The 81017-nt window shown below is 34.2% G+C and carries 74 protein-coding genes, 1 pseudogene and 1 other annotated feature; of the genes and pseudogenes, 23 read left to right on the plus strand and 52 right to left on the minus strand.

Features of this window, described 5'->3' with window-relative positions; genetic code table 11:
• The first annotated feature begins 110 nt into the window (after nucleotides 1-110).
• On the plus strand, nucleotides 111-1373 hold the full coding sequence (locus tag JM172_RS05575; protein WP_214481109.1) for an MFS transporter: 1263 nt from the start codon (nucleotides 111-113) through the stop codon (nucleotides 1371-1373).
• 176 nt (nucleotides 1374-1549) lie between these two features.
• On the opposite strand, the gene JM172_RS05580 is transcribed toward JM172_RS05575, so the two are convergent.
• Complete coding sequence (locus tag JM172_RS05580; protein ID WP_214481110.1) at nucleotides 1550-2734, minus strand: amino acid deaminase/aldolase; 1185 nt, start codon at nucleotides 2732-2734, stop codon at nucleotides 1550-1552.
• 165 nt (nucleotides 2735-2899) lie between these two features.
• Between JM172_RS05580 and JM172_RS05585 the strand changes: the two genes are divergently transcribed.
• From JM172_RS05585 to JM172_RS05595, 3 genes are all read left to right on the plus strand, one after another.
• Nucleotides 2900-3796, plus strand: a complete 897-nt coding sequence (locus JM172_RS05585) for a 5'-nucleotidase, lipoprotein e(P4) family (protein WP_214481111.1) — start codon at nucleotides 2900-2902, stop codon at nucleotides 3794-3796.
• A gap of 36 nt (nucleotides 3797-3832) precedes the next feature.
• A complete protein-coding gene (locus JM172_RS05590; protein ID WP_214481112.1) occupies nucleotides 3833-4459 on the plus strand; it encodes a nitroreductase family protein in 627 nt (208 codons plus the stop codon).
• Nucleotides 4460-4542: 83 nt separating this feature from the next.
• A complete protein-coding gene (locus tag JM172_RS05595) occupies nucleotides 4543-5514 on the plus strand; it encodes an HD domain-containing protein (protein ID WP_214481113.1) in 972 nt (323 codons plus the stop codon).
• A 269-nt stretch (nucleotides 5515-5783) separates the two neighbouring features.
• Here JM172_RS05595 and JM172_RS05600 read toward each other — a convergent pair whose 3' ends face one another.
• From JM172_RS05600 to JM172_RS05615, 4 genes are all read right to left on the minus strand, one after another.
• The gene (locus JM172_RS05600) at nucleotides 5784-6590 is read right to left on the minus strand and encodes an ABC transporter permease (RefSeq protein ID WP_214481114.1); all 807 of its coding nucleotides are present in this window, start codon (nucleotides 6588-6590) and stop codon (nucleotides 5784-5786) included.
• The gene (locus JM172_RS05605; protein WP_214481185.1) at nucleotides 6587-7552 is read right to left on the minus strand and encodes an ABC transporter ATP-binding protein; all 966 of its coding nucleotides are present in this window, start codon (nucleotides 7550-7552) and stop codon (nucleotides 6587-6589) included. Before JM172_RS05605 ends, JM172_RS05600 begins: the two co-directional genes overlap by 4 nt.
• A gap of 550 nt (nucleotides 7553-8102) precedes the next feature.
• Nucleotides 8103-9347 carry a MerR family transcriptional regulator gene (locus tag JM172_RS05610; RefSeq protein ID WP_214481115.1) on the minus strand — a complete coding sequence of 415 codons (1245 nt, stop codon included), beginning with the start codon at nucleotides 9345-9347 and terminating at the stop codon, nucleotides 8103-8105.
• 609 nt (nucleotides 9348-9956) lie between these two features.
• Nucleotides 9957-11447: a TIGR00341 family protein gene (locus JM172_RS05615; RefSeq protein ID WP_214481116.1), complete on the minus strand. Its 1491-nt coding sequence runs from the start codon at nucleotides 11445-11447 to the stop codon at nucleotides 9957-9959.
• Nucleotides 11448-11637: 190 nt separating this feature from the next.
• On the opposite strand from JM172_RS05615, the gene JM172_RS05620 reads away from it, so the two are divergent.
• Together JM172_RS05620 and JM172_RS05625 are read left to right on the plus strand one after the other, a co-directional pair.
• Nucleotides 11638-12561, plus strand: coding sequence for an ABC transporter ATP-binding protein (locus JM172_RS05620; protein ID WP_214481117.1), 924 nt, complete (start codon nucleotides 11638-11640; stop codon nucleotides 12559-12561).
• Nucleotides 12558-13670 (plus strand): ABC transporter permease, encoded by a 1113-nt coding sequence (locus JM172_RS05625; protein ID WP_214481118.1) that lies wholly within the window; start codon nucleotides 12558-12560, stop codon nucleotides 13668-13670. Before JM172_RS05620 ends, JM172_RS05625 begins: the two co-directional genes overlap by 4 nt.
• 200 nt (nucleotides 13671-13870) lie before the next feature.
• Here the strand turns inward: JM172_RS05625 and JM172_RS05630 are convergent, their stop codons facing one another.
• The 6 genes from JM172_RS05630 to JM172_RS05655 form a co-directional block, all read right to left on the minus strand.
• Nucleotides 13871-14470 (minus strand): TasA family protein, encoded by a 600-nt coding sequence (locus JM172_RS05630; protein ID WP_214481119.1) that lies wholly within the window; start codon nucleotides 14468-14470, stop codon nucleotides 13871-13873.
• Between the two features lie 64 nt (nucleotides 14471-14534).
• Nucleotides 14535-15086, minus strand: a complete 552-nt coding sequence (sipW, locus tag JM172_RS05635) for a signal peptidase I SipW (RefSeq protein WP_214481120.1) — start codon at nucleotides 15084-15086, stop codon at nucleotides 14535-14537.
• A 114-nt stretch (nucleotides 15087-15200) separates the two neighbouring features.
• Nucleotides 15201-17066, minus strand: a complete 1866-nt coding sequence (locus tag JM172_RS05640) for a fibronectin type III domain-containing protein (RefSeq protein WP_214481121.1) — start codon at nucleotides 17064-17066, stop codon at nucleotides 15201-15203.
• 480 nt (nucleotides 17067-17546) lie between these two features.
• Nucleotides 17547-18377 carry an MBL fold metallo-hydrolase gene (locus JM172_RS05645; RefSeq protein ID WP_214481122.1) on the minus strand — a complete coding sequence of 277 codons (831 nt, stop codon included), beginning with the start codon at nucleotides 18375-18377 and terminating at the stop codon, nucleotides 17547-17549.
• A 256-nt stretch (nucleotides 18378-18633) separates the two neighbouring features.
• Entirely contained in the window at nucleotides 18634-18843 is a 210-nt protein-coding gene (locus JM172_RS05650; RefSeq protein ID WP_214481123.1) for a hypothetical protein, read from the minus strand.
• Nucleotides 18844-19018: 175 nt separating this feature from the next.
• Nucleotides 19019-20014 carry a hypothetical protein gene (locus tag JM172_RS05655; protein WP_214481124.1) on the minus strand — a complete coding sequence of 332 codons (996 nt, stop codon included), beginning with the start codon at nucleotides 20012-20014 and terminating at the stop codon, nucleotides 19019-19021.
• Nucleotides 20015-20604: 590 nt separating this feature from the next.
• Here JM172_RS05655 and JM172_RS05660 point away from each other — a divergent pair.
• A complete protein-coding gene (locus JM172_RS05660) occupies nucleotides 20605-21120 on the plus strand; it encodes a sigma-70 family RNA polymerase sigma factor (protein WP_214481125.1) in 516 nt (171 codons plus the stop codon).
• Nucleotides 21107-22303 (plus strand): anti-sigma factor family protein, encoded by a 1197-nt coding sequence (locus JM172_RS05665; protein WP_214481126.1) that lies wholly within the window; start codon nucleotides 21107-21109, stop codon nucleotides 22301-22303. The genes JM172_RS05660 and JM172_RS05665 overlap by 14 nt, the downstream gene beginning before the upstream one ends.
• A gap of 106 nt (nucleotides 22304-22409) precedes the next feature.
• Here the strand turns inward: JM172_RS05665 and JM172_RS05670 are convergent, their stop codons facing one another.
• From JM172_RS05670 to JM172_RS05685, 4 genes are all read right to left on the minus strand, one after another.
• Nucleotides 22410-23174, minus strand: a complete 765-nt coding sequence (locus JM172_RS05670) for a TerC family protein (protein WP_214481127.1) — start codon at nucleotides 23172-23174, stop codon at nucleotides 22410-22412.
• 600 nt (nucleotides 23175-23774) lie between these two features.
• The gene (gene ileS, locus JM172_RS05675) at nucleotides 23775-26849 is read right to left on the minus strand and encodes an isoleucine--tRNA ligase (protein WP_483297244.1); all 3075 of its coding nucleotides are present in this window, start codon (nucleotides 26847-26849) and stop codon (nucleotides 23775-23777) included.
• Nucleotides 26850-27129: 280 nt separating this feature from the next.
• Nucleotides 27130-27366: a binding site (T-box leader), on the minus strand.
• Nucleotides 27367-27437: 71 nt separating this feature from the next.
• Entirely contained in the window at nucleotides 27438-28013 is a 576-nt protein-coding gene (gene clpP / locus JM172_RS05680; RefSeq protein ID WP_214481129.1) for an ATP-dependent Clp endopeptidase proteolytic subunit ClpP, read from the minus strand.
• A 25-nt stretch (nucleotides 28014-28038) separates the two neighbouring features.
• Nucleotides 28039-28728 carry a sigma-70 family RNA polymerase sigma factor gene (locus tag JM172_RS05685; protein ID WP_214481130.1) on the minus strand — a complete coding sequence of 230 codons (690 nt, stop codon included), beginning with the start codon at nucleotides 28726-28728 and terminating at the stop codon, nucleotides 28039-28041.
• Nucleotides 28729-29102: 374 nt separating this feature from the next.
• Here JM172_RS05685 and JM172_RS05690 point away from each other — a divergent pair, with 374 nt between their 5' ends.
• Entirely contained in the window at nucleotides 29103-30485 is a 1383-nt protein-coding gene (locus JM172_RS05690) for an alkaline phosphatase (RefSeq protein ID WP_214481131.1), read from the plus strand.
• Nucleotides 30486-30805: 320 nt separating this feature from the next.
• Here the strand turns inward: JM172_RS05690 and JM172_RS05695 are convergent, their stop codons facing one another.
• The gene (locus JM172_RS05695; RefSeq protein WP_214481132.1) at nucleotides 30806-33385 is read right to left on the minus strand and encodes a PEP/pyruvate-binding domain-containing protein; all 2580 of its coding nucleotides are present in this window, start codon (nucleotides 33383-33385) and stop codon (nucleotides 30806-30808) included.
• On the minus strand, nucleotides 33378-34061 hold the full coding sequence (locus JM172_RS05700) for a TetR/AcrR family transcriptional regulator (protein WP_214481133.1): 684 nt from the start codon (nucleotides 34059-34061) through the stop codon (nucleotides 33378-33380). The genes JM172_RS05695 and JM172_RS05700 overlap by 8 nt, the downstream gene beginning before the upstream one ends.
• Before the next feature lie 232 nt (nucleotides 34062-34293).
• Here JM172_RS05700 and JM172_RS05705 point away from each other — a divergent pair, with 232 nt between their 5' ends.
• Nucleotides 34294-34989: an SDR family NAD(P)-dependent oxidoreductase gene (locus JM172_RS05705; RefSeq protein WP_214481134.1), complete on the plus strand. Its 696-nt coding sequence runs from the start codon at nucleotides 34294-34296 to the stop codon at nucleotides 34987-34989.
• Between the two features lie 350 nt (nucleotides 34990-35339).
• On the opposite strand, the gene JM172_RS05710 is transcribed toward JM172_RS05705, so the two are convergent.
• Both JM172_RS05710 and JM172_RS05715 read right to left on the minus strand, forming a co-directional pair.
• Entirely contained in the window at nucleotides 35340-35729 is a 390-nt protein-coding gene (locus JM172_RS05710) for a MerR family transcriptional regulator (protein WP_214481135.1), read from the minus strand.
• Between the two features lie 115 nt (nucleotides 35730-35844).
• Nucleotides 35845-36006 (minus strand): hypothetical protein, encoded by a 162-nt coding sequence (locus JM172_RS05715; protein WP_214481136.1) that lies wholly within the window; start codon nucleotides 36004-36006, stop codon nucleotides 35845-35847.
• A 676-nt stretch (nucleotides 36007-36682) separates the two neighbouring features.
• Here JM172_RS05715 and JM172_RS05720 point away from each other — a divergent pair.
• The 3 genes from JM172_RS05720 (at nucleotide 36683) to JM172_RS05730 (ending at nucleotide 38348) form a co-directional block, all read left to right on the plus strand.
• Nucleotides 36683-37207 (plus strand): RNA polymerase sigma factor, encoded by a 525-nt coding sequence (locus JM172_RS05720; RefSeq protein WP_214481137.1) that lies wholly within the window; start codon nucleotides 36683-36685, stop codon nucleotides 37205-37207.
• Nucleotides 37200-37772, plus strand: coding sequence for a hypothetical protein (locus tag JM172_RS05725; RefSeq protein WP_214481138.1), 573 nt, complete (start codon nucleotides 37200-37202; stop codon nucleotides 37770-37772). The genes JM172_RS05720 and JM172_RS05725 overlap by 8 nt, the downstream gene beginning before the upstream one ends.
• A gap of 108 nt (nucleotides 37773-37880) precedes the next feature.
• On the plus strand, nucleotides 37881-38348 hold the full coding sequence (locus JM172_RS05730; RefSeq protein WP_214481139.1) for a VOC family protein: 468 nt from the start codon (nucleotides 37881-37883) through the stop codon (nucleotides 38346-38348).
• 54 nt (nucleotides 38349-38402) lie between these two features.
• On the opposite strand, the gene JM172_RS05735 is transcribed toward JM172_RS05730, so the two are convergent.
• Both JM172_RS05735 and JM172_RS05740 read right to left on the minus strand, forming a co-directional pair.
• Nucleotides 38403-39578, minus strand: a complete 1176-nt coding sequence (locus tag JM172_RS05735; protein WP_214481140.1) for a DUF2812 domain-containing protein — start codon at nucleotides 39576-39578, stop codon at nucleotides 38403-38405.
• A complete protein-coding gene (locus JM172_RS05740; RefSeq protein ID WP_250886525.1) occupies nucleotides 39568-39897 on the minus strand; it encodes a PadR family transcriptional regulator in 330 nt (109 codons plus the stop codon). The genes JM172_RS05735 and JM172_RS05740 overlap by 11 nt, the downstream gene beginning before the upstream one ends.
• A gap of 402 nt (nucleotides 39898-40299) precedes the next feature.
• On the opposite strand from JM172_RS05740, the gene JM172_RS05745 reads away from it, so the two are divergent.
• Together JM172_RS05745 and JM172_RS05750 are read left to right on the plus strand one after the other, a co-directional pair.
• Complete coding sequence (locus tag JM172_RS05745) at nucleotides 40300-41058, plus strand: SDR family NAD(P)-dependent oxidoreductase (RefSeq protein ID WP_214481141.1); 759 nt, start codon at nucleotides 40300-40302, stop codon at nucleotides 41056-41058.
• A gap of 465 nt (nucleotides 41059-41523) precedes the next feature.
• On the plus strand, nucleotides 41524-42117 hold the full coding sequence (locus JM172_RS05750; RefSeq protein ID WP_214481142.1) for a kinase: 594 nt from the start codon (nucleotides 41524-41526) through the stop codon (nucleotides 42115-42117).
• Nucleotides 42118-42160: 43 nt separating this feature from the next.
• Here the strand turns inward: JM172_RS05750 and JM172_RS05755 are convergent, their stop codons facing one another.
• The 10 genes from JM172_RS05755 to JM172_RS05800 form a co-directional block, all read right to left on the minus strand.
• The gene (locus tag JM172_RS05755) at nucleotides 42161-43120 is read right to left on the minus strand and encodes a nuclease-related domain-containing protein (protein ID WP_214481143.1); all 960 of its coding nucleotides are present in this window, start codon (nucleotides 43118-43120) and stop codon (nucleotides 42161-42163) included.
• Nucleotides 43121-43366: 246 nt separating this feature from the next.
• On the minus strand, nucleotides 43367-44230 hold the full coding sequence (locus tag JM172_RS05760) for an AraC family transcriptional regulator (RefSeq protein WP_214481144.1): 864 nt from the start codon (nucleotides 44228-44230) through the stop codon (nucleotides 43367-43369).
• 56 nt (nucleotides 44231-44286) lie between these two features.
• Complete coding sequence (locus tag JM172_RS05765; protein ID WP_214481145.1) at nucleotides 44287-45510, minus strand: outer membrane protein assembly factor BamB family protein; 1224 nt, start codon at nucleotides 45508-45510, stop codon at nucleotides 44287-44289.
• A gap of 596 nt (nucleotides 45511-46106) precedes the next feature.
• Nucleotides 46107-47171, minus strand: a complete 1065-nt coding sequence (locus JM172_RS25615; protein ID WP_250886532.1) for a DNA alkylation repair protein — start codon at nucleotides 47169-47171, stop codon at nucleotides 46107-46109.
• Nucleotides 47172-47615: 444 nt separating this feature from the next.
• Nucleotides 47616-48077, minus strand: coding sequence for a GNAT family N-acetyltransferase (locus JM172_RS05775; RefSeq protein ID WP_214481146.1), 462 nt, complete (start codon nucleotides 48075-48077; stop codon nucleotides 47616-47618).
• Nucleotides 48078-48334: 257 nt separating this feature from the next.
• Nucleotides 48335-48784: a carboxymuconolactone decarboxylase family protein gene (locus tag JM172_RS05780; protein ID WP_214481147.1), complete on the minus strand. Its 450-nt coding sequence runs from the start codon at nucleotides 48782-48784 to the stop codon at nucleotides 48335-48337.
• 324 nt (nucleotides 48785-49108) lie between these two features.
• Nucleotides 49109-49612: an RrF2 family transcriptional regulator gene (locus tag JM172_RS05785; protein ID WP_214481148.1), complete on the minus strand. Its 504-nt coding sequence runs from the start codon at nucleotides 49610-49612 to the stop codon at nucleotides 49109-49111.
• Between the two features lie 731 nt (nucleotides 49613-50343).
• Nucleotides 50344-50580, minus strand: coding sequence for an NUDIX hydrolase (locus JM172_RS25380; protein WP_352222974.1), 237 nt, complete (start codon nucleotides 50578-50580; stop codon nucleotides 50344-50346).
• Between the two features lie 309 nt (nucleotides 50581-50889).
• Nucleotides 50890-51498, minus strand: a complete 609-nt coding sequence (locus tag JM172_RS05795) for an alpha/beta hydrolase (RefSeq protein ID WP_214481149.1) — start codon at nucleotides 51496-51498, stop codon at nucleotides 50890-50892.
• A gap of 18 nt (nucleotides 51499-51516) precedes the next feature.
• Nucleotides 51517-52500 carry a ring-cleaving dioxygenase gene (locus JM172_RS05800; protein ID WP_214481150.1) on the minus strand — a complete coding sequence of 328 codons (984 nt, stop codon included), beginning with the start codon at nucleotides 52498-52500 and terminating at the stop codon, nucleotides 51517-51519.
• 649 nt (nucleotides 52501-53149) lie between these two features.
• Between JM172_RS05800 and JM172_RS05805 the strand changes: the two genes are divergently transcribed.
• Nucleotides 53150-53995 carry an enoyl-CoA hydratase/isomerase family protein gene (locus tag JM172_RS05805; protein WP_214481151.1) on the plus strand — a complete coding sequence of 282 codons (846 nt, stop codon included), beginning with the start codon at nucleotides 53150-53152 and terminating at the stop codon, nucleotides 53993-53995.
• A 63-nt stretch (nucleotides 53996-54058) separates the two neighbouring features.
• Here the strand turns inward: JM172_RS05805 and JM172_RS05810 are convergent, their stop codons facing one another.
• Both JM172_RS05810 and JM172_RS05815 read right to left on the minus strand, forming a co-directional pair.
• Nucleotides 54059-54247, minus strand: a complete 189-nt coding sequence (locus tag JM172_RS05810) for a hypothetical protein (RefSeq protein WP_214481152.1) — start codon at nucleotides 54245-54247, stop codon at nucleotides 54059-54061.
• A 25-nt stretch (nucleotides 54248-54272) separates the two neighbouring features.
• Nucleotides 54273-54671, minus strand: a complete 399-nt coding sequence (locus JM172_RS05815) for an ArsI/CadI family heavy metal resistance metalloenzyme (protein ID WP_214481153.1) — start codon at nucleotides 54669-54671, stop codon at nucleotides 54273-54275.
• A 756-nt stretch (nucleotides 54672-55427) separates the two neighbouring features.
• Here JM172_RS05815 and JM172_RS05820 point away from each other — a divergent pair.
• On the plus strand, nucleotides 55428-56318 hold the full coding sequence (locus JM172_RS05820) for an alpha/beta hydrolase (protein ID WP_214481154.1): 891 nt from the start codon (nucleotides 55428-55430) through the stop codon (nucleotides 56316-56318).
• Nucleotides 56319-56601: 283 nt separating this feature from the next.
• Here JM172_RS05820 and JM172_RS05825 read toward each other — a convergent pair whose 3' ends face one another.
• Nucleotides 56602-57009 carry a hypothetical protein gene (locus JM172_RS05825; protein WP_214481155.1) on the minus strand — a complete coding sequence of 136 codons (408 nt, stop codon included), beginning with the start codon at nucleotides 57007-57009 and terminating at the stop codon, nucleotides 56602-56604.
• 142 nt (nucleotides 57010-57151) lie between these two features.
• Complete coding sequence (locus JM172_RS05830; protein ID WP_214481156.1) at nucleotides 57152-58087, minus strand: aldo/keto reductase; 936 nt, start codon at nucleotides 58085-58087, stop codon at nucleotides 57152-57154.
• A gap of 270 nt (nucleotides 58088-58357) precedes the next feature.
• Between JM172_RS05830 and pdxR the strand changes: the two genes are divergently transcribed.
• On the plus strand, nucleotides 58358-59764 hold the full coding sequence (pdxR, locus tag JM172_RS05835; RefSeq protein WP_214481157.1) for a MocR-like pyridoxine biosynthesis transcription factor PdxR: 1407 nt from the start codon (nucleotides 58358-58360) through the stop codon (nucleotides 59762-59764).
• A 192-nt stretch (nucleotides 59765-59956) separates the two neighbouring features.
• Here the strand turns inward: pdxR and JM172_RS05840 are convergent, their stop codons facing one another.
• From JM172_RS05840 to JM172_RS05865, 6 genes are all read right to left on the minus strand, one after another.
• Nucleotides 59957-61156 carry a hypothetical protein gene (locus JM172_RS05840; protein ID WP_214481158.1) on the minus strand — a complete coding sequence of 400 codons (1200 nt, stop codon included), beginning with the start codon at nucleotides 61154-61156 and terminating at the stop codon, nucleotides 59957-59959.
• Nucleotides 61157-61172: 16 nt separating this feature from the next.
• Nucleotides 61173-62006, minus strand: a complete 834-nt coding sequence (locus tag JM172_RS05845) for a hypothetical protein (RefSeq protein ID WP_214481159.1) — start codon at nucleotides 62004-62006, stop codon at nucleotides 61173-61175.
• On the minus strand, nucleotides 62003-62692 hold the full coding sequence (locus JM172_RS05850) for an ABC transporter ATP-binding protein (protein ID WP_214481160.1): 690 nt from the start codon (nucleotides 62690-62692) through the stop codon (nucleotides 62003-62005). Before JM172_RS05850 ends, JM172_RS05845 begins: the two co-directional genes overlap by 4 nt.
• A gap of 641 nt (nucleotides 62693-63333) precedes the next feature.
• Entirely contained in the window at nucleotides 63334-64287 is a 954-nt protein-coding gene (locus JM172_RS05855; RefSeq protein ID WP_214481188.1) for an NAD(P)-dependent alcohol dehydrogenase, read from the minus strand.
• A 267-nt stretch (nucleotides 64288-64554) separates the two neighbouring features.
• Nucleotides 64555-65250 carry a DUF4386 domain-containing protein gene (locus JM172_RS05860; protein WP_214481161.1) on the minus strand — a complete coding sequence of 232 codons (696 nt, stop codon included), beginning with the start codon at nucleotides 65248-65250 and terminating at the stop codon, nucleotides 64555-64557.
• 355 nt (nucleotides 65251-65605) lie between these two features.
• Nucleotides 65606-68242: a winged helix-turn-helix domain-containing protein gene (locus tag JM172_RS05865; RefSeq protein ID WP_214481162.1), complete on the minus strand. Its 2637-nt coding sequence runs from the start codon at nucleotides 68240-68242 to the stop codon at nucleotides 65606-65608.
• Nucleotides 68243-68828: 586 nt separating this feature from the next.
• Here JM172_RS05865 and JM172_RS05870 point away from each other — a divergent pair.
• Together JM172_RS05870 and JM172_RS05875 are read left to right on the plus strand one after the other, a co-directional pair.
• A complete protein-coding gene (locus JM172_RS05870; protein WP_214481163.1) occupies nucleotides 68829-69083 on the plus strand; it encodes a hypothetical protein in 255 nt (84 codons plus the stop codon).
• Between the two features lie 408 nt (nucleotides 69084-69491).
• Complete coding sequence (locus JM172_RS05875) at nucleotides 69492-69986, plus strand: DUF4064 domain-containing protein (protein ID WP_214481164.1); 495 nt, start codon at nucleotides 69492-69494, stop codon at nucleotides 69984-69986.
• 314 nt (nucleotides 69987-70300) lie between these two features.
• Here JM172_RS05875 and JM172_RS05880 read toward each other — a convergent pair whose 3' ends face one another.
• The 5 genes and pseudogenes from JM172_RS05880 to JM172_RS24690 form a co-directional block, all read right to left on the minus strand.
• Nucleotides 70301-70777 (minus strand): hypothetical protein, encoded by a 477-nt coding sequence (locus JM172_RS05880; protein ID WP_214481165.1) that lies wholly within the window; start codon nucleotides 70775-70777, stop codon nucleotides 70301-70303.
• A gap of 177 nt (nucleotides 70778-70954) precedes the next feature.
• Nucleotides 70955-71080, minus strand: coding sequence for a hypothetical protein (locus JM172_RS25090; RefSeq protein WP_284730430.1), 126 nt, complete (start codon nucleotides 71078-71080; stop codon nucleotides 70955-70957).
• A 447-nt stretch (nucleotides 71081-71527) separates the two neighbouring features.
• The gene (locus JM172_RS05885; protein WP_214481166.1) at nucleotides 71528-72343 is read right to left on the minus strand and encodes a DUF1129 family protein; all 816 of its coding nucleotides are present in this window, start codon (nucleotides 72341-72343) and stop codon (nucleotides 71528-71530) included.
• Nucleotides 72306-72641, minus strand: coding sequence for a PadR family transcriptional regulator (locus JM172_RS05890; RefSeq protein ID WP_214481167.1), 336 nt, complete (start codon nucleotides 72639-72641; stop codon nucleotides 72306-72308). The genes JM172_RS05885 and JM172_RS05890 overlap by 38 nt, the downstream gene beginning before the upstream one ends.
• A gap of 214 nt (nucleotides 72642-72855) precedes the next feature.
• Nucleotides 72856-72960, minus strand: a pseudogene (locus JM172_RS24690) (HAD hydrolase family protein); the annotation flags it as partial.
• Here JM172_RS24690 and JM172_RS24695 point away from each other — a divergent pair.
• Nucleotides 72914-73090, plus strand: coding sequence for an SDR family oxidoreductase (locus tag JM172_RS24695; protein WP_214481168.1), 177 nt, complete (start codon nucleotides 72914-72916; stop codon nucleotides 73088-73090). The pseudogene JM172_RS24690 and the gene JM172_RS24695 sit on opposite strands and share 47 nt — an antisense overlap.
• Nucleotides 73091-73149: 59 nt before the next feature.
• Nucleotides 73150-73284: a hypothetical protein gene (locus tag JM172_RS25095; RefSeq protein WP_284730431.1), complete on the plus strand. Its 135-nt coding sequence runs from the start codon at nucleotides 73150-73152 to the stop codon at nucleotides 73282-73284.
• 166 nt (nucleotides 73285-73450) lie between these two features.
• Here JM172_RS25095 and JM172_RS05900 read toward each other — a convergent pair whose 3' ends face one another.
• The 6 genes from JM172_RS05900 to JM172_RS05925 form a co-directional block, all read right to left on the minus strand.
• On the minus strand, nucleotides 73451-74020 hold the full coding sequence (locus tag JM172_RS05900; protein WP_214481169.1) for a histidine phosphatase family protein: 570 nt from the start codon (nucleotides 74018-74020) through the stop codon (nucleotides 73451-73453).
• Nucleotides 74021-74134: 114 nt separating this feature from the next.
• Nucleotides 74135-75334 carry an MFS transporter gene (locus JM172_RS05905; RefSeq protein ID WP_214481170.1) on the minus strand — a complete coding sequence of 400 codons (1200 nt, stop codon included), beginning with the start codon at nucleotides 75332-75334 and terminating at the stop codon, nucleotides 74135-74137.
• Nucleotides 75335-75505: 171 nt separating this feature from the next.
• Nucleotides 75506-75958, minus strand: a complete 453-nt coding sequence (locus tag JM172_RS05910; RefSeq protein ID WP_214481171.1) for a GNAT family N-acetyltransferase — start codon at nucleotides 75956-75958, stop codon at nucleotides 75506-75508.
• A 133-nt stretch (nucleotides 75959-76091) separates the two neighbouring features.
• Nucleotides 76092-76520 carry a GNAT family N-acetyltransferase gene (locus JM172_RS05915; protein WP_214481172.1) on the minus strand — a complete coding sequence of 143 codons (429 nt, stop codon included), beginning with the start codon at nucleotides 76518-76520 and terminating at the stop codon, nucleotides 76092-76094.
• Nucleotides 76521-76652: 132 nt separating this feature from the next.
• Entirely contained in the window at nucleotides 76653-77132 is a 480-nt protein-coding gene (locus JM172_RS05920) for a GNAT family N-acetyltransferase (RefSeq protein ID WP_214481173.1), read from the minus strand.
• A gap of 202 nt (nucleotides 77133-77334) precedes the next feature.
• Complete coding sequence (locus tag JM172_RS05925; RefSeq protein WP_214481174.1) at nucleotides 77335-78114, minus strand: class I SAM-dependent methyltransferase; 780 nt, start codon at nucleotides 78112-78114, stop codon at nucleotides 77335-77337.
• Between the two features lie 738 nt (nucleotides 78115-78852).
• Here JM172_RS05925 and JM172_RS05930 point away from each other — a divergent pair.
• Complete coding sequence (locus JM172_RS05930; RefSeq protein ID WP_214481175.1) at nucleotides 78853-80706, plus strand: glycoside hydrolase family 3 protein; 1854 nt, start codon at nucleotides 78853-78855, stop codon at nucleotides 80704-80706.
• Nucleotides 80707-81017: the final 311 nt, after the last annotated feature.

The following is an 81017-nucleotide window of genomic DNA, read 5'->3' on the forward strand; positions in this document are numbered from 1 at the left end:
CCCACATGTAACGAACATTTCTATTCTTACTAACTTAACGAACAATCAATTTTTAAATAATTCATGGAAATGTATCTATCTTTTAGAAATAAAATTTGGAGGACAATATTATGGGTAAAAAATCTAAAGAAAGCTATAGACAACTCATTCAACAAAACCGTAACTTTAAAAATCTTTTACTAGGACAAACTACGAGTGTGTTAGGCGATTGGTTTAATATGATTGCACAGCTGGGACTTGTATATGGAATTACTCAATCTCCACTTTATGTTTCACTAACATTTCTAAGTAAAGGCCTACCACAATTACTAATTAGTCCATTTGCTGGCGTACTCGTTGATAAGCTTGATAGAAAAAAAATCATGGTGACAGCAGATATATTAAGAGCGCTGCTCACATTAGGTTTATTATTTGCTGAGCAGTTTATTTGGATTGTGTTTATCGTAAATTTCTTCACTGCGGTTACTAGTGTGTTTTTTAATTCTTCACGACAAGGAGTCATCAAGGATGTAGTAGATGAGAAGGATCTTTACTTGGCTAATTCTTTATCTAGCACGGTTAGTGGGATTATTTCTATCATTGGTGCTTCTTTAGGTGGTTTAGTGTCTGGAATGTTCAGTAGTCATATAGCTTTTATCCTCAATAGTGTTTCTTTTCTCATTTCTGCTTATTTTATTCAAGCAACAACGATTCCAAAATATTGTGGTTTGCAGAATAAACTAAGTTTTATAGAAGATTTAAAAGATGGCTATCGATTTATCTATCAAACGCCAATTATATTAGGTGTTATACTTGTCGGTATTTCGTGGGGACTTATTGGCGGTGTGTATCAAATATTATTAACAGTTTATGGGGAGACTGTCTATCATGCGGGCGATATGGGAATAGGTATCTTATATGCTACACAAGGAATAGGGACGATTATTGGCGGATGGATTGTGAGTAGATTTGTTGGCAATCACAAAGAAAAAATGGTTTTATACTTTGGAGTAGCATATTTATTTCAAGGGATATTTTTCACCTTGTTTGCAAGTTCTTCAGTTTTTATCATAGGTATTACCTTTTTACTATTTATGAGAATTGCTGGAGGCATAATCATTCCATTAGATACAACACTCATACAAATGAATACTCCCACTGATAAAATCGGCAAAGTATTTTCTCTTCATTACTCATTATTTGGAGCATTAATACAACTATCCATGTTTTTTGCGGGCATTTTACTAGAATTTATTCCTCCAAATATTATTGGCACGAGTTTTGGAATCATTTGTATCGTTGTAAGCCTCATTTGGCTCCTTATGTTCAAACGCCTCATAAAAAGTGTTAGCAATGCGGAATCGTCCATAGCTATTAAGAACCTAGAGAAGTGATAGAGAAGTTCATATATGAATGGTTACCGTAAGGACTTAGGATCCACTTTAACTTAAACGTCAAAAAATCAGGTGGAGAAAATCCTCCACCTAGATTAGAAAAATGATGCTACAACTGCTTATTAAGATATGTATTAAACCTTAGTGTCTGGATGATTATCTGTAACGGCCGTATCCTATAAAAAACATTGCCCCTCACCTCGATAGGTTGCATATTCTCCAACGATTTCACCTTGTGAAATGCCATACAAACACGAAAATCGCTCACATAGTTCACCACTTTTGGCATGGCGGAAAAATATCGGATCACCTAAGGATAAAGGTTCTGACCCTTCATAGAAAACCGGTGTTTGAACTTCTCCCGCCCCTTCCAAGGCATGCAAGCGAGCACCTGATGGCAAATACGGCTTAGGTGTTTTATCATCTCCAACTGCACCTGAAGCTATATATCCACCACCAAGACATGTATAATACCGATCTTTCGGAGTTCTAACAATCTCTAACGCATAGCCTGCAGCAGGTTTATATTGGAAATCTTGATAAGAATCAAACAAGCTTGGTGAAAAAAATCCGGAACCTACTGTTACTTCTGTAACAACGTGCTCTTTACAAGTTGATGATAGGCTCCCTGTACCGCCTCCGTTAACGAACCTCAATGAAAAACCAAGATCTTCTACCCTTTTAACAACCTCTGCTCTTCTTTCACTAATCGCTTGAATCGAATGACTTTTAAGCTTTCTTACAATAAAGTTTTTTGCTGATTTTCCTGCTACAGCATCACCTACACCAGCAACCTGCGCTTCGTAACCCATTATGCCGTCTAGTTTAACGTATTGGCATTTTTTTATTACTTGTCCAATGTCATCCACATGTTTGGCAGATTGCAAAGGTGAGCGGTATACACCGAATCGAAAGCGTGGAAAATCGACAGACATATCTACGTCTATACAAATGGGGATTACCACGTTATACGTTGCACCAACTTGGTCAATTAGCTTAACATGTTCTACAGAATCAACCATTAACGTGATTAAAGAGCCTTTCTTAACCTGCTTTGCAATTGCTGTTAAATACGATTGATCTACAACAGGGTAAGCAATTAACACATCATTAAAACCATAATTAGCTAAGAAAATTGCCTCATTAGCAGTAAAGCACATAATGCCTTCAAACTGTTCATTACTTTCAATAATTCGTTTCATTATTGGTACACTTCTTATTGATTTACTGCCCAAGCGTATTTTTTTTCCGTTACTGGCCTTTAAAATTTCTGTGATATTATCATCAAGTAAATCCAGATCAATATAAGCAAATGGTTTTTGTATATGCTGTAAAGTGTCTTTATAATATTGATAATTCATGTAAATCGCCTACTTCCTTATCAAATTAAAAAAATCCTACGATATCTCCCACTATTTTAACAGAAATTTCTGAAAACATTCTACCTATTATCATATTCATAATTTTACTCTTTCAGTAAAAAATATAGAGGATCAATGTACTAACAATATAAAGGAGCTGAAAAAATGTGTTCAAAATTGTATTTGATTCGTATTGGGTTCGTTAGCGCATTATGCTTCGCAATTATTACAGGCTGCGGTACACCTAATGCTAATGAAGAGACCGGCGAAAATGCAGCTGGAGAAGAAACAACTGAAGAGCAAAATGAAACAACTGAAGAAGCACCCCAAGCTTCAACGGTTAATATCCCTGCTGAAAATATTATGTCTACCTTATGGCATCAAACGTCTGGCGAACGAAATGCTTTATATTATCAAGGATATAATATTGGCAAAATGATGCTTGACCAAAATTTGACAGAGAATATTGAAAAGAAGAGAGCAATCGTTTTAGACCTTGATGAAACTGTTTTAGATAATGACCCGTACCAAGCGTATGCGGCTGTAAATGAGGTTGAATATCCTGAAGGATGGGATGATTGGATTAACTCGGCTAGCGCAGAGCTTTTACCTGGTGCACTTGAATTTCTACAATATGCTGACGAACAAGGTGTAGATATTTACTACATTTCAAACCGTAAAGAAGAACAAAAGGAAGCTACAATTAAAAATATGGAGTATCACGGAATTCCTCAAAGTACTGAAGACCGTATTTTGTTGAAAACAGATGAATCCAGTAAAAAAGCAAGAAGGGATCAAGTTCTAGCGGACCATGAAATCATTCTTCTCTTCGGAGATAATTTAGCAGATTTTGCTGATGTTTTTGATAAACAGACTGTTCCAGAGCGTAACTCTTCGGTAGATGATTTAAAGGCTGATTTCGGTTCAAAATTCATAGTATTTCCTAATCCAATGTATGGCGATTGGGAAGGAGCTGTATATGATTTCAACTGGGATTTAACGCCTGAAGAGAAAGATGATAAAAGGAAAAAGGCAATGAAACCATTCGAACGAGCAAGCTAATAGTAAATGTAATAAACATACTCAAGGAGGAGCAATATGACTACAACCAATGTTGATTTAACAACTGTAATTAATGACAGACACTCTATCCGGGTTTATGACCCTTCAGTAAAAATTGATAAAAATGAGCTTAACGACATGATTCAGGAAGCAGCAAAAGCTCCTTCCGCATGGAATCTTCAGCATTGGAAATTTTTAGTTATCGATGACCCAGACTTACAAAATACCTTATTGCCGATTGCCTTCAATCAGCAACAAGTCGTTGATGCGTCAGCAGTCATTGCCATTTTAGGTGACCTTGAAGCAAATAAAAATGCTGAACGAGTTTACAGTGAAGCAGTTGCAGCTGGATTTATGACAGAAGAAGCAAAGTCCACATTAATTGGACAAATAAATGGAGCATACCAATCTCCAGAAGCGGCTCTTCATTCTGCCATACTTAATCCTTCCCTCGCGGCTATGCAGCTCATGCTCATAGCAAAAGCGCGAGGTTATGACACTTGCTCTATGGCTGGCTACGATAGCGCACAGTTCATCAAAACATTTAACATTCCTTCACGGTACGTACCAGTCATGTTATTAACGATTGGAAAAAAAGCGAAAGATGCCCATGCAACAAATCGTTTTCCTGTAGAAGATATAACACTTTATAACAATTTTTAACTAAGTGAGGAGCACCTGCAAAAGATGCTCCTTCTAATTATCATGATATAATACTCCTTATTACATAAAGGAGATCTCAATTAATGATTATTCATGATAAGATTTATGGCAATTTTGAAATTGATGGTGTATTAAAAGAGCTCATCCTATCTCCTCCTGTTCAAAGACTTAAGAAGGTTCATCAAGGAGGAGCTTGTTATTTAATGAATGAAAAATGGAACATAACCCGCTACGATCATTCTATTGGTGTAATGTTGCTAATAAGAAAACTTGGTGGCTGTCTAGAAGAACAAATTGCTGGATTATTACACGATGTATCACACACAGCTTTCTCTCATGTTGTCGATTACGTATACGAAAATGAGAATGAAGATTTTCATGAACGAATATTTGACAAGATCATTGAGCAGTCTGATATCCCTACTATCCTCTCAAACCATGGGCATGACTATAAAGAAATACTCTTCCCCATGGAACAATGGTCAATTTTAGAACAGCCTTTACCGGAGCTATGCGCTGATAGAATCGATTATACACTTCGAGATATGCATAGTTATTTTAATATTTCAAAGGATGAAATAAACAAATTTTTGAATTCATTAATTGTAAAAGAAGAGAAAATCTGTATAAAATCACTTCAAAGTGCCGAATGGTTTACTGAAACATACTATAAAGAGGTCATTGATTTTTTCATGAGTCCAGAAAATGTTTATAGCTACCATCTTTTAAGCAAAGCTATAAAAATCTCCTTACAGCATAAATTAATAACATCAGATGATTTGTTAGACGATGATTACACCCTATTGAGTAAACTAACCACCAGTAATAATGCTGAAGTACTCGCAATCCTACAACAAATCAATAGCAATGTGAAGTTAGAGCTCAATAATACCCATTACGATATTCACGGAAAACATAAAGCAAGACTCATTGATCCAGCTGTTGTTATAAACAATTTTATTAAGAAAGCATCGGAACTCTCCACATCGGTAGCACAACTTAATGACCACGCAGCACACAAGTTTCGTGAAGGCGTGTTTATAAAAATCGTATAGCATATTGTAAACAAAAGAAGAATGGGTGTTGACTAGTATCTTTTAATGGTGAATTACATAGTTGTTAAACAAATGGACTTACCATTATGAGTTGATCTTGCCCTTCATGTTAACGAAGAAAACAAATTGCCAAAACTTAAATCATAACCAGAACTTACATAGGTCTAAATGATAGTTATATTTTACATGGTTAAGCACTAGTTCTCCATGGACAACTAGTGCTTTTTGGATTATACACATCATTGGAGGAGCAAAATTAAGTTTACTATTTAATTTACTCGCCAATCCATTTTCTTCATAATTAATAAGAAAGAAAATATTGAATAACCAAACAAAATTACAAGGTTTATAGATACTGACAATTCCCATCCGGAAATAAGTATAGTTCTAAAAGCCTCAGCAATATATGTAGTAGGAAAAATGTAAGAAATCCATTGTAGGACCTCAGGTAACTGCTCTATTGGCATCAAAACAGGGGTCAAAAAGCTCAGGAATATCCATAACCCTTGTACTACCATATTCCCTAGTTGAGGATTTGGAGACCAAAATCCAATAAACACCCCAAAACCAACTATACTGAATATAGAAAGGAAAAATACAGGTATAATTCCCCAACTATACTGAAATTGAACACCATATACAAGTTGGCCAATGATCGCTAAAATGATAATTGATGGCATTGTTGATAAGAGACCACGTAATAAATTTGCTAAAACAAAATTTATTTTTGCAATTGGCAGCGACGCATAAAAAGTAAAATGCCCCAAATGTTTTTGCCAAGAAAGTTCTTGAGCTACCATATTAAAACCTGTAAGTATTATAGAAAAGATCATATTCCCCGATATAATTTGAATCATCATTTCATCTGTCGGATTGACAGTGAAAAATTTCAAAAATAAGAGGGTTGAAAATGGAAAAAGGGAAGCCAAAATGAATACCCAAATCCATTGCTCTCTAATCATAGAGAATTGGATGCGAAATAAAATGACACACTCCACAAGCCATTGTCTTACTCCATATAACATGAGTAATCCTTTACCTTTCACTTGTTCCTCGTTGGATAGTTGATAGCTCATGATACCAGTCCTTCTTCTGTGTGAATTTTTTCTTCAGAATCGTCATCAATATGAAAATAAACATCTTCTAGATTTGGCGGTACAAGTGAATACTCGTAAACGGGAAGACTAGATGCTTGGGCGAGTGAATCAATGACAGCACCTGCTTCTTTTTTAGCGACGAGTAACCTTACCCTATTCTCACCTGTCCTTATAGGCTGACCGTACTGACTCAAAAACTGAATAACCTCTTTACTTCCCCCTATATGGGTTGTTATTTCACATTTTAAGCGTTGGTCCACACGCTGTTTCATCACCGATATATGATCAATATTAAGTAGTTTTCCGTGGTTTACAACTGCTACACGATCTACTACATGCTCGGCTTCCAAAACATTATGAGTGACTAATATGATAGTGGACCCTTGTTGATTTCTCTCCTTAATCAAATCCCAGACTAGTCTTCGTTTCTTAGGGTCTAATTCATTTGTAGGTTCATCAAAGATCAATACTGAAGATTCACCTATTAGAGCAGTGCCAATACCTAAAATTCTTTTTTGCCCTCCTGAAACATCCTTTAATAACTTGTTTTTTAAATCGTACAGATCAAAACGGTTCAGTAAAAATTCTGTTTGAGCCAAAGCCTCCTTTTTTTTCATACCACGAAGTCTTCCAGTAAAATATAAAACTTCCCATAAGCGCAATGAAGTTAATGCATTTGGATCTTGAGAATAATAGGACACGTTTTGTGCTATCATTTTGCTATGGTGTGTGACATCTAATCCTCTATAATTGATTCTCCCAGATGAAGGCTTCAAATGCCCGACCATTTGTTTAATCAGTGTTGACTTTCCAGCTCCATTAGGTCCTAATAAACCTAAAATCTCCCCTTTATACACATTAAAACTTATTTGATCATTAGCCTTAACCTTTCCTTTTTTAAACTGCTTACTCACATTAACTATCTCATACTCTGTTTTCATTTTTTCATCCTTCCCATGAATCTTCCCTACTCTTTGAGAGCAGCTATTCACAATATGTTTTAAGACTTGAGCCATTATATGTCTCTTTAATCATGTTAAGATATTGTGTGAAGTCCATATCAAGGTATAAAAATAAAGTTTTAATCATTAAAAAAATTAAAAACATGGTGCTAACACCATGTTTTCAAACATTAAGATCTATGATTTTGATTGTTGTCTATGATTTAATCTCATTCTAAATGTCTTTTCTCGTAAACTTTGTTGCTTATTTCACTTACATTTCAGATGACCACCCGAACCATAGTAATATCCGTGGTTAGTTCATTTTACGAAAAGCAACAATTAATGAGGGAAAAGGACTTAAGCCTCACCCCTTATGAGATTATTGTAATCTTACTTCTTGACAGTAGAATATGTATATACAACTAAGTAGCAAGTGCTACTAAAATAGATTTATTTAAGTGGTCATAAAGTATGTAAACCAACGAACAACCTACTAAAGCTTACGGGGAAATTCCCTTCCTAGAATTATTATGTACTAGCAATCCGTCTACCTCTTCCCAATGTATGTAAAATATGTTGCAATATCATTTTCTGAAACTAGTTGTTCATATTTATACTTTGAGCTACTCGTTGGATATTTACTCTCATTCTCAAATTCAACCTTATAGCCTAATTCATGCATACTACTCATTAAAAATTCTTTTTGAAATAAATTTCTTCTTTGTGGTGGAATAATATTATTAATTCCAAATCTATGGTAAATAATGCTAGTGCCAATTAGGATTGTTTGATTATTAGTATACTTATCTAGCATGGGAAGTATGTATGAATCGTTAGCCAAACTATAATTCGTTACACCAAAATAATCTACTAGAATATCTGTAACACCCGATTTTAAAGGAAGTTTTAAGTAATCTGCACAAACGAATATTACCTTTTTTCTAATATTTAAACTCTCCAAATGCTCTTTCAAGTACTTATGAACTTTAAAATCATGGTCTACAGCTATATATAAGGTATCTTGAGGTATGTCATTGTAAAATAAGCGTAAAAAAATTCCTGTCCCTGAGCCAACGTCTAGAACAACCTTCCCTTCCCAATCCTGAATACTCACATTTTTGTAAAGGAGTTCATTTCCTTTATTTACAGCATCTAATACTTCAGGGTTCGTTTCATTTAAATAATCAACTATTAACTCGTCGTTCACAATCTCTTCTTCTGTCTTATTTTCATTATTTACTAATAAAATTCCATCTTTTATTTCATACTGCTCCTCACATTCACAAGACAACCATCCATTAATTATTTGATGTTGTATTACCTGACCCTCTGTTAATATTAGATCTCCTTGACAAAGTGGACAGCAAAAGAAAGAAAGGTAACTTAAATGAATTCCCATTTGATTAGAATAATTCTGCTGATTTCTCTCTTCATCTAATATTCTAAGCTGTTCTTCCAATTTATCTTTATTTCTTGTTAAACTTTCTATTTGATTTTCAAAATCTTCTTTTTTCTGCAATAGTTGTTCTTTGTACATCTCTTTCTCAAGCTTTGAACCTTTAAAAAACCTATACGCACGCTGAAGAGATTGAATTTCTTTAAGACTAAAACCAATTTCCTTTAGAATTAACACTCTTTCAAAATCATCATTACATCGTTTATCAAAAATATAATGTCCACCACGTTTTTCGGGAACAATAAGTCCTAGCTTCATATAATGACGCACCGTATCAATACTTACTTGGTGACTCTCTGCAAATTTTCCTATTCTTATTCTATGGTCTCCAGTCAATGAGTAATCCCCCCTCTTATGAAAGGGGTAACTTGTCCCCCTCTATCATTTTATTACGGATCAAACTCCACTTTTCAATTACATCCAATACTACTTTAGGTTTCTAACTTATTTGTAGCTGTACTAAATATAATTTTTCATCAGACGGACTTTGTCGAAAGACCGATAAACATGCAAATTAGACCCAATAATTTAACAATCTGACCGATAAAACTATGAAATTGACCCAATAACTTAACAACCTGACCCATAAAACTATGAAATTGACCCAATAACTTACACAATCTGACCGATAAAACTATAAAATTGACCCAATAACTTAACAATCTGACCCATAAAACTATGAAATTGACCCAATAACTTAACAATCTGACCCATAAAACTGTGAAATTGACCCAATAACTTACACAATCTGACCCATAAAACTATGAAATTGACCCAATAATTTAACAATCTGACCGATAAAACTATGAAATTGACCCAATAACTTAACAATCTGACCGATAAAACTATGAAATTGACCCAATAACTTAACAATCTGACCCATAAAACTGAAAAATTGACCCATAAGAGCTACCATTAAGTCGGAAAAATGTTCAAAATAAAGATTTATATAGAAGATTGCGATGCATCATTTGTTTGATCTTCTGAAACAGACTCTTCAGTTTCTTCTTCCTTCACTTCCGGGTCCTCTTTTACACTCTCCTCTACTTCTTGTTCTTCATCAATTACCGGCTCGTTATATCGCAAAACGACCATAACCTTTCGTTTGAGCTGACTTTCTAAGACACTTTCAATCGTCTTCTTAAATTGATCATCTAATATGGCCCCCCCGTCAATAGTGAGTTCAACTAAATACGCTCCTGTCCCACGTTGATACTGAAACATAAAATCCTCAAGTTCTGTACCTTCGAATAATAGTAGCTTTTCTGATACTACTTGTTCGATAACTTCTTCAGGTGTACCTGTTTCAATGACTTCAACGATTTTTTCTTCAGGTTTTGGAAATAACGACTGAAAAGCATTAGTGGAAGTCTCATTACTTACTTTTTGAACGAGTGTCACATCTGCTTGCAATTTTACAGGTGAAGCTAACTTATATTCCAAACTATTCTCAAGCTTGCGAATATCCTCTGGATAGATCACTCTTTCAGTATTTAATTCTGTATTAATCGTATATTCATTTTCCTCTTTGTTAAATTCAACGGACACAATTTTTGATTCAGGTGAGAGAACAGTTAATCCTTCTTCAAGTGCGTTCCTAATTGTTTTCTCTGTCCTGTCGGCCTCTATAGAATTCGCCATAAATATGATCAATGGAATACAAATTAAGAGGAGCAATGTAAATGGATAAATGATGTTATTCGTCACTAGTCTACTAAACAATGTCTTGCGTTCTTCGTTAACGGATATGTTTAAATAATTTGATAGCGTGGGATTGGTAAATCCAGCAATTTTAAAAATAATAATACCTATCACGATAATTGCTACCATATTTGCAAGAAATAAAAGTAATGCACCTGCAGCGTATTGAAATTCTTGCTTGGCAATCGTAATTCCAACTACACATAATGGCGGCATTAACGCGGTAGCTATCGCCACCCCAGGTAGTGTAGCACCTGACCGATAACATATCGCATACGTCCCTGCGGCCCCGGAAGCTAAAGCAATAATTAAATCAATTAATGTAGGCTCTGTTCTAGAAAGAATTTCTGGTGTTAAATCTGATACCGGTAGTAGCAAGGTTAATAGTGCTGACAAGATGATCGCAATTGATGCCCCTATAAACTCTGCTTTTATCGTCACCCTCAATAATTTGTTATTTCCGTTAATCAATGCAAGTGCACTACCTAGAATAGGATTCATCAGCGGTGCTATTAACATGGCGCCTATAATTACCGCGGTACTATTTGATAATAAACCGTATGTTGCTACTGAACATGACAATACAACCATGACGTAATAATATGTATCTGGTCTAGCTTCTTTCCTTATACTTTTAATAATCCGATTTCTATCATTTACTGATAGTATACGTTTAAGCTTTTTTACCTCATTTACGTGCCCAAATTCATCGGCATCGTTAATTCTTTCTTCCATATAATTTTTTCCTCACTAGTTTTAAATGAATTATACATCTGATCTTAATAGATTAGAAGATTATTGTAAAAATAACCTAGTCAACACATGCTTTTATTGTGTGAAAAACAAAACAATCGTATCCATATTAGGAAAATGCTACAATAATATTTATGGGAGTTTCACTAGTACTAGCGAGGAGGGAACATACATGGAACAAGCACCAATTATTGAAGTAAAAAAACTTGTGAAAAGGTATGGGGATTTCACCGCTGTCAACGGCGTGGAGTTCAATGTTTATAAAGGTGAAGTATTTGGCTTATTAGGGCCGAATGGTGCAGGCAAAACAACAACGATGGAGATGTTAGTCGGCCTACGTAAACCAGATGATGGCACAGCAACAATTGCAACTTTTGATATAAAAAAAGAAATGAAAAAGGTTAAAAATGTGATCGGTGTTCAACTACAATCTACTTCATTATTTGAGTTACTTAAAGTTGAAGAGATTTTAGAGCTATATGCAAGTTTTTATCCTACTAACGTCTCAATTCCAGCATTAATTGACGAAATGATATTGACTGAAAAGAAAAATGATCGGGTTAAAGCTCTGTCTGGTGGACAAAAGCAACGTCTAGCAATCGCGCTAGCATTAATTCATGATCCGCAAATTTTATTTCTTGATGAGCCGACAACAGGATTAGATCCACAAGCAAGAAGAACCTTATGGGACATTATTCTTAAATTAAAAGAAAGAGGTAAATCCATTATGCTGTCTACACATTATATGGATGAAGCTCATATCTTATGTGATCGCATTGCTATCATGGATCGAGGTCATTTAATCGCATTAGATACACCTCCGAACTTAGTAAAGAACCTTCAATCAGATAGTGCCGTTGAATTTCGACTACAAGGTGGAAATGGCACAGATTTCTCACACATCGATGGCGTCAAACAAGTTGGTCAACGAGAAGATGTTTATGTTCTATATACAGATCATTTGCAAAACACGTTAACGAGCCTCATCGAAACAGCTTCAAATGAACATCTTGAATTAATTGACTTACAAACGAGAACCGCAACGTTAGAAGATGTGTTTATACATATGACAGGAAGGAGTTTGAGAGAGGAATGAAAGCGTATTGGCAATTAACTTTAGCTCAGCTTCGCATATTTGCACGTAATCGGCAAGTATTATTTTGGACATTATTTTTCCCCGTATTTCTCATGCTCATGCTCGGCTCATTCCTCGGATCAGGCAACAGCATCTCTCTCTCATTAGCTATTATAGATGAAGAGAAATCGGAGTCGAGTCGTGAATTTATTGCAGTTTTTGAAAACAATGAAACGATTCAATTAGAACAAGACATCACCGAAGAAGACGCTTTAGATCTATTAAAGAAAGGAGATTTTCAGCTAGTAGTCATTATTCCTGAAGGTTTTTCTGAAGGTTTTTCTGAAAGTATGACCGAAGTAAATGAAGATGGACCTGTATTTCAGATCCCAGTATATTATAATGAAACGAATTTTGCAGTTTCTCAAATTGGCTTAACACTTGTTGATAGTGTAGTTGATGGAATTAGTAAGCAAATGGTTGATTATCATCCTGTCGTAGTAACAGAAGCACAAGGTGTTGAAGCCTTGGATCTACAATATATTGATTTTCTTGTACCAGGAATCGTAGCAATGATGATTATGAGTAACAACATGAACGGTGTTGCAGGACAAATTTCAGCGTGGAGAGAGCGAGGCATTTTACGTAGAATGCAAGGCACAACACTAAAGGCTTCAACTTTTATTGCTGCACAAATAACAGCAAGATTATTACTTAATGGCTTACAAGCAATGATTGTTTTGCTTATTGGAAATATCGTTTTTGATGTTCAAGTAAGTGGCTCATGGCTTAACCTTACCTTATTTGTGATATTAGGAACGTTAGCATTTATGGCTATTGGCTTTATTATTGCCGGAATTGCCAAAACACCAGAAAGTGCAGCTCCAATTGCAGGCTTTCTGTCATTCCCTATGCTATTTTTAGGAGGTGTATTTTTCCCAATTAACAATATGCCTGATTTTTTACAGCCTGTTGTTAAATTGCTTCCTATTTCACATCTGAGCACAGCTTTACGTGAAATTATGAATGTAGGTGCGTCACTGACAACTATGTGGCTAGAAGCGATCATCTTGATCGGTTGGCTTATAGGTGCATTTATCGTGGCGAGCTTCACGTTTAAGTGGGAATAATGACAACTATAAGTTATATTGTATTTCCTGTAGAGTTAATTTTTTATGTCTTACTATATTTTTAAAAATAGTGCATTTATATTAATATAATCTTAAAAAGCCGATGTAATCATTTTAAAGTTACATCGGCTTTAATTATTGTTATTTTTTTAACTGTTATTAATTATTTATATTATTCCCACGAAATGTAAAGTGATATTTTATAAGTCGTTGGCCCTTTCTGGATCGATTATATCAGCTTGTTTAGCATCAAATGATAATACTAAGTTATCAATAGAATCACCTTTTTGGTGATTTTGATTATTATTATCTTCATATGTAATAATAATTTCAACTTCAACCGGCTGGACATCATCAGGTGTTAAAGCAGCATTGATAATATTTTTTTCATCAGCTGATTTTGCAGCAAATAAAGAAACACCATCTAGTCCATCAATAAGTTCATCACCTACACGTATTTCTATTTTGAGGTCCTCATCTAATTGATTTAAAGAATCGTCGGTATCAATTGAGTTTGCGTCTTTAAGTTCATAGTTCATATCAAACAATACTTCTTGGATATCGAGTGTACCTATATTCGATAATTCAATTGTTCTTGTCATCTGTTCACCTGGTAATAGATTTGATACTTTAAACAATGCCGTATGTGATGGATCTGCTAGTAAATCTAAATTACCTGCTGTAATCTTATTGCCTGCAAATTCTTCTGTTTCAGTAATAAATGCAAATGTCCCACCTAGTAAAGATATTCCCATTATCAAAGATCCTATTGCCAACCCTAATTTCGTTTTCTTCTTCATCTTATATTCCTCCTTATGTTTTATATAAACCTTTATAAAAAACTTGGTGTAACTACAAATACTCCTAGAGTTCTTTTCCCCTGCTTTTAGATGTATCTGTAAATATTTCCTTAAATAAACTAAGTGCGTAAAGGATAAATAATATAGCTGGGACGAGTAGAAGAGTAGCACTACCCACCTTTGATTTCGAGTAATTAGCAATATACCCCATGTATGGGATAGTAAACCCGTCGTATTCTGCAACTACTTGTTTTGACCATACTTCATTTGTATCTGGCGTCGCGTTATTATCTCCTTTGGTCGTATAAAAAACATCGCCATTCTCATTTCTCACATCTATAACACGATGTGTTATGAGTACATTTTCGTCTCTCATATAGGTGATGACGTCCCCTTTATTAAAACGAGTCATATCTCCACCAGGCTTTACCGCAATGATCGATCCAGCTTTTATTGAAGGTTCCATCGAACCAGACAACACTGTTTTAACTTGATATCCAAATATTGTAGGCTCATTTGCAGAAAACCGCGAAATGACTATTAATAAAACCATTACAAGAAAAATTGATCCTAAAAGAATATTTAACAGCATACTCACTCTTTTTTGAAGTTTCATCTCTAGCCCCTTTATTTGTAAATATATAACTCTACTACAACAGTTGGAGCGAACTATAAGTATAGTTCACTCTATATCATTGAGATTGAGTAGATGTCAGCAATCACTACTATATCAATGAGTATATTCATACTCATCCGAATCAGATGCTGCTGTACCAGAGGAGTAAGTATAAAAGAATAATACAATATCACCATTTGTTAGATCATTGATTGTATACACCCATGATTCATCATTATTAGCTGTGGCAATGTTTTGTTGTTGTGCACCATTTATTGTATAGTGTAAATCTACAAAACTAGTTCCAGCTATGTTTGGTGTGAATATAAAAGTTGCACTGTCACCATTGTTTATCATTTCAATTGTAAAGTCTTCATGCTCAATCGTTTCGTCAACAATGTCTGCAGTATCTGTTAAAACATCAACTGTGCTTCCAGTTGATTGATTACCTGACTCATCTTTTGCAATAACTGTAAATGAATATGTTGTATTTTCTGTCAATCCAATAACCTCATAGTTTGTCAATGTTGTACTGTCTATATAAACTCCATTTTGATAAATATCATAATTTACTACCCCAACATTATCAATAGATTCATCCCAAGTAATCATTATAGTCGTAGCACTTTTTTCTGATACAATAAGGTTATTAGGTGGTGCAGGTGCTTCTGTGTCATTTCGTATGATTCCTCCACCTAATCCTACGATATAGCTATATTGATCTGATTCATATGCTGGCTGACCTAAAGTATATGTGTACGAGAAATCAATCGTATCACCTTCACTCAGATCTATGATTGTATATTCCCATTGTTCTTCATTTTCGTTCATGCGAACATTTTGCTGTACCCCACCATTGACAGCATAGTGTAGATCTACGAAGTCTGACACACCATCAGTCGGAGTGAACATGATTGTAACTTCGTTGCCATGATCAATAACTTCGATGGTATATTCGTCTTCAACGATTATATAGTCATTATTACCTATTGGTTCTTCATCGGTTGTCACTTCTATACGATCACTTGCGTTAGATTCATTTCCTGCCGCATCTTTGGCAATTACTTTAAATGAATATGTGCTGTTATTTGTTAATCCTGTAACATGATATACAGTCGATACCGTACTAGCTATGATTTCTCCATCTTGATAAATATCATACTCTACTACTTTGATATTATCTGTTGCAGCATCCCATGCTATAGTCACTGTTGAATCACTTTTTTGTATGTATGTAAGGTTTGTTGGTGCCGTAGGTGGTTCTGCATCAGGCGTACTTCCTCCACTAGATCCAACGGTATAGCTATATTCAGGTGAGTCATTTGCTTGTCCGGCTAATGTATACGTAAATGAAAAATCGATCGTATCCCCTGCACTCAACCCTCCGATTGTATATTCCCATGTTCCTCCATCGGCATTCATACGTACATTTTGCTGTGTACCATCTTCAACATCATAATGTAAATCTACGAAGCTAGATTGACTACCTTTAGGAGTAAACCTTAATGTAACTTCGTTGTTTTGATCAAGTATTTCAATTATGTACTGTGCGGCATTCGTTGTCACAATTAACAGGTTGCTTGCAATTGATTCATTACCAGCAGCGTCCTTAGCAACTACTTCAAATGTATATGTCGTGTTTTCTGCTAATCCAGAGACATGGAAAGTAGTTGTTGTTGTAGAGGAAATAAGCACTCCATTTTGATAAATATCATAGCTTTCAACTGCTATATTGTCAGTTGCTGCTGACCAAAGTAAATCTACTGTTGTTTCACTTTTATGAGTAAATTTCAGATTTGTTGGTGCTGATGGTGAGTCACTGTCTACAGAAGTAGTTGTAATGAAACCAGCGAATGTTTCCTTATCAGTAAAAAATGAGGACGTTGGTGAGGTAAAAGTGTGTAATGATACTAATCCTACATAGGAAATAACTACTAAATAGATTAAAAGTCTACTAAAAATAAATGCTATTGTTCCCAATACGAGCCTCACCTCGTTCAATTTGTGAGTGAACTTTTTACTACGCATTCAACTCAGTAAACCATTATACTGTACTATACTAAGTAATTGTACCTAAAAAAAATTACCATTTTAACCTAATTCATACTATCACTTTTTTATTCATCGTTCAAGAGCAATGTTTGATTGAAAAACCACTTCTCATAAACGAAAAAAAGACACATATTTCCCCCTAAGTATTTTTCATTCAGTTTTGTCGTATACTTGTTGTTAGTTACAGTAAATTACGAAAGCAAAACGTGATGATATGCGCTTTGTCTTTGTTATGTAGTAGATAAAAAGATGAAACGATAGTTGTATACTTGTTTATTTTGTTAGCAAAACAATCCAAATCAACAATAACCTTTCATTAAAAACAAAAAGATTGTATTTCATATTTAAATTACTTACCATTCGTAATTTGTAATATAGAAATACAACCGTTCTAAAAAAATTCTTTCTTTATCCAAGTAACTTTTCTTCGTTAAGAATTGATCGTACGATATGTGATGCAGAATTTTCGAAAAGAGAAAAATAGTTTAGTGGGGTTCTTTTCGGAAAAAGCTGTTTTTGAATTCTTTTTGGAGATACCCCTTTTGTGTGAAGTGTAAGTACTTTATGTTGAATGTCTTCCAAGTAGGCTAACTTTATAGCAATTTTATTTCTTCCATCCTCAATCATCCCTGCATGGGAGCAAAACATTGTTGTGAAATCGTACGTTAATATTTTTTTCATAGATTCGATTAATACAGGAACAGATTCAAACGCAAACATGGATTTTGGTCGTGACATTAAGTAAAGATCGCCACTGAATAACCAACCAGTATCCTTGTTAAATAAGACAACATGATCGTGAGCATGGCCTGGGGTATGAATGACTTCAAATTTATATTTCTCTGTTTCGATAATTGGAGGGATTGCTTGAGGGGTAAAAGGCTTCCTATTTCCCCAAAATAACCTTCTATACAATGGTATTGGTTTTACGTGAGTGCAGTCAGCTACACCTGATTCGTGCACATACATCGGCACATCATAATGATCTTGTATCCATTTCGATAACCCTGTATGGTCTTCATGATGATGAGTATGAACAACCTGTGTAAAAGGTATCGTTTTTAAATGTGATTTTAAGACATCCTCCATGCTGCTGGGACCAGTATCAATTAACAAACCATCAACAAAGTATAGATAGCTTTTTAGCTTAACGTTCATAAAAGAAACAGTGGACTGGACTATTTTTACTCCTTGATATTCAAAATGAGTTAGCACCTTTTTCATTCCTTTCAAGTCCATCTTTTTATAACAGTATAATTTATTTGATAAAATACTTACAAGTAATTTTTAGATAATTATGAATTTTAGTTATGAAATGGAATTTTATAATAAACATAAGAATGACAAACTATTATGCTAGTCAAATTTCTTAGTGAATGATTGAGAATACACGACGTAATTTATTGCAATTCCTAACTGCGAAAAATTGCTCTTCTTTCATATTTCTGAAGGTCTATATTCTTTAAATGATGCTGCTTCTTATGTTGATGATTAATCACTTAAATAACCCAACTAGGCGGTAGATTAATTTTGGCTTAAACCTGTTCATTCTTAGCTGACGCTCAGCTAATTCTTCGACAATCAAATCTTCAATCTCATCAAATGACTTGTTCCTACTGTCAATACCGAGTTGATTAGCATATTCACGTAATAGTGATGCTGTAATGGGTGTTAATTGTTCAAAACCGTTTTGATCTTTTTCCATGCTTTCTCTCCTATGTTAAGACCTTACCTTCACTATATAGAAACCGTACGCATATTGTTTGTGACATAAAAAATCAACAGGCGTGCCCATCCTCAAATCATTGCGAATGAACCTTTAGGATATAAAAAACACCTAAATCATTTTTGATTTAGATGTTTTTGTTCGATTAATACATTTACGGTCTTTCCTCTATAAGTTCCTCTTTAGTTTTACCTGTTTCTTCCATATACTCTTTTTGCAATACATCTTGCACAATTTCATGAATTTCTTGACTCGTTTTTCCTTCAATGTCCATATCTCGTTCGATTGCTTTTTTCATTGAATAGTTTAAGCTTATAATCGAATTAGTGCTTAGACCAGTTGTATCAACACCTAATTCAGCTGCTTCAGATAATATTCCACTCCACCTATTCACTTCCCAATCTATGAATTGTTGTACAATTCCATACGAAGTATTCGGCAAAAGGAAATTTTCACCTTCTTCAATAGGTATCTCTTCATATGAATTTTTTAGTATGGAAGAAATTAGTTCACTAATTTCTTCATCTGTTTTATCAGTTAAGTCTATTCCAGCATTTTGATAAGCTTCAGGATCTAATTGATAAGCCTTCTTTAATTTTTTTATAGCATCCAGAAAATGTTTTTCAATATAATCTAGTCTTTTGTTATCGACTTCAGCCTTTAGCTCATCTTCAGTCAAATTTTTTACATCTATTCCAATCTTAGTTGCTTCTAATTTTAAACTCTTCCGCTCATAGACCTCTTGTAATTCTTCTGCAATTTCATCGTAGGTTTTTCCTATCGGATTAATTCCAGCAAGGTATGCATCATCAATCTGGGTCAGTGGTAACCCCACGCCAGCAATACCTTGATAATCCTTTAAAATTTCCTCATACTGTGATTGAGATAACTCACCTCCATCTCCGTTGTACATTTTTCCATCTTCAAATTGTACTAGGACGTCCCCAACGATGTTAAACAACACTTTACTTTCTGGATCGTAATACAGAGCTTCTTGTTTTATTACTTCAAGCGGGACAGTAAAAGTCTCATTAGCTTTTACACTAGCCGAAGCTTGTGGTACTCCTTCTGCGTTAAAAGCCGTGTATCCTCCACCAATTAGTAGAGCTGAAAGTGATGCTGCTGCGATAAATTTCTTTGTGTTCTGCATTTGTATACCTTCCTTCTTTGTTTTTAAGAGCCTTTTTACGTCAAGACCTATAGCATCCATAGATACAATGAAACTCCAAGAATATTTATTAGTACTATTTTTTTCCTAACAATAAGTTGATAATGAAGTTTCATTAAGTACAACTTGCCGTTAGGTTGGTAGCCTTACACGCTTTCCTTGCCCTTTCACCAATATAGTAACCACCGTTGTTTTTTTTGTGACAAGAAACTATTAAATTTTCAATTTATTGTATAGTCACTTTCTAGTACTATTAATATTTTTAAATAGGTTATTTAATAAATCCAAAACGTTTTCTTATATTATAAGATTATTATTTTACATATTAATTTAAAAAAATATGGAAATAACAAGTGATATCTACTTCCCGATATTTTGGGAGATAATATTAACTTTAATATAAACAAGTATGACAGTTATGTGATAATGTTATAGTACCCAAATTTTTACTAATCTACTCCACCAAATCTAGTGTCACAAAAATACCTTTGCTGGTTACATAAGAGTGAAAGGCTAATTTCAACATTATAGGACAGCATATAAGAAAAATAGTTGTAGAAAAGGTGGAATCGGTGGCACTAGAACAACAGTTTAATCATATATACAAAACGAATTACTCATTAGTTGTGAATAAAATTATTCAAATTATTCATGATCGAGCAGTAGCAGAAGAGCTTGCTCAAAATGTCTTCATCAATTTATACAATTCAGACTGGAAAGAAATTGAGAATATGCCCGCATGGTTAAGAAAAACTGCGATGTTTACTTCATACAATTATATTCGTTCTGAAAAGAGGGAGTATGAGCGAATGAGAAAAGAGTTTAACAGTATGAATGATCAAGTATCCTCATCAGAGGAGCAGTTTTTGCAAAGAGATGATATTTCAAATGTACATGTGATTCTAAATATAATGGAAGAACGTGAACGTCAACTATTAATGATGAAATACTCGGGCTTCAGTTATAAAGAAGTAGCAAATAGCTTAAATATTAATGAAAAATCAGTAGGCAAACTACTCTCAAGAGCGAGAAAGAAATTTAAGCAATTATATGAGCAACAATGGGGGGAGAACTGTGAACTGTTATAATGAAGAATTATTACAAGCATATGTAGATGATGAACTAGAACACCACGAACGAAAGCGATGTGAGCAGCATCTAGTAAGTTGTGATACTTGTAAAGATAAGGTAAAACAATTGCAGTCGTTTAACAAACTAATGGAAAAAGCATTAAATAATTATACACCAATTACTTATGAACAAAGTGAAGTGAAAGAAGCTTGGATCAAATTTGAAGAGAAACTAGCGGAGCAACAACCTTCACTCAACCAAGTAAATGCAATTATCTTTGAAGAACAAGTAGTAAAGAGAAAGAACAGACTAAAGAACTTCTACAGCAAGTGGGCAGTGGCTGCATCCTTTTTAGTCATTTTGACGGGTTTGTTATTTATTCCACAAGTAAATTTTGCTGCAAAAGAATTAGTTTCTAAAATACAGTGGGGATTTTCAAATTCCCCTCTTGAATATAATGTTACAAGAAAAGAGTTAAGAGATGTTGGAGGTAATTTAATCGTCTATTTTGAAAATGGAAAGATTTACGATAAATATAATAACACTTTATCAAAGGATGAATACAGACAAATGATTGCCAGTTATGACGGCTTGAATGTAGCTGACTCTAGTGAGTTTTCTATTTATGATGACGCAATTTTACGTGGCATTGATATTGAAGGTAAATCAGAAGAAGAGGTTCAAAGGGCATTAGATGAGGATTATCGAATATCAATGGTAGAATTCGATGCAGAACAAATTGGTATTGATATTAATGGCAAAACAGAATTACAGTTACGAAATGAGTACGGTGAAAAAGTACAAGATTATTTAAAAGAAACAATTCAAAACAGTATTACAGCTCTTAAGGGTGCCTATCAAATTGATCCAGCATCCTTTCAAAATAATAGCATAGACTTGACTGATAAATCAGATGAAGAAATTAAAGCTGAAGTGTATAGATTACTTGCAGATGACTATTTAAAAATTCCTCATGTATCATCAGATCAGAATGAAAATGACCAGCAAGAAACCTTGGAATATACAAAAGTCAAAACGATGCATTCACAAGTTTTAGAACAATTCTTTCCACCCTGGGTTGTTGAGCTGGACAATGCTGTAAAGAAAGCAAAAGAATTAAATATTGATACTGAAGGATTAGTAGGCACAGAAATTATAAATTTGGTCAGTGCACAGACAGGCGAGAGGGAATTTCAGTAAAGAAAAAAGAAGGATAGAAAGAGCAGCAAATATTGCGCTTTTTCTATCCTTCTATTATGTCTAATCACTTCCGCTAAGCTGCAAAAGCACTCAACTGTTCGGCTTATTATTCCCCTAATTCAGTTCCTTCAGTATTGCTTCTTACTTCAGCTTGTTTACCACTTCTTCTAACATAATGAATAATGAAGGTAACAGCGAATACCGCTAATAAAATTCCAAAAAACAGTCCTTCTTCGACATGGATGCCTAAAGTAGCAGCAGCAAGCATTTTTAGACCGATGATAGCAATTAACACAAATGCAGCTGTTTCAAGCTCAGGTATACGCTCTATAAGCGCTAAAAATACTTGAGCAATACCACGCATCATTAATACGCCTAACATACCACCGATAAAAATAACCCAAATCTCACTCGAGACTCCAAAAGCAGCTATAACACTATCAATACTGAAAGCAATGTCCATGAGCTCCACAGCAAGCACTGTTCTCCAAAAGCCCATTTTCTTGTTTTTCACTTTTTTCTCGCTATGCTTCTTGATAAAGTGGGAAATCGCAAGCCAAAGCAAATATGCTCCACCGAGAATTTTTACCCACGTAATTTTTATTAAAATGACACCTAAGCCGATCGCAATAAAGCGGAACACATAAGCACCAAGAATACCATAGAATAAAGCTTTCTTCTTTTGCTTTTCAGGAAGGTGTTTGACCATAACCGCTAAAACTAACGCATTATCAGCCGATAATAAACCTTCTAAAATAATTAAACTACCGATAATAGTCCAATTAGTAGGATCTGATACGACTTGTTTAATTGCTTCTAGTGAAAAAAATGATGCATAGCTATTAAATATTTCTTGAAAAAATTCTATCATAAAGCTTCATTTTCCCCTTCAATTACGACCTTATCGATCTTAATAATATATCCATGGTAACTGTTGCTAGATTGTATGATTTAGCTCTAGTACAAAAAAGCTTTCTAGTTTTTTATTTTTATCTCTCTTTTTCTAATTGGATTTTAATGCTCACAAATTCTAATTATAATCGTTTCTTACATGTAAGTAAATAAATACTCCCAACCATAAGATAATAGAAGATATTAACAAAGATCTATCCCATTCACTACATTTCTTATGGACTACGGTAAACAGCATAAATCAGGTGGCTAGTTTCTCCACCTGATCTTGTACTTTCAATAAATATGAGTGATTTGCCAGATAATCAAGTTATAAACACAATATCATATCTTTTTCCTAGGCTCTTTCCAATTAACTTTGTTCCTTTTATTAACAAATTTGTACCATAAGAAGTGGCTTTATATTTTCGTCATCATTTTACAGTCGAACAGATGCCACGAACATTAGTGATATTCGTGTTTAAAGCAACAATTAAAATGGAAATAGCCTTTTCCATCAAACCTCTTAAGCTGTTCCGATTTTTAAAGATAGCAACAGATTTCATTTTAGCTACCTATTTTACTTAATAACAATTCGAACCGTATCGTTTCCTACCTTTACTTCTTCATAATTTGTTAACGATTCAACAAATTCAAGTTCGTTCACTAATAAATTCTCACGTAATAAATGTTCAAAGCTATCCACTGCTTGTAGCATTTCATCATCAAGCTGCAGTGAAATATCGATTCTTTTTTCAACAGGTAACAATAATTTCTTACGATATTCCTGAACTGCACGAATAAGCTCTCGAACTTTCCCTTCATGTAAAAGATCAGCTGTCAATTTTGTGTCCAGAAGAACCGTAACTGAAGCTCCTTCTGCCATTTGATATTCGCCAATTGTTGATTTTTCTACAATGATATCCTCTAAACTTACCTGAAACTTCTTACCATCAACTTCCACAGTAAGTTCTTCCGTTTCTAACAGAGCTGCCACTTTACTTGCTGATTGACTCTGAAGATACTGATGAATGTGACTGCTGTATTTGCCATATTTAGAGCCAGCTTTTTTAAAATTTAACTTTAAGGAATAATGAAAATATCGACTCTCATTACTCTCATTCATAATCACTTTAACATTTAATTCTTCTTTAATGATGTCAGTATGACTTTGTAACCCTGTGAACTTCTCATCTTTGGTCATGATAATAAGCTGTTGAAGTGGCTGTTTCACTTTCAATCCTGCATTATTCCGAGCTTGCCTTCCGAGCTCTACAATTTGGCGTGTTGCATCCATTTCAAGTTCAAGTTGATGATTAATGATTGTATCGTCCACTACAGGATAGTCGCTTAAGTGTACACTTTCTCCCGTCAAGTTCTCAAAAACATCATCGGCAACAAAAGGAGTGAACGGAGCTAACAATTGACTGCTTTTCGTTAGCACTTCATAAAGCGTCGCATATGCAGCTAGCTTATCATCGTCCATTCCCTCACGCCAAAAACGCTGGCGCGTTCTTCTTACATACCAATTGCTTACTTCATCCATAAAAGTATTTAATAACCTTGCAGCTAAAGTAAATTGGTAATCATCAACATACAACTTTACTCCTCGGATCGTACTATTTAAGCGAGATAATACCCAATGATCTAAGCTCGTATAATGAACATTTGTAAATAAATCAGGTGAGATTTGATCAATGCTTGCATATAAAGTATAAAAACTATGCACATTTACAAACGTGTCAACGAGCTTAGACTTAGCTTCAGCAACGACTGCTTTGGAAAAACGCTTCGAGTTCCAAGGAGCACTGTCTGCTATAAGCGCCCACCTTAACGCATCTGCACCAAATTCTTCAATTAATTCTAGTGGATCAAGAACATTCCCTTTACTTTTAGACATCTTTTGGCCGTTTTCATCGAGAATATGACCGAGTGATAGTACTTTTTTATATGGAGCTTTTCCTGTGAATAATGTCGAGATTGCTAATAAACTATAAAACCAACCTCTAGTTTGATCAATACCTTCGGCAATAACATCAGCAGGAAATTGATCTTTAAACAATTCTCCGTTCTCAAATGGGTAGTGGTGTTGGGCAAATGGCATTGAGCCACTGTCAAACCATACATCCACTACCTCTGGAGTACGGTTCATATTGCCCCCACAGCTTCGACATTCAACCTTCACATCGTCAACATAAGGTTTATGCAGTTCCAAATCTTTATCAACATGCTCTACACTGTTCGCTTGCAACTCCTGAATGCTTTTTGGGACAAATTGTTGATCGCACTGTTCACATGTCCAAATGTTTAGAGGCGTTCCCCAATATCGATTTCTACTTATATTCCAATCAACAACATTTTCTAAAAATTTGCCGAACCTTCCGTGCTTCACATGTTCTGGGTGCCATGTCACCTGTTCGTTATTGCTAAGTAAGCGATCCTTCACAGCAGTCATTTTAATGAACCAGCTATCTGTCGCATAGTACAGTAACGGTGAGTCACACCTCCAACAAAAAGGATAGCTATGCTCATATTTTTGCTTATGAAACAAAAGATTGTTTGCTGCTAAATATTTGATAATATCTACATCACAATCTTTCACAAACCTTCCTGCAAACATCGGAAGGTCATCTGTGTAACGTCCTGATTCATTGACTACATTGACGAAGCTTAACTCATATTGTTGTGCAGCGCGATAATCATCTTCTCCATATGCTGGTGCAATATGAACGACACCCGTTCCGTTACTATCAGTTACAAAATCCGCCTCAATAACAATATGACCCTTCTCTACAGTGATGTTGTCAAATGGAGCGTCATACGCTATTCCTACTAGCTCATCCCCCTTCATTCGTGAAAGAAGTTGATAATTTTCTTGTAGTACATTTTCAGCTAATGCTTCTGCTACGTAATACACCTCTTTACCTTTTTTAGCTTTTACATAGGTTATTTGAGGATTAATAGCTAATGCAACATTTGCAGGAAGCGTCCAAGGTGTTGTCGTCCAACCAAGAAGATATTCATGTTCACGATCTTTGATAGGAAATTTAACAGTTACACTTAAATCCTTTACATCTTTATATCCTTGTGCAACTTCATGGGAGCTTAACGATGTTTGGCAACTAGGACAATATGGTGACACACGATGTCCTTTATATAAAAGCCCTTGCTCATGAATCGTTCCAAGAATATGCCATACACTTTCGATATAACTATTTTCTAATGTCACATACGGATCCTCTACATCCACCCAATAACCAATTAGCTCTGTAAAGGTGCTCCATTGTTGTTCATAAGCAAATACACTTTCTTTACACTTGTTTATAAATTTTTCGATCCCATATTTTTCGATATCATGCTTACCCGATATTCCTAATTGCTTTTCAACACCTAATTCTACAGGTAAGCCATGTGTATCCCATCCTGCTTTGCGTAACACTTTATATCCAGCCATCGTTTTATAACGTGCGACTAAATCTTTAATAACACGACCTAACACGTGCCCTGCATGGGGTAAGCCATTTGCAGTGGGCGGCCCTTCGTAAAAAACAAAGCTTGTGCTTGCTTCTCTGTTGCTAATTGATTGTTTAAAAGTACCCTCTTTTTTCCAACGTTGTTGGACTCTCTTTTCTCTATCGCTTGCTTGTTCTTTCACATCAACCTTTCTCACAGTACCACTCCTTTTAATTTTGGCTGTTTCGTATTATTGTTTTCGTTTTGAAAGTTTCATGGCACCTTCATACCATGAATAACTGTTGTAATTTAATAAGGCTGTTTTCGCATTGATTGTTGCTTTTCGTTCTTAAATATATAGGACCTATACTTCTAGAGTTCGTACCATCTTTTCTACTTCATACTGTCCATATTTAGTAAAAATAACAACAAAGCTTATGATACGAAAAGAGCTTAAAAGCACACAAAAAACCCCATCCCTATAAAGGGACGGGGTATCCGCGGTACCACCCTTTTTCTATCGACGCCGGTCAATAGCACTTAGCAACGTACAATCATACGTGTTCCTATTAACGGGGGAAATCCGTTCAAGCTTACTTCATTCAGCTTGACTTCTCGGAGATGATTGTTCAACTAAAGTCCGAACGCTAGCTTTCAGCACCTACTAGCTCTCTGGAGGACGGATCATTTAGTTTACTTGTTCTCGTCATCAAATTTTGTGTGCTTTTATTAAAAAGTATATTAATGGATATTTATTTTGGTGTCAAGAAATTTCTCATACACTTGCTGATTAGTTAATGATGTCATCAATAAGCCCATATTCCTTTGCTTCTTCTGCACTCATGAAATTGTCTCTATCTGTATCTCTAGACACCTTATCGAGTGATTGCCCTGTCCGATCAGCAATGATTTGATTAATATGTGATCGAAGCTTGACAATTCGGTTAGCTGAAATTTCTATATCTGTCGCTTGACCTTTAGCACCTCCTAAAGGCTGATGAATCATAATTTCACTATTTGGAAGCGCATAACGTTTCCCTTTTGTTCCACCAAGTAAAAGCATAGCACCAAAGGATGCCGCCATACCAGTGCATATCGTTCGTACATCAGGTTGGATATATTGCATCGTATCAAAAATCGCAAAACCTGCTGAAGTCGAACCTCCTGGACTGTTAATATAGAGTGAAATATCTTTCTCTTCATCATTAGCTTGTAAAAATAATAGCTGTGCTACTACACTTTGTGCCATATGGTCATTGATTTCTTCACTAACCATAATAATACGATCCTTCAAAAGCCTTGAGTATATATCATAGGAACGCTCTCCACGACTTGTTTGTTCAATGACATAAGGTATTGTACTCATTTCTTTCCTCCATCATCATATTTATCTATGCTGCCATAGAAACTATGCCTACCCGAGAGGATATTGGACGTATCAACTTACTATTACATACTGGCTTTTCACTATCACTACTTAGAGAATCAATACTTGGAATCACGCGGATAAGTATTTCAGGATCATGCATTTTTAATGACAAATAAAGTGAAGTGATTAACTGTTCTTGTTCTTGCTCTGGCCATAAGCAATGAACTGGTGACAATGGATCATCAAGTGAAATGTTTTTTATCCGCTTTTTTCCACGATGAAGTATACTTTTAACAGCCGTTTCTGTCGTTGTTAAAATATTTGCAATTTCAGTAATTTGATATTGAAATGCTTCCTTTAAAATAAAAACGACTGCTTGCTTCGGTGTTAATTTTGACACTAATTGTTGGATGATATCTAAAGAATGCTCTAAGTGATCAACGTCAGTAACAATCGTTTCTGGAGTAGATTCAATTGTTTCTCGCTGTCTTTTTCGACAACTATCAATCCATTGGTGATAAGCTATTTTATTTAACAATGCGGAATTCATATCAGGCAAATCCTTATACCGCTGTAGTGCCTTGAGCAATGTTTCTTGTACAAGGTCATCCCCATCCCAACTATTTTGAGAAAGAAAATGACAGTATTTTGTTAGCTTTTGATAATGCTTTTCTAATTCATTTAATGACAAGGCTGCATGTTGATCGTCCAAGTTCGTGCAAGATTTAGCATTTGTGTACACATCTACTCCTCCTTTTTGCACCTCTCAATATATAAAACGAATAACGATAAAAAAAAGATACGGGTGATAAAATTTTTTCATGCCTTTTTTTTAAACAAACTTAAAAGCAAGATCATGAATTACAAGTCTTTACTAACAACATCACAGTTAATCAAAGGTCATCCTTCTAGCTTAGTATTCTCTTTTAAAGTACTTTTCACCATTAGTCATTATTCGGTCAATAACATCCCATTATTTTACCGATTTACATTTCATTTACTAAATATTAGTAATTTATCAATACCTCTTTTACATTTTTCTCTTAAACTATTATATGATCAAACATATAGGGAGGAAATAATGTTATGAAAAAATGGAATTGGAAGAATTCACTGTTACCTCTGGCACTTGTTAGTACATTAACAGTAAGTAGTATCGGCCTTTTGCATGGTGAAGAAAAAGTTGTTAATGCAGCCTCATCAAAAAATGGCAAAGTAAAGAATGTGATCTTTATGGTCGGTGACGGAATGGGTGTTCCTTATATGACAGCTCTTCGTTATATGAATGATAATCCAGACACAATAAAATATGAAGAAACCGCTTTCGATCCATACTTAGTGGGATTACAAACTACATACCCAGACGATCATGAAGAAAATGTTGTTGATTCTGCTGCAGCTGCAACTGCAATGTCTGGTGGAGTAAAAACATATAATGGCGCTATTGCTGTAGATAACGATAAATCAGATGTAAAAACAATTCTTGAGCAAGCAAAAGAAGATGGTATGGCAACAGGTTTAGTAGCTACATCACAAATCAATCACGCAACACCTGCTGCATATGCTGCTCACGATGATTCTAGAAAGAATTACGATCAAATCGCTGATGATTATTATGATGACCTCATTAACGGAGAGCATAAAGTGGACGTATTACTTGGAGGCGGTACATCATACTTTGATCGCGAAGACCGCAATTTAACTAAGTTATTCCAAAAGGATGGATATAGTTATGTTACAACACGTGATGAATTGTTAAAAGATAAAAACGACCAAATTCTAGGTTTATTTGCTCCAAAAGGTATGAACAAAATGATTGACCGTACTGCTGATATTCCTTCTTTACAAGATATGACAAAAACAGCAATTGACCGCTTAAGCAAGGATAAAGACGGCTTTTTCCTAATGATAGAAGGCAGTCAAATAGATTGGGCGGGTCACGATAATGATATCGTCGCAGCGATGAGCGAAATGCAAGATTTTGAAAATGCCTTTAAAGAAGTGATTGAGTTTGCGAAAAAAGATGGTGACACACTTGTTGTTGTGACAGCTGACCATTCAACTGGAGGATTCTCTATCGGCGCTAACGGTGTTTATAATTTCTTCGTTGAACCGATCAAAGCATTTAAGAAAACGCCTGATTTCATTGCTAATGAAATTGTTGAAGGATTAGAGGTAGAAAAAGCCCTAAGTAAGTACATCGATTTAGAATTAACTAAAGAAGAAATACAAGCTGTAAAAGATGCTGCTAAAGCTGAAGAAGATACATTAACTGTTATTGACAATGCTATCGAAGCTATTGTAAATACTCGTTCTCTATCTGGCTGGACGACAAGTGGACATACTGGTGAAGAAGTACCAGTATATGCATATGGTCCTCAAAAGGAACTATTTGCAGGCTTCATTGACAATACAGACCACGGAAAAATTATTGCTGAATTATTAGAAGTTAAGAAAAAGAAAAAGTAGGTTTTAAGAGGGTGCTATCATTTGATGGTACCCTCTATCTCATATTTATGTGAAATTTTCGAGCGCTTGTGGTCTTCAAAATGAAGCAATTAGTCAGGCTTACTCACCCTTCCACCATTTGTCTGTTCGATATTTTCACAGTAGTGGTTGCTATTCTAAGAAATAAAGACTTATAAAATGGCGTTTCGTCTTACTTTTTTAAAGCGATGACAATGGCAGAGAACCCCATTTGGCCTTGTGATTTCTTACAAACAGCCGCAAAGTTACGATAATAGCGTTCATGTAAAATATGAACCTAGCAAAACAAATTAAATTCAAAGTTAATTAATCATATCTTGTTGTTTTAATATTTCAACCGTACCAGTCTCACCGTTAATTCTAACCATTTGTCCATCCTTCAATGTTGCTGTTGCAGAAGGTATACCGACAACTGCAGGAATCCCATATTCTCTTGCTACAATTCCACCGTGACTAACAGGACCACCATACTCCATGATTAGCCCTTTTGCAGTCATGAATAACGGTGTCCAAGCAGGGTTCGTACTTTCAGTAACAAGAATCTCCCCTTCTAATAACTCAGCTTTATTCGGGTCAAAAATAACCCTTACTTTGCCCTCATAAATACCTGCTGATAAAGGAACACCTTGAAGAATTTTGCTATGGGGATCAACATTTTGAGCTGAATAATATGTTTCTCCAGTATTTAATACAATACGAGGGATCGTTGTTCTAGCAAACTCCCTTTTATATACCTCTTTGTTCGTTAGAATGGTAAGCCTTAATTGCTCCCTACTTCTTATATCCTGCGTCCTTAAAAAAAAGATATCTTCTTGATCTTCAATTAATCCTTGCTGTTCATACAACTGACCTACTTCTAACATAACCTCTCTCGCAAGTGCCAACATTCTGACGATATCAAACTTTGGATACTCTCTCATTCCAGCAGCTATTCGATAATCAATGATCATCTTTCTCATTTTCCTAGCTCTTCTTTTGCCTTTTAATACTTTAATTCTCTCATATATTTCATTAATTAACTGATCTGCTTTTTGCGCATTCCCATGAACCTCCTCAATGTTCCGATTGTACATTTGATCTACCATGTATGATTTTATTAAGTTCATGATATATGCTGGATCCTCCGACCATCTCTTCACACCAAAATCTAATTCAATCGTACTTCTGTGTCCAAATTCCTTTAACAACTGTCGCACTTTAGGGTGATTTTTTGTTGGTTCTACCCCCTCTTCATCAAAGTACTTTGCCAAATAATTAAGTTCCATACCTAATTCAACAGTTATACAATTTGGGAATGATTTTGTTAGCGGAACGATATCAAAATCATCACCTAACATTTTCGAGAGCTTTTTACTAATTTTTGAGAAATTAGCAAATTCCACACAATATAAGGCTTGCTTCTGAGATAATATGAATGCGTTGACAAGTGTATCCTTAATAAAATCCAACTTCTCTTCAACAGTTTGGAGAGAACATGCGAGCCTCATATGTTCTTCTACTACAGCATGACCTATCTTCTTCATCTGTCCATATCTGTCTTCGGAAGCGATTTTATTAGCTTCAACATATGGCTTAACCATACTAATAGCATATTTAACGATGCCCCAAGGTATTTTAAATTTGATTCCTTGGTTAGTAAACTGTTTTCCATGATGTTTTAATACAGCATTCATCGTACCTTCGAGTGGGAGATCGTTTCCCGCAAAAGCTTTCGCAAATTGCTTTCCAACAAATTTATTTGCTAATAAATAAGTGATATCAGCAAATATTCTTCCACCAGCCTCTTTTACAAATCCACCATCCAATGGCTTATTGCGACTTGTCATCACATTTACGATCGTCGGAACCATATGCCCAAACAGCTCAAATCCTAACGGTGTAAAAGGCTCCTTCATTCCTAACATAACTGTACTTACTGATAAATATGCTCTAAGTTTTTTATCTTGAATAAAACTGTCTATCGGGAATAATGAAGTGATGTCTCTTGATTGAACAATATATAATTCATCGTTATGATCTATAGCAAACTCAATGTCTTGAGGTTTACTAAAGTATGCCTCAACCTTAATAGCTTCTTTGACAATCGATTCGATGTGCAGATTTTCCAATGAACTACCGTTCTTTAAACCGTCCCTTATTGGTACATATTCAATCCCATCTTCACCATATTGACACAAGCATTCTTTTGAAGATAGTTCTTCTATCAGTACCTTTCCATTCGACTTCGATACCGTATACTGATCTGGATTCACTTCACCACTTACAATCGCTTCCCCAAGCCCATAAGATCCATTAATGTATATCTCATTTCTATTCCCTGTAATTGGGTTTGCTGTAAATACAATACCGGATAACTTAGAATTTATCATCTCTTGAATGACGACACTATGAGTAAAACCTGACGTAACATCATACTTAGTTCTATAATCAATAGCTCTTTCATTCCAGAGGGACTGCCAACATAATAGAACTTTGTCAATGATATCTTTTCGTGTTACGTTTAAATACGTGCTATATTGCCCAGCAAAACTCATTCCAGGTAAATCTTCAACAGTTGAACTACTTCTAACAGCTACACGTTTACTAGCGATTTTAGTCAATTGATCTTCAATATGCTTTTGTAATTCTATTGAAAACAACTCTTTAGTGAATAATGATTTTATAGTCAAGGATTTCTCTTTCGCTGACGTCTCTTCATTTAAAATCCTGCTAATTTTTTCTCCTATGAAATTTTTTTGAATATATGAATTATAAGCATCAGAAGTAATAACAAAGCCATTTGGTACATTTAAGCCTTGATTATACATTTTGCTCAAATTGTACCCTTTGCCGCCAACAGCTTGAAAATCTTCCTCTCCTATTTCATAAAACCATCTAATCATCAAATTCCTCCTTATGCTCAAGCCGCTTTCTAGATTGCTGAACGTATTGAAGGGCTACTTCTTTAATTTGAATCATATTACTAGAAACACCTAATTCACGATTGATAAGATCTTCATTAAAAGCTAACAACATTTCAAATTCTTCATATGCTTCGACATCGGTAGAAAAAATAAGCTTTCTACATATTGAAACTACTCTAATCATTTCCCTAGACCATAATCCAGCCAACATATTTGGGTGTTTAACATGAAAGACTCCTTCTCGAACACCTTGCAAAATGAGCTGTGTATATAATTCCGTCGTCATTACTTCAAATTGACTAGCAAAATTTTTTAGAATGATATGATTTCCATTAAATGAAAAGATTTTTCTCATTTTTGGCCATTCAGGAATTTTGCCAAGCTTGTATTCAATCAGCTGTGCAAAAATATGATTCCATAATTCAATAGTTGAACGTTGTTGATGTTGAAGAAGCTTCTCATAATCAGTTTTTAATTCATCTATATAACGCGAGGTGATTGCTTCGAGAATTTCATCTTTCGATTTGAAATGATGATAAAATCCTCCTTTGGAACTGCCAGCTAAATTAATAATTTCTGATACTGTTGCTTTTTCAAACCCTTTTTCCGCAAACAAATCAAACGCTGCTTGTATAATCTTATCTTTTAACTCCAACTTATTAGCCTCCTTTTTAAACAAACCGACCGGCGGTCTGTTAAATGTATCTTACAATAAATTGCAAGTTCAGTCAAAGAAAATACCCTTATTGTGTAGGATTAATACTCTTGAAGATAATAACTGTTGTTAACACTATTTAAATTTTCAGAATAAATTGACTTTTTAGACGATGTGTAATATACTATCATTCACATAAGAATTCCGGAATTTATGAAAAAGGGGAACGGATATGCAAAATATAAATGGGAAAGTTGTCATTATTACTGGTGCTGGGAGCGGTTTAGGGAAAGAAACTGCCATTGCCTTTGCTAAATGTGGAGCTAATGTAGTTATTTGTGGACGGGAGTATGCTAAGCTTGAAGAGGTTGAGCGCTACATCACAAGTCAGTATAATGTTAAAGTTCTGCCTATCCGTGCAGATGTTTCATCCCAATCTGATGTTAGAATGCTTATACAGGCAGCTACGGCTAAGTTCGAACGGATCGACATATTAATCAATAACGCGGCTGTATTTGAACAATATCACATTTTTGAAAGCCCCTTGGATTCATGGGAGTACCAAATAACGAATAATGCTACAAGTGTATTCTTAATGATAAGAGAATGTTTACCAGTTATGAGAAGCCAAAAGTCAGGACAGATCATCAACATTACTTCAGGCCTAGCGAAGGAAGGTGCTGCTGGTTTTGGTGCCTACGCTGCCAGCAAAGCGGCCATTGAAGCATTATCCTATACTGTAGATGATGAAGAACATAAAAATGGGATTACGTCACACGTTTTTAACCCTGGTGCGATGAAAACGAACTTGGTGACAACAGGTGATGACCCTGCAAATATCGCACCCTATTTAGTTAAACTAGCACAATGGCAATCTTCTAGTGAAAAGAAAGTACTGCAAGTTGACCATATCCAGCAAGCGGAATAACTGTTATTATGTAACTCTAACCGTTTTCACCAAGATTTTATACATTTAACCTTGGCGACATCATTAGCTGGACGTTTAAAATTCAACATTTGTATATGATTTTAATATCGGTATGAAAAGATCATTAGCTAAAAACAACAGACCTGCTCTCTGTTGTTTTTTTATGTGGTTGATTTCGCATTCATGTTGCTTTTCGTAATTAGACCTAAATACGATTATAACTAATGTTCGAGGCAGCTTTTCTTCTGTACAACGAAATCTAACAAATTAAACGACGCTTTATGGTAATAGTTTGCTAACAATAGCAACAAAATTTGAAAGGAGACTTTCATTTAAATTGAATCCTTCTCTTATTTTGGTTTAGTAGCAACGGAGCCTAGATGTTTCATACTAACCATTTTCTTATATGAGTTAATTTTGTCTTCAAGCATCTTTTCCGTGTCAACCAAGGTTTTCACTTGATTTTGAATCTCACTCCTATGTTCTTCGAGCAGTTGTAAGCGAGCGATTGTTGTATGCTCTCCTTCAATATACAATTGTGCGTATTCTCTAATTTTTGCAATTGGCATTTGTGTCTGTTTTAGTTTCATCACAAATCGAAGCCAATTAAGATGTGCATCACTATACATTCTATCTTTATTCTTGTTGCGATCTGGTTCTATGATTTTCTCTTTTTCATAATACCGTAATGTATGAGTACTGACTCCTAATATTTTAGCGACCTCACTGATTGTATACATGACATCCCATCCCCCCTATTCTTATATTACCTCGGACAGCGTAGTGCTCACAAATAATTAAGATGTTCATATAATGAGTGCTATCGGTCAAATGACTAAATGGTAAAAAACTGTTCTACTCAGAATCATCTTTAATTTTGCCCTTTCTTAAGGTAAAATAAATTTCCAAAGCGACTAATAAAACTAAGCCAACAATAATATACTTCACCTCTTGATTGAAATGACCGATCGTCAAGACCATAGAAACGATAATGATTTTGATTAATTTACTGCTCACTTGCTACTCTCCAGTTCTCTTAGTTGCTTGAAATACTAAATTTTATATAGTAGTAAATGTTCATTGAAGTTAACAATTTATTCGGATTTATTTTACTGCATATTTTACTATTTTATATGACCAGCTTGTGATTTTACTTTTATATTTAATCATATGATTAATTACACTTTGCATTGACGTTGAATACTTCAAAAGTTTATCTAGTTATTGAATGCTAAATTTCAACTTATATTTCCTCTTATAACAATTCAATTATCATATGTAAGACGCATAAAATGACAATTCGTTACACCATTTTGACTGTACTATTTTTAAAGAAGGCTGTTGTCGCATTAATTGGTGCTATTCTCTTTCTAAGGTTAAACACGCATATATCCAGCTTTCGTGGTAAATTGCTAATTCAATTATTGAGCTCTCATGATACGAGCCATTTTTAATAAAAATAGTACGAAAAGAGCCTTTATTACATTTCAATACCATCATCACTTAACACTGACAGCCTTGACTATCCAACATAGCCCTTTTAATATAGCGAAAAACAAAGATTTTTATATAAATGAACGAAGAAGATTATAATAATGAGCATAGGATATTTTAAACAATATGTTTCATATAAATATATTAAACGAAACATTTACAATGTAGAATGACCGACAATAACTAGGGAGGGAACATAGTGCAACGAGATGAAAAGAAAAATGAAGTGCTTTCCCTATATGACTTGTATAGTAGGCGAGTGTTAAAGTTTATTTTTACATTAACTAAAGACTACCATACAGCTGAAGACTTAACCCACGAAACTTTTATAAAAGTATATAACTCGTATGGTCAGTTAAAAAATAAAGATAAAGTTGAAAGCTGGATATTCAGGATTGCTCACAATATTACAATGGATTATATGAGACGGAAAAAATTTAATATTTTTGAGCACTTTAGTCATCAATACCGAGAGAAAGAAGCTAACAATACATTAGAAAGCGCTATTATGATCAATGAAAGCTTTCAAGAATTGTATGAAGCTCTTGGTAAGTTAAAACCGAGTTATCGTGAAGTGGTCATACTTAGAAAAATTGAGGGGATGTCCACGAAAGAAACGTGTGAAATTTTAGGTTGGAGTGAGAGTAAAGTTAAATCAACTTTACTTAGAGCTCTAAAAGCGCTACAACAAGAATTGTCGAAGGGAGAATGGGTTTATGAGTAACCAACATGATCATAACCTCTTTAAAGATGTGAAGAATTTAGATGAAAGTATTTCTTGGGATCCTAAAAGACAATTCGAACTTAGAAAAAGAATAGAAAGTGAGATAAGTAATCCAAAGAGAGAGCGCAAATTAAAATCCAATTTACTCCCAATAGCAGGTATGGTTGCAGCAATGTGCATCATTATCATTTTGTTTTCTTCATCAACATTATTAGAAGAAAGTGTGGAGTTGGGGAATACATCTGGTGAGCAATTTGCTGAAGCAGAACTTCAAGTAGAAGATGTGCTTACTGAGAATAACAAAATTTATACCGTAAATTTAGATGTTGAAAAAGGTTCGGAGTGTAACTTTTGGTTAAATAACCTGCATAATAGCTATAACTATAAATACAAAGTATATGCTCCTGACGGTACTCTCGTTGGTAAATCAGAAACAGCTAAATCACAAGAGAGGTTATATGCAGTGGATTTAAGTAAATATGGATCAGGTGTTTATACGGTAAAAGTATATTCCCCCTATGGCAATATTGGTGGAAAGTATGTACTAAGGGTTAGAAATTTTTAAACACAAAATCGGTCAGAAGTTGTAGATTACTTTACCTCTTCCTACCGTATGAGATAAGCATACATAACTGTAAAATCTAAATTACCAAAAACAATTGGAGTGATTTAGATGATACAGAGTATATACGAAACCCATTTACAAGTGAAAGATTTAGATCAAAGCATTGCGTTTTTTGAAAAGCTCGGACTTCAACTAGCGCATCGAATTTATGAAAGAAAATGCGCGTTCTTTTTTATTGGAAATAAGGAACAAATGCTTGGCCTATGGGAAGTACCAGCCGGGCAAGAAATTGCAAAGCGACATTTTGCATTCAGCGTACAATTAGCAAAACTAAAAACATCAATAGAATGGTTAAATGACAAAGATATTAAGCTTGCTGAAGATTTTTTTGGTAGAGAACCGATTGAACCAATCGTATTTACTTGGATGCCTGCTGCTTCAGTTTATTTTTATGATCCTGATGGAAACAGTTTAGAATTTGTCTCGGTATTAGAAGGTGACCCGCTAGATCTAAATGAGATGCTTTATTTAAGTGAATGGGATGAAATGAGAAAGAACGAACAAAGAAAGATGTAAACAAAAATTCCCTTGGTATCTTCTCAAATGAAGCTGTCAAGGGAATCTTTCGTATTAATTTGGCACTTTGGCAAATGATAGGTCAATTATGTCTTCAGTCGACTCCATTCCACGATATACAACCCGATAAACAAAACGACCCTTTCTCGCAATAAAATCAGATTTAGTATCGGTTTTTCTAAGCCATAGCACATCAAATTCACTATGAAATTGTTGCTCGTAAAACCCGTCATAGTCATTAGTATATTTATCTTTTAAAGATTGTGTAAATGCTTTTGCCAACCATTCACTCCTTATTTCATACCCATAAGATTTAAGTGAATGACGATAAACGTCACTTTTGTCATCCCACATCGTATTCGGGACTATAACTTGCTCTTCAAGTTCATAATAATTAGGTACTAAAATACTCGATTGTTCTGTGTAATAATTTGCCCGTCTATCAATCTCACCATTCCTTGTAACGTACTCAAAATTATCAATTACATTTGACATGTGAACGATAGGTAATTCTTTATTGGGAATTTCAGGGAATCTTTCTTGAGTAATGTACATAATAGTATTACTCACTATATAAATCATCCAAATCGTCGCAAGCGCAATCGTACCACTTCCTATCATTTTACTCCGTTTCATTTTCTTCTTGTAATCTAATTTACGGTCGAATAAATGCCCCGCTTTCATTTTTTTCATTAGCTTTGACAAATGGAACATGCCAGTAATCATATTAAAGCAAACACTAACGTAAATAAGTATCATCACTGCTGCATCTATGAAGTTATCTTCTACATAATTGTCAACAGGATCGATAAATAATGTACTCATTTGCAATATAATAATTATTATTAAAAGAAATAGAACCATCCAACACCTTTTAGTAATATCCCTTTTAAGTATAGATACAGTTTCTGCTAGTTCACTAGCGTCTGTATGAATTTCAGATGTAATATCGTCACTTCCTCTAAATATTTGAACGAATCCACGTGAGCCAATATGTTCCCAACCAGCCTGTTTATAAAAATCAATTCTGTTATAGTATTGATCGTTAACTTTGAATATATCACATCTGTAATTCACTTTTTCTGGTTCACTTTTTTCAAATGTCGCAAAAAAATGACCGATATTTATCAACTTCCATCCTTCTAAGGACATATTAGAAAACCATGCTTCCTGCTCCTCAATATACCAACTCTCAAGCCATAAGAATTTCTTTTTTAGCTTATTTTTCATTTGAATCTTCCTCTCTAAATAATACATCCCCATCCTCTACCATTTTAGTAAGACGCATATATTCTTGTTTGAATGCTCTACGACCACTTGAAGTAATTTGATAGTTTTTGCGCCTGCCATCGGAGTCTTCTAAAGCAATAAGTTTGTCTTTTTCCATACGCTTCAAAATACCGTAGAGTGTTCCTGGTCCCATATTCACTCTTCCTCCAGAAGCTTCTCTAATCGCACTCATGATTGCATAACCATGGAGTGGTTTATGTATAGCCAGAAGAACATAATACATCGCCTCAGTCATTGGTGCTCGCTCATTTTCATTCAAAATTATCACCTTTATCATTACATATATTATGTTATACGATATATCGTATAGCATAATAATAGTCGTTATTGGTTACAATATCAATTCAATTATTGCTCGTTTGTACCATCCACAATTGAGAAGCTCAATATAGTTAAGTAGCTATTTTTCTAAAATCTAAAAAAATAAAAACCGTTTGACTTAGAGTAAGCTCTAAGGAATATAATTACATTGCAGTTTGAAATTAAGGACTCTTTTCGTAAACTTTGTTGTTATGATTCCTAAACTAGAAGGCAAAGATATCGTTTTATAGAAGAAATCATCCCACGAATTCTAGTTGTATACGGCTTTATTGTTTAGTAGGAAAAACAACAATCTATGTGAAAAGAATCAATTTAAATGAGTCAAGGAGGAATTTGATAAATGAAATATACCGTCATTACAGGTGCAAGTTCTGGAATTGGATATGAAGCAGCTTTGGCATTTGCCGCTCGAGGAAAAAACTTAGTTATTGTAGCTAGAAGAGAAGACAAGTTAGAAGAATTGAAGTCCAAAATCGCACAGGTAGCTCCGGACCTAGACGTTATCATACGAATAGCTGACTTATCGGTAATTGAAAACGCGCATAAACTATATGAAGACCTCCAAGATTTAGACATAGAAACATGGATTAACAACGCGGGATTTGGTAATTTTGCAGGAATTGGTGAGCAAAATTTAAATAAAATAGAAAAAATGCTTCATTTAAATATTGAAGCATTAACAATACTATCCTCACTGTACGTACGTGACTACTCAAATGTAGAAGGTACCCAGCTTATCAACGTATCTTCGGGTGGCGGCTATACAATTGTTGCAGATGCTGTAACCTACTGTGCAACTAAATTTTACGTAAGTGCATTTACTGAAGGGCTTGCTCAAGAATTAAAAGATCAGAATGCAAAAATGCAAGCAAAGGTTTTGGCTCCAGCTGCAACTGAAACAGAATTTGGAAAACACTCAATTGATGCTGAAGATTTTCAATATGAAGGCGTTATTCCTAAATATCATACTGCCAAAGAAATGGCAGCATTTATGTTAGAGCTTTATGATAGTCATCACGTTGTAGGAATCGTCAACGGACTCACTTATGAATTTGAGCTTAAAGATCCTATTTTTAATCAAGTGACAAGAATGAGATAACTTAAAAGTCAGTAAGGGCTATATTTATATCATGTTAGCACTTACTGATTTTTTTGCTCTTTTCGTTATTAACAATGGACAATACGACGGGGCCTGACCCCAAAGAGATTATAAAAAGTAGAAAAGATGCCACCACCGCTACATGTATATGTGCTTATATCTTAGTGGAAAACACCCTTTGTTTAGTTTAAGTGAAGAAGGAATATTTTTGCCAATTTTGTTATTATGATATTAGTTTTACATAATTTCCAAAATGCAACTTAATACGTGTAAATTAAAAATTCAAACAAAGTGTGACGTATGACGAGTGAGCATAAATCATGTCCTAATTGTATCAATACTGAATGTGATGAAGGTACAGATTTCATAATAATCAAACCTTTAGATAAAGTCTGATTTTAGTTATTTCAACACGTATTGAACATCCACATCAATTTAGAAAATAGCTTAAAGGGGTTTTGTAATTTGGATCATAATGTGAATTCATTAATACAACTACTTACTACTACCGAATACAACAATCGATTTATTTTAGGCATTGATGGCTTAAGTCGTTCTGGCAAAACTACGCTTGTAAGTAAGCTTAGTCATCATTTGCAAGAATTAAATATTCCATATCATATCTTCCATATTGATGACCACATCGTTGAGAGGAAAAACCGTTACAATACTGGGCAAGAAGAGTGGTATGAGTATTATCATTTACAGTGGAACAAAGCTTGGCTAAAGGAGTATTTTTTCAAACAACTTAAAAATGCAACCGAGCTCAATCTTCCTTATTATGAAGGTGACTTAGACTCATGCACTGTGAGAAGCATCTCACTTCCTAAAAATTGTGTCATTATCATTGAAGGGGTTTTCCTTCAGCGATACGAGTGGCGGGAATTTTATGATTATGTTGTTTATTTAGATTGTCCGAGGGATCATAGGTTTCTTCGTGAAAGTACAAATACACAGAGAAACATCACGAAGTTTAAAAATAGGTATTGGAAAGCAGAAGCATTTTACTTACAAAATGAACTTCCTGAGAAAAAGGCAGATCTCATTTTACAAAACTAATATGTCGACACTTCACTCTAACGTTAAATTACAGTTTGATTAGCTAACTTAAGTAATATTTCCTACCCTTTTTGAGATCGTTATGAGGTAGCTTCATCGAAGACAATATCTTTTTCACAATTGTACTCGATGAAACTTGCAAGAACTCTCTAGCAGATGAGTTGGTTATCGTAGAGTTTATTAAGAGAGCATAGTCTTCTAAAGTTTGTACATGGGCATCTTTTGAGATTGTGCTGCATTGTGAACATCTCCATCTACCCCAATCTCGTTCTAAAGGAAGAAAGAAGCAATTAGGACATTGGACACCTGTTTGTATTTCTGATTGAGAAATGTTTTGTTGAAGAAGTATGTCCACTTCTAATGGCACATGTTCGTTAATAAATTGGTTAGAAAGATTACGAAGCTGCTTGAATTGAAGAGCTTCCTTCAGATGTGATTTGTGTATTTCATTCACTTTATAAGGAAGTGTTGCACTATGGAGCACTTTATTGTAAATGTATTGATTATTAGAGGAAGTTTGAAGCATCGTTCTAGGGGTACTAACAACAACAAACGTTTCGATAGGAATTATGGGGTAGTTACTCATCCGCAACCACTTTGCTAGTTGAGCACTCTGCCTTTTCACTTGCAAAATGGGATCAGGAAATCCTTCTTTTATATCATCTATCGTTCGTATGAGTTGGTTAAAATGGGAGTCAAAATAGAGAGTTCCTTTAATATTTTTAACTTCTAATATGAGGATAAAACGTTGAGAAAGAATGAGGGTATCAAGTTGAAAGTAATGAGTTCCATCAAATAGCCTTAAATCATGAAAAAGGTGATATTCTTCTTCAGGAAGAAAGCTTAGTGGAAAATCTATCTTTTGTTCTCCTTTAAAGCCAGCCAAACGCTTAGATAGCTGTTCTGAAATCCCTACCCTTTTTGGGTGACTTTGCGGAAGTCTTCTCGCTAAAGCTTCTAGTTTTTTAATATAGATGGGGGTGGTGCGGGGCTTTACAATCATATCATCTCTCCTTCTATCATTTGTAAATATATATTCTAGCTACAAATTTAGCTTTCCTGCATAAAAATGATCAATATTTTTGCTATCTATCTGTTTTATCGGTCTATTACTAACATTATTGGGTCAAATTTATACTTTTTCGGGTCAAATTCTATGTTTTTCAGGTCAAATTCTATGTTTTTCAGGTCAAATTGGCACATTTACAGGTCAAATTCATAGTTTTATAGATCTTTCGACAAAGTCCTATTATTTTCGCTGAGTCTCTTTTCTGTATATTGCAGGACTAACACCTACATGTAGCTTAAATAACTTTGAAAAATGAGCATAATCTTTGATGCCTACACCTTTACTAATTGAATTAATTGTTTCATCTGAAATAGTTAACATATGTTTCGCTTGAGAGAGTCGGTATTGAGTTAGGAATTGAATCGGTGTCACCCCGATTGTTCTTTTCATACACCGGGTTATATAATCTGGATGGTAGAGTAAATCTCTTGCTATATTATCTAAAGTAACCTGATCTTGAAAATGATTTTTTATATAAACGATCACTTGTTCTGTTAATTTCTCAGACGTATTCTGAACAGTCATTGCTTCTTTTTGTAACTGAACAAAAAATTCTTGAAAATATATTTGTTGGTATAAATATAATTCAGGATTTTGCAGGTCATTAGAAGCAATAATTCGATCCATCAACCTTTCCATATATTCTTTTTTTCGTATCTTAGCATATTGAGGAATTTTCAAAAGTAGGTTTGCTGGTTCTATATATGACGGGATGTTCTGTACGATGTTGGACCAATCAATTGATTCATTTACTTCTAAGTCATACTTTTTTTCATACTGAAAATGCAGCCATATAAACTGACTACCTTCTATACAGTCTTTATGTCCATAATGCTCCTCACCTGGAAGGATAATAAGATATTGCCCCTCATTTATTTCATATTGGACATCATTCGTAGTAATAAATATTTTTCCGTATTTTACATATAGTAAATCGAATACAGGAAATGTCCTTCTAAAATGACGATCTCCTTTGTTAAATACATATTGGCCCCCATTCACAAATAAAGGAAATGGGGGTATCGGAAACTTTATGATATTCATACTCCACTCCTGAAGTTTGTAGGTTGTGATAAGCTCATTATAAATGTCCGCACCTATTATTCAAGTGCATAAATGCAGCCATCAGTACTACCAAAATAGATTGATCCATTTTCAATGAAAGGGGTTGAAATGATTGACCCTAATGACATAATCGTATCATAAACTTTACTATATTCGTCAATATCCTCTGCATTTCGTAGTTGTTCATTAAGTTCTTCACCTAACTTACCTTCATCATCTAACCATTTTGCGAAGCCTTCCTTACTTGATTCGGTTTGGTATACCCATTGTTGTTCTCCTGTGTGTAAGTTAAGAGCATAAAACTTCCCGTTCATATTTCCAAAATATAAAGTATTATGTGCTATTATACTTGATCCGAACGTATTAATATGGAGGGGTAAATTCCACTTTTCTCGCCCGCTTTTAGCATCCATAGCAAACATTTTAGAATGGTCTGATGAAGCAAAAAAGACAAGCCCATCTTTCACAGTTGGTGTTGTAATAACCCAAGTTCCTGGTACTTTATAATTCCATTCACCTCTGCCTGTTTCAGCGTCTATCGCGTACATGTTGAAATCACGACTACCAAAATAGACTGTCCCATTAGAAACAGATGCCGAACCTTGAATGTCGCCATTCGGAAACCATTTGTCTCCTACTGTCCTAAACACCCATTTTTCTTTCCCAGTTTGAATATGTAGTGCGTAAAAATAACCATCGTAGCTACCTATGAACAATGTTTGATTGTATATTGCTGGTGTTGCATGTACTACACCACCAGTCTTATACCTCCAAATTTCTTCTCCTGTTAGAGCATGAACAGCATATATATGATGATCACCGCTGCCAAAGTAGACGATTCCTTCACTTACAATAGGTGATGAAAGAAAGTAATCCCAGGGGTCGACCATAGCTTCCCCGTTTGTTTCAAAACGCCATAATAGCTCACCTGAATCAATTTGGACAGCATAAAGAAAGCCGTCAGTGCAAGTAAAGTATGCAAGCTCATTGGCAATACTAGCTGCAGAACGTATCGCTCCACCGCTTGGAAAACACCACTTTACTTCCCCATTTTTCTTATCAATTGCATAGAAATGCTTATCTTCACTTCCAATATATACAGTGTCATTAAAAACTATTGGAGAAGAATATATTTTTCCATCAGTTTGAAACTTCCACTTAACTCCCTTCAATGATTTTATTTCATTTTCCTGAAAGACTCCTGATAGCTGTATATCATTACGAAAATGAACTGACTGATTATTTCCTTTATTCTCCATGACACACCTCCACTTTTGAAAACATAAGCTTATTAGGAATTATTTTAGCTGTTTTCAATATGTATGGATATGTGAATGACCGAATCATTTTGTGTTATCTCGACCAACTTATATATCAGTTATCATCACTCGTTGTTTTCCTACAACGAATCAAAGCGAATAACAAAACTGTAGATCCACTCCACAAACACATGGTGATTGTGAATAAGCTGTTGATAGCTATTTGTTTTCGTAGCACCTTTTTTCTTTTGCAGCGATGGCTGTTGTGTATAACCTACTCTTTTTTTACAGGATAAAAGGTTTAGAAGCATTTTACGTATTTTTTAAAACTAAAGAAGTGGGGATCAATGTTAGAGATATTTCTTAGCAAGGATTAAAGAAAAAAATGATAAAGGTTGGACATTTTCAGCTCGTTTTTAGAGTTATTGAAAAATATTAAAAGGACCTAAACGGAAGAATAGTATTTCTATACACAAATGGAAGATATGAAGAAAGGATTGTCCAAAGGTTTATATCTATTGGGCAATCCCTTTTCATTTTAACTTGGCTAACCTTTTCAGTCAGCTTTTTTTATATAAGCTTTAATCTGATCATATTTAAACGGGTTTGTATAAATAAAAATTTTCTTGCTTTTTTTCTTCACTGTTTATAAGGATTTTTAACATATGCAATCCTTCATAATGCTTTCTAGTTGATAGATCCTTAAATGAATGGGTTCTCGTATAGGTTTTTGTATCTACAAATGTATTCTCTGTTATTTTAAACTTCTTTGCTGAAGTTTTGTTATTTGCTTTTACAAAGTGAATTTCATAGTCTACACGGAGTTTTTTTGGTCTTTTTGATGTATTTGTAATAGAGAAAGAAAATGTTAGATCATCACCTACAGTTAGCTTTTCGCATGATAAAGATAACTGATCGACTGTAATTCCTTCAGGAGTATCAAAGCCAAATAGAATTAAAGCTTCAGGGTCTCCTTGCTTCAAGAGTGTACGACAGCCATGTTTGATTATCCAATTAGTGTGAGAATCATGACCATACCACTCTTTGGCAATTTTTTTCACTATATGGGGATGATCTTTTGAAATATCATTTAAATTGTTCGCCACACTTCTCCTTACGTATTCAGATGAATCCCTTTTGAGATATTCAAGTATTGGCAAAATAGGTGTTGGATCAATTTTCAAATCTTTTAATGATATATTCCATGGTAATCTTGGGCGGCACCCTTCACTTGCAAGTCGTCTAACATGATGATCATCATGCTTTGCCCACTGAAGCATTTGTTCCATCATTATTTTTGGGGAGGCAATAATAAATGACCTTACAGCCCCCTCCGAGGTCGAGAACTTTGTAAAGTGTTCTAATGCTGCTATAGAAATATCCCAATGTTCAAGACCATATACTTCAACAAAATCAGGAAAGAATAAATATTCAATCCCTCGACACCGTGGTGCAATGCTGTATAGTATAGCTAATGCCTCTTCATAAGAAGGAGGAAATGTTTCACGTAAACATATTGTAATATGTCTCATTCGCTGCTTTAATTCTTTTGAATCCCAGTCATCACAGTAAATAAGCTTCGTAAAATGATTTGAGTCAAACTGAGGATACGCTTCCTTAACAATATTAGCAAATTGAATAAAAAATGATTCGGTGTACATATTCTTTAATGGTTCTGCCACTGAAATTGCACTCCTTCTTTATTAATAGTCCTTGTCGTAAGTTTTGTTGTTATTTGTACAAAATACCTCCCGATATTCGTACGACAACAATACGAAAACTGTCTTATACAAAATAATGTGTTGTGCTATTAAATAAAAATTAGCATACAACTACGACAATTTACGTCGTAATTAATAAGAATCTTGTAAGTGTTGGAGAAGTTTCATTCCAGTGACTCTTTGTGCGTTCAAGTAATCTGACGAAACCATGATGATATATAGACATAAGAATATAAAAAAAGAATACCTAAATAAGTAGTATTCTTTGTAAAATAGATAATCAATTATTCTCTTTGTTGATATATACATCTTGCAATTGATTAATTAATTAAACCGTACATATTAAAAGCCTAGTCCGACAACATAACATCGTTTTATTGCAAGTTATTGTTGATACGAAGGTTTACGAACCTTTTGCATGAAGAATTCTGGATTATTAATATGCTCAAAACCGTATTTCGTATATAACGAATGAGCATCTTTCGTCGCAAGCATAAATCTTCGAACATTTGTAAGTTCGGGATGATTGTTAACAATGTCCAATAACCATTTTGCTAAACCTAATTTTTGAAAATCCGGTAATATGAATACATCGCAAAGGTAAGCAAAAGATGAGAAGTCTGAAATTACTCTTGCAAAGCCAACTTGTGCACACCCCTCTGTTCCTACTTCCCCTTTATATACCCCAAAGCATAACGAACTATTTGCTATAGATTTTATGATGTTCTCCATCGGTATCCCTTTTGACCAGTATGCTTCTTCACTCAAATAACGATGAATAATATCTAAATTTAAGTACTCGTTATTCGTACATATAGAAAACTCTTTATTTCGCCACAAATCCATATCATAACCTCCTTTTAAACATATTAAATATTTATTATTATACTAATAATTAAATTTCAGAAAACAGTTAATATGTCAAAAAGTCAGATGTTTTTATGGATTAAACACAGTTTATGAGAAAACTAGAAATTCATGATTATTGAAAATGCTATAGGTCTCCCACTTCATTTTAAACCAAAAGTCCTACCTTTCTTTTACATTCGTCTGTCAGGTGGCGTTCATTTCCACCTGACTTGTTTCAAGTTCCTTGACTGTATTTACTGTTCATTTTTCATCGGCATCATACGTGTAGCAATAGCGATTCGATTCCATGCATTTATTGTAATAATGGACATAATTAGTTCTGAAATTTCCTTTTCTGAATAGAGATTCTTCACTCCATCATAAACATCATCAGGTACGTGTTTTTCTGATACTAATGTAATAGATTCGGTTAGTGCTAACACCGCTCTTTCCTTGTCAGTATAAAAATCCGTTTCTCGCCATGCGTTTAAGGCATATATTCTTTCTTCTGATTCTCCATTTTTCCTAGCATCTCTCGTATGCATATCAATACAAAAAGCACAACCGTTAATTTGTGACGCACGGATTTTAATAAGCTCTAACATTTTTTTGTCAATTGAGGAATGAGATACATACCCTTCTAAGCCGAACATAACTTTATATGCTTCTGGATCAACGTCTCCCATAATAAATCTTGTCTTCATTAATGAACACTCCTTTTTCAGATATAATTAAGATAAGAGTTATCTGTAATAGAAACCAAAAAAATTTAGGTGAAGCCCCAACTACTATAACTAATATCGATTTTATTGTTGATTGATCTAATTACGACGAACATGGTATTAGCTTTAGCTTTTATAGATAACCCTTATCTGGATTATACATATTATTTCTTGTTTTTGTCAACTCCCAATTTGTAATTTATTTGTAGATTCAATCATTGTGTAAAAACACAAAAAAACCTAGTTAGTTTCATTAATGAACTAGGTGAGTTAAAATAATGCGTCAATGGATTTCTCAGGTTTTAATTAAGGTTTGATATGCTCATCAAACCATTCTGCTGTTTTTTCAATCGTTTCAGCTGGTAATTCTTGATCCAATGTATCTTTTAACCATAAAAGAGTTTTACTTTTTAAATAATCCCGCATTTTATTTTCAGCTTCTAACATCGTTAGATTTATTCGACAAGGTATGTCTGAAGAACATTCGCCTTCGCTACATGGCTCGTTAAACATATTTTTGTCAACTATTCTCCTGCATTGAAATAATGGCTTCTCTCCCTCAATTGCCCTTACTACATCCCAAAAAGTAATATTTTCAGGTCGTTGCGTTAATACATATCCACCTTTCACGCCTGTACTTGAAGTAATAATATCAGCTTTTACTAATTTCGTAAAAATTTTGGATAAATATGTTTCTGATAGCCCTTGTATTTTTGCTAAATCTTTAATTCCTATGGGTCCAATATTTGAAGTGGAACATAAATAAACTAAGCTATGAAGCGCGTACTCAACACCTACGCTGTATTGCATTACCATTTCTCCTTTATACATAAAGCTGTTTTCAGTCATTATTGTTTTACTAATAAAAACTAAACGTGATCCAACTAGAATTTTGTGACATCTCTTCTTCTAAAAAACCATGCTATCGCATAAAATCTCGTTTAGCAGTAAAGTTGTTGCTAGAAATATCAACAAAATTACGAAAAGATCAGTAGATAACAATTATCTATATTGTATAAATTCTTTTTACATGAAGTCAATATATACGACTAAAGATACTTTCCAAAAGTTCATATAGCTAAATAATACGGTAAGTTGAGCAGAAAAGTTACTTGTCCAAAAAAAATAAAAGAGCATAGCAAAAGCCAACACATACTCTACACTATATACATTGGAATATTTTCCTATTTATTGCTACTTTTCGTACTATGAAAAATCTTCATATTACAAGCTTTAGTGGCATCTTCCATCATTTATAATGAGGTCTATTGGTTGTTATTCTAATTTAGTCTCAATAGAAACAAACATAATGAGCCTTATGTTAATATAACTTTTTTACCATATTCAGTATGAATGGTGTGAAATCCTCAACCCAGTCAACTGTGTATATAAAAAGGATGCTCCTTTTCATCTAAACATTTTTGAAGTTCATACTTAAAATCTTCACGCTGTATCATTTCCATTGCATCATGGCTACTATAGAAACCTACCTCTAAACTTTCATTACATGTAGTTATTTTTCCTCCAACAGGTCGAGTTATCTAAAAAGTATGACACATATTGCTCTTTATATCTTGTGAAATACCACAAAACTTCAATATCTCTATATCAATTCCCGTTTCTTCTTTAACTTCTCTTATTACACAGCTAGAAATTGATTCTTCATTTTCTACATGTCCACCAGGCAGTTCCCATCCTCTAGTAGGATCTTTTTTCAGAAGTATATTCCTTTCGTTATCTACGACAACTGCTCCACCTGTAATATAATACTTGGTCATTTTATTCGTCTTACGTTTTTTTAACTCAATCTCGTTTGAGCATGATTTCGTTCCATGAAAACGTTGCTAACTGTATTATAAAAAAACTACATATCTTCTCTTCTGTCCTATTGTTTATACCATTAAATCATTTTTTTCCTACACCTATTTGACCACCTTCAAGCTAAAAATCTCCTAATCTTAAATAGTGAATCTACTGTACATACATAAAAAAAAGCCCACTTCCGAAGAATTTAGGCAATAACATTTTTATGAACGCTATGTGAAACCATAAAAATATGGCTGTTGATTTTCGTCAACAGCCTTCGTTTAAATAAAATTTTCCTCAAACCAAATTTTTGCGGCATTAAGCTCTTCCGTTCGAAGTTCATGCCCTCCTTCTGTCCAATACGCTGTAACTTGTCCATGTGATTCTTCAAGATTTCTAACAAGCTCTTTTGTCTCCTTAGTAGAAATTAATTGGTCATGTTTACCACCACTGATGAACACTGGTAGATTATTCAAATGAGGAAGTGTTATCCCGCGTCGTGGAACCATCGCATGAAATAATATACCGCCTCTTAACGCATTTTTATGATGGTACATAAGGCTCGCAGCAATGTTTGCACCATTTGAATAACCAACCGCAATTACATTATTTCGTTTAAAATCATATTCATTAGCGCTGTCATCGATAAATTTATTAAGCTCACTTGTGCGAAACACTAGATCCTTCTCATCAAATACTCCTTCTCGGAGTCTCGCGAAAAAACGTGCCATTCCGTTTTCATCTACATTCCCTCTTACACTCAATATAGATGCTCTTGGTTCAATGATTTCTGCAAGAGGTAATAAATCATTTTCATCTCCACCAGTCCCATGAAGGAGAAGTAATGTTGGTAAATCTGGTCGACTTCCCTGTTTATATATATGTTTCAAGTTATCACTCTCCTCTGTTTATTCCTTAGTATCAAGTGGCTTTAATTTCTTCTCAATAGATTCCCTTTGACCTTCAAAAAATGGTGGTAAAGCTAACTTTTCACCTAGAGTCTCAAAGTCCTCATCTGATTCAAATCCGGGTCCATCAGTTGCAAGTTCGAACAAAATCCCATTCGGTTCACGGAAGTATAAGGAGCCAAAATAGTATCGCTCAACGAATCCAGAGTTCGCCACTCTGCTCTCAGTCAACCTCTCCACCCATTTGGTTAATTCTTCTCGATCTTCAACACGGAAAGCCAAGTGATGAACACTTCCTCTTCCTGGTCTCTCATTTGGAAGATCGCTCCGTTCTTCTAGGTGAACCTCTCCACCAGTACCTCCTTCACCTGATTCGAAAACGCGAATATTTGTATCCTGCTCCTTTGCATAGGAAGGAAAGCTTCGAGTTTCACGAAAGCCTAAAATATCTGTTAAAAATCTTGCAGTGGATTCAGCATGTGCTACAGTTAAAGTAATAGGACCTAACCCAACAATGCCATGCTCGACTGGTACTGGACTCTTATCCCACGGCTTCCCACCTTGAACGCCCTTATTATTTTCATCTGATACAAGAACCAGTCGTTGACCCTCAACATCACGAAAGCTTAATGTCGCTCTTCCAGTATGATGAGAGATTTCATCATGATCTACACCTAAATGTTCAAACCTCTCTTTCCAGTAGGTTAAGGAATCATCACTCTTAACACGTAACGCTGTTAAGGTAATACTATTGGTTCCTTTGTAAGTTCTTCCAGCATTAGGGATTTCAAAAAAAGTCAAATCTGTCCCTGGAGTTCCTCTTTCATCTGCATAAAATAAATGATAAATAGAAGTATCATCTTGGTTGATCGTTTTTTTTACTAAACGTAAACCAAGTGTTTTTGTATAAAAATTATAGTTTTCTTTTATATTAGCTGTTATGGCAGAAACATGATGGTTGCCTTTTAATGGTCTTAAACTCATGATGCTTCACTCCTTATAATTTTTCTTTTCTTTCATAAATAGTTTACACTAACATTATCTCTAATTCAAGATATTTTAATTAAAGATATTTACAGTGATTTTTTATATGCCCTTTCCATATTTAAATGCAGTATAATTTGTTATTCTTACATCCAGATAATACTTTTGTGATTTGCACCAAAAGGTAAGTTTGTCATCACTTAATCTTTAACAATTACTAACACTTTATGTACAAACCGCACTATTAATGGTATGTTTTTTAGAATCTTACCTCTAAAAGGTCAGATACAAAATTTTTCAAGATATGTATTGCTACAAGGTATTGTCTCTTTAAATACTGTAATTTTCTTCCCTTCTATTATGCTTCTTCAATGATGAATGATTCTTTGTACATTACAAAATCTACTCAGTAAGCTGGTTTTTCTTCTAAGCAGTATACATGTATACCTTATGGGTTCAGATATACCCCCATCTTACTATCAAATGTTCATAATTTTAGAGCCTTTTTTTGTATATGAAAAAAAGTTATGCTATTGCCATTTATCGGTATGATAAAGAACTTCATACTTTGCATAAATCAAATAAATAATAATATTTTCTTTGATGAAAGAGAGACTAACTAAAGTAAATAAAAAAGGGAGGTAGCAATTTGAATACAACAAGTGTAACCGTGCAGAAGGGTGAGGGCTTTACAACTTTGCTCATAGATCATGGTGAAGTGAATTTACTTTCAAATGATCTAATTGTTGAATTGCAACAAGTAATAAGTGAATTAAATAAGGATGAGCATAATAAAGTGGTCATCTTCCGTTCAAACAATAAACATTTCTTCAGTGCTCACTTAGATGTGCTTGTTATAAATCGTAAAGAAGAAGGTATAACAGGAACTGAAAATTTTATGCAATTAATTGAGGACGTGAAGAACATGCGCGCAATTACGATTGCAATAGTTGACGGTGCAGCACGAGGTGGTGGAAATGAACTTGTTATGGCTTGCGATATAGTATATGGAACTGAAAATGCAGTGTTCGCTCAACCCGAGTTAAGTACAAACATACCTCCAGGTGGACAAGGAAGTGTACAAGCTGCACGACGATTAGGCCGTACAAGAGCTTTAGAATTCCTCTTGACGAGTGCAGATATGGATGCTCCTACTGCCGAGCGCTTTGGTCTGATTACACGTCACATTCCATCGGATTCTATTGAAGAAATGCTACAGCAAGTTGTACCTCCATTAACTTTCCTTGATCATCGCAATATAGACATGATAAAGGATATTGTTGATTTAGCACTTAAAGATGAACAAGCAGCCATCGACCTTGAACGCAAAATGTTTATCGAACGTGCTGGTGAAGATAAAACACAATATTTGATAGGCAAAGTATTAAAACATGGCGCACAAACATCTCGAGAAATTCACATTTCAGAGCTATTGGCTGATGTTGCAGCTGACGTTATGCAGGATTTAGCCCAAATGAATCAAGGAAGCCAATAAAATTATGAAACAAAACTACCAAAGATCAGGCTTTTCAACTGATCTTTGGCGGTTTCAATATAGTTAGCTTATGCAGCAAGGTACAGGTTGTTGTTTTCGAAATAATTTTCTAGTTAATTTAGAATAGAGGGATTTGATTGAGATAGACATCTTTGATCGATAAAAGGGCTCATATTTCCATGCCTCTCTGTTAATCAAATCCAGTTTGCGCATTTGTTCTTTCATCATTTGTTCATACTCATAATCATTCATAAGTATTTCTCCCTCCCTTTTCATATTAAGCACAGCAATTATTATTAATAGTGTCTTCCTCAGTGTCTTCTTTGGTGAAAAAGAATTCCCATTCATGGCCATCTGGGTCAGTGATCCAAAATTTATCTTGCCTAGCGTAACAACATGTTGTATCTTTCTCATCTCTAGAGAAGAACCCTTGAGTTTCCAATCTTTCTTTATGCTTTATTAACTCTTCTGGTCTAGACACTTGAAAGCCGAAATGATTAATGTGATTTCCTACTACACTATCTACAGGCCTTAATGTGAAATTTAATCCTGGCTCTTCTAGCAAGAATTTCGCATAGTTAGGTTTGACCTTTGCTGGGTTTGTTCCGAATAACTTCGCATAAAAATCAATCGAAGCGTCTAAATTTGTTACATTTAAACCAACATGAATTTTCATACTTTGTTACCTCCTAATGAATAATATATCAACTTTTTTTGATGTATAGATCAAAAAAAATGAACAACAAGTAGAACGAATCTGACAACTTAAATTTAAAGATAATAAATTTCTATTTCTTGTTTGGTTATGTCAGCATTGTTACACAAAATCTCAAGTGTTTAAATTGTTCATGAAATGAACATCCATTCGTTTCTTGCTCAAATGTTTCTTCATTTCTTTATAAATCAAAATTATTTGATTAATTAATACTATATCCCACGTGAGAATATATTGCAAGTTATATATCAAAAAAAATTGATATATTTTTAATATTGAACTAATTATGTATTTTTTATCCTATAACCCAGTGATCATATCTATTTCCTTGAGTGAATCATAAATACCAATGTAATTAATTGTTCTGTTTACATATCTCCTATTGAATACTGTATTATGCACAATAATGCCTTTGTAAGTAAAGGCTGTTTTCGCATGTATAGTTGTTGTTCTTACTAATAACTATACATGGATACAACTATTGTTTCGGGGCATTTTCTCTTCTATATATGATGACAATGACATAAGACTTCTTTTTTACTTTGTTAATTTTATAAATAACAACAACGTTTACGAAAAGTGTCAATGTAAAAACACATTAACAACCCTGACAAGTATATGTCAGAGTTACTTTGCTATAATCAATTTTGAATTAGTAAGTCTACAGTAATCACTCTTAATAAAGGAATATTGAAACAGCTTAGGAGGGAAGCAAAATTGATTGAACAATTATTCACGCTAAAGAATAGGGTCAATATCAATGTCAGATATTCAATTCCTGGAGGAGAAACGATTCTTTTTTTACATTTTAGCTCTGGGAATTCCCATATGTGGGATAGCCTTATCCCACATTTTACAAATCATTATAATTTAATTGTTCCAGATATAAGAGGTCATGGGAAGTCAGATAGTCCGAAAGAGGGTTACCATATTGATGATATGGCAGAAGATATGTATTTGTTATTAAAAGAATTAGGGGTTAAGAGGTGTCATATTGTAGGCAGCTCATTAGGTGCAGAAATTGCTTTAAGCTTTGCTTCATCATATCCGGACATGGTCAAATCAATTATATGTGAAGGGGCTTTATACAATGAATTTGGACCTTATGGCTTAATAAATGATAGTGAAGAAATAATAACAGAAACAATTGACAAAAGACGTATAGATTTAATGAATTTTACAAGACCAGCTTTCAACACAAAGGATGATTTCGTTAATGCAATGAAAGATGACTTTAAAAAACAAGGTATATGGAACGAACATTTCTTAAATTTTGTTAAACATAATATGTCAAAAACTGAAGACGGGTACTTTACTAACTGTTTTCCACTGCTTGCAAGACAGGAATATATTCAACATTATTGGGATGTTAAGTTTGAAGAATATTATAAGAAAGTTAAATGCCCTATTCTCATGTTACCGAGTGATGATGAGTGGCACAACTTAACGGCTAGAGAAATAATGATAAAATTTTCTACATTAGTAGAAAAAAGTGAAATTAAGCATATTGAAGGGTCTAAGCACGCCTATATGTGGATGCAGTTCCCAAAGTTAATGAGCACTGTCGTTCATGATTATTTAAAAAGAAAAGTGCTATCAATAGATTAATAAGTTTTAACTTAGTTGTCAGGTAAACTAATCTCAATTTTTCTATAGTAGAATTTCCTAACAAGCTATTTTACTTGGGCTACCATATGAGATTATTAAAAAATAAACCACCTACATTTCTAAACAAGGCTGTTCTCGCATTAATTGTTGCTTTTCATCATAAGCTGCTTTCGTTTAGATTGTTGTTTTTCGTGCGAAGAAATATACATGTATACAACTAATATTCGGGGCATTTTGTCTTGTATAAAACGACAGTTTTATCTTCTATATTACGAAAAGAGCCTTAAACAAGCTTTGTTAATGCTATAGTAGGTGGGTATTTTGACAACACTTCTATTACATCATTTGGTGTAAGAAATACGTAATGGCTAATATTAATAGTGTCGTATAAACCACCATTCTCTTCAAGAAACCAACTTAAATATTCCGAATCACCTAATTTGAATAGAGACCACTCACTATAAAATCCTTCGTCATAATTGTTATATAGTGAATATAGCATTTTAATTAATGAGCCTTCTTCAGTATTTGAATAAGACAATACACCTACATCAAATGTCATCGTTATCTCTGTCTCGTCATATTCATCAATAAATGTTAACGTCAGTCCTTCCTTATTATCTATAAGTGCCGAATTATATATTTTTGAAGGAATTCCTTCAATTGGTACCCACCTTTCCCACACTGCCATGTTACATTTCCCCTCAACCTAGTATTCTTTCAATTTTGTTAAATTCACAAAATTAGTAAGCAAACATTTTCAATAATAGCTTGAATCAACAAGATAAACTATAAAAATTAAAGAGCAATATAAAGCTATCAAACAAGAACGTCTACCATGGTAACGGCTGATTTTGCAATTCCTTTTCCCAAAACCGTTGTATTTGTTTGACCATATCTATTGACATTGCCTTTTCTGTAGCTGAATTATTTTCATATAGCTGTTGAATATTTTTCGTTCCTGGAATAACCGTCGAGACTTCCTGACAAGCTAAAATATACCGTAAAGCAGTTTGCACCATCGTTGACCCATCGTTTATAAGATAACGTAGCTTAGACAATAATTTTGCTCTTGTTTCAATTTGTTCTTTCGACCAACGACTACGCACACCTTCAAATGTACTATGTGCATTATATTTACCAGAAAGCCAACCAGAATCTAGCGGGACTTTAATAATAAGGCCAACACCCTTATCTTTTGCTAATTGAAATGCTTTAGCAGGCTCCTGATGGAAGATGTTATACATGACTTCAATCACTTGACTATTTGTGCTTTCTAGTAATTCGAATAATTCAACACTTGAATCAACCGAAGCACCATATGCACGAATTTTTCCTTCTTCTTTTAAACGCTCTAGTAATTCATAATGAGGACTTTCTCCATTAAGAAATTGAAACGGAGGATTATGCAATAATATCGAATCGACGTAATCAGTATTTAGACGTTTTAAGCTTCCTTCGAGTGATTGACGTAATAAGCTCACATCAAAATTTTGAGTATTGTTCGAATGATGGCCAAATTTTGTATTAATAATCACTTGGTCTCTTTTACTAACTAATGCTTTTCCTAACAGCTCTTCACTTTTTCCTAATCCATAGTTAGGTGCCGTATCAAAGAAATTACAGCCTTGATTAATAGCTTCATGAACTAGCTTAATGGCTTGGTCATCATTCATTCCTCCCCAATCCTTCCTATTTCCAAGTTGCCATGAGCCAAACCCAACTTCCGATACACGAATACCTGTATTACCTAATGGTCTATATTTCATAACAAACTCCCCTTCTAATTTAATAACAAGTTGTACTTCATATCATAAGTTTGAATAACATGCACAATTACAATAATTAGTTGACCATACCTTATGTTGAATGATTCCTATGTACGTTATAAAAATTCATCTTGATTATTTACATTTGTTTTCAATAAAGTTCAACTAACTCCTATCGCTTGTTATTCATATTTAACCATAGATTGATATAATTAAAAGTATCAGTTTTCATAAAATGAATGGTACCAGGAATAAATGGAGGAATTCACATTGATTGAATTAACACCCATATTAAATACTAAGAGTGAAAAACCTATTTATATTCAATTGACTAATTATATTAAAAAAGAAATCATAGCCGGAAGTATTCGACCAAAAGAAAAACTCCCGTCTAAACGAAAGTTATCACAACATCTAGGTATTAGCCTTAACACCATTCAGGCCTCATACGATCAGTTATGTGCTGAGGGCTATGTAAGAAGCATACAAAGAAAAGGATACTTTGTAACGGATTTAGATAACAGCATATTTTTATTTCATAATCATCCTCACCCACTACAAACCAATAATAGGAAAGTAGAAAGTACAAACATTAAAGTCGATTACAACGTCGGAAGAGTAGATTTAGAAAAGTTCCCGTATACATTATGGAGAAAATTAACTATCCAGTCATTATATGAAGACCAAGGAGAACTTTTAAATTTTGGGCACCCACAAGGAGAAATATCACTTCGAGAGCTTATCGTAAAACATCTTTTTGCATCCAGAGGCGTTAGATGTTCCGCAGACCAAGTAGTGATTGGAGCTGGCACACAGCAATTAATAAGTCAATTATGCACAATAATAGGAATAAACCATGTATTTGCATTCGAAAATCCTGGATTTAATGGAACAATGGCTGTTATAAAAAATCAAGTAAATAAGACAGCTGCAATTCCTGTTGATGAAGACGGAATTAATATGCAATTGCTAAGACAAAGCGGAGCGAGTGTTGTTTACGTTACTCCATCCCATCAGTTTCCGCTTGGAATGGTTATGCCTATTTCACGCAGGATTGATTTATTAAAATGGGCTCATGAAAACAAGGCCTATATCATTGAGGATGACTATGATGGTGAATTTCGATACAAAGGAAAACCAATTCCATCATTACAAGGACTCGATAACTATGACAATGTAATATATTTAGGAAGTTTTTCAAAATCGTTAATTCCATCTATTCGTATAAGCTATATGATATTACCTCCACATCTAATAGAACGGTATAAAGAGTATTTCTCTATTTATAAACAAGCAGCTTCAAGGTTACATCAAGATACATTATTTCGATTTATGAAAGAAGGGTATTGGGACAGTCACTTAAATAAAATGAGAACATTATACCGGAAGAAACAAAATACGTTAATAACATCTATTACTAATGATTTTGGGAATCAAGTAAATATCATTGGCGAAAAATCAGGGCTACATATTATTCTAGAAGTTAGTAACGAAATGGTAGAGGAAGAGCTTGTTACTTCAGCTCTAGAGGTTGGTGTAAAAGTATATCCTTTATCAACATATTACGACGAATCTACAAAGTATGAAGAGTCTAAAGTAATACTAGGTTATGGAGGCTTATCTGAAGCTGAGATTATAGAAGGTATCAAATTGTTAAAAGGTGCGTGGAAACTTTAAATACATATAAGTACATTCCCTTCTTGAGCTTTTACTGAGGTTGTTTTCGCTTAGTTTTCCAACTAAGAAATTACTGTTTCGCTCATTAATCTCTACTAAGAATATTATTTTGCATTTTTAAGATAAAATCTCTCATCAATGTAATAAAGACAAGCAGCCCCAAATAATCCATTATTGGGCTGCTTTAAATCATTAACTTAAACTTTGAATACCCAATTGATCATACTTTTCACTTGTAAGTTCTCCTTCATATAATAATTCCCCTGAGGATAAATCACTAACATAAAGGGCATAACCATTAGTTGTTGGGTGGAGTATATTTATTTTTCCATTTATTAACTGATATTTTATATCATAACCAGTTTGTTCATTAAGAAAATCGAAAGTTATTTTATCGCCCCATTCTTCCTTTTCTATATCATACATAATGACTCCAAATTCATCTTCTTGTTGAGATGGAAAGAATAGCGTTGAACCAACAATTGTAGATGAATTAGAAGATATTAATATTTCATCTGGTATAGTCAATGATTTGGATTGATTTGTCTCTATGTTGTATATAACAAGTTCATTAGGATCTGAACCTGAACCATCGTCATATTGTACCGTCTCACCATTTTCACTATAAATCGTAGCATCAGCTTTCATTAAAAGATATTTTTGAGGTTCAACAGATTTTAAATCATTCATCATCGTTATGGTTGCATAGAAATTGGTTATCGTACTTGGTATAATCAGTGTAGAAAGTAGTAATTCACTATTCATGAACTCTTGCTCATCTATATCAAACGTGTAAACCGTTAAATCCTCTCCTCCATCTTTCCGCTGACCACTTGCAAAGACCTTAGCGATCCCATTAAGTACTTGGATCTCTCTTACGTCTAGGAAATCATAACTTTCTTTATTTGGTAACTTCAACTGGATTGAGCTAACTTCTTCAGATTTTTTATTAAGAATATCAATATTAAATGAAATATTGGATCGAGATTGATAATCCCAAATATCACCGACATAAACTAGTACGTTATCATCTTCATAATAGTGATTTAAGTTAATTGAATTTTTACTACGCATAAAATTGTTGTACTGTTCTCTCCATTCCAAAATAATGGGGTGTATCCAACTCTCTGACAATTGTTCAAGCAGAGACGGCGTGTTATTTCGATTAATTGTATTCTTATTTGTAATTTGCAAGTTGTGATATTCACGCGTTTCTTTTGTATAACCGCCTGCCAATATTTCTATATTTTCTACTGCATCCTCATTTCCACTTACTTTTTTCCATTCAACTAGTTTATTTTCTGTTGCAGCTATACTAGATTGCATATAAAAAGTTCCTATTATTATTACAGTAACAATACAAAGCAAAATTGTTTTTCCAAATCGTTTCATTAGTTTTGGCCTCCTATCAAACCATAATTTTTTTCTTTAAAAGGAAATGCCCGATTAAAATACTTCCAACTAAGATAATTCCTCCAATTCCTAGTTCCACAAAAAATAGTTCCTTGAGATACAAATAATCATTTAAAACAAGTTTATTTATTAATAAAGGAGCCAACAAAATGAAAAGACATAAAACACAATAGATAATGCCATAGAACACCCCTTTTAAATGATAAGATCGTTCAAACAAAATAACGGTAAAAGCAATAAATACAAATGTCATGCCACTTCCGTAATAAAGTAGAAATTCAGTGAAAGTTGTTGGAATTAAGTTTTTTAGTAATGTGTCTTGAGTTGTAATTTCAATGAAAGTTAAATCGGTACGAAACTCATGAGGGACCATCCATTGGAAAACTTGACCTTCAATGAGTAACAATAATAACTGGAATGCTACGAGACCTAATATTAGTAGTAGAATCGTTGTCGCCTTTGCTAAATAAAGGTTAATACGTGCAGTTGGTAACGCTAATAAACGATAACTAAATGTATTTTTACCGAACCAATCACGGTACCAAATAAAAAACACACATAGTATTAACGTAACGATAGCAAATAATATCGGTGCCTTAAAAAATAGCGTTTCTGAAATATTTAGAAAGGACATCGTTCCATTCTCTTGCAAAAACACATCCATTGGAATGAAATTTCCATATATTTGTTCATTAGCTCGATTTACATACCTTCTTGATTGAAAAATGACTCCGACCATTTGTGAAAAGAACGTCAGCCCCATTAATACAACATATAATTTTATAAAACGATTAAACTCAAAATCTATTAACTTCATATAACGTTTCATACTATATACACCTCTCTCATCACATCGATGATTGATTTCCCATGGCTCTTTCTGACTTCTTCTGTATCGAACTCTTTTAAAACTTCTCCATTTTCTAGTAAAACAACTTTATCTATTAAATGATCAATATCGTTTATTTCATGTGTGGTGATGATGACGCCACGATCTTTTATTAATTCACTAGTAAACACATTTGCAATTTCTTCACGGCTAAACACATCAATACCTGAAAAAGGCTCATCCATTAGGATATACTCTACATCCATCGCTAATCCTAGTAGAAGATTCATTTTTGCTGTATTTCCTTTCGATAAATCTGAGATTCTGTCAGCTTCATTTAATTTAAAGAATTGAAGCAGCTCTGTGGCACGTTGTTGATTCCAACAATCGTAAAAGTCAGCCATGAATGTAAAGGCTTCATGTATTTTCATATGTGGTAACATCGTTATTGAATCTGGAATAAAGGTGATTTTCTCATAGCTCCCTTTATGGAGCCTTTCACCATCAATGAGGATTTCACCACTATCTATAGGCATTAATCCCATAATGGATTTCATAATCGTAGTTTTACCTACACCATTAATACCAATTAAACAAGTAACCTCCCCTTTTTTAGCAGTAAAAGACACATCTTTTAATACACGCTTTCTACCATATTTTTTTATGACATTATTCACTTCAATCATAAGGATACCTCCAATTCATTTTCTCTTATAACAAACCCATGTTATATTTAGGACCTAGATGTCTCTATTGCAGGAAGGTTGATACATTCTTTTTAAATTTCTATATTGCAAAAATATCAACCGACCATTTATTTGATACTAATATTACTAAGTGATTCTTAAGAACCCCGATACATAATAGTGAAGAATTTCTTAAGTCTTTACTAATAATTAGTTATTAGGATTCCATTACTTGGCATTTTAAGGGCTGTGAAACGAAGTTAAATAATAGAAGAAGAAAACGATATTGCTAAAAACGAGTAGCTCGATCAACAATAGTACTATGTAAAATACGCAATATATTTATTCCATAATTCTGCTCCAAGTCATAAAAATGACGCCTTCTTTTGGAAAGAGGCGCCATTTTAATAAAGTATCCTAATTTTTCACTTCATAAATTAACTAACAAATTATTTTATCAATATATACTTGTCATTGTCTTTTTCACTTAAAGTAGCATGTTCATATTTATTCCTGATAATTTTTCAACTGGCTTTAAAAACAGTGCCGTAAGTCAAATTTGAATTAGCTGCTATAAAGGATCAGTTCTAGCTTAAGTTATTGGGGTAGTATGGTTATTAAACATCCTTATGCCCAAAATATTATACAGTTATGACTACATTCCCCTTTTTATGACCTTGATCTACGTATTTATGAGCTTCAACAATCTCTTCTAATGGATAATTCCTGTCTATGACTGCCTTAACATGTCCCGCTTTAATTAACTCGTTGAGTTTAATAAGATACTGTGGACGTATCTTTAAAAATCCATCATCTACAGACACGTATTTTCCACTATTACTAAGTGCTGTTTCACATTGCCTTTTTAGTTTCGAGCTTTTGTTTTTTCCAACAGCATCAAGGATAAAATCATAAAGTTCTAATTGGTTTAATGAATCCTCTTTAGTGTAATCGATTACTTTGTCTGCACCTAGAGATTTCACTAATTCTCTATTTGTTGAGCTGCATACCGCAGTGACTTCAGCACCTAATTGTTTTGCTAATTGCACCGCAGTCGTCCCTATTGCTCCTGAAGCGCCATAAATAAGCACTTTCTTTCCATCTTGGATATCACCATCTTGCATAAAGTGCATTGCCAGAGCACCACCATAAACTATCGCTGCCGCTTCTTTATGGCTTATATTTTTCGGTTTTAGCGCCAATTCCCCTTGCTCAATTTCTTTCGTAGATACACATTTGTACTCAGCATATGTTCCACGGCTATTACCTGTAAATCCATATACTTGGTCACCTTTATTGAATAGCTCAACATCGTTACCTACTGATTCTACGACCCCTGAGAATACGAGTCCGATTATAGGATTTCTTGGTTTTGAAAACCCTAGAAATATTCTCATCATCAGTTCCATGATTTGCTTTTTAGGAAAGCTGGGGTTGCCAGGCATGTTAAAACCTCTAATTACACAATCACTTGCAGTTACTGCAGTTGCGTGTATTTTTACGAGTACTTCATTGTTTTTTGGAATGGGTTTTTCCACTTCTTTAAGCTGAAGGACTTCAGGTGGACCGTATTTAATGCATGTAATCGCTTTTATTGATATCTCCTCCTTATAATTATCATCACTGCTTATCAACCTATTTCTTCCGTTCAGATCATGCTTTTTGTACTAAGTTGTTTTCGTACTAAAAAAATATACACATCGGTATCTTCAAAAATCATATAGTACATCTCAGTTACTCGAGTTTTAGTGAAAGAGCAACAAATTTCTAAAAGAAGCTTATTTAAAGCAATTGGGTCTAAATTATCTCACGTCGAGCTTTTCATATATTACCTATCGTGCGTTTGAAATGATAATTGGCATTTATTTGCTGTGCTTAGCAGTCAGCAACTCATCAAGGTCCGCTTGGTTGAATCCCTTAATAATCAACCAAAGTGCCATTATCATCTCTTGCACACCCAACGGAGCATACAACATTTCTAAATTAAGGTTTAGCCCAAATAACTTTAATAAGTCGACAGCCAGATAAATAACCGCTCCGATCAAACCCCAGACAGACAACCAACGAGGGATAAGTTTGGTGAGATAGAAAAGGGTGTACAGCAGCATTGCCCCGATGATAAAAACAATAGTCGTAACGGGACTCATGATGTCATTTGCCTGAAGCAGGACATTACCAATCACCTGTAAAGATGCCACCTCTGCTCCAGCGACTGTGAATTCTTTGCTGAACACACCTAACAATAACCAACTGACTACCGCTAGGATATATACACTTCCTTCTAGTGGTCCTCGGAATACGACCATCCCTAGTGCCAGGGCTTCATTCTTTTTTTTGAAAAGTGGATATAAGAACACAGGCATCGCCGCTAAAGAAAGCCCCATCATGAGAATAAAAAATGCGCCTAGGTTAAGCTGATAAGGATTGGCAGCAATTTTGCTTAAAAAATCCTCCCCAGTAAATAGATTCATGGTAACTAACTTACTCAAAATTCCTGATGCCGTTCCGATGATGTAGAGGACACCCACGATCACTGCAGTCATTCTGTATGCTTTCATTAATTTGTTCTCCTTTCATCTTTTGTTAAATTAGCTATTATTTTTACCTACTCATTTAACGACTCAAGAGAATACAAGACGACTACCGGCTGTCTAGGTTATGAAAAACCTACAAATAGCCTCTTCATTAGTTCTATTAGTTCCTTTTTGTGAACTGAGGTTGGCAGTTTACAATATTTCCATATCTTCCTCAATAATGATGTTATCTTCCTTATGAACATTTTTCAGTTATTTAAAGCAGAGTCTTAGAAGCCTGTATTTTATTTTACTTCCATTTTTTTAAAATCCATAGACACTTTAGTGTTGTTTTTCAATATGTAGGTGTAAGAAATTTAAGCGACAAACGAATAAGATTCTACAGCAACCCCATCTCACGTGCTTTGGCTACAGCCTCAGTGCGCCTTCTAACCTGAAGCTTTTCAAAAATCCTTCGATTATGTCCTTTCACAGTGTCTAATGCAATAAATAGTTTTTTACTAATTTCTTTGTTTGAAAACCCCTGACCTATTAGCTGTAAAACCTCAAGCTCACGTTCGCTTAAAGCATCAAATAGGAGCTGGGGTTGAGTCATATTTTGTTGTGCTACATAATCAAGTTTGAATGCTTGTAGTAAAAGGTCTATATACTCTGGCATAATCCCATTAGCATATGCTTTAATCAATAATTGTTCCATATGCTCCCCTTCATCAAGGAAAGTTCGAACAAAGCGACCAGAGCTTGCTTCTAATAGATGGTCTGTTAACAATTGTAATGCTTCGTCTGTTTCACCATCTGAATAAGAAACTACTGCCTGTAAAACCTTCAACTTCAACATTTTTTCTCTCATACCATTTTGGCTTACCTCTTGGTAGTAAGTGTGTAACTCATGCTGGGCTTTAGCGATGTCTCCTTGAGAAAGATATACTCTTGCCTGACTATGGGGGAGTTTGTATGTTTCAGCTAATTTACGTGCAGCATGAACCTTTCCCTGATTTAACAATAAAAGTACCTCTGTCTCACTGACTTCTGACATCCGATCTTCTAAGTCATACTGAAAAGCAAACTGTTTTATTTCATATAAGATGCTAGTTGCGCTCTCAAGATCCTTTTTCGCAAGCAATGTTTGGACATATAGAAGGTTACACGTAATGATTTGATTGTAATTTTCTATATATTTCGCTAGTTGTTTACTTTTCTCTATATATTCAATGGCTACATCTAAATCGTTCCATTCGTAATAAATACGGGCTAAACCAATATATACAGGATACGAATATGATGACGGCGTTTCATCCTTCATTTTTAGAGCTTGCTCGTATGTTTTACATGCTTGCATGAGCAGGTTTTCTTTTACTTGTAAGTTCCCTAGCGCGATTGTGGATAATATTTCAATTATTCTATTTCCAGACGCATTACTAGTAGCAATAGCTTCTGAATATGCTTGTTTCGCTTTGGTATTGTCACCTTGTAGTTCATAGGCTATACCTAGCTTCCAAGTAGTTGCAGTTCGCACCGCTAAATTACTTGGGCTTAGATTCTCTAGTGCAATAAGAGACTCGGAAATAATCACGTCCACATTATTTTGGGCTGTAGCTAGCAGCGCACGTATGGCAGCAATATGGCCTGTAAGGTTCCGAGTTTTCATATTTTTCTCAAGTCCATGCAAGGCCCTTTCAGCAGCGAGTAATTTAGGCTCAACCTCGTTATATCGAGCAGACATAGAGAGAACTGAAGCATATATAACCCATAATGTAGGATGAGCATCCAATGTGTCTGTTGTTAATGTTTCAAGCCATTTCATTACAGGGACAACAGCTCCACGAAAGTGAAGAGGGATCCCATTCCCCAACAATATACGTTCAGCTCTTTCTACATCACCAGCAGCTGTAGCATGCTGAAATGCCTCAATCTCGTAGTTGTTTTTTTCATACCAAATACTTGCGCGTATATGTAATTGCGCAATATCTATACCACTGCTCACTAAGGTATCATCACTGCTATGCAACAATTTTTGTTTTAACAACTCTGCAAAAAGGTGGTGATACCGATACCAGCGACGCTCATTATCCAAAGGAATAATAAACAGATTCGATTTTTCTATAAACTCAAGTGATTGCTGCCCTTTAAGAAATGTATCTTGCATTATTGCATCACATAATGAGCCACATAAACGATCTAAAATTGATGTTTGCAATAAAAAATTCTGAATATATACTGACTGTTGTTTAAGAACCTCTTCTACTAAATAGTCCACTATGAAAGAGTGATTTCCTGTAAATGATTTTACAAAGCTTGATGGGTCATCATGTCCGCCCATGGAAATCCCAGCCAATTGAAGGCCAGTAATCCATCCCTCCGTTTTCGCTACAAGGTTATCGATATTGTTTTTTGACAGCTTCAAATTCATCACTTGATTAAGGAAGCTAGCAGCTTCAGAGCTGGTAAAGCGTAAGTCTGAGTTGCGTATTTCCGTCAGCTGATCTTTTGCTCGTAAACGTGCCAAAGGAAGTTTAGGGTCTTCACGAGTTGTAATTACTAAATGCATCTGTGGAGGCATGTTTTCTAAAAAGAATGTCATAGCTTCGTTTATAGGTTGTGTATGGATCGTATGATAGTCATCAAGTACGAGAATAAAATTATATGGAATTGAAGTGATTTCATTGAGAAGAGAAGTTAAGATATCCTCCAATTTGGGTGGCTGGGGAGATCCGAGTAAACTCAAAAGTTCATCACCTAGATCTTCCTCTATTGTCTGTATTGCCGCAATAATATAAGAGAGAAAAGAGTGAGGATTATTATCTCCCTCTTCTAACGACAGCCAAGCTACAGCACAATTACAGTTGGCAAGCCATTCGCTCACTAATGTCGTTTTCCCAAAACCTGCATGAGCTGATATGAGAGTCAAATGCCGATACATCCCATCGTTTAGCTGCTTAATTAAACGGTCTCGTATAACTAACTCTCGCCTCATTATTGGGATATTGAGTTTCGTAGATAAGATGGAATTAGTCATTATTAACTCCCTTCTATTATCACACTTGTTTTAGATTTTACCTTCCCAAGCCGTTAAACATAGTAGTGAAAAAAATCTTATAAGCAAATCAAGCTTAAATATCTGTTAATCATATGTAGACTCTACTATATATGATCCTGGGGAAACACCTTTTCTATATCGACAGCTTATTAACATGGCTATATTCGGTTGTTTATTTTACTAAGTTATAAACATATACACACTAAAATTTGTGGTATCTTTTATTTTCTAAAACGATGACAAACGTTAAAACCGCATGTTTCGGTTCAAATTGGTAACAATAGCATGATCCATTGGTCGTGCTCCTGGCTCCCCGCTTATTCATTTCTAGAACAAGAACTTATCGACTCAATAATCATTATGGATTAATGTTAGCTGTCACATAAGCCGTGAAAAATATAGGTTTAGAAATCTTAAGAAATTCTTCATATATATATTAATAATTATCTAGTATTATTAGTAGCTAGAGCTATTAATGAAAAATTAAGGTCGTATAACCTGTATGCTAATGATAAGATAAAGAGCAAATTTTTATAAGAATATTGTAAAGGGGTGGAGAAAAATAATGTTGGTACAAAGTTTATTCTTTATTGGAGTACCCTTTTTCATTGTTGTTTTCGCTTGGTGGATAACTAAAGAATTACCTTCTAAAAATCGTTCCATGCCTGGGAAGATACTGATTGGTATTGGAATCATATTATTTATTGTTGCAGAAATTCAAAGTTGGAGTTGGCCATTATCTCTTGCTATACTTCTCCCTATTTCAATATTTATAATAGGTGGAATAGTAATACTAGTCATTGTTTTGTTAAAAAGCTAAAGTATTCCATCATACTTTCAACAATCCTTATGACCTCATATGTAAATAGTAAAAATTCACTCAGCACGGATTCAATTCTGTTTTCTTTATTAACAATGGTAGTATGGCAACATTTACGGGTCAAATCCTCTGTTATATGGGTCAAACCTCTATGTTTACGGGTCAAATCACTATGTTTACGGGTCAAATCCTCTGTTATATGGGTCAAACCTCTATATTCCCTATATCGTATTAAGTTGGATCATCATATTCAGACAAGCTCCAATATATGGTCAATATAGTATTCTCCGCTATAGTAATAATCTTACTATTCCAACAATTAATTTTATCATATTTTACAAACTATGATAAATCAACATAATTATGGTAATATATTCACATAATCAACGTAGAAAGGGAGATGTTACTTTGAAGAGAACAGGAGAAATTATTATTTCAGGGATAGCATCCATCTTAAGTGCATTAATAGCTATTATTGGAGCCGGAATGATATATTATTTAAAAAACGAAGAGTTTTTAAGTGAATTGGAGGGTGAGATAGCTTTAGATTATCCTGATGTGGCAGTAACTAATATAACTGATTTTATTGAAAGCATGGCTAGTACAGTATGGCTCGTTATGGTAGCCGGTTTTATTAGTCTGATGTTAGGTCTAATTGCCGTCTTTAGCCTGAGAGGAAATAAGAAGCCACTACTAGCTGGGACGTCGTTAATTATTGCTGCGGTACCAATTATCTTCATAACATTAGTAGCATCTTTATTGGATGGAATCTTAGGTTATTTAACAGCTTTGCTATTCTTAATTGCAGGAATGATGAGCTTAGTACGTAAACGTAAGCAAACATATGTATTAGAAGAATCCATAAGATTAGAAGACGAGAATACCTCTCCCTTCAAGCAATGAGTATTAAGGGAGAATAAAACCACTCGAGATAAAACAAGATCATCTAGCGTACTATTGTACGAAGACATTTTGGTAGTTTGTAATAATTATATTTTACTCCTCTGATGAGAGGAATCTAGCGGTGAGTAAGGACTGAATTCAGTACTTACTCACCTTAATATAGCCTATTTTAGAATTGTTTTCATAAAAGATAAGACAGCATGTAACCCCATAAAAAAAGTAATATATATTATAAGTTCCACCTTGAACTTCTTCCTACTCTAGTTTAATGACTGATTTTAATACTCACTTACCCTGACCTTATTAGGCCAGGGTTATTCCTCTTTAATCATAAGTTCTTCATTAATTATTTCTTTACCGTTAGAGTTTTTAATTACTAATTTCATAGGTTCACCTTTCTCAAATAACCTTGTAGGATGAACAGTCCACAAACGTAGCTTATGTGAATTACTAGGTGTAAAAGTTACATCATCTATTAATTGTCCATATTTCATACTTACATTATCTTCTCCAACCAAGACTCCATTGTCATGATTGTCTACTATTGCTACCGTGTATTTTCCTTTTTCTAAGTTATAAACATCTACTACTAATTGTACTGAATTAGCATCTTTTATTAAGACTATATAGCCATTGTTATTTTCAAATTCGATCAGTTTTGTTAAAAGGTCTTTACTTTCAGATGTTGTAAATTCAGTTAACTTAACGGGCTGCTTATTACTATTTAAATCATCGGACTTAGCATCATCTGATGGTGTATTTGTATTATCCAATACGTTACAACCTGTCATTATTATTATAGAAATTATTAATACAGAAGATAATACCTTTTTGATAAGAAATCACCTAACTTTTTTAAGTAATTAGTATTATAACTAGTATTACGTTGGTTCAAACTATTGTTTCAGTGCACTGTATGTTTATTAATGGCTCTTTTTAATAGCTTTATTGCCTTTTCAACATACATTTTAAAACTGATGGGTATGATCTAGGTCTTTAAAGAATTTTCCCCATTCAATAGAAACTGTATCACGTTCTTTCTTAGTCTCCTTATCTGATTTTGCTCCATCCTCTTCATTGTTCTTATTCTCCATATTCAACTCTCCTTCACATAACGAAAATATGTTTCACACGTATTCATTTTTTAGTAGAAGAAACATTGGAAAACTAGCTTGAGCTAAGTCCATATATTCCAAATAACTACCAATTATTTTTCTTACATTAGAAGACGTAGGTTTTTCTTATAAAGTTTCACTCATTTAAAGAAAAGATATCCATAAGGTGAGTAACATACCTTATTCCAAACAACTATGCTAATAATATTCATTGATGCTCTTTTAATGACTCTGATTTTAGAAAGTAGCCTCTCGTCAAAGAGTTGTGGAATCTCCCCACTTTTAGTACGAAATTGAAACTATGAAAAATAAGCATTAATTAAGACATGTCTCTTCTAGAAACATGTCTTTTTATGTAAGATTTTATTAACATAAATATTCAGCTTCACTCAATGAAAGCTCCCATTATCAACTCTGAATATAGTTTTATTTAGCATCTGTCATTCTTTTTCTCTTTAGTTTCTTAAATTCCAAGAACAAATAGATTCCTATTATGAAATATGTTATAACCATCCCAATAACCAACCGTACATCTTCGCTATATGTAGTGAGCGATAATATAAATGTCGGTAGATGAAGTGCTATCAAAATAACAAACATAACAGGAGTCTTTGCCCAAATTGAAAATAAAACTAAAAAAGTCAGAACAATTAAGCCAATAACTAGACTACCTAACCAATCAAAGTTGATAGTTGGGGTTTTATAAAATGTATCTACTACCATTAAGCCTACAAAGAATGTTAAGGTAATAATAATTGGAAGTAACAAAATAAGAAATTCTGTTAACTTTGAAACTTGATTGCTAGCAGTATAGCGAAAAGTTATAAAAACTCCTCCAGCGAACATCAAACTAAACAAAATTGTTCCTACGATTTGCAATAGACTATAACTTAATGTACCTTGAAATAAATCTCCTAAGATAGAAAGTGACAATGTACTAATAACAATGAGGGGAACATATTTCGCCCACAACTTATAATCGGTTTTCATCTCATTTGAAATATTTTTCATATATTCTTTGGGTGAACCCCCCACTATTTGATCAATTGACTTACCATGCTTTTCAGCCTCAATAAGATGAACTTCAAGCTCTTCAGCAATTTCCTTAATTTCACTATCATTTTTTCCACTTGAAAATAAGTACAACCTTAAATCATCAATAAATTCCTTACTTTTATCAGATAGTTGATGTCGTTTCATTGTCTCAACCTTTCCTTTTTGTTTCTTGTTTAATAACTGCATTAACACTTTTCTCCAGTTGACTCCATCTACTTAAAAAATCATTCAAAGCATTAATTCCTTTTTCTGTAAGTGAATAGTACTTTCTTTTTGGGCCTGCTGTTGAACTTTTACGTACAGAGGTTACGAGACCTTCACGCTGCATTCTCATTAACAAAGGATAGATTGTTCCTTCACTTACTGCACCAAATCCATACTCACTTAACCGTGCAGCCATCTCATATCCATAGCATTCTTTGCCATGTATAATTGCCAATAGACAACCATCTAAGATCCCTTTCAGCATTTGTGTTTGTGACATTATCGTTCCACCATTCTTATTATCTTGTTTTACAAGGTATATATTTAGTATATGCATAATTAACTTGTAATGCAAGGTATTAATGAGAAAAATATCCATTTATAAAAAGTATCCATTAGCAAATGACAAAGGCGCTTATCTATCTTTCAGATTTGCGCCATATGGTCGTTTAATTTATCGTTCCCTACAAAAGGCTCCTATTAGTAAAATAAATTTAAATTATGCTATATTGCTTGAGTGCATAGCTAATACCATCATCACTGGATTTTTTCGTGATAAAATCTGCAGTATTCTTTAATTTTTCACTACCATTTCCCACATCTGTTATTCAAAGATTTGTCGAGATGGAAGAAGTCGCTGGAATGGCTCTATATTTATCATCTAAACAAGCATCTGCTATTACTGGGTCAGCTATTAGGGTAGAAGGTGGAATATTATCAACTATTTAAAATAGGAAGGAATGATATGAAGTACAAAATTAACCGAACACGAGACGCGCATAATAGCTTTGTCAGTTAAGAAAATGATATTAGCTGGAGCTATTGTAGTGGCAGCAACAGATATACCATTAAAAACGTCTATTAAGGTGTGTGGAATTGGGATAGGAACGCTCATCATAACGAATGAAGCAATTGAACGATAAAAAGCAAACTATTGTCATGGTAAGTAGATAACCAGGGAGCCTAACCATTTTGCATGCACTCATAATTGTAGATGTTCTTCTTTTAGACATAGAAATACCCCTTTAGATATCAATATCTAGAAGGGGTAAACTCGATTTGTACATACCACCCTACTCCATCTTAATGTTATGTACTCCATAATCTTGTTACATCTACTAATGTTTGATCATTAAATTCCATTTTGTATACATCTGGTTTAGAGGTATTTAACAAAAAATTTAAATCGTACTTATCGTCATAATACTCCATCATCAAAGCCATTACTGCTCCATGAGTACCTAATGCTATTTTTTGTCCTTTGTACTCTTTCAATAATTTATTCAAGACCTTTATAGCTCGATGTTGACAAAGTGAATTAGACTCCCCTCCCGGTAAAGCAAAATCAGGATTTGAGTATGACTTATTCAATAGAGGGAATAATTCCTCATCAGATATTCTCTCGTTTCGGTTAATGAAAATTCTTTCTTTAAGATCTTCAAATACTATTACTTTTTGTCCCGAGCGTTGAGCTAATTCCTCTATCGTTAAAATTGCCCGTTGATATGGACTTGAAACGAAAACCCCGATCCCCTCTCCCTGTAATAATTCCGTTATTCGACAAGAATCTAATTTACCTTTTTCCGTTAATCCTCTTGTTCTTTCATTCCCATCCTTTGGTGACTCCCCGTGTCTTACCATGTAAATATATGTATGCATATATAGCCCTCCATGTTTCCAATATTAGTATGAAATCTTTAAATGAAAGGTTATTATTTTTTTAGATACTAGTAACTTTGTTCTACCTCACTTTTTATGTACCAGTTTATTAGTTTATAACCTACGAATTGGAGATAATAATGCAATGACTACCTCTATTCCTTTTGCAATTCCTGCAACGATAAAAACTCCTCCAGGATGAAAATGATCGGCCACATATACACCTAATAGTGCTCCTAAAGGCATAGCTAAGCGGGTAAATACTCTTGAGAAGCTTAGTACTCTCCCTAACATTAAATTAGGGACACTCTCTTGTCGTACGGTCATAACTAATGTATTCCAAGCTACATTACACGTAGCAACTAAACCTAAAGATATTCCAGGTGCAAGCCAAAAATCACTAACTATTGCATAAGCAAAACCAATGGTACCAATTAATAAAAGCATAGGAATAAGGATCCCTCTACGTAACACACGTTCCAAAGGTACAACTATAAAGCTTCCTAACAGACCACCAGCACCTAACAATGCATAATTTAGACTTATTTGGTTCTCATCCAATTGTAATGATAAAAGCAAATAAAACATGAGAACAGCATAAACAGCACTATACCCTAGGTTACCGACCATCGCCTGAAGTGAAAAGCTTAAATTCAGTCGATCTTTTAATAACCACATTAATCCTTCTTTCATGTCCTTATATATACTTCTAATGTTAGTTTCTCCACTGTTTTTCCCTAAGTTGGGTAGTTTCAATATTGCTAGAAATGTGAGACAGAATGAAATTACATCGATCCAAAGAATATTAAATCCACCTATAATTGCAATTAAAAAACCCGCTAGAATAGGACCAATGATATCAGCTAATTGATTAACTAGTTGAAATGATGCGTTCGCTGTTGTTAATTTTTTACCTGTTGATTGCTTTATAATATTCGGTATAGCAGTAATAATAGTTACATCAAATAACAAGCTTAAAATAGTTAATGCAAAAGAGATAACATATAGGTGCCATATTTGTAAAATATTCATAAAATGGAATAACGGGATAAGAGAAATTAAAACTGCTCGTAAAACATCTGCCAATAACATTAAATTTTTACGATCCCATTTATCAACTAAAACACCAACAATAGGTCCAAACAATACAATTGGCAGAACACTGATTGCATAAATTGTACCCATTATTAAAGCTGATTGTGTTAACTCATATGAAATCCAAGGAATAGCAAAAGTATATAAGGCATCTCCAACCCTCGATACTAATAATGAAAACAGAAACGTATTATATGAACTAAATATCTTCTTTAACATTCATTTCTTTCTCCTATTTCTGTCTAGTATTATCATCAGGGGCAATTTGATAAATTCATACATTCTGAATTTGACTACGACACAAATTGTTCTTTAACCTTTACAATGAACAAAGTCACGTGCTATTTCATAAACGCACGGTTTATAGAACAAAGGCCTTTCTTTTTAAGCTTATAAATCTTGAGATAATCGAATCATATCTCTACACTGTATACCGTTCTCAAAAATTCCTTCTTCATAATGTTTAATAAAAAAGTCCAAATCAACACCAATAATTCTAAAACCACATTTTTGATATAGAGCCAATTGACCAATACTTGAATTTCCAGTTCCAATTTCAATTGTTTTATAACATTTTGCTTTTGCTATCTGTATTGCATCCATCACCAATTGCTTCCCTATACCTGTACCATGTAGCTTTTCTACAACTCCAACATTCACCAACTCAACTGTCTCAGGTCTTGTTGGAAGTAGTACATACACTCCAATAACTTGCTGTTCACTTTCGGCTACATAACATTCTCCCCTATTTACATAATCATTGACAATATCTCTTGAAGGGTCAGCCAATAACAACAATTCCATCGGAGGTTCTTCATTTATATTTAGTTTCCGAATAATCATAATTAATCTCCCTACATTCATATGAAATTGTTATAATCTACGCTGTAACAATTTGTTGATTTGCTCAGAATACCTTAATACAATCTCATTGTTATCTTTTTAAAAAAATGAGATAGATAGCAAGAGGTCAACGTTACAAATGCTTTACAAACCTATAGCCCGTTATTTCATAACCAAGAAATTTATATAGTTCGTGTGCTTTTACCCTCTTTTCACTTTTTCCACTTAAAAGATATATAAAATTAGAGCCTCTTTTTATTGACCAGTCTTCTACATATTTAACCAAGGATTTTGCAATACCTTGACCACGATATTGTCTTTTCGTAACGAGCGAGGTTATTTGGATCTTTGCTTCGTTACTTGTGTATGTTGTATGAACCGTTATTCCAATCATCCCAACTAGAGATTTTTCCTTTTCTGCAACAAAGGTGTAGTAATTTGGATTGGATTCGATACGTTCCATTCTTACTTTCATATCATCAATTGATGCAGGGTAGCCTAAATCAGCCATTAAACTTGTGAGTTGTGCTAAATCACTAGTGTCGTATTCTCTTATTTCCATTAGAAAAACCTCCCCAAATCCCTGTGCTGTATGATTATTGTAAAAGACTCTAAGTTCATTCTGTACTCTTCTTACATTAACCGCTTGGCAGCTACTATGTTCAGCAACTGTCCACGTTTATGGAAAAAGACTTTAGAAGTTTTTCTCTAAACAGAGATGAGGCTTATCCTCAAAAATTACTTCTTTATATTTTTTGAAGCCTAATTTACTCCAAAAATCTATCCCTCTACTATTTTCTTTATGAACTGCCAAACGTAACTTTTCTTTTTGCTCCTGTCTAATAAGGTTTTCTATATGCTCATATGCTACAAGCGAATTACCTGCACCTTGATACTGTTTGTGAATGACAAACAAACTTATCCAAGGTGTATTATCTGATGAGTTATTAAGACAGTAATCTACTAAGCCTATGTAACTTTTATTCTTTTTGATTAAAAGGCGTGTGGTATTCAACTTTTTAGACTCTTCATACTCTGACTGTATATCTTCAAAATAAATTGTGTTTTTATTTTTAGACATAAGGTTATAATTTGAATTTGAATTCATAATCTCAAGCTCAATCTGCCATTTACTTATGTCATTCGTTTCAAATGTTATCATTTCAACCACCATTTCTATTATGTAAGCAATCGTTCACGTTACCTTAATACCAATTATTTCAAATGTTCAATACCTAGACAATCACAATATATGTCCCTAAAATGAAAAAGCTCTTTTCTTAAACTAGGATATAAAGATATTCAGAAGAAAAGATGCCACGAAATCTAATAACTTCTACACGATTTGAAGAGAGGGTGATCTTATTATCTATTCATTACTCTTTTATCTTTAACGCCCTCGTAGCAATAAAAGTTTTAATATACTTATCTAAAATTCTTGTTCCACCGAAATCGTCTTCATAAAAACCTGCAATGACAAATCCAGCATCTATTTGACCTTGAATTTGGTCTTCCAAAGTATGCGCATATTCTATCGTTTGATGAGAATTGAGATAATCTTGAACCTCATCCTCAGGTAAATGATTTAGAGTAGATGAGGGTATAGCATGTTTCACATCTAAGATTCCTTTTCTTTCTTGAGTGTCATCAAAAATCCATAATAGAGGATTTGTGAATCCTGTGATCAAGATTCCTCTATCCTTCAATACTCGAGATGCTTCACTCCATACAGGATGTACATTTTTTACGAATAAATTTGAAACAGGGTTGATAATCATACCAAAAGATTCATCTTCAAAATCGCTAAGATCAACCATATCTCCTTGTATTGCTTTCAACGTTAAACCTTCACGTTTAGCAACTTTTTCATCCTGTTCTAACTGTTTCTTAGATATATCGGTTACTGTTACATCTGCTCCTGCTGCAGCAAGAATAGGAGCCTGTTGCCCCCCACCAGAAGCAAGACAAAGTATCTTTAGGCCCTTTAACGAATAAGGAAACCAATTTCTCGGGACAGGTTTTTCAGTTGTCACTGTGATCTCCCATTCATCATTTCTACTTCTTTCTATCGTTTCACTGCTAACAGATTTAGTGTACCTAGAACCTTCTTGTACTTTCTTATCCCAAGCAGTGCTGTTTTGTTGTGTTGTATTCATTTTGTCATTCCTCCTGCCAAAAATATATAAAAATTCATCTATTTAACAATAACATAATATTTTGTTATTAATTTCCCTATCAAACAAATCTCCCACATAAAGCAAAAAACGCACATTGCTCTGATTTATTACAGAACTGAGCTATTTTCATGGAAGATACAATAAATTTAAATCTCGTTGCTTTTTATAAAGAAGACTGCAATTCTTGTAAAGATTAAATAGCCCGAGCCTAATCTGAAGAAAAATTCCAGTTTATTAGAAATTAATCAACGTTTCTTTCAGCTGGTTTTCGTTTCACTCCTAACTATGAATTACTATTCTCTAATAACTCCTATATAAAGACAAATTCCTCCAATTATAGTCAAAGGGTTTCGTAAGAGAAGCAAGAATGTATAAACAAAGCTTTTTGGAGGTGATCGAAAAAACCAATCCTATTCCTTTATTTATACTTAACGATTCTTTCTTTATTTTTGTTAGAACATCTACTCCTATCGCATTTTTTTCGTTACAACACTTTATGGTGTAGCTCCAATTCTTACAATCTATTAGATAAAATATATCCTTCATAACCATCTATTACTGTAATTAACCTGCATATTCTAACACATTTAAATCCACCTATTCCTATATGGTTATGGTAGATGTTTTAAAATTTTTATGCTTCTTAGGAAAGCTTCATGAGGTTTCTTGATCTTTGTTGTAGCCAAAATAACTTATAAGGTAATGGAGGTAATTTATTTGACTAAAAGGCCTTTAGAAAAAAAATTATTTATTATGATACTAAGTGCGATCATCATTATAGGAATAGGAACATCCTTGTTCAGTGCTGATCATATCGCAAATGGAGAAGTTGTCCCATTATATCAAGATGCAAATGCACCTATCCCCGATCGGGTTACTGATTTAATTTCTCGAATGACATTAGATGAAAAAATCGGACAAATGACACAAGTAGACAGAAGATACTTAAATTCTGATAACGATATCGCATCATATCATATTGGATCGTTATTAAGCGGTGGTGGATCAGCCCCAACTCCTAATACACCGGAAGCATGGGCTGACATGTATGATCAGTACCAATCAATTGCACTCTCGTCAAACCTTCAAATTCCAATTATTTATGGAATCGATGCTGTACATGGTCATAATAATGTATATGGAGCAACCATATTCCCGCACAATATTGGCTTAGGAGCTACGCGTAACCCTACATTATTAAAGCAAATTGGTGAAGCTACGGCCAAAGAAGTAGCTGGAACTGGAATTGATTGGACGTTTGCTCCATGCTTATGTGTCAATAGAAATGAACGGTGGGGCAGAACCTATGAAAGCTATGGTGAAGATCCAGAGATTGCTAGTTCATACTCTACGATAATTGAGGGATTACAGGGTACAAGCTTAAATGACCCTTCCTCTATTTTGGCAAATGCTAAGCACTGGGTAGGTGACGGAGGTACATTAGGAGGCGACGATCAAGGTGATACTATCATTTCTGAACAAGAATTGAGAGACATTCATATAGCACCATTTATAGACGCTATTGAAAAAGGTGTCGGTTCAGTTATGATTTCTTATAGTAGCTGGAATGGAGAAAAATTACATGGACATAAGTATCTCATTACAGATGTCTTAAAAGGAGAACTAGGATTTACAGGATTTGTTGTTTCAGACTGGGCTGCCATTGATCAATTGCCTGGCGATTATGCTAGTGATGTCCAAACTTCTATAAATGCAGGTATAGATATGGTAATGGTTCCTGATGACTATAGAACATTTATTAATACATTACGTACAGAGGTAAACGAAGGTCGCGTATCAATTTCACGAATCGATGACGCAGTAGAACGAATTTTAACGAAAAAATTTGAACTCGGCTTATTTGAACAACCTTTTACTGATAGAACCTTCACATCAACTATAGGATCGCAAGAGCATAGAAATATTGCTCGAGATGCTGTAAGACAATCTCAAGTGCTCCTTAAAAATGATAATAGTATTCTCCCATTATCAAAAGATTTAAATAAGATATTTGTCGCAGGGAAAAATGCTGATAATATTGGGAATCAATCTGGTGGTTGGACGATTAGTTGGCAAGGTAGTAGTGGAGATATTACACCTGGAACAACTATATTAGAAGGTATTCAAAGCACAGTTTCTCAGAATACTGAAGTTACGTATAATGAGAGGGCTATCGGATTAGACTCTAGTTATGATGTAGCTGTAGTTGTGATTGGGGAAACACCATATGCAGAAGGTAATGGAGACCGACCAACAAATTTAGGACTTGATAGAACAGATATTGCAACTCTTCAAAAAATCAAGAGATCTGGAGTCCCTACCGTTGTTATTTTAGTTTCTGGAAGACCGATGATCGTCACTGATCAGCTAGAAAATTGGGATGCATTTATTGCAGCATGGCTTCCTGGAACAGAGGGTCAAGGCGTGTCAGATGTTCTCTTTGGAGATTACAACTTTACTGGTACACTGCCACTAAGTTGGCCACGCACTGAAGATCAAATTCCAATTAATGTTGGGGACACTCCCTACGATCCACTATTCCCTTATGGATTCGGACTAACCTATCCCTAAGGAGTAGCATATCTTTATAAATAAATGGCTCTTTCGTAAACTTTGTTGCAATTGCTACTAAATTTGAACCGCAACATGTTGTTTCATACGTTGGTCATCATTGTAACAAAGAGAAGATGCCACGAACGCTAGTTATGTATATGTTTTAATCATAGTATGAAAATTAACAAGCAAAGCAGTCTAAAAAACACACAATTACTACCTTTCAACAGAATTTAAATGGACTCTCGTCATTGAACTGCACCCCAATTGTTAGACAAAACTAACAACGGAGGTGCAGTTTTTAATGACAAAGTATTCCTTAGAAACTA

This window comes from Bacillus sp. SM2101 (genome assembly GCF_018588585.1).
Classification (GTDB): domain Bacteria; phylum Bacillota; class Bacilli; order Bacillales; family SM2101; genus Nanhaiella; species Nanhaiella sioensis.

Coding starts and splice junctions, on each gene's coding strand:
- JM172_RS05575 (WP_214481109.1), top strand. CDS start 111: ATGGGTAAAAAATCTAAAGAAAGCTATAGACAACTCATTCAACAAAAC.
- JM172_RS05580 (WP_214481110.1), bottom strand. CDS start 2,734: ATGAATTATCAATATTATAAAGACACTTTACAGCATATACAAAAACCA.
- JM172_RS05585 (WP_214481111.1), top strand. CDS start 2,900: ATGTGTTCAAAATTGTATTTGATTCGTATTGGGTTCGTTAGCGCATTA.
- JM172_RS05590 (WP_214481112.1), top strand. CDS start 3,833: ATGACTACAACCAATGTTGATTTAACAACTGTAATTAATGACAGACAC.
- JM172_RS05595 (WP_214481113.1), top strand. CDS start 4,543: ATGATTATTCATGATAAGATTTATGGCAATTTTGAAATTGATGGTGTA.
- JM172_RS05600 (WP_214481114.1), bottom strand. CDS start 6,590: ATGAGCTATCAACTATCCAACGAGGAACAAGTGAAAGGTAAAGGATTA.
- JM172_RS05605 (WP_214481185.1), bottom strand. CDS start 7,552: ATGAAAACAGAGTATGAGATAGTTAATGTGAGTAAGCAGTTTAAAAAA.
- JM172_RS05615 (WP_214481116.1), bottom strand. CDS start 11,447: ATGGAAGAAAGAATTAACGATGCCGATGAATTTGGGCACGTAAATGAG.
- JM172_RS05620 (WP_214481117.1), top strand. CDS start 11,638: ATGGAACAAGCACCAATTATTGAAGTAAAAAAACTTGTGAAAAGGTAT.
- JM172_RS05625 (WP_214481118.1), top strand. CDS start 12,558: ATGAAAGCGTATTGGCAATTAACTTTAGCTCAGCTTCGCATATTTGCA.
- JM172_RS05630 (WP_214481119.1), bottom strand. CDS start 14,470: ATGAAGAAGAAAACGAAATTAGGGTTGGCAATAGGATCTTTGATAATG.
- sipW (WP_214481120.1), bottom strand. CDS start 15,086: ATGAAACTTCAAAAAAGAGTGAGTATGCTGTTAAATATTCTTTTAGGA.
- JM172_RS05645 (WP_214481122.1), bottom strand. CDS start 18,377: ATGGACTTGAAAGGAATGAAAAAGGTGCTAACTCATTTTGAATATCAA.
- JM172_RS05650 (WP_214481123.1), bottom strand. CDS start 18,843: ATGGAAAAAGATCAAAACGGTTTTGAACAATTAACACCCATTACAGCA.
- JM172_RS05655 (WP_214481124.1), bottom strand. CDS start 20,014: ATGCAGAACACAAAGAAATTTATCGCAGCAGCATCACTTTCAGCTCTA.
- JM172_RS05670 (WP_214481127.1), bottom strand. CDS start 23,174: ATGATAGAATTTTTTCAAGAAATATTTAATAGCTATGCATCATTTTTT.
- clpP (WP_214481129.1), bottom strand. CDS start 28,013: ATGAGTACAATACCTTATGTCATTGAACAAACAAGTCGTGGAGAGCGT.
- JM172_RS05690 (WP_214481131.1), top strand. CDS start 29,103: ATGAAAAAATGGAATTGGAAGAATTCACTGTTACCTCTGGCACTTGTT.
- JM172_RS05695 (WP_214481132.1), bottom strand. CDS start 33,385: ATGATTAGATGGTTTTATGAAATAGGAGAGGAAGATTTTCAAGCTGTT.
- JM172_RS05705 (WP_214481134.1), top strand. CDS start 34,294: ATGCAAAATATAAATGGGAAAGTTGTCATTATTACTGGTGCTGGGAGC.
- JM172_RS05710 (WP_214481135.1), bottom strand. CDS start 35,729: ATGTATACAATCAGTGAGGTCGCTAAAATATTAGGAGTCAGTACTCAT.
- JM172_RS05725 (WP_214481138.1), top strand. CDS start 37,200: ATGAGTAACCAACATGATCATAACCTCTTTAAAGATGTGAAGAATTTA.
- JM172_RS05730 (WP_214481139.1), top strand. CDS start 37,881: ATGATACAGAGTATATACGAAACCCATTTACAAGTGAAAGATTTAGAT.
- JM172_RS05735 (WP_214481140.1), bottom strand. CDS start 39,578: ATGAAAAATAAGCTAAAAAAGAAATTCTTATGGCTTGAGAGTTGGTAT.
- JM172_RS05745 (WP_214481141.1), top strand. CDS start 40,300: ATGAAATATACCGTCATTACAGGTGCAAGTTCTGGAATTGGATATGAA.
- JM172_RS05755 (WP_214481143.1), bottom strand. CDS start 43,120: ATGATTGTAAAGCCCCGCACCACCCCCATCTATATTAAAAAACTAGAA.
- JM172_RS05760 (WP_214481144.1), bottom strand. CDS start 44,230: ATGAATATCATAAAGTTTCCGATACCCCCATTTCCTTTATTTGTGAAT.
- JM172_RS05765 (WP_214481145.1), bottom strand. CDS start 45,510: ATGGAGAATAAAGGAAATAATCAGTCAGTTCATTTTCGTAATGATATA.
- JM172_RS25615 (WP_250886532.1), bottom strand. CDS start 47,171: ATGTACACCGAATCATTTTTTATTCAATTTGCTAATATTGTTAAGGAA.
- JM172_RS05775 (WP_214481146.1), bottom strand. CDS start 48,077: ATGGATTTGTGGCGAAATAAAGAGTTTTCTATATGTACGAATAACGAG.
- JM172_RS05780 (WP_214481147.1), bottom strand. CDS start 48,784: ATGAAGACAAGATTTATTATGGGAGACGTTGATCCAGAAGCATATAAA.
- JM172_RS05785 (WP_214481148.1), bottom strand. CDS start 49,612: ATGCAATACAGCGTAGGTGTTGAGTACGCGCTTCATAGCTTAGTTTAT.
- JM172_RS25380 (WP_352222974.1), bottom strand. CDS start 50,580: ATGACCAAGTATTATATTACAGGTGGAGCAGTTGTCGTAGATAACGAA.
- JM172_RS05800 (WP_214481150.1), bottom strand. CDS start 52,500: ATGAGTTTAAGACCATTAAAAGGCAACCATCATGTTTCTGCCATAACA.
- JM172_RS05810 (WP_214481152.1), bottom strand. CDS start 54,247: ATGAATGATTATGAGTATGAACAAATGATGAAAGAACAAATGCGCAAA.
- JM172_RS05815 (WP_214481153.1), bottom strand. CDS start 54,671: ATGAAAATTCATGTTGGTTTAAATGTAACAAATTTAGACGCTTCGATT.
- JM172_RS05825 (WP_214481155.1), bottom strand. CDS start 57,009: ATGGCAGTGTGGGAAAGGTGGGTACCAATTGAAGGAATTCCTTCAAAA.
- JM172_RS05830 (WP_214481156.1), bottom strand. CDS start 58,087: ATGAAATATAGACCATTAGGTAATACAGGTATTCGTGTATCGGAAGTT.
- JM172_RS05840 (WP_214481158.1), bottom strand. CDS start 61,156: ATGAAACGATTTGGAAAAACAATTTTGCTTTGTATTGTTACTGTAATA.
- JM172_RS05845 (WP_214481159.1), bottom strand. CDS start 62,006: ATGAAACGTTATATGAAGTTAATAGATTTTGAGTTTAATCGTTTTATA.
- JM172_RS05850 (WP_214481160.1), bottom strand. CDS start 62,692: ATGATTGAAGTGAATAATGTCATAAAAAAATATGGTAGAAAGCGTGTA.
- JM172_RS05860 (WP_214481161.1), bottom strand. CDS start 65,250: ATGAAAGCATACAGAATGACTGCAGTGATCGTGGGTGTCCTCTACATC.
- JM172_RS05865 (WP_214481162.1), bottom strand. CDS start 68,242: ATGACTAATTCCATCTTATCTACGAAACTCAATATCCCAATAATGAGG.
- JM172_RS05870 (WP_214481163.1), top strand. CDS start 68,829: ATGTTGGTACAAAGTTTATTCTTTATTGGAGTACCCTTTTTCATTGTT.
- JM172_RS05880 (WP_214481165.1), bottom strand. CDS start 70,777: ATGACAGGTTGTAACGTATTGGATAATACAAATACACCATCAGATGAT.
- JM172_RS25090 (WP_284730430.1), bottom strand. CDS start 71,080: ATGGAGAATAAGAACAATGAAGAGGATGGAGCAAAATCAGATAAGGAG.
- JM172_RS05885 (WP_214481166.1), bottom strand. CDS start 72,343: ATGCAGTTATTAAACAAGAAACAAAAAGGAAAGGTTGAGACAATGAAA.
- JM172_RS05890 (WP_214481167.1), bottom strand. CDS start 72,641: ATGTCACAAACACAAATGCTGAAAGGGATCTTAGATGGTTGTCTATTG.
- JM172_RS05900 (WP_214481169.1), bottom strand. CDS start 74,020: ATGCATACATATATTTACATGGTAAGACACGGGGAGTCACCAAAGGAT.
- JM172_RS05905 (WP_214481170.1), bottom strand. CDS start 75,334: ATGTTAAAGAAGATATTTAGTTCATATAATACGTTTCTGTTTTCATTA.
- JM172_RS05910 (WP_214481171.1), bottom strand. CDS start 75,958: ATGATTATTCGGAAACTAAATATAAATGAAGAACCTCCGATGGAATTG.
- JM172_RS05915 (WP_214481172.1), bottom strand. CDS start 76,520: ATGGAAATAAGAGAATACGACACTAGTGATTTAGCACAACTCACAAGT.
- JM172_RS05920 (WP_214481173.1), bottom strand. CDS start 77,132: ATGGTGGTTGAAATGATAACATTTGAAACGAATGACATAAGTAAATGG.
- JM172_RS05925 (WP_214481174.1), bottom strand. CDS start 78,114: ATGAATACAACACAACAAAACAGCACTGCTTGGGATAAGAAAGTACAA.